Origin of the sequence: Rhodococcus oryzae, from assembly GCF_005049235.1 — a bacterium.
GTDB lineage: Bacteria > Actinomycetota > Actinomycetes > Mycobacteriales > Mycobacteriaceae > Rhodococcus_G > Rhodococcus_G oryzae.
Window position 1 is genome coordinate 1 of the sequence record NZ_SUMD01000004.1, and the last position, 114,208, is coordinate 114,208.

113 protein-coding genes and 1 pseudogene are annotated in these 114,208 nt (G+C 69.0%); 83 read left to right on the plus strand and 31 right to left on the minus strand.

The genetic code is table 11. From position 1 onward, the window contains the following. The coding region (locus FCG67_RS09020) for a beta/alpha barrel domain-containing protein (RefSeq protein ID WP_484335615.1) at positions 1 to 342 on the plus strand (342 nt) is incomplete at its 5' end. A gap of 99 nt (positions 343 to 441) precedes the next feature. Further along, a complete protein-coding gene (locus FCG67_RS09025) occupies positions 442 to 1,260 on the plus strand; it encodes an acyl-CoA thioesterase (RefSeq protein ID WP_136909117.1) in 819 nt (272 codons plus the stop codon). Here FCG67_RS09025 and FCG67_RS09030 read toward each other — a convergent pair. Together FCG67_RS09030 and FCG67_RS09035 are read right to left on the minus strand one after the other, a co-directional pair. Further along, complete coding sequence (locus tag FCG67_RS09030) at positions 1,147 to 2,952, minus strand: APC family permease (protein ID WP_136909851.1); 1,806 nt, start codon at positions 2,950 to 2,952, stop codon at positions 1,147 to 1,149. The two genes, FCG67_RS09025 and FCG67_RS09030, sit on opposite strands and share 114 nt — an antisense overlap. A 210-nt stretch (positions 2,953 to 3,162) precedes the next feature. After that, positions 3,163 to 4,290 carry a sodium:proton exchanger gene (locus FCG67_RS09035; RefSeq protein WP_136909119.1) on the minus strand — a complete coding sequence of 376 codons (1,128 nt, stop codon included), beginning with the start codon at positions 4,288 to 4,290 and terminating at the stop codon, positions 3,163 to 3,165. 614 nt (positions 4,291 to 4,904) lie between these two features. On the opposite strand from FCG67_RS09035, the gene FCG67_RS09040 reads away from it, so the two are divergent. From FCG67_RS09040 to FCG67_RS09115, 16 genes are all read left to right on the plus strand, one after another. Beyond that, a complete protein-coding gene (locus tag FCG67_RS09040; RefSeq protein WP_136909121.1) occupies positions 4,905 to 5,312 on the plus strand; it encodes a YciI family protein in 408 nt (135 codons plus the stop codon). Positions 5,313 to 5,320: 8 nt separating this feature from the next. Next, positions 5,321 to 6,463 (plus strand): RNA polymerase sigma factor, encoded by a 1,143-nt coding sequence (locus FCG67_RS09045; protein WP_136909852.1) that lies wholly within the window; start codon positions 5,321 to 5,323, stop codon positions 6,461 to 6,463. A 101-nt stretch (positions 6,464 to 6,564) separates the two neighbouring features. After that, positions 6,565 to 7,818 (plus strand): hypothetical protein, encoded by a 1,254-nt coding sequence (locus FCG67_RS09050; protein ID WP_211243156.1) that lies wholly within the window; start codon positions 6,565 to 6,567, stop codon positions 7,816 to 7,818. A gap of 70 nt (positions 7,819 to 7,888) precedes the next feature. Next, a complete protein-coding gene (locus tag FCG67_RS09055) occupies positions 7,889 to 9,721 on the plus strand; it encodes an HNH endonuclease signature motif containing protein (protein ID WP_136909123.1) in 1,833 nt (610 codons plus the stop codon). A gap of 19 nt (positions 9,722 to 9,740) precedes the next feature. Next, entirely contained in the window at positions 9,741 to 10,193 is a 453-nt protein-coding gene (locus tag FCG67_RS09060; RefSeq protein WP_169310481.1) for a YbaY family lipoprotein, read from the plus strand. 8 nt (positions 10,194 to 10,201) lie between these two features. Further along, the gene (gene pdxT, locus FCG67_RS09065; RefSeq protein WP_425467812.1) at positions 10,202 to 10,840 is read left to right on the plus strand and encodes a pyridoxal 5'-phosphate synthase glutaminase subunit PdxT; all 639 of its coding nucleotides are present in this window, start codon (positions 10,202 to 10,204) and stop codon (positions 10,838 to 10,840) included. An 80-nt stretch (positions 10,841 to 10,920) separates the two neighbouring features. Continuing rightward, a complete protein-coding gene (locus tag FCG67_RS09070) occupies positions 10,921 to 11,673 on the plus strand; it encodes a YebC/PmpR family DNA-binding transcriptional regulator (RefSeq protein ID WP_077041462.1) in 753 nt (250 codons plus the stop codon). Between the two features lie 135 nt (positions 11,674 to 11,808). Next, a complete protein-coding gene (ruvC, locus tag FCG67_RS09075; protein WP_077043647.1) occupies positions 11,809 to 12,393 on the plus strand; it encodes a crossover junction endodeoxyribonuclease RuvC in 585 nt (194 codons plus the stop codon). Then, complete coding sequence (gene ruvA / locus FCG67_RS09080) at positions 12,390 to 12,989, plus strand: Holliday junction branch migration protein RuvA (protein ID WP_136909127.1); 600 nt, start codon at positions 12,390 to 12,392, stop codon at positions 12,987 to 12,989. Before ruvC ends, ruvA begins: the two co-directional genes overlap by 4 nt. Positions 12,990 to 12,997: 8 nt before the next feature. Then, positions 12,998 to 14,071, plus strand: coding sequence for a Holliday junction branch migration DNA helicase RuvB (ruvB, locus tag FCG67_RS09085; RefSeq protein WP_136909856.1), 1,074 nt, complete (start codon positions 12,998 to 13,000; stop codon positions 14,069 to 14,071). A gap of 73 nt (positions 14,072 to 14,144) precedes the next feature. Next, a complete protein-coding gene (gene yajC, locus FCG67_RS09090; RefSeq protein ID WP_136909129.1) occupies positions 14,145 to 14,531 on the plus strand; it encodes a preprotein translocase subunit YajC in 387 nt (128 codons plus the stop codon). Positions 14,532 to 14,635: 104 nt separating this feature from the next. After that, on the plus strand, positions 14,636 to 16,300 hold the full coding sequence (gene secD / locus FCG67_RS09095; RefSeq protein WP_136909131.1) for a protein translocase subunit SecD: 1,665 nt from the start codon (positions 14,636 to 14,638) through the stop codon (positions 16,298 to 16,300). A 2-nt stretch (positions 16,301 to 16,302) separates the two neighbouring features. Further along, entirely contained in the window at positions 16,303 to 17,478 is a 1,176-nt protein-coding gene (secF, locus tag FCG67_RS09100) for a protein translocase subunit SecF (protein ID WP_246044960.1), read from the plus strand. Between the two features lies 1 nt (position 17,479). Further along, positions 17,480 to 19,198 carry an ABC transporter substrate-binding protein gene (locus FCG67_RS09105; protein ID WP_211243157.1) on the plus strand — a complete coding sequence of 573 codons (1,719 nt, stop codon included), beginning with the start codon at positions 17,480 to 17,482 and terminating at the stop codon, positions 19,196 to 19,198. Beyond that, positions 19,165 to 19,728 (plus strand): adenine phosphoribosyltransferase, encoded by a 564-nt coding sequence (locus FCG67_RS09110; protein WP_136909133.1) that lies wholly within the window; start codon positions 19,165 to 19,167, stop codon positions 19,726 to 19,728. Before FCG67_RS09105 ends, FCG67_RS09110 begins: the two co-directional genes overlap by 34 nt. 47 nt (positions 19,729 to 19,775) lie before the next feature. Then, on the plus strand, positions 19,776 to 22,106 hold the full coding sequence (locus FCG67_RS09115) for a RelA/SpoT family protein (RefSeq protein ID WP_136909135.1): 2,331 nt from the start codon (positions 19,776 to 19,778) through the stop codon (positions 22,104 to 22,106). A 68-nt stretch (positions 22,107 to 22,174) separates the two neighbouring features. Here FCG67_RS09115 and FCG67_RS09120 read toward each other — a convergent pair whose 3' ends face one another. Beyond that, positions 22,175 to 22,975 (minus strand): peptidylprolyl isomerase, encoded by an 801-nt coding sequence (locus FCG67_RS09120; protein WP_136909137.1) that lies wholly within the window; start codon positions 22,973 to 22,975, stop codon positions 22,175 to 22,177. After that, positions 22,972 to 23,844, minus strand: a complete 873-nt coding sequence (locus tag FCG67_RS09125; RefSeq protein ID WP_136909139.1) for a peptidylprolyl isomerase — start codon at positions 23,842 to 23,844, stop codon at positions 22,972 to 22,974. The genes FCG67_RS09120 and FCG67_RS09125 overlap by 4 nt, the downstream gene beginning before the upstream one ends. Before the next feature lie 182 nt (positions 23,845 to 24,026). Between FCG67_RS09125 and FCG67_RS09130 the strand changes: the two genes are divergently transcribed. The 4 genes from FCG67_RS09130 to FCG67_RS09145 are packed head-to-tail and all read left to right on the plus strand — an operon-like array spanning position 24,027 to position 27,278. Continuing rightward, complete coding sequence (locus FCG67_RS09130; RefSeq protein WP_136909141.1) at positions 24,027 to 24,734, plus strand: MBL fold metallo-hydrolase; 708 nt, start codon at positions 24,027 to 24,029, stop codon at positions 24,732 to 24,734. 34 nt (positions 24,735 to 24,768) lie between these two features. Continuing rightward, positions 24,769 to 26,049, plus strand: a complete 1,281-nt coding sequence (hisS, locus tag FCG67_RS09135; protein ID WP_136909143.1) for a histidine--tRNA ligase — start codon at positions 24,769 to 24,771, stop codon at positions 26,047 to 26,049. After that, positions 26,036 to 26,671 (plus strand): hypothetical protein, encoded by a 636-nt coding sequence (locus FCG67_RS09140; protein WP_136909145.1) that lies wholly within the window; start codon positions 26,036 to 26,038, stop codon positions 26,669 to 26,671. The genes hisS and FCG67_RS09140 overlap by 14 nt, the downstream gene beginning before the upstream one ends. Before the next feature lie 7 nt (positions 26,672 to 26,678). Then, a complete protein-coding gene (locus FCG67_RS09145) occupies positions 26,679 to 27,278 on the plus strand; it encodes a CHAP domain-containing protein (protein WP_136909147.1) in 600 nt (199 codons plus the stop codon). 147 nt (positions 27,279 to 27,425) lie between these two features. Here the strand turns inward: FCG67_RS09145 and FCG67_RS09150 are convergent, their stop codons facing one another. Both FCG67_RS09150 and FCG67_RS09155 read right to left on the minus strand, forming a co-directional pair. Beyond that, positions 27,426 to 27,848 carry an HIT family protein gene (locus tag FCG67_RS09150; RefSeq protein WP_136909149.1) on the minus strand — a complete coding sequence of 141 codons (423 nt, stop codon included), beginning with the start codon at positions 27,846 to 27,848 and terminating at the stop codon, positions 27,426 to 27,428. Next, a complete protein-coding gene (locus FCG67_RS09155) occupies positions 27,845 to 28,519 on the minus strand; it encodes a TetR/AcrR family transcriptional regulator (RefSeq protein WP_136909151.1) in 675 nt (224 codons plus the stop codon). Before FCG67_RS09155 ends, FCG67_RS09150 begins: the two co-directional genes overlap by 4 nt. Before the next feature lie 294 nt (positions 28,520 to 28,813). Between FCG67_RS09155 and FCG67_RS09160 the strand changes: the two genes are divergently transcribed. From FCG67_RS09160 to FCG67_RS09170, 3 genes are read left to right on the plus strand one after another with little or no spacing between them, the layout of a single operon-like run. Next, positions 28,814 to 29,116, plus strand: a complete 303-nt coding sequence (locus FCG67_RS09160; RefSeq protein WP_136909153.1) for a carboxymuconolactone decarboxylase family protein — start codon at positions 28,814 to 28,816, stop codon at positions 29,114 to 29,116. 11 nt (positions 29,117 to 29,127) lie between these two features. Then, on the plus strand, positions 29,128 to 29,703 hold the full coding sequence (locus FCG67_RS09165; RefSeq protein ID WP_136909155.1) for a carboxymuconolactone decarboxylase family protein: 576 nt from the start codon (positions 29,128 to 29,130) through the stop codon (positions 29,701 to 29,703). A gap of 39 nt (positions 29,704 to 29,742) precedes the next feature. Next, positions 29,743 to 30,282, plus strand: coding sequence for a GNAT family N-acetyltransferase (locus FCG67_RS09170; protein ID WP_136909157.1), 540 nt, complete (start codon positions 29,743 to 29,745; stop codon positions 30,280 to 30,282). Positions 30,283 to 30,387: 105 nt separating this feature from the next. Here FCG67_RS09170 and FCG67_RS09175 read toward each other — a convergent pair whose 3' ends face one another. The 4 genes from FCG67_RS09175 to FCG67_RS09190 form a co-directional block, all read right to left on the minus strand. Further along, on the minus strand, positions 30,388 to 30,912 hold the full coding sequence (locus FCG67_RS09175) for a hypothetical protein (RefSeq protein ID WP_136909159.1): 525 nt from the start codon (positions 30,910 to 30,912) through the stop codon (positions 30,388 to 30,390). A 144-nt stretch (positions 30,913 to 31,056) separates the two neighbouring features. Further along, positions 31,057 to 31,692, minus strand: coding sequence for a hypothetical protein (locus tag FCG67_RS09180; protein ID WP_246044961.1), 636 nt, complete (start codon positions 31,690 to 31,692; stop codon positions 31,057 to 31,059). Then, positions 31,676 to 32,578 (minus strand): Fic/DOC family protein, encoded by a 903-nt coding sequence (locus FCG67_RS09185; protein ID WP_246044962.1) that lies wholly within the window; start codon positions 32,576 to 32,578, stop codon positions 31,676 to 31,678. The genes FCG67_RS09180 and FCG67_RS09185 overlap by 17 nt, the downstream gene beginning before the upstream one ends. Then, positions 32,575 to 34,032 carry a putative nucleotidyltransferase substrate binding domain-containing protein gene (locus FCG67_RS09190; RefSeq protein ID WP_246044963.1) on the minus strand — a complete coding sequence of 486 codons (1,458 nt, stop codon included), beginning with the start codon at positions 34,030 to 34,032 and terminating at the stop codon, positions 32,575 to 32,577. The genes FCG67_RS09185 and FCG67_RS09190 overlap by 4 nt, the downstream gene beginning before the upstream one ends. Before the next feature lie 198 nt (positions 34,033 to 34,230). Between FCG67_RS09190 and FCG67_RS09195 the strand changes: the two genes are divergently transcribed. From FCG67_RS09195 to FCG67_RS09225, 7 genes are all read left to right on the plus strand, one after another. After that, complete coding sequence (locus FCG67_RS09195) at positions 34,231 to 35,748, plus strand: amino acid permease (RefSeq protein WP_136909161.1); 1,518 nt, start codon at positions 34,231 to 34,233, stop codon at positions 35,746 to 35,748. Beyond that, positions 35,745 to 36,590 carry an urea amidolyase associated protein UAAP1 gene (locus FCG67_RS09200; protein WP_246045004.1) on the plus strand — a complete coding sequence of 282 codons (846 nt, stop codon included), beginning with the start codon at positions 35,745 to 35,747 and terminating at the stop codon, positions 36,588 to 36,590. The genes FCG67_RS09195 and FCG67_RS09200 overlap by 4 nt, the downstream gene beginning before the upstream one ends. Continuing rightward, a complete protein-coding gene (locus FCG67_RS09205) occupies positions 36,587 to 37,243 on the plus strand; it encodes an urea amidolyase associated protein UAAP2 (protein WP_136909163.1) in 657 nt (218 codons plus the stop codon). Before FCG67_RS09200 ends, FCG67_RS09205 begins: the two co-directional genes overlap by 4 nt. 26 nt (positions 37,244 to 37,269) lie before the next feature. Beyond that, entirely contained in the window at positions 37,270 to 39,246 is a 1,977-nt protein-coding gene (locus FCG67_RS09210; protein WP_425467818.1) for a 5-oxoprolinase/urea amidolyase family protein, read from the plus strand. Next, a complete protein-coding gene (gene atzF / locus FCG67_RS09215; protein WP_136909167.1) occupies positions 39,243 to 40,919 on the plus strand; it encodes an allophanate hydrolase in 1,677 nt (558 codons plus the stop codon). Before FCG67_RS09210 ends, atzF begins: the two co-directional genes overlap by 4 nt. An 80-nt stretch (positions 40,920 to 40,999) precedes the next feature. Further along, a complete protein-coding gene (locus FCG67_RS09220) occupies positions 41,000 to 41,266 on the plus strand; it encodes a DUF1876 domain-containing protein (protein ID WP_136909867.1) in 267 nt (88 codons plus the stop codon). 2 nt (positions 41,267 to 41,268) lie between these two features. Beyond that, positions 41,269 to 41,616, plus strand: coding sequence for a YidH family protein (locus FCG67_RS09225; RefSeq protein WP_136909169.1), 348 nt, complete (start codon positions 41,269 to 41,271; stop codon positions 41,614 to 41,616). Here FCG67_RS09225 and FCG67_RS09230 read toward each other — a convergent pair. The 6 genes from FCG67_RS09230 to FCG67_RS09255 form a co-directional block, all read right to left on the minus strand. Further along, positions 41,611 to 42,486 carry a formylglycine-generating enzyme family protein gene (locus FCG67_RS09230; RefSeq protein WP_246045005.1) on the minus strand — a complete coding sequence of 292 codons (876 nt, stop codon included), beginning with the start codon at positions 42,484 to 42,486 and terminating at the stop codon, positions 41,611 to 41,613. The two genes, FCG67_RS09225 and FCG67_RS09230, sit on opposite strands and share 6 nt — an antisense overlap. Positions 42,487 to 42,567: 81 nt before the next feature. After that, complete coding sequence (locus tag FCG67_RS09235) at positions 42,568 to 43,509, minus strand: HAD family hydrolase (RefSeq protein ID WP_136909174.1); 942 nt, start codon at positions 43,507 to 43,509, stop codon at positions 42,568 to 42,570. Positions 43,510 to 43,514: 5 nt separating this feature from the next. Then, positions 43,515 to 45,053 carry an arylsulfatase gene (locus FCG67_RS09240; RefSeq protein WP_136909175.1) on the minus strand — a complete coding sequence of 513 codons (1,539 nt, stop codon included), beginning with the start codon at positions 45,051 to 45,053 and terminating at the stop codon, positions 43,515 to 43,517. A gap of 52 nt (positions 45,054 to 45,105) precedes the next feature. Continuing rightward, a complete protein-coding gene (locus FCG67_RS09245) occupies positions 45,106 to 45,789 on the minus strand; it encodes a hypothetical protein (protein ID WP_136909177.1) in 684 nt (227 codons plus the stop codon). 53 nt (positions 45,790 to 45,842) lie between these two features. Then, entirely contained in the window at positions 45,843 to 47,483 is a 1,641-nt protein-coding gene (locus FCG67_RS09250; protein ID WP_136909179.1) for an FAD-dependent monooxygenase, read from the minus strand. Positions 47,484 to 47,495: 12 nt separating this feature from the next. After that, positions 47,496 to 48,410 (minus strand): DUF5995 family protein, encoded by a 915-nt coding sequence (locus tag FCG67_RS09255; RefSeq protein ID WP_136909181.1) that lies wholly within the window; start codon positions 48,408 to 48,410, stop codon positions 47,496 to 47,498. Between the two features lie 87 nt (positions 48,411 to 48,497). Here FCG67_RS09255 and FCG67_RS09260 point away from each other — a divergent pair, with 87 nt between their 5' ends. The 3 genes from FCG67_RS09260 to FCG67_RS09270 all read left to right on the plus strand — a co-directional run bounded on the left by FCG67_RS09260 (position 48,498) and on the right by FCG67_RS09270 (position 51,740). Continuing rightward, positions 48,498 to 49,526: an Rv2578c family radical SAM protein gene (locus tag FCG67_RS09260; RefSeq protein ID WP_136909183.1), complete on the plus strand. Its 1,029-nt coding sequence runs from the start codon at positions 48,498 to 48,500 to the stop codon at positions 49,524 to 49,526. 58 nt (positions 49,527 to 49,584) lie between these two features. After that, entirely contained in the window at positions 49,585 to 50,523 is a 939-nt protein-coding gene (locus FCG67_RS09265) for a serine hydrolase (RefSeq protein ID WP_136909185.1), read from the plus strand. Positions 50,524 to 50,606: 83 nt separating this feature from the next. Beyond that, positions 50,607 to 51,740 (plus strand): AI-2E family transporter, encoded by a 1,134-nt coding sequence (locus FCG67_RS09270; RefSeq protein WP_136909187.1) that lies wholly within the window; start codon positions 50,607 to 50,609, stop codon positions 51,738 to 51,740. A 29-nt stretch (positions 51,741 to 51,769) separates the two neighbouring features. On the opposite strand, the gene ypfJ is transcribed toward FCG67_RS09270, so the two are convergent. Beyond that, a complete protein-coding gene (gene ypfJ / locus FCG67_RS09275; RefSeq protein WP_136909869.1) occupies positions 51,770 to 52,717 on the minus strand; it encodes a KPN_02809 family neutral zinc metallopeptidase in 948 nt (315 codons plus the stop codon). Between the two features lie 152 nt (positions 52,718 to 52,869). Between ypfJ and aspS the strand changes: the two genes are divergently transcribed. The 3 genes from aspS (at position 52,870) to FCG67_RS09290 (ending at position 57,520) form a co-directional block, all read left to right on the plus strand. Beyond that, the gene (gene aspS, locus FCG67_RS09280; protein ID WP_136909189.1) at positions 52,870 to 54,666 is read left to right on the plus strand and encodes an aspartate--tRNA ligase; all 1,797 of its coding nucleotides are present in this window, start codon (positions 52,870 to 52,872) and stop codon (positions 54,664 to 54,666) included. A 208-nt stretch (positions 54,667 to 54,874) separates the two neighbouring features. Then, positions 54,875 to 56,062: a phosphotransferase family protein gene (locus tag FCG67_RS09285; protein WP_136909191.1), complete on the plus strand. Its 1,188-nt coding sequence runs from the start codon at positions 54,875 to 54,877 to the stop codon at positions 56,060 to 56,062. A 24-nt stretch (positions 56,063 to 56,086) separates the two neighbouring features. Continuing rightward, positions 56,087 to 57,520, plus strand: coding sequence for a phytoene desaturase family protein (locus tag FCG67_RS09290; protein WP_136909193.1), 1,434 nt, complete (start codon positions 56,087 to 56,089; stop codon positions 57,518 to 57,520). 24 nt (positions 57,521 to 57,544) lie between these two features. Here FCG67_RS09290 and FCG67_RS09295 read toward each other — a convergent pair whose 3' ends face one another. Then, positions 57,545 to 59,233, minus strand: a complete 1,689-nt coding sequence (locus tag FCG67_RS09295) for an alkaline phosphatase D family protein (RefSeq protein WP_136909871.1) — start codon at positions 59,231 to 59,233, stop codon at positions 57,545 to 57,547. Positions 59,234 to 59,376: 143 nt separating this feature from the next. Continuing rightward, positions 59,377 to 61,053, minus strand: a complete 1,677-nt coding sequence (locus FCG67_RS09300) for an alkaline phosphatase D family protein (RefSeq protein WP_425467819.1) — start codon at positions 61,051 to 61,053, stop codon at positions 59,377 to 59,379. A 180-nt stretch (positions 61,054 to 61,233) separates the two neighbouring features. On the opposite strand from FCG67_RS09300, the gene FCG67_RS09305 reads away from it, so the two are divergent. From FCG67_RS09305 to aroQ, 10 genes and pseudogenes are all read left to right on the plus strand, one after another. Beyond that, positions 61,234 to 62,634, plus strand: a complete 1,401-nt coding sequence (locus tag FCG67_RS09305) for a replication-associated recombination protein A (RefSeq protein WP_136909197.1) — start codon at positions 61,234 to 61,236, stop codon at positions 62,632 to 62,634. A gap of 100 nt (positions 62,635 to 62,734) precedes the next feature. Then, positions 62,735 to 65,404, plus strand: a complete 2,670-nt coding sequence (gene alaS, locus FCG67_RS09310) for an alanine--tRNA ligase (RefSeq protein ID WP_136909199.1) — start codon at positions 62,735 to 62,737, stop codon at positions 65,402 to 65,404. Then, positions 65,401 to 65,910 carry a Holliday junction resolvase RuvX gene (gene ruvX / locus FCG67_RS09315; protein WP_077041491.1) on the plus strand — a complete coding sequence of 170 codons (510 nt, stop codon included), beginning with the start codon at positions 65,401 to 65,403 and terminating at the stop codon, positions 65,908 to 65,910. The genes alaS and ruvX overlap by 4 nt, the downstream gene beginning before the upstream one ends. Positions 65,911 to 65,933: 23 nt before the next feature. Beyond that, positions 65,934 to 67,142: pseudogene (locus FCG67_RS09320) on the plus strand (endolytic transglycosylase MltG); the annotation flags it as partial. Further along, on the plus strand, positions 67,132 to 67,956 hold the full coding sequence (locus FCG67_RS09325; protein ID WP_136909203.1) for a shikimate dehydrogenase: 825 nt from the start codon (positions 67,132 to 67,134) through the stop codon (positions 67,954 to 67,956). The pseudogene FCG67_RS09320 and the gene FCG67_RS09325, both read left to right, overlap by 11 nt. 97 nt (positions 67,957 to 68,053) lie before the next feature. After that, positions 68,054 to 68,635: a prepilin peptidase gene (locus FCG67_RS09330; protein WP_246044966.1), complete on the plus strand. Its 582-nt coding sequence runs from the start codon at positions 68,054 to 68,056 to the stop codon at positions 68,633 to 68,635. Between the two features lie 46 nt (positions 68,636 to 68,681). Further along, the gene (aroC, locus tag FCG67_RS09335; RefSeq protein WP_246044967.1) at positions 68,682 to 69,881 is read left to right on the plus strand and encodes a chorismate synthase; all 1,200 of its coding nucleotides are present in this window, start codon (positions 68,682 to 68,684) and stop codon (positions 69,879 to 69,881) included. Next, complete coding sequence (locus tag FCG67_RS09340; RefSeq protein WP_136909207.1) at positions 69,878 to 70,381, plus strand: shikimate kinase; 504 nt, start codon at positions 69,878 to 69,880, stop codon at positions 70,379 to 70,381. The genes aroC and FCG67_RS09340 overlap by 4 nt, the downstream gene beginning before the upstream one ends. A 62-nt stretch (positions 70,382 to 70,443) precedes the next feature. Next, on the plus strand, positions 70,444 to 71,556 hold the full coding sequence (gene aroB, locus FCG67_RS09345; protein ID WP_136909209.1) for a 3-dehydroquinate synthase: 1,113 nt from the start codon (positions 70,444 to 70,446) through the stop codon (positions 71,554 to 71,556). Next, positions 71,553 to 71,978 (plus strand): type II 3-dehydroquinate dehydratase, encoded by a 426-nt coding sequence (gene aroQ, locus FCG67_RS09350; protein ID WP_136909211.1) that lies wholly within the window; start codon positions 71,553 to 71,555, stop codon positions 71,976 to 71,978. The genes aroB and aroQ overlap by 4 nt, the downstream gene beginning before the upstream one ends. Positions 71,979 to 72,034: 56 nt before the next feature. Here the strand turns inward: aroQ and FCG67_RS09355 are convergent, their stop codons facing one another. Continuing rightward, a complete protein-coding gene (locus tag FCG67_RS09355; RefSeq protein ID WP_136909213.1) occupies positions 72,035 to 72,748 on the minus strand; it encodes a B-4DMT family transporter in 714 nt (237 codons plus the stop codon). Positions 72,749 to 72,848: 100 nt separating this feature from the next. On the opposite strand from FCG67_RS09355, the gene FCG67_RS09360 reads away from it, so the two are divergent. The 21 genes from FCG67_RS09360 (at position 72,849) to FCG67_RS09460 (ending at position 93,994) form a co-directional block, all read left to right on the plus strand. Then, positions 72,849 to 73,961 (plus strand): M24 family metallopeptidase, encoded by a 1,113-nt coding sequence (locus tag FCG67_RS09360; protein WP_136909215.1) that lies wholly within the window; start codon positions 72,849 to 72,851, stop codon positions 73,959 to 73,961. A gap of 16 nt (positions 73,962 to 73,977) precedes the next feature. Beyond that, positions 73,978 to 74,541, plus strand: coding sequence for an elongation factor P (gene efp, locus FCG67_RS09365; protein WP_136909217.1), 564 nt, complete (start codon positions 73,978 to 73,980; stop codon positions 74,539 to 74,541). A gap of 1 nt (position 74,542) precedes the next feature. Continuing rightward, positions 74,543 to 75,046, plus strand: a complete 504-nt coding sequence (nusB, locus tag FCG67_RS09370) for a transcription antitermination factor NusB (protein ID WP_136909219.1) — start codon at positions 74,543 to 74,545, stop codon at positions 75,044 to 75,046. 208 nt (positions 75,047 to 75,254) lie between these two features. Beyond that, on the plus strand, positions 75,255 to 75,905 hold the full coding sequence (gene pyrR, locus FCG67_RS09375; protein ID WP_136909221.1) for a bifunctional pyr operon transcriptional regulator/uracil phosphoribosyltransferase PyrR: 651 nt from the start codon (positions 75,255 to 75,257) through the stop codon (positions 75,903 to 75,905). Then, the gene (locus FCG67_RS09380) at positions 75,902 to 76,846 is read left to right on the plus strand and encodes an aspartate carbamoyltransferase catalytic subunit (protein WP_136909223.1); all 945 of its coding nucleotides are present in this window, start codon (positions 75,902 to 75,904) and stop codon (positions 76,844 to 76,846) included. The genes pyrR and FCG67_RS09380 overlap by 4 nt, the downstream gene beginning before the upstream one ends. After that, entirely contained in the window at positions 76,843 to 78,168 is a 1,326-nt protein-coding gene (locus FCG67_RS09385) for a dihydroorotase (RefSeq protein ID WP_246044968.1), read from the plus strand. Before FCG67_RS09380 ends, FCG67_RS09385 begins: the two co-directional genes overlap by 4 nt. Beyond that, positions 78,165 to 78,656 carry a PH-like domain-containing protein gene (locus tag FCG67_RS09390; RefSeq protein WP_136909224.1) on the plus strand — a complete coding sequence of 164 codons (492 nt, stop codon included), beginning with the start codon at positions 78,165 to 78,167 and terminating at the stop codon, positions 78,654 to 78,656. Before FCG67_RS09385 ends, FCG67_RS09390 begins: the two co-directional genes overlap by 4 nt. Continuing rightward, positions 78,653 to 79,834 (plus strand): glutamine-hydrolyzing carbamoyl-phosphate synthase small subunit, encoded by a 1,182-nt coding sequence (carA, locus tag FCG67_RS09395; RefSeq protein WP_246044969.1) that lies wholly within the window; start codon positions 78,653 to 78,655, stop codon positions 79,832 to 79,834. The genes FCG67_RS09390 and carA overlap by 4 nt, the downstream gene beginning before the upstream one ends. Continuing rightward, positions 79,834 to 83,187: a carbamoyl-phosphate synthase large subunit gene (carB, locus tag FCG67_RS09400; RefSeq protein ID WP_136909226.1), complete on the plus strand. Its 3,354-nt coding sequence runs from the start codon at positions 79,834 to 79,836 to the stop codon at positions 83,185 to 83,187. Before carA ends, carB begins: the two co-directional genes overlap by 1 nt. Further along, positions 83,184 to 84,041 carry an orotidine-5'-phosphate decarboxylase gene (gene pyrF, locus FCG67_RS09405; RefSeq protein WP_136909228.1) on the plus strand — a complete coding sequence of 286 codons (858 nt, stop codon included), beginning with the start codon at positions 83,184 to 83,186 and terminating at the stop codon, positions 84,039 to 84,041. The genes carB and pyrF overlap by 4 nt, the downstream gene beginning before the upstream one ends. Positions 84,042 to 84,167: 126 nt before the next feature. After that, on the plus strand, positions 84,168 to 84,491 hold the full coding sequence (gene mihF / locus FCG67_RS09410; RefSeq protein ID WP_027499670.1) for an integration host factor, actinobacterial type: 324 nt from the start codon (positions 84,168 to 84,170) through the stop codon (positions 84,489 to 84,491). 91 nt (positions 84,492 to 84,582) lie between these two features. Next, entirely contained in the window at positions 84,583 to 85,134 is a 552-nt protein-coding gene (gmk, locus tag FCG67_RS09415; RefSeq protein ID WP_136909879.1) for a guanylate kinase, read from the plus strand. A gap of 129 nt (positions 85,135 to 85,263) precedes the next feature. Further along, a complete protein-coding gene (gene rpoZ / locus FCG67_RS09420; RefSeq protein WP_027499672.1) occupies positions 85,264 to 85,566 on the plus strand; it encodes a DNA-directed RNA polymerase subunit omega in 303 nt (100 codons plus the stop codon). Between the two features lie 10 nt (positions 85,567 to 85,576). After that, positions 85,577 to 86,872, plus strand: coding sequence for a bifunctional phosphopantothenoylcysteine decarboxylase/phosphopantothenate--cysteine ligase CoaBC (gene coaBC, locus FCG67_RS09425; protein ID WP_136909230.1), 1,296 nt, complete (start codon positions 85,577 to 85,579; stop codon positions 86,870 to 86,872). 152 nt (positions 86,873 to 87,024) lie between these two features. Then, entirely contained in the window at positions 87,025 to 88,239 is a 1,215-nt protein-coding gene (metK, locus tag FCG67_RS09430; RefSeq protein ID WP_136909232.1) for a methionine adenosyltransferase, read from the plus strand. 125 nt (positions 88,240 to 88,364) lie between these two features. Beyond that, entirely contained in the window at positions 88,365 to 90,380 is a 2,016-nt protein-coding gene (locus FCG67_RS09435) for a primosomal protein N' (RefSeq protein ID WP_211243170.1), read from the plus strand. 118 nt (positions 90,381 to 90,498) lie between these two features. Then, on the plus strand, positions 90,499 to 90,897 hold the full coding sequence (locus FCG67_RS09440; protein ID WP_136909234.1) for a VOC family protein: 399 nt from the start codon (positions 90,499 to 90,501) through the stop codon (positions 90,895 to 90,897). A gap of 121 nt (positions 90,898 to 91,018) precedes the next feature. Continuing rightward, entirely contained in the window at positions 91,019 to 91,249 is a 231-nt protein-coding gene (locus FCG67_RS24915; protein ID WP_169310482.1) for a DUF2188 domain-containing protein, read from the plus strand. Positions 91,250 to 91,291: 42 nt separating this feature from the next. Next, complete coding sequence (locus tag FCG67_RS09450; RefSeq protein ID WP_136909238.1) at positions 91,292 to 92,086, plus strand: class I SAM-dependent methyltransferase; 795 nt, start codon at positions 91,292 to 91,294, stop codon at positions 92,084 to 92,086. A 101-nt stretch (positions 92,087 to 92,187) separates the two neighbouring features. Continuing rightward, positions 92,188 to 92,862, plus strand: a complete 675-nt coding sequence (locus tag FCG67_RS09455) for a PadR family transcriptional regulator (RefSeq protein ID WP_136909241.1) — start codon at positions 92,188 to 92,190, stop codon at positions 92,860 to 92,862. 88 nt (positions 92,863 to 92,950) lie between these two features. Next, positions 92,951 to 93,994 carry an esterase/lipase family protein gene (locus tag FCG67_RS09460; RefSeq protein WP_246044971.1) on the plus strand — a complete coding sequence of 348 codons (1,044 nt, stop codon included), beginning with the start codon at positions 92,951 to 92,953 and terminating at the stop codon, positions 93,992 to 93,994. A gap of 24 nt (positions 93,995 to 94,018) precedes the next feature. Here the strand turns inward: FCG67_RS09460 and FCG67_RS09465 are convergent, their stop codons facing one another. Together FCG67_RS09465 and FCG67_RS09470 are read right to left on the minus strand one after the other, a co-directional pair. Then, entirely contained in the window at positions 94,019 to 95,209 is a 1,191-nt protein-coding gene (locus FCG67_RS09465) for a dipeptidase (RefSeq protein ID WP_136909245.1), read from the minus strand. A 99-nt stretch (positions 95,210 to 95,308) separates the two neighbouring features. After that, the gene (locus tag FCG67_RS09470; RefSeq protein ID WP_077043658.1) at positions 95,309 to 95,515 is read right to left on the minus strand and encodes a hypothetical protein; all 207 of its coding nucleotides are present in this window, start codon (positions 95,513 to 95,515) and stop codon (positions 95,309 to 95,311) included. Positions 95,516 to 95,738: 223 nt separating this feature from the next. Here FCG67_RS09470 and def point away from each other — a divergent pair, with 223 nt between their 5' ends. The 3 genes from def to FCG67_RS09485 are packed head-to-tail and all read left to right on the plus strand — an operon-like array spanning position 95,739 to position 98,666. Beyond that, positions 95,739 to 96,278, plus strand: coding sequence for a peptide deformylase (def, locus tag FCG67_RS09475; protein WP_136909247.1), 540 nt, complete (start codon positions 95,739 to 95,741; stop codon positions 96,276 to 96,278). 1 nt (position 96,279) lies between these two features. Continuing rightward, positions 96,280 to 97,203: a methionyl-tRNA formyltransferase gene (fmt, locus tag FCG67_RS09480; protein WP_136909248.1), complete on the plus strand. Its 924-nt coding sequence runs from the start codon at positions 96,280 to 96,282 to the stop codon at positions 97,201 to 97,203. After that, complete coding sequence (locus FCG67_RS09485; RefSeq protein WP_136909250.1) at positions 97,200 to 98,666, plus strand: RsmB/NOP family class I SAM-dependent RNA methyltransferase; 1,467 nt, start codon at positions 97,200 to 97,202, stop codon at positions 98,664 to 98,666. Before fmt ends, FCG67_RS09485 begins: the two co-directional genes overlap by 4 nt. A gap of 9 nt (positions 98,667 to 98,675) precedes the next feature. On the opposite strand, the gene FCG67_RS09490 is transcribed toward FCG67_RS09485, so the two are convergent. Then, the gene (locus FCG67_RS09490) at positions 98,676 to 99,032 is read right to left on the minus strand and encodes an Rv2640c family ArsR-like transcriptional regulator (protein WP_136909252.1); all 357 of its coding nucleotides are present in this window, start codon (positions 99,030 to 99,032) and stop codon (positions 98,676 to 98,678) included. A 90-nt stretch (positions 99,033 to 99,122) separates the two neighbouring features. Here FCG67_RS09490 and FCG67_RS09495 point away from each other — a divergent pair, with 90 nt between their 5' ends. Together FCG67_RS09495 and FCG67_RS09500 are read left to right on the plus strand one after the other, a co-directional pair. Further along, entirely contained in the window at positions 99,123 to 99,611 is a 489-nt protein-coding gene (locus FCG67_RS09495) for an ArsI/CadI family heavy metal resistance metalloenzyme (RefSeq protein WP_136909254.1), read from the plus strand. 74 nt (positions 99,612 to 99,685) lie between these two features. Beyond that, entirely contained in the window at positions 99,686 to 100,690 is a 1,005-nt protein-coding gene (locus FCG67_RS09500) for an NAD(P)-dependent alcohol dehydrogenase (RefSeq protein WP_136909256.1), read from the plus strand. 23 nt (positions 100,691 to 100,713) lie between these two features. Here the strand turns inward: FCG67_RS09500 and FCG67_RS09505 are convergent, their stop codons facing one another. After that, positions 100,714 to 101,364 (minus strand): YrhK family protein, encoded by a 651-nt coding sequence (locus FCG67_RS09505; RefSeq protein WP_246044972.1) that lies wholly within the window; start codon positions 101,362 to 101,364, stop codon positions 100,714 to 100,716. 414 nt (positions 101,365 to 101,778) lie between these two features. Then, the gene (locus tag FCG67_RS09515) at positions 101,779 to 102,312 is read right to left on the minus strand and encodes a phosphodiesterase (protein WP_246044973.1); all 534 of its coding nucleotides are present in this window, start codon (positions 102,310 to 102,312) and stop codon (positions 101,779 to 101,781) included. A 297-nt stretch (positions 102,313 to 102,609) separates the two neighbouring features. Between FCG67_RS09515 and FCG67_RS09520 the strand changes: the two genes are divergently transcribed. Continuing rightward, positions 102,610 to 103,503 (plus strand): manganese catalase family protein, encoded by an 894-nt coding sequence (locus FCG67_RS09520; RefSeq protein ID WP_211243158.1) that lies wholly within the window; start codon positions 102,610 to 102,612, stop codon positions 103,501 to 103,503. Between the two features lie 180 nt (positions 103,504 to 103,683). Beyond that, positions 103,684 to 104,352: a HemK2/MTQ2 family protein methyltransferase gene (locus FCG67_RS09525; protein ID WP_246044974.1), complete on the plus strand. Its 669-nt coding sequence runs from the start codon at positions 103,684 to 103,686 to the stop codon at positions 104,350 to 104,352. A gap of 37 nt (positions 104,353 to 104,389) precedes the next feature. On the opposite strand, the gene FCG67_RS09530 is transcribed toward FCG67_RS09525, so the two are convergent. After that, on the minus strand, positions 104,390 to 105,394 hold the full coding sequence (locus FCG67_RS09530; RefSeq protein WP_136909264.1) for an iron-containing redox enzyme family protein: 1,005 nt from the start codon (positions 105,392 to 105,394) through the stop codon (positions 104,390 to 104,392). 84 nt (positions 105,395 to 105,478) lie between these two features. On the opposite strand from FCG67_RS09530, the gene FCG67_RS09535 reads away from it, so the two are divergent. Beyond that, a complete protein-coding gene (locus tag FCG67_RS09535) occupies positions 105,479 to 105,721 on the plus strand; it encodes a CDGSH iron-sulfur domain-containing protein (RefSeq protein WP_136909266.1) in 243 nt (80 codons plus the stop codon). 576 nt (positions 105,722 to 106,297) lie between these two features. Then, on the plus strand, positions 106,298 to 106,660 hold the full coding sequence (locus FCG67_RS24920; RefSeq protein WP_281282328.1) for an STAS domain-containing protein: 363 nt from the start codon (positions 106,298 to 106,300) through the stop codon (positions 106,658 to 106,660). A 106-nt stretch (positions 106,661 to 106,766) separates the two neighbouring features. Here the strand turns inward: FCG67_RS24920 and FCG67_RS09545 are convergent, their stop codons facing one another. The 4 genes from FCG67_RS09545 to FCG67_RS09560 all read right to left on the minus strand — a co-directional run bounded on the left by FCG67_RS09545 (position 106,767) and on the right by FCG67_RS09560 (position 109,243). After that, the gene (locus tag FCG67_RS09545) at positions 106,767 to 107,576 is read right to left on the minus strand and encodes a DUF1206 domain-containing protein (RefSeq protein ID WP_136909270.1); all 810 of its coding nucleotides are present in this window, start codon (positions 107,574 to 107,576) and stop codon (positions 106,767 to 106,769) included. 353 nt (positions 107,577 to 107,929) lie between these two features. Then, a complete protein-coding gene (locus tag FCG67_RS09550) occupies positions 107,930 to 108,103 on the minus strand; it encodes a CsbD family protein (RefSeq protein ID WP_097212640.1) in 174 nt (57 codons plus the stop codon). 122 nt (positions 108,104 to 108,225) lie between these two features. Then, positions 108,226 to 108,558 (minus strand): hypothetical protein, encoded by a 333-nt coding sequence (locus FCG67_RS09555; RefSeq protein ID WP_136909272.1) that lies wholly within the window; start codon positions 108,556 to 108,558, stop codon positions 108,226 to 108,228. A gap of 250 nt (positions 108,559 to 108,808) precedes the next feature. Beyond that, complete coding sequence (locus FCG67_RS09560) at positions 108,809 to 109,243, minus strand: ATP-binding protein (protein ID WP_246044975.1); 435 nt, start codon at positions 109,241 to 109,243, stop codon at positions 108,809 to 108,811. Positions 109,244 to 109,608: 365 nt separating this feature from the next. Here FCG67_RS09560 and FCG67_RS09565 point away from each other — a divergent pair, with 365 nt between their 5' ends. Continuing rightward, positions 109,609 to 110,079: a DUF4383 domain-containing protein gene (locus tag FCG67_RS09565; RefSeq protein WP_136909887.1), complete on the plus strand. Its 471-nt coding sequence runs from the start codon at positions 109,609 to 109,611 to the stop codon at positions 110,077 to 110,079. A gap of 128 nt (positions 110,080 to 110,207) precedes the next feature. Here the strand turns inward: FCG67_RS09565 and FCG67_RS09570 are convergent, their stop codons facing one another. After that, on the minus strand, positions 110,208 to 110,561 hold the full coding sequence (locus tag FCG67_RS09570; RefSeq protein WP_136909273.1) for a YtxH domain-containing protein: 354 nt from the start codon (positions 110,559 to 110,561) through the stop codon (positions 110,208 to 110,210). A gap of 640 nt (positions 110,562 to 111,201) precedes the next feature. Here FCG67_RS09570 and FCG67_RS09575 point away from each other — a divergent pair. The 4 genes from FCG67_RS09575 to FCG67_RS09590 all read left to right on the plus strand — a co-directional run bounded on the left by FCG67_RS09575 (position 111,202) and on the right by FCG67_RS09590 (position 114,112). Continuing rightward, the gene (locus FCG67_RS09575; protein ID WP_136909275.1) at positions 111,202 to 111,396 is read left to right on the plus strand and encodes a CsbD family protein; all 195 of its coding nucleotides are present in this window, start codon (positions 111,202 to 111,204) and stop codon (positions 111,394 to 111,396) included. 60 nt (positions 111,397 to 111,456) lie between these two features. Further along, on the plus strand, positions 111,457 to 111,612 hold the full coding sequence (locus FCG67_RS24925) for a DUF6131 family protein (protein ID WP_169310484.1): 156 nt from the start codon (positions 111,457 to 111,459) through the stop codon (positions 111,610 to 111,612). Positions 111,613 to 111,699: 87 nt separating this feature from the next. Continuing rightward, positions 111,700 to 112,920 (plus strand): fatty acid desaturase family protein, encoded by a 1,221-nt coding sequence (locus FCG67_RS09580; RefSeq protein WP_136909277.1) that lies wholly within the window; start codon positions 111,700 to 111,702, stop codon positions 112,918 to 112,920. A gap of 871 nt (positions 112,921 to 113,791) precedes the next feature. Beyond that, positions 113,792 to 114,112 (plus strand): hypothetical protein, encoded by a 321-nt coding sequence (locus FCG67_RS09590; RefSeq protein WP_246044976.1) that lies wholly within the window; start codon positions 113,792 to 113,794, stop codon positions 114,110 to 114,112. The last annotated feature ends 96 nt before the right edge of the window (positions 114,113 to 114,208 follow it).

Genomic DNA, 114,208 nt, shown 5'->3' on the forward strand with positions numbered 1-114,208 from the left:
CTGTACGTGGCGGCGAAGGAGCTGCAGGCGCCGTACGACCTGGTGGTCGAGGTGGCCAAGGAGGGCAAGCTGCCCGTCACGATGTTCACCGCTGGCGGCATCGCCACTCCGGCCGATGCGGCGATGATGATGCAGCTGGGCGCGGAGGGTGTGTTCGTCGGTTCGGGCATCTTCAAGTCCGGCAACCCGGCCGAGCGTGCGGCCGCGATCGTCAAGGCCACCACCTTCTTCGACGACCCGGATGTGCTGGCGAAGGTCTCCCGCGGTCTGGGTGAGGCGATGGTCGGCATCAACGTCGACGATCTGCCGGTCGCGCACCGCCTCGCCGAGCGCGGCTGGTGATCGGCGGCGCTTGATCGCCTGAATTCTCGACGCGGCCCCGCATCCCTGATGCGGGGCCGCGTCGTTGCTAGCGTGAGCACCGGTCGAAAGGGGTACGCCATGTCGTCCATCGAAGAGATCCTGGAACTCGAACGGCTGGAGAAGGACATCTTCCGCGGCATCGTCGCGGATACGATGCTGACCCGGACGTTCGGCGGTCAGGTGGCGGGCCAGGCCCTGGTCTCCGCGGTCCGCACGGTCGACGAGCGGTACCGCGTGCACTCGCTGCACGGTTACTTCCTGCGGCCGGGAAACCCGACGATCCCCACCGTCTTCCTCGTCGACCGGATCCGGGACGGCCGATCGTTCTGCACCCGCCGGGTCACCGGGGTCCAGGACGGTCAGGCGATCTTCACCATGTCCGCCTCATTCCACGTGGGCGACATCGGAATCGAGCACGAGGACGAGATGCCCCCGGTCCCGAACCCGGAGGACCTGCCCGACACCTCGGAGATGATGAGCGAGGAGCTGTCGTGGGAGTTCCGGGAGTGGGCCGACTGGGATCTGCGATTCGTGCCCGAGGACAAGGTGACTCGGCGCAGGGGCGTCCCCGCGCAGCAACAGGTTTGGTTCCGGTACCGCCGCACGCTCCCCGAGGACCCCGTGTTCCACGTCTGCACCCTCGCGTACATGAGCGACATGACGTTGCTCGGTTCGGCGAAGGTGCCGCACCCCGACGAGGACATCCAGCAGGCCTCGCTCGACCATGCGCTGTGGTTCATGCGGCCCTTCCGCGCCGATGAGTGGCTGCTCTACGACCAGTCCTCACCGTCCGCGGGGTTCGGCCGGGCGCTGACCCAGGGCCGGATCTTCGATCGCAGCGGGAACCTGGTCGCGGCGGTGGTCCAGGAGGGGCTGACCCGGTTGCTGCGGGACTGATCGGCCCACCCGGAGCCGCAACCGGCAGACCACGGCGTCGGTCTCGCGGCGCAGTGACCGGTCCAGCTCGTCGCCGCGGTGGTTCGGCAGGATCCGCTGCCACCCGGAGCCCGGCTCCACCTCGCCGATCACCACGACGACCCGTCGGTCGGCGAGTTTGTTGTTGATGTACCGGACCATGGTCGGGGCCAGACCCTCCTCAGCGCCGTCGAGCAGCACGAGGCGGACCCCCGGGTGCCAGGCCTCCCACGCCTTGGTGAAGGCGCGCGGCGATTCCCCGGTCGGGCACACCCGGACGGCGACGACGTCGCTGCCGATGGACAGTCCGGCGGAGATCGCCTCACGGCTCAGTTCGGAGACCTCGGCCACCGGAACGAGGACGACGGTGCCCTGTGCGGCGGGCGCGGCGGGCACCTCGCCGAGGTGCAATCGGTCGCCGATGGCGGCGTAGGCCGCCCGCACCCGCTCCATCAGGAACACGATCAGGGGCAGGGCAACCACGATGAGCCACGCGCCCTCGGTGAGCTTCATCGCGGTCGTCACGAGCGCGGCGACGGCCGTCAGGGTCGCGCCGAGTCCGTTGAGGCAGGCGCGCCACCGCCAGCCGGCGGCCCGGGTCAGCAGCCAGTGCCGGACCAAACCGGCCTGGGCGATGGTGAAGCCGACGAAAACCCCGATCGCGAACAGCGGAACCAGGGCGTTCATGCTGCCCCGTGAACCGATCAACAGCACGGCGGCGAACAGACCGAGGGCGAGCACGCCGTATCGGTAGACCTCGCGGGCGGTCCGCAGCGCGAAACGGTGCGGCAGGCAGTTGTCGTCGGCGAGCAGGCGCATCAGCGTCGGCAGGCCGCCGTAGGAGGTGTTCGCGGCGAGGGCGAGCAGAAGGACGGTCGCGAATTGCACCACGTAGTAACCGAACCCGTGTCCGAGAGAGGCCTCGGTGAGCTGGGAGAGCACCGTGGTGCCCTCGGCCGGGTGCAGCGCGAACTTTCCGATGAGGACGGCGAGTCCGATCAGCATGGTGCCGAGCAGGATTCCGAGCGCGACCTCGGCGCGTTGCGCGCTCTTCACCCGCGGCTCGCGGAAGCTTGGCACCGCGTTCGCGATGGCCTCCACGCCGGTGAGGGCGGCGCAGCCGCTGGAGAATGCCTTGAGCAGCAACAGGACCCCGACGGTCTGGACATTGGCCGCGACGGCGGTGCCCTCGGTGGTGCTGAGCGGTTCCGAACGCAGCAGCCCGGCGATGATCACGGTGAAGATGCTGAGCACGAAGACCGCGGTCGGGACCATGAACGCCCTGGCGCTGTCCGCGATCCCGCGAAGGTTCAGCGCTGTGATCCCGACGAGGACGGCCAGGCAGATCCAGACGGTGTGGGGGAGCAGGGCGGGAAACGCGGAGGTGAGTGCGGCGACGCCCGCGGCGATGGAGACCGCGACGTTGAGGATGTAGTCGATCACCAGGGCGGCGGCGGCGACGAGCCCGGTGCGGTGGCCCAGCCGGGCACGGGCGACGGCATACGCGCCGCCACCGTTCGGGAAGGCCGCGATGAGTTGACGGTAGGACGCGACGAGCACCGCGAGCAGCGCCGCGATGGCGAGGGTGACGGGCAGTGTGTAGCCCAGCCCGGCGCCACCCGCGACCGCGAGGACGAGAACGATCGCCTCCGGTCCGTAGGACACCGACGCCATGGCGTCCAGGGAGAGTCCGGCGAGGCCGGTGGAGACCGAGAGCTTGTGTCGATCGGCCTTGCGCTTGGGGCGTCCGGTGCGGGGTGCCCGTATGAGCAGTGCGGTGGTCACCGAGCGAGTGTCGTCCCGGATCGCGTGTGTACCAGCGGTCTTGACGTTTCCCTGATGAGATCGGTCGCGCTCTTGATGCGGCGTGGACGCCGCTGGGAGTCAATCGTGCACAGGGCCCGTGCGGGTGAACGGCGCGGCGAGGGTGGGGCCGAGATGCCTACGGTTGATCGCCAACGCGACCAGCGCCACGACTGCGTAGGCCCCGCACAGGATCATCCGCCCCTGGGTCGAGGTGATCGAGAACTGGACGAGGAAAAGGGCCAGCAGAGCCCAGGCGAACCAGCGGTTGAACCACAGGGCGAGGATCAGGGCGACCCCCATCATCGTCTGGGTGGCGGTCAGCAGCATCTCCTCGACCTGGCGTGCGTCGAGCATGAGGGCGGGGCCGCCGCCACCGGCGAGATGGGCCAGCGGCAGTGATCCCACCAGCAGGGTCCATTGATTGACCTTCGACGAGATCAGCATCGTGATCGCGGCCGTGCCCTTGCCGCGCGCGGCGAAGATGATCGCGATGATGAACTCGGGTGCCTCGGAGGCGAGTGGGGCGAGCCACTGCACGAGCAGGAACTGATCCACGCCGAGTTCGGTGCCCGCGTTGACGAGGCTGTTCGCGAAGGGTGCCGCGCAGGCGACGATGACCGCGGCCGCGACGACGAACATCGCGATCACCGTAGTCCGGCGCGCCCTGTCCGGCAATGCGCCGATCGCGGCGGCGGCACCGATCAGATCGGGTTCCTCGACCTCGCCGCCGGACAGTCGGTAGAGGTAGAAGCCGAACCAGGCGAGCAGGGCGATACCGAACACGAGGTGGATCTGACCCGTCGCCGGGATGACGAACGCCGCGACGCCTGCGACGAGGAGGAACCCGAGCTCCACGCGATTGCCGGACTCGAGGGCCAACGCCGAGACCGGTTTGCCGGTGAGCTTCTTCGCGACCGCGATCGAGACCAGCACCACCAGGGGCCACCCGATGCCCATCAGCAGCCTGTTCGAGCCGGTCATGTTGGCCGCCGCGTACTGCGCGTAGGTGGGGTCGTGTCCGGCGGTGAAGGCGTAGTAGAGATCGACCGCGTACTCGGGGAGTACCGCGATCAGGGCGAGGACGGCGATCGCCAGGCCGCCGGAGACATCGATCTGTGCGGCCTCGGCTGCCCAGGCGAGCAGGAAGCTCGCCGCCACCACCGCGGCCCCGTAGATCAGCAGCGCCGCTGTCGAATTCGGGTGCATGCCCGAGAGCCGGAGTGCGAGGGCGGGAAGAATGAACGCCGAAGTAATTCCCAGTGATCGCGGCAATGTGCCGCGGTATGTCGGAATATCGGGTGTATCTATTTTTCTCGAATTCGGTGAAATGGGTCTCAGGCCTTCGGTCAACGGCCGCAGACTCGTCTGATCCGGACGGGGAGAGTCTTCGGCCAACGGTGGTGTTGGTCCGAAGGTCTCGCTCGCCGAACAGCTTTCGTGCGCACCGTCCGGTGGATGACCGGGCGCATTCTGGCGCCAGCATGTCGACCATCCGCCTCTGCCCGACCGCGTCAGGATATCCAGAGTGAACTACTCCCCTTCGTTTTCGAATGCTAGCGGGGTTCCTTTGGGAAGCAAATTCGTGGTATTGGCTGAATTCGGAATTCGGTCGCGCACTCCGATTAGTTCGGTTGCCCGCAATGGCGTGGGTGCGCCCACCGGGTTCACATGTCGTTTCGGCCGGACGGTTCGTCGACCGACGCGGTGACGACGAAATCCGGGAAAGAAACCCGGACGGGGATGTCGAGAACCCGTGACTTGCTTCGTCCCTGTGGTGAGTGCGACCACAATGGGTCGCACCAGCACCGAGGAGAAACACGATGGCCAAGTACCTGCTGCTCAAGCACTACCGCGGCGCCCCGGCTGCGGTCAACGACGTACCCATGGACAAGTGGACGCCGGAGGAGATCTCGGCCCACGTGCAGTACATGCAGGACTTCGCGGACCGGCTCGAGGGGACCGGAGAGTTCGTCGACGGTCAGGCGCTCGCTCCTGAGGGGACCTTCGTCCGATACGACGGCGAGGGGCGCCCGCCGGTCACCGACGGCCCGTTCGCCGAGACCAAGGACCTCATCGCCGGTTGGATGGTGATCGACGTCGACAATTACGAGCGCGCCGTCGAACTGGCCGGGGAACTGTCGGCCGCGCCTGGGGCTGGTGGGAAGCCGATCCACGAGTGGCTCGAGGTGCGCCCGTTCCTGACCGCGCCGCCCACCATCACGGAGTGACCCCTCCGGTGGACGAGGTCCTGATCCGGGGTCTCACACCACACGTCCTCGGAATCCTCGTCCGCCGCGGAGCAGATTTCGCGGCGGCCGAGGATGCCGTGCAGGACGCGCTGGTCGAGGCGGTTCGCGTCTGGCCTGCCGACGCGCCACGGGACCCGAAGGGCTGGCTGGTCGCGGTGGCCTGGCGCAAGTTCCTCGACGCCACGAAGGCGAACGTGGCCCGCCGCAGGCGTGAGGATGTCGTCGATGACCAGCCGGCGCCCGGTCCCGCGCCCGCGGTGGACGACACGCTGCAGCTCTACTTCCTGTGCGCGCACCCCTCGCTGACGCCGTCGTCTGCGGTCGCGCTCACGCTGCGTGCCGTCGGCGGGCTGACCACCCGCCAGATCGCCCAGGCCTACCTGGTGCCCGAGGCGACCATGGCGCAGCGCATCAGCCGAGCCAAGCGCACCGTTTCGGGCGTGCGGCTCGACCAGCCCGGCGACGTCGCCACGGTGCTGCGCGTTCTCTATCTGGTCTTCAACGAGGGCTACTCCGGCGACGTGGACCTCGCCGCCGAGGCCATCCGGCTCACCCGGCAGCTCGCGGCCGCCATCGACCATCCCGAGGTGGCGGGGCTGCTCGCCCTGATGCTGCTCCACCATGCCCGGCGCGCGGCCCGGACCGCGGCCGACGGCAGCCTGGTACCGCTCGCCGAGCAGGACCGCGGCCGGTGGGACACCGAGTCGATCGCCGAGGGCGTCGAGATCCTGCAGGCGGCCCTCGCCCGCGACCGGCTCGGTGAGTTCCAGGCCCAGGCCGCCATCGCGGCACTCCACGCCGACGCGCCGACCGCCGAGGAGACCGATTGGGTGCAGATCGTCGAGTGGTACGACGAGCTCGAGCGCCTGACAGACAGCCCGGTCGTCCGGCTCAACCGCGCGGTGGCCGTCGGCGAGGCCGACGGACCGCGCGCCGGCCTGGCGGCGCTTGCGGCGCTGGACGACTCGCTGCCCCGCCACGCGGCGGTGGCGGCGTACCTCCACGAGCGTGACGGCGACCTGGCTACGGCGGCACGGCTGTACGCCGAGGCGGCACTGAAGGCGCCCAACCTCGCAGAGCGCGATCACCTGACACGCCAGGCCGCCCGGCTCAATGCGCTCCGTGGGTAACGTCGGCGGGGATTGCGACGAAAGGGACATCGCGAGACGTGCTCGCGGTCGGGGGGGGGGGATCTGTGGGCAGACGTGGCGGGGGAGTCGGCGTCGATGTCGTGGTGATCGGGGCGGTGGTTGCCGTGGGGGTGGTGGTGGCCGGGCTGGTGAATGACATTGGCGGTGGGGAGTATTCGGCGCAGATTCCTGGGTGTGATGTCGTGGAACCAGCGGTCGAGCCGCAGCGTGTGAACTTTGGGTGGGTCGGTCACCGGAGCTACGACAACCCGCAATACCCGTGGTTCTCCGGGCCCAAGGCGACCGCAATGACAGCGGCCCTCGCTGAGGCACTACCCGAGGACAGCGAGCTCGTGTTCGCACCTCCATCTCAATCGCTGTCTTTCGAGCCGATCCTCGGCGTGTACGAGGAGTCGAACCTTCCCGAGGGTGTGGCCGCCGAGGACGTCGGTGGATCGACATCTGCGCAGGGAACACTCACGCGCGGCGAGTCCTCTGGTTTGCTAACGGTCGACGTGCGTCGCGCGCTGTCGACGGAGCTCCCGCCCTGCGTGGCAGGTGAACTCGACCGTCGCTCGACACTCCCGGATGGGGCTGTCCTCGACATCGAGGAAACGGCTCACGGGCGCGCCCGCTCCGTCATGGCGTACCTGCCGGATGGAACGGGCATGTGGGTTCGTGCGGAGGGCGAGGAGTCGGGACCGGCGTCACTGACGATCGAAGAGCTCACCGCCATCGTGACCGCGCCCGGCCTTCGGGTGACCGCTCCGGTGCCGGCCGGGACTCTGTCGCCCCCGGAGCCCTGCTCCGCGAAAGAGGACGAGCCCGCCACCTATGAGTTCGACAGGGCGACGGTGGATCGGCTCAACGGGGCGCTGGATGACCACTGGCGCTTGCCGTCGGCGGGTCCGGCGACCCTCGACCGTCCGCTCGGCTCTCTGCGGCTTTCCGATCTGGACGCCGGCCGCAGTGGTGTCTGCGAGGAGTTGACGGTGACGACACCGGAGGCGAAAAGCCGCTTGCGCGTGTCGATTGTCGCCGAAGCGCCCCCTCGGGTGGAGGAGCCTGAGCGTCCACATGGACCGCGACGGTCCATCTCGACGCTTCCGGATGGGACGGTGGTCGAACGGGTCGAGGCCGCGCCATCGGTTGCTGAGGGCCCTGACAGCGCGAAGGCGACGGAGACGATCCGATCGGTCACGGCCACCAAGCCGTCGGGTATCCAGATCCGGGTGAGTTCGTCGGCGCAGGCTCCGGCCGATCCGCTGGGCATCGACGAACTCGAAGCCATCGCGGCCGCCCCTGGGCTGGAGTTGCAGTTCTCCCGTACGTGTCGGCGGCCGGGCGTAGACTAGTACACATGTTCGATACCGGGGGTTTCGAGGTTGCGCCGCAGGTGAGAGTGCCTGCGGTGACGAGCCCGGCGTGGATTTCGAGGATGGTGCGGCCGCGTTGGCGGCGTTGCGGGAGTACGGGCGGGCGGAGAACGTCGCGGCCGCGCACAAGGTGTTGACGGCGGCGTCGTTTGCGCGGCGGCAGTTCGCGTATGAGGTGGATTTGTTCGGGGAGGAGTTCGCCTATCGGGCGGGGCGGTCGGCGGAGATGGAGACCTCTCTGGTGTTGGGGGTGAGTGCGTTCACCGCGGAACGGTATGTGGCGGTGGGCAATGCGTTGGATCTGCGGTTGCCGTTGATTCGTGCGGTGTTCGTGTCGGGGCGGGTGGACTTTCCGCGGGTGTTCGCGATCGTCGACGCCACTGCGGAGATCGCCGACGCGACCCTCGGACGGATGGAGGGGCATCTAGCGGACGCGGCCCTCTACCTGACGCCGAAGAAACTCGTCGCGGAGGTGATGCGCGAACTGATCCGCATCAACCCCGCCGAGGCCGAGGAACTCCGCAAGCGGCGGGAACGGTATTCACGGCGGGTGTCGGTGACCGCGGACCTGCACGGCATGGCCCAGGTGTATGCCACCCTCACGGCCGCCGAAGGCCGGACCCTCGACTCGCTTATTCAGGAGATGGCAGGCACCGTCTGCTGCGAAGATCCCCGCACGGTCGACAACCTCCGCACGGATGCGTTCATGGCGTTGGTGCACGGCGAGACCTATCTGCACTGCCGGTGCGGGCGCGACGACTGCCCGACCGTGCATTTGCCGCGACCGGAGCGGCCGAAACCCGAGGTGCACATCCATATCGATCTGGAGAGTCTGCTGCGGTTGGCGGATCATCCCGGGCATCTGGAGGGTCACGGGCCGATTGATCCGGAGTTGGCGAGGTTGCTCGCCGGGGATGCGACGTGGCAGGCGGTGATCTCCGATGCCCGGCGCATCCAGGCGGAGCACAACGCTGCCGCCAACGATGAGGGCGAGAACGGCAGCGATGGCGACACTGACAACGATGATTCGCCACGAGAACCAAAGGGCAGCATTGGTTTAGGGGACAGCTCTGTCTCCACCTCAATGCCCGGCGTCCCGACCCGGTACCGCCTCCGGCGCAGGACCGCAGGGCAACTCCCGACACGACAGGACTCGTCGACACCGCCGACGCCACCAGCCGGCGACAGCCCACGAGAGCCTCGGATCACCGACATTCTCGACGCGATCGCGGCGAACCCGGCCCTGCTCGACGGCCAGTACCCAGACGGGCACGGCGGATACGACCACCCACCCCGCGGAGCCCTGACCTACCGGCCCAGCAACGCCCTCCGCGCCGCCGTCTTCGACAAATACGACACCTGCACGTTCCCCGGCTGCACCGTCAGGGCCCGGGACTGCCAGTTCGACCACATCGTCGAGTTCGACCCCGACAACCCGCACGCGGGCGGCTGGACGGTCGAGAGCAACGGCGAACCCGCCTGCATCTGGCACCACCAAGCCAAGACCGACCGACTCTTCCGCGTCGTCCGCCTCGACGGCGACGTCATCGCCTGGATCGGCCAACACGGCGCAATCGGCGTCACCGCGCCGCTGCCCGTCGAACAACGCCCAAGCGCCCGCACGAAGAAACCCGCAACTCGGCCGACCTCGAGGCCGCCACTTGCACCCCCGCCGCCGCCCCAACCGCCCGACCTCGGAATCTACGAACCAACCTGGTGGGAAACCCACATGCACCCCACCGACCTACCCCCGACGCTCCCAGAGCTCACCACCATCGCCGACCCCGGCCACCTCGCCCGCTGCGCACAACTCCGCGCCCACCACGCTGAACACCTCGCGATCCTGGGCGAACGCCACCGCCACCAGCCCCCGCAGTTCTGACCATCCGTATCCTCGACCTGTGCAGACGAGACGAATTCTGGAACTGACCCTCGGTGCGGCGGCACTGATCGCGGTCGTCGCGGCCGTGGTGGTGTCGATCGGGTCGACACCCGAGACCGCGCAGGCCGACAGCGTGGACGACACGCTCACCGTCACCGGGAACGTCTCGTACCGTGAGCGGATCGCCTTCCCCGAGAACGCCGTCGTGACCGTGCGCCTCGAGGACATCTCGCTGGCAGACGCGCCGGCGACCCTGCTCGCCGAGCAGCGCATCGAGGACGCCACCGGCGTGCCGGTGCCGTTCGAGCTCGCCGCCTACCGCGATGCCATTGATCCAAGGGCGCGACTGGCCATCCGCGCGCAGATCGAGGTCGACGGCGCGCTGCGCTGGACCACCGACACCGTCCACCCGATCCCGGTCGAGGGTGACGTCCAGGCACAGGAGCTCATCCTCGTGGCGGTCCCGCAGTGAGCGTCGACATGATCGAACGGACATCGGCCACCATGACACCCACCATCGGCGTGCTGGCGCTGCAGGGAGATGTGCGCGAACACCTTGCGGCGCTGGAGGCGTCGGGTGCCCGCGGCATCGGCGTGCGCCGGGTCTCGGAGCTCGAATCGGTGGACGGCCTCGTCATCCCGGGCGGGGAGTCCACCACCATGAGCCGTCTGCTCACGGTGTTCGAACTGCTCGAACCGCTGCGCGCCCGGTTGCGCGACGGCATGCCGGCGTACGGCTCCTGCGCGGGCATGATCCTGTTGGCGGGCGAGGTGCTCGACACCCGCCCGGATGCGCAGTGCCTGGGCGGAATCGACATCACCGTGCGGCGCAACGCCTTCGGTCGTCAGGTCGACTCCTTCGAGGAGGACCTCGACTTCGCCGGGATCGAGGGCGCCCCGATGCGGGCGGTCTTCATCCGCGCGCCCTGGGTGGAGCGGGTCGGCCCGGGAGTCGAGGTGCTGGCCACGGTGCCCGAGGGGCCGGCCGAGGGACGGGTCGTCGCGGTCCGTGAGGGCAACGTTCTCGCGACCTCATTTCACCCCGAGGTGACCGGCGACAGGCGCGTCCATCAGCTGTTTGTCGACATGGTGCGGGAAGTCGCGGTGGCCCGCGCGTAAACTGGCGCTACTGTGTGCTCCCCGCTGCAGCGTGCTCCGCTGTCGCGTGCGCATCTACGAACGGGAAGAGGGAACTACGCATGAGCGGCCACTCCAAATGGGCCACCACCAAGCACAAGAAGGCTGCGATCGACGCCAAGCGCGGCAAGTCCTTCGCGAAGCTGATCAAGAACATCGAGGTGGCGGCGCGGACCGGTGGTGGTGACCCAGCGGGTAACCCGACCCTGTACGACGCCATCCAGAAGGCGAAGAAGACGTCCGTCCCCAACGACAACATCGAGCGCGCCCGCAAGCGCGGCGCGGGCGAAGAGGCGGGCGGCGCCGACTGGCAGACCATCATGTACGAGGGCTACGGCCCCAACGGTGTGGCGCTGCTCGTCGAGTGTCTGACCGACAACCGGAACCGCGCGGCCGGCGAGGTTCGGACCGCGATGACGCGCAACGGTGGCAACCTCGCCGATCCGGGTTCGGTGGCGTACCTGTTCACCCGCAAGGGCGTCGTGGTGCTGGAGAAGAACGGCCGCTCCGAGGACGAGATCCTCGAGGTGGTGCTCGAGGCAGGAGCCGAGGAGATCAACGACCTCGGCGACACCTTCGAGATCGTGTCCGAGGCGGGCGACCTGATCGGTGTGCGGACGGCACTGGTGGACGCCGGCATCGACTACGAGTCGGCCGACCCCGACTTCCGCGCCTCCGTCGAGGTGCCGGTCGACGTGGACGGCGCTCGCAAGGTGTTCAAGCTCGTCGACGCGCTCGAGGAGTCCGACGACGTGCAGAACGTGTACACGAACGTCGACCTGTCCGACGAGGTGCTCGCTCAGCTCGAGGACTGACCTCCGCTCGAACATCGGGCCGGACCACTGCGGTCCGGCCCGATGTTTGCTTTCGACCGCGTGTTGGTCGGCCATCGTGTCGGCGGATCCACCTATACTCTCGAACAGCTGTTCGTAGTGGTGAGAGGTGATCGCGTGCGGGTGTTCGGGGTGGATCCAGGCCTGACCCGATGCGGATTCGGGGTGGTCGACTCGGGTCGCGGCCGTACGGTGGCCCCGGTGGCCGTCGACGTCATCCGTACGCCGCCGGAAATGGACCTGTCGCAGCGGTTGCTGCGGATCTCGAACGCGGCCGAGGAATGGCTGGACCTCTACCAGCCGACCGTCGTCGCCGTCGAGCGGGTCTTCTCGCAGAACAACGTGCGCACCGCGATGGGCACGGCCCAGGCGGGCGGCGTCGTCGCGCTCGCCGCGGCCCGGCGCGGGATCGACGTCTGCTTCCACACCCCGAGTCAGGTGAAATCGGCGGTCGCGGGCAACGGTGCCGCGGACAAGAAGCAGGTCACCGCGATGGTGACGAAGATCCTCGGGCTGGCGGTCGCACCGAAGCCCGCCGACGCCGCCGACGCGCTCGCGCTGGCGATCTGTCATTGCTGGCGGGCCCCGATGCTGTCGCGGATGGCGCAGGCCGAGCAGGCGGCCGCCGAGCAGAAGCGGCGCTACGAGGCCAGACTCGCGGAACTGAACAAGACCCGGCTCAAGAAGGCAGGTACCCCATGATCGCGTCCATTCGCGGCGAGGTGCTCGAGATCGCGCTCGATCACGTGGTGCTCGAGGCGGCGGGGGTCGGCTACCGGCTCAACGCCACCCCGGTCACGCTCGGCACCCTCCAGCGCGGAACCGAGGTCCGGCTCGTCACCGCGATGATCGTTCGCGAGGACTCGATGACCCTGTACGGGTTCCATGACATCGAATCGCGGGATCTGTTCGGCCTGCTGCAGACGGTGTCCGGGGTCGGCCCGCGGCTGGCGATGGCGACGCTGGCCGTCCTCGAGCCGGAGGCGCTGCGCAAGGCGCTCGCCGAGGGCAACGTCACCGCGCTGACCCGGGTGCCCGGCATCGGCAAGCGTGGCGCCGAGCGGATGGTCGTCGAGCTCCGGGACAAGGTGGAGGCCGTCGCCGTCACGTCCGACCCCGGCGCCCCCTCGGTGGTGCCGGGTCTGGTCCGCGAACAGATCGTCGAGGCCCTGGTCGGCCTCGGCTTCCCGGCGAAGTCAGCCGAACAGGCAACCGACACCGTACTGGCCGCGGACCCGGACGCGAGCACGTCCACCGCCCTGCGCTCGGCGCTGTCCCTGCTGGGTAAGACCAGGTGACCGAGGACATGGGGGACCCGGACGGGATGGAATCGTCGGTCACCGCGAACTTCGTCGCCGCCGACAGCGAGATCGAGGCCAGTCTCCGGCCGACCAACCTGACCGACTTCATCGGCCAGCCTCGGGTGCGTGAGCAGCTCCAGCTCGTGCTGACCGGTGCCAAGCTGCGCGGCGGCACCCCCGACCACATCCTGATGTCGGGGCCTCCCGGTCTCGGCAAGACCAGCATGGCGATGATCATCGCCTCGGAACTGGGCACCTCGCTTCGGCTCACCTCCGGTCCGGCGCTCGAGCGGGCGGGCGACCTCGCCGCCATGCTGAGCAACCTCGTCGAGGGCGATGTGCTGTTCATCGACGAGATCCACCGGATCGCGCGGCCGGCGGAGGAGATGCTCTACCTGGCGATGGAGGACTTCCGGGTGGACGTCGTCGTCGGCAAGGGACCGGGTGCGACCTCGATCCCGTTGGAGGTCGCGCCGTTCACCCTGGTCGGCGCCACCACCCGCTCCGGCGCATTGACCGGGCCGCTGCGCGACCGGTTCGGCTTCACCGCCCACATGGACTTCTACGATCCGCCGGAGTTGCAGCGGATCCTGCTGCGGTCCGCGGGCATCCTCGGCGTCGAGCTGGGGGAGGAGGCCAGCGCCGAGATCGCGGGTCGCTCCCGTGGCACGCCGCGCATCGCGAACCGGCTGCTGCGCCGGGTGCGCGACTATGCCGACGTGCGGGCCGACGGCGTGATCACCCGCGACATCGCGAGGGCGGCGCTGGCGGTGTACGACGTCGACCAGCTCGGCCTCGACCGTCTGGACCGGTCGGTGCTCAGTGCGCTGGTGCGTAGCTTCGGCGGTGGACCCGTCGGCGTGTCGACCCTCGCGGTCGCGGTCGGGGAGGAGCCAGGCACCGTTGAGGAGGTCTGCGAGCCGTTTCTCGTGCGTGCGGGGATGATCGCCCGGACACCGCGGGGCCGGGTGGCGACCGCCGCGGCGTGGGAACAGCTCGGTCTGACGCCGCCGCCGGAGGCCGCGGCGGGCGGCATCGACGTGCGTGTCAACGAACCGCCGCAAGGTCTGTTTGACTAGTGGCACACTGGAGTACTGCGCCGGTCTGTTCCGGATTGTGCGCGTCGACGACCCTCGAGGACTGAACTCAACGATGGAACTGCTGTTTCCGCTCCTGATTCTCGCCCTGCTCGTGCCCATGTTCCTGGGCATCCGCCGCCAGAAGAAGGAGATGGCGAAGACTGCGGAGCTGCAGGACTCGCTCAACGTCGGTGACCGCGTGCTCACCACCTCCGGGCTGCATGCGACCGTGGTCGAGCTCGGTGAGGGCACCGTCGACCTCGAGGTCGCGCCCGGAATCGTCACCACCTGGTCGCGGATGGTGATCCGTGAACTCCTCGTCGAGGACGACGAGGAGTTCGAGGAGGAGGACATCGACGAGATCGTCGATGAGGCCGCCGCCGACGAGACCCCCGCCGTCGAGAAGGCCCCCGTCGAGGAGACTCCCGAGGAGACCAAGCGTCGCCTGGACACCGAATGAGTTGAGTTCCGGACCGCTGCCGAGTGATCCTGCTCGGCAGCGGTCGCGTGTAGGGCCTCGAACCCGACCATCGCACGACACACGTACTAGGAGAACTACGGATCGTGGCACCTTCGACTGGAGCCGTACGACCAGCACGCTCGCTCGTGATCTTCGGGCTGATCGTCGCTGCGCTGTACGCGCTCGTCTTCTTCACCGGGGACAAGTCCCCGACGCCGAAGCTCGGCATCGACCTGCAGGGCGGCACCCGTGTCACCCTGACCGCGCGCACCCCGGACGGCAGTAAGCCCAGCCAGGACAGCCTTCGTCGCGCACAGGAGATCATCGAGACCCGAGTCAACGGGCTCGGTGTCTCCGGCTCCGAGGTGGTCATCGACGGTGACAACCTGGTGATCACGGTTCCCGGCGACGACAGCTCGCAGGCCCGCACGCTCGGCCAGACGGCGCGGCTGTACATCCGCCCGGTGCAGAGTTCGGCGGTGTCCTCGAACGCGCAGGCGCAGGCACCGAAGGCCGAGACCCCGGCCCCGGCACCCGCGCCGCAGAACCGGCCCTTCCCGGCGCAGGAACCGGGAACCCCGGCTCCGCCGACCGAGACTCCCGCGCCCCCCGCGGATCAGGGCGCCGCGACGTCCGACGATCAGGCGGCCGCGGAGATCGCCGAGGCGAAGAAGACCAGGCAGAGCACGGATCCGGCGGTGCAGCAGCAGGCGATGGCGACGCTCGACTGCAACGCCAGCGACCCGCTCCAGGGCAACGACGATCCGGCACTGCCGCTGGTGGCCTGCTCGACCGACGGCACCACGGTTTATCTCCTCGGACCGAGCATCATCGACGGCCAGGAGATCGCGGACGCGAGCTCCGCCTTCAACTCGCAGCAGTCCCGCAACGAGGTATCGCTGACCTTCAAGTCGAGCGGCAGCACCACCTGGGCGCAGTTCACCGCCGCCAACATCGGCAAGCAGGCCGCGTTCACGCTCGACTCCAAGGTCGTCAGCGCGCCGGTCGTCCAGGGCGCCACCCCTGCGGGCAGCGCCACCTCCATCACCGGTGACTTCACGTCGGCGTCGGCGAAGGAACTCGCGAACACCCTGAAGTACGGCTCGCTGCCGCTCTCCTTCCAGGCCTCCGAGGCCGAGACCGTCTCCGCAACCCTGGGTCTCGCCTCCCTGCAGGCAGGCCTCATCGCGGGCGCCATCGGCCTCGCGCTGGTGCTGCTCTACTGCCTCATCTACTACCGGATGCTGGGCGTGCTGACCGCACTCTCGCTGGTGCTGTCCGGAGTGATGGTCTACGCGATCATGGTGCTGCTCGGCCGGTACATCGGCTTCACCCTCGACCTCGCAGGCATCGCCGGTCTGATCATCGGCATCGGCATGACGGCCGACTCGTTCGTCGTGTACTTCGAACGCATCAAGGACGAGATCAGGGAGGGCCGCAGCTTCCGCTCGGCGGTGCCGCGCGGTTGGGCACGGGCTCGCCGGACCATCCTGTCCGGAAACGCGGTGAGCTTCATCGCGGCCGCCGTGCTGTACGTCCTCGCGGTCGGCCAGGTGCGCGGCTTCGCGTTCACCCTCGGCCTGACCACCATCCTCGACGTCGTCGTCGTGTTCCTGGTGACCCATCCGCTGGTCCACCTGGCATCGAAGTCGGACTTCTGGTCGAAGCCGAGCATCAACGGTCTCGGAGCGGTGCAGCAGGTCGCCCGTGAACGCAAGACCGCCGCGTCCGCGCGCACCAGCGTCGGCGCGCAGGCGAAGGAGGCCTGACTGTGACCACATCTGAAGATCTGTCGTTGTCCGATTCCTCGGCCGACCAGGCGAAACTGCCCAGGCACAGCCTGCTCTCGCGGCTCTACACCGGCACCGGCGCCTTCGAGGTCGTCGGCAGGCGCAAGTTCTACTACGGCCTGGTCGGCGTCATCCTGCTGATCTCGATCGCCAGCATCCTGATTCGCGGGTTCACCCTCGGCATCGACTTCGAGGGCGGCACCCGGATCCAGTTCCCGGCAGGCGACAACGTCACGACCGAACAGGTCGAGCAGGTCTACACCGAGAGCATGGGCGAGGCTCCGGTCTCCGTTCAGACCGTCGGTTCCGGCGCCAGCGCCACCATCCAGATCCGTTCGGAGGCGCTCGACGCTCGTGAGGTGGTCGTCCTGCAGGACGCGTTGTACGACGCCTTCCAGCCGGAGGGCAAGGACGGCAACCCCAGCAAGAACGCGATCAGCGTCGCCGACGTGAGCGAGACCTGGGGCAGCCAGATCACCCAGAAGGCGCTCATCGCGCTCGTGGTGTTCCTGGTCATCGTCAGCATCTACATCGGCATCCGATTCGAACGCGACATGGCGATCGCCGCCATCGTGGCGCTCTTCTTCGACATGATCGTCACGGCGGGCGTCTACGCGCTCGTCGGTCTCGAGGTCACGCCTGCCACGGTGATCGGTTTGCTCACCATTCTGGGCTTCTCGCTCTACGACACCGTTGTGGTGTTCGACAAGGTGGAGGAGAACACGCGCGGGGTGTTGCACCTGACCAGGCGGACCTATGGCGAACAGGCCAACCTGGCCGTCAACCAGACGCTGATGCGCTCGATCAACACCACCGTGATCAGCATTTTGCCGGTGGTCGGGCTGCTCGTCGTGGCGGTCGGACTGCTGGGCGTCGGCACGCTCAAGGACCTCGCCGTTGTCCAGTTGGTGGGCATCATCGTCGGCGCGTTCTCCTCGATCTTCTTCGCGACGCCGCTGCTGGTCTCGATCAAGGAGCGTTGGGGACCCGTGGCGGCCCACACCAAGAAGGTGCTCGCCCGCCGCGAGACCCGGTCCGAGACCGCGGCCGCACCTGCCGCGGCCGCGGAGGCCTCCGCCGTCGCGTCCCGTGTCACCGCGGCGAGCCCGCGGCCCGGTGCCCGACCGACGGGGAAGCGCGACAAGAAGAGGCGTTGACATGGGTACCGGCGCACGACGGGCCGGCGCGGCCCGCGGTTTGAGGGTCGGCGCCGCCGGCGTGATCGCAATGATCACGACGGCGGCGGCCGTCGGCTGCTCGGCCGCCGAGGACCAGGTCCAGTCAATCGGGTACGCGGTCGACAACGTGTTGACCACGTACAACGCGAACACGGTCGACGGCGCGGCATCGGGTGCGCGGCAAGCGTTCTCGCGGGTGCTCACCGGCCTGAGCTATATCGGGCCGGAGGGCAGCGCGCTGTCCGACGGCGACGTCGGCACCGCGGCAACCGTTCCGGGCGATGCACTCACCGTCGCGGTCAAGCTGAACCCGCAGGCTGTGTACTCGGACGGCGTGCCGACGGCCTGCGACGATCTGGTGCTGGCCTGGGCGGCCGGCAGCGGTCGCTTCCCGATGTTCCGGGCGGCGGACACCGCCGGCTACGCGGACATCGACCGGGTCGACTGCCAGTCCGGGTCCAAGGACGCGACCGTCGTGTTCCGGCCTGGCCGGGCGTTCGCCGACTGGCGGGCGCTGTTCGGCGCCACCGCGTTGATGCCTGCGCACGTGGCGGCCAGGGCCGCGGGGGTCCCGGACCTCGTGGGCGCCGTCGCCTCGAACGACGTGCCCGCGCTCGAGCGGGTCGCCGAGTTCTGGAACAACGGTTGGAAGCTGGTACCGGACCAGCTCGATCTCACCCTGTTCCCGTCGTCGGGGCCGTACCGGGTCGAGTCCTTCACGACGGACGGCGGACTGGTGCTGGTCGCCAACGAGCGGTGGTGGGGCAACAAGCCGGCCACCCCGCAGATCGTGGTGTGGCCGAAGGGCACCGATCTCGAGTCCAAGACCGCGTCCGGTGAGGTCGACGTGATCGACGCGGGTGCGGGGTCGATGCCGGGGCTGTCCCCGGGCAACGGGTTCTCCTCGGTGACCGCGCCCTCCCGCAGCAGCGAGCAGCTGGTGCTTGCGACGTCGGGGGTGTTCGAGTCCGCCGATGCGCGCCGGGCGCTCGCCCTGTGCGTGCCGCGCCAGCAGCTCTTCGATCGGCTCGGGCATCCGGACTTCGACAAGCAGTCGGGCCTCGGATCCGGCGTGCTGAGTTCGCGGATCGTGCAGCCGGACATGTTGATCTACCCCTCGGTCGCCGCGACCGAGGGCGGCCGGTATCTGCACCCCGACGTGCCCGCCGCGGTCGCCGCGAGGACCGCCTCGGGGCAGGGCCCGATCACGGTCAGGATCGGCTATCTGGCCCCGGACACCCGGCGCGCCGACACCGTCAAGGCGATCGCCGAGGCGTGCGCCCCCGCCGACATCACCGTCGAGGACGCCGGCTCGCCGGAGTTCACCCCGACGGCGCTCGGTGCGGGCGGACTGGACGCCATCCTCGGTGGCACCGCATCCGCGCAGGGCGCCGCGGGCACCGACTCCGAGGTACCGCCGGTGTATTCGCTGGTCGGGGGCAACGGCACCAACTTCGGTGGCTACCGCAACGGCCGCATCACCGCGATCGCGGAGCAACTCGCCGTGGACACGGCGGAGGGCAGCAGGCTCAACCTGTCGACGGAGGCCGAGAACATACTGTGGAACGACCTGCCGTCGATCCCGCTGTTCAACGAGCCGAGGACCACGGTGTTCGCGGACGGCCTGCACGCCGCGGTGCCGAACCCGACGGTCTCCGGTGTGGGATGGAACATGGACAGGTGGATACTTCTCCGGTGACTGCATTGACGACGGCGTCCGAGGACGTGGCCCGACTGACCCGCTGGGCCGATGACTTCCCGGAGCCGGGCGTGACCTTCGCCGACCTGACCCCGGTGTTCGCCGACGCCAAGGCCTTTCGTGATGTCATCGACGCGCTGGTCCAGGTCGGCGACGGCGCCGACCTGGTCGCGGGCATCGATGCCAGGGGATTCCTCCTCGGTGCCGGTGTGGCCCTCGCGCTCGATGCTGGCGTGCTCGCGGTCCGCAAGGCGGGGAAGCTGCCGCCGCCGGTGCTCACCCGCGAGTACCAGCTCGAGTACGGCACCGCGTCCCTGGAGATCCCGGCCGACGGGATCGAGCTCGCCGGCCGCCGGGTGCTGGTGATCGACGACGTGCTGGCCACCGGTGGCACCCTGGCAGCGTCGGCGGAGTTGCTGACCGCGGCGGGCGCCGAGGTGATCGGGATCGCGGTGGTGCTCGAGATCGAGGCGCTCGGCGGGCGCTCGCGGCTCGCGGGCCACCCGGTCACGTCGCTGCTTCGGGTCTGAGGACTAAAGTTTCCGTTGAGGCGACCGACAGCACGGGAGGTGACGCAATGACCCAGAACCTCGACCGGTCGCAGTCCGAGACCGGGACCCCGGCTGCCCCGCAGGAGGGGGCGGCGCCGGCGGTGCCCACCTCGGCGTCGCGGCGGGTACGGGCCCGGCTGGCGCGCCGGATGACCGGGCAGCGTAACGCCACGATCAAGCCGGTGCTCGAGCCGCTGGTCAGCGTGCACAAGGAGCTGTACCCCAAGGCGAACCTGGCGCCGCTGCAGCGCGCCTATGACGTCGCGGAGGAACGCCACTCCAGCCAGAAGCGCAAGTCCGGCGATCCCTACATCACGCATCCGCTGGCGGTGGCGAACATCCTCGCCGAGCTCGGCATGGACACCACTACCCTGGTCGCGGCCCTGCTGCACGACACGGTGGAGGACACCGGCTACTCGCTCGAGCAGCTCACCGAGGAGTTCGGTGAGGAGGTCGCGCATCTCGTCGACGGCGTCACCAAGCTCGACAAGGTCGTGCTCGGCAGCGCCGCGGAGGGCGAGACCATCCGCAAGATGATCATCGCGATGGCCCGCGACCCGCGGGTGCTGGTGATCAAGGTCGCCGACCGGCTGCACAACATGCGCACCATGCGCTTCCTGCCTCCCGAGAAGCAGGCGCGCAAGGCCAAGGAGACCCTGGAAGTCATTGCGCCGCTTGCGCATCGGCTGGGTATGGCCACGGTCAAGTGGGAACTCGAGGACCTCTCGTTCGCGATCCTGCACCCGAAGAAGTACGAGGAGATCGTGCGCCTCGTCGCGGACCGGGCGCCGTCGCGCGACACCTACCTGGCGAAGGTGCGGGCGGAGATCAACGCCACCCTCGCCGCGTCCCGGATCAACGCCGTCGTCGAGGGCAGGCCCAAGCACTACTGGTCGATCTACCAGAAGATGATCGTCAAGGGTCGCGACTTCGACGACATCCACGACCTGGTCGGCGTGCGGATCCTGTGCGACGAGATCCGGGACTGCTATGCCGCGGTCGGTGTCGTGCACTCGCTGTGGCAGCCGATGGCGGGCCGGTTCAAGGACTACATCGCGCAGCCCCGCTACGGGGTGTACCAGTCGTTGCACACGACGGTGGTGGGCCCGGAGGGCAAGCCGCTGGAGGTGCAGATCCGCACCAGGGACATGCACCGCACCGCGGAGTTCGGCATCGCCGCGCACTGGCGCTACAAGGAGACCAAGGGCAGGCACTCCGGTGACGCCGCCGAGGTCGACGACATGGCGTGGATGCGGCAGCTGCTCGACTGGCAGCGCGAGGCCGCGGATCCGGGGGAGTTCCTCGAATCGCTGCGCTACGACCTGGCGGTCAAGGAGATCTTCGTCTTCACCCCGAAGGGTGACGTCGTGACGCTGCCCGCCGGTTCGACACCGGTGGACTTCGCGTACGCGGTGCACACCGAGGTCGGACACCGGTGCATCGGTGCCCGGGTGAACGGCAGGCTCGTCGCGCTCGAGCGCACGCTCGAGAACGGTGAGGTCGTGGAGGTGTTCACCTCCAAGGCCGCGAACGCCGGTCCGAGCCGGGACTGGCAGGGCTTCGTCGTCTCGCCCCGGGCGAAGACGAAGATCCGCCAGTGGTTCGCCAAGGAGCGCCGCGAGGAGGCCCTCGAGGCGGGTAAGGACGCGATCGCCAAGGAGGTCCGCCGCGGCGGGCTGCCCCTGCAGCGCTTGCTCAGCTCCGAGTCGATGTCGGCCATCGCGCACGAGCTGCGCTACGTCGACGTGTCCGCGCTGTACACGGCCGTCGGCGAGCACAATGTGTCGGCTCAGCACGTGGTCCAGCGGTTGGTCGCGAATCTCGGCGGCGTCGAATCCGCCGAGGAGGAGCTGGCCGAGCGGTCGACGCCGTCGACCATCCCGATGCGCCAGCGCCGTACCACCGACGCCGGTGTGCTGGTGCCGGGCGCCACCGGCACGGTGGCCAAGCTCGCGAAGTGCTGCACCCCGGTGCCGGGCGACGAGATCATGGGCTTCGTGACCCGCGGCGGCGCGGTGAGCGTGCACCGCACCGACTGCACCAACGCCGGGTCGCTGCGCGAGCAGTCCGAGCGGATCATCGAGGTGCAGTGGGCGCCGTCGTCGTCCTCGGTGTTCCTGGTCGCGATCCAGATCGAGGCGCTGGACCGGCATCGGCTGCTCTCCGATGTGACCAAGGCGCTGGCTGACGAGAAGGTGAACATCCTGTCCGCGTCCGTGACCACCTCGGGTGACCGCGTCGCGATCAGCCGCTTCACCTTCGAGATGGGCGACCCGAAGCACCTCGGGCACGTGCTCAACGTGGTCCGCAACGTCGAGGGCGTCTACGACGTCTACCGGGTGACCTCGGCGGCATAGGCGGCTGCGCCGCCCGTGCGCGGTTGACGAGTCTCAGGACTCGTCAACCACGCACAGGTGCGAAGCGCCTAGCTGACCTTGACGGTCTCGATCTGCACCGGGGTGTTCGGCTTGCCGCCGCCCGCGGACATGGAGCCGTCGTCGCCATCCGCGGCGATCTTCTCGATGGTGGCCAGGCCCTCGTCGGTGATGGTGCCGAAGACGGTGTACTGCGGAGGCAGCACCGAGTCCTCGTAGACCAGGAAGAACTGGCTGCCGTTGGTGCCGCCGGGACCCGAGTTGGCCATCGCGATCGTGCCGCGCGGGTAGAGCATGCCCTCCTGGGCGGCCGGATCGCCCTCGGCGAAGGCCGTGGTCGGGTACTCGTTGGCGAAGCGGTAGCCGGGGCCGCCGTTTCCGGCGCCCGAGGGATCGCCGCACTGCAGCACCTGCAGGCCCGGGCTGGTCACCAGCCGATGGCAGGGCGTGTCGTCGAAGTAGCCCTGCTCGGTCAGGCTGACGAAGCTGTTGACCGTGCACGGCGCCTCGGCGCGGTCCAGGGTGAGGCCGATCGGGCCCTGCGTGGTCGCCATCGCGACGCCGACGGTGCCCGCGGTGGAGACGCCATCGGTGCTCGGCGGTTGGACCTGCTTGGACGCCTGGCCTGCGGGCGCGTAGGTGCAGGACACGGTGGCCGACGCCGGCGCGGCCGGGGCGGGCAGCGCCGGGTACGCGGACAGGTCCGGCGCCTCGCTCTGCTGGCTGGCCAGCGTGCGCGTCGTCGGTGGGGTCGAGGAGCTGTCGTCGCTCGAGCAGGCGCTCGACGCCAGCAGCAGGCCGATGCCTGCCACGGCCAGCACGCCCCGCCGGACGTTCACCGGGGCCCTCATGCCGCCACGCTCGCGGTCGTGATCTTGATCGGGAGGTTCGGCTTGCCGCCACCCGCGGACATCGAACCGTCGTCGCCCGCCGCCGCGACCTTCTCGATCGTCGCCAGGCCCTCGTCGGAGATGGTGCCGAACACCGTGTACATCGGGGGCAGCGGTGAGTCGTCGTAGACCAGGAAGAACTGGCTGCCGTTGCTGCCGGGCTGGCCGGTGTTCGCCATCGCGATGGTGCCCCGCGGGTAGGTGACGGGCTCGCCGAGGTTCGGGTCGTCGGGGTTGTACTGATCGGTCGGGAACTCGTTCTCGTATCCGTAGCCCGGGCCGCCGGTACCCATTCCGGTCGGGTCGCCGCACTGCAGGATCTTCAGCCCGGTGGTGCTCAGGCGGTGGCACGGGGTGTCGTTGAGGTAGCCCTGCTGCACGAGGCTGACCATGCTGTTGACGGTGCAGGGCGACTTCGCGCGGTCGAGCGTGAGCCCGATCGGGCCCTGGTCGCTGTCGAGGTTCACCGCGACGGTGCCCTCCGCGGACACCCCGGTTGCTGCGGGGAGGTTCGCGGGCTTGGCCGGCGGCGTGCCGTCCGGCGTGTAGCCGCAGTCGACCGTCGCGGGCAGCGCCTGGGAGCGGCCGGCAGGCATGACACCCGGAGTCGGCGAGTCCGCCGCGGACGTCGAGGTGTCCGAGGCCTCGGAGGCATCCTCGTCACTGGTCAGGGAGTAGATGAAGGCGCCTGCGGCGACCACGAGTACGACCCCGAGGGCGGAGGCCCCGATGGTCATCTGCTTGCGCTTGCGGGCCCGCTCGGCTCGGTGCTCGAGTTGCCGTTCCAGCTTTCGCTTGGCGGCCTGGCGTCGCTGCTCATTGGTCGGCACTGCTGCATACCTCTTCTCCTCGGGCGAAGCCTCGGGCATTGTCTCGGGCGAAGTCTGGGGCTCGCGATACTGGCTTCGTCTGGTCGCTGAGTGAGTCTGCCATCTGATCCTGAGAAGAGGCCGCATAGGCTGTATCCGGTCCTCACCCCGGACCGACACCCACGTCATTAGGAGCGATCGCCGTGCTCGTCACCGGATTCCCGGCCGGAGCGTTTCAGACGAACTGCTACATCCTCGCGCAGGACGGCGCGAGCGAGTGCATCGTCGTCGATCCAGGTCAGAACGCGGCCGAGCCGCTCTTCGAGTTCCTCGCGCAGTCGTCGCTGACGCCGACGGCGGTGCTGCTCACCCACGGGCACCTCGACCACACCTGGTCGGTCGAACCGGTCTGCGAGAAGTTCGGCATCCCGGCCTATATCCACCCCGAGGACCGCTACATGCTCAGCGACCCGCTGCGGGGGACCGGGCCCGCGCTGGCCTCGATGCTGGGGGACGCGGAGTTCCACGAGCCGCGGGAGGTGATCGAACTGGCCGACGGCGACGTCCTCGAGCTGGCCGGGATGTCGCTGACCGTGGATCACACCCCGGGCCACACGCAGGGGTCGGTGGTGCTCCGGACGGTGGCGACGACACATGACCCGAGGCTCCGCCCGAGAGGCGACGACGGACCGGTGCAGATCGCGCTGACCGGCGACACCCTGTTCGCCGGGTCCGTCGGCCGTAGCGACCTGCCGGGTGGCGATCACGAGCAGTTGCTCCGGTCGATCGCAGCGAAGCTGTTGGTGCTCGCCGACGAGACGGCGGTGCTGCCGGGTCACGGCGGGTCGACCTCGATCGGGCAGGAACGGGCGTCCAACCCGTTCCTGGTCGGACTGGCCGGATCCAGGTAGGGGCTCGTGTTTTCGGATAGGAGAGACTAGACCCGTGAGCAAGCCCAGTAACACCGCATTCTCCGCCCCCAAGGGCGTTCCCGACTACGTGCCGCCCGCGTCCGCGGAGTTCGTCGCCGTCCGCGACGGACTGACCCGCGCCGCGCGGCTCGCGGGCTACGGCCACATCGAGCTGCCGATCTTCGAGGACACCGGGCTGTTCGCTCGCGGCGTCGGCGAGTCGACCGATGTGGTCAGCAAGGAGATGTACACCTTCGCCGACCGTGGCGACCGGTCGGTGACGCTGCGACCGGAGGGCACCGCGGGGGTGATGCGCGCGGTCATCGAGCACGCTCTCGACCGCGGCCAGCTCCCGGTCAAGCTCAGCTACTCCGGTCCGTTCTTCCGCTACGAGCGACCGCAGGCGGGCCGGTACCGGCAGCTGCAGCAGGTGGGCGTCGAGGCCATCGGTGTCGACGACCCGGCGCTGGACGCCGAGGTGATCGCCATTGCCGACGCCGGCTTCCGCAGCCTCGGCCTCGAGGGCTTCCGGCTGGAGATCACCTCCCTCGGTGACGACAGCTGCCGCCCCCAGTATCGGGAGCTGTTGCAGGAGTTCCTGTTCGGCCTCGATCTGGACGAGGACACCCGGCGGCGCGCGGAGATCAACCCGCTCCGGGTGCTCGACGACAAGCGTCCGCACATCAAGGAGATGACCGCGGGCGCCCCACTGATGCTCGACCACCTCTCGGAGGAGGCCAAGGCGCACTTCGACGAGGTGCTCGCGCACCTGGACGCGCTCGGGGTGCCGTACGTGGTGAACCCGCGGATGGTGCGCGGCCTGGACTACTACACGAAGACCACCTTCGAGTTCGTGCACGACGGCCTCGGCGCCCAGTCCGGTATCGGCGGTGGCGGCCGCTACGACGGCCTGATGGAGCAGCTCGGCGGGCAGCCGCTGTCGGGCATCGGTTTCGGGCTCGGCGTCGACCGCACCGTGCTTGCGCTGGCGGCCGAGGGTAAGACCGTCGGCAGCCCGGCGCGCTGCGAGGTGTTCGGGGTTCCCCTCGGCGACGAGGCGAAGGCCCAGATGGTCGTGATCGCGGCGCGGCTGCGTGCGGCCGGTATCCGGGTCGACATGGCCTACGGCGGCCGCGGCGTCAAGGGCGCGATGAAGGCCGCGGATCGCTCGGGGGCCAAGCTCGCTCTCGTCCTCGGCGAGCGGGACATCGCGGACGGCGTGATCGGGGTCAAGGACCTCGCGACGGGCGACCAGCGCCAGGTCCAGCTCGGCGAGGCGGTCACCGAGGTCGGGGCGATCCTTGCCGACGGGTGACCCCGCCGGGTCGGTTTCCCTCGACCTCATTCCGTCGTCGCTGATCGCGCCCCGGCTGCGCAAGGTTGCGTTGTTCGCGATCGTGCTCGGCGTGGTCGTCGCGGTGGGCGTCGGCTTCTTCGCCTCGGTCGGGCTGGCGGTGCTCGTCGGCGCGATCATCGCGGTGCCGACCGCGCTGTCGGCGCTGCTGACCATGCGTCGGCGGATCTGGTTGACGGGCACCACGATCCACGCCCGCAACGGCCTGCGAACCAGGTCGGTGGACGCGAGCCGGGCGGTGAGCGCGGAGGTGGTGGTGCGCGTCGCACGGGTCAGTCAGGTCGGCGTCCGGATCGGCGACGGCAACGCGCTGGTCTCGATCCCGCTGGCGCTGTACACCGACGACGGCGGTCGCGAACTCGACCTGCTCGGGCTGCGCTCGCTTGCCGATGCGCTGACCGCGGGCGAGCTGGCTCCGGCGGTGGCCGTCGCCTCTGTCCTGATCGGTCAGCTGCGCGCCGAGGCGCGCGGCGCCGGGCTGGAGGAGCGGCCGCTCTACCGGGCGGTGCGGACCGCGCGCGAGGCGGGCCGCGTTCCGCAGACCGTTCTCACCGACCACGAGGTCGCCGGGCTGGCAGACTGATCGGGTGATGTCCGCTCCCGAGTCGACCCGCCGCAGGCGCCGCCCGATGGTCTGGATCGTTGCCGCCCTGGCCGCGCTCGCCGTCGTCGTGGTCGGGGTGCTCTGGGCGGCACCGACCCGCTATCTGCCATGGGACACCACCGATTTCCCGGCGGTCGACCTGGCGGCGCTGTCGCCGGAGCAGGCGCGGGTCGTCACGCTCCTCGAGGAGGAGCACCGGAGCCAGCGGCCGGGGACCTTCTACGCCGAGGGGGTCGAGGAACCCTGGTGCGCGGATTTCGTGAGCTGGATCATGCGGGAGGCCCAGCAGCCGCTGTCGAACCCGAACTCCGGTCACTGGCGGATTCCCGGGGTCTACACACTGCAGGCGTACTACGAATCGCAGGGGCGGTTCGAGCCGGTCGGCGGCGGCTACCGTCCGACGGTCGGTGACGTGGTGCTCTACAACAACCGCAGCTGGGTCGGCCAGCACACCAACATCGTGGTCGCGGTCGACGGCGACACCGCAACGACGGTGGGTGGCAACGAGTTCGGCCGGATCCGGGTGCACACGCTCGATTGGTCGAGCGACTCCGCGGTGGTCGGCTTCGGCCGGCTCGCTTCCTGACCGGTCACGTCACCGCGGGATGCCTTGAGTGTGGCGCCGCCGGGGTCGGGGGTCACGGCGGCGCCACACGTCATTCGTACAGCAGCGCCGCGCCAATCGGAAGTGTTGATCCTCGAAATGGGGGAACAACTAGGGGGTTGGTCGCGATTAGGGGAATCGCAACGCGGCGCGGATGCGGGCGGCATGGTCGGCGGCCTCTGTGTCGTCGGTGTAGCGGGTGCGGGGCCAGAAGAAGCCGCGCAGCCCGTCGCCCTTGGTGCGCGGCACGATGTGCACGTGCAGGTGCGGAACGCTCTGCGAGACCACGTTGTTCATCGCGACGAACGAGCCCTGCGCGCCGAGCCCGGTGACCATGGCCTCCGAAAGGCGTTGCGCGACCGTGAACAGCGGGGAGACCAGCTCGGTCGGGAGCTCGGGCAGGGTGGCGACGTGGAGCCGCGGCACCAGCAGCACGTGGCCCTTGAACACCGGGCGGTGGTCGAGGAACGCGACGGTGTCGGCGTCCTCGAACACGACATGGGACCCGGACGGGTCGGCGACCACGTCGCAGAAGCCGCAGTCGGTACTCATGCGGACCGGGTCGAGGCCAGCAGTCGCTCGGCCTGCGCCCGAAGGGATTCGGCGTCGTGCCAGCCCAGCACCCGCAGGCCGGCCTCGGCCAGCAGTGCCGGCGACTGCTCGCCGGTGCCGGTGCCGCCGCCCTCGGCGTCGCTGCGCTCGTTGATCACCGTTTCCACGATCCGGAAGGGCAGGCCCGCGCGGGACTCGTCGTCGGTTCCGAGCTCCTCGAGGACCCCGGCCGCGAACTCGCGGTACCGTCGGCGCAGCTGCTGGCGTTCCTCCCGGAACCGGGAGAACCGCTCGGTGCGCAGCTCGGGCAGCAGGTATAGGGCGCCGAGGTTCCACCGGCCCGCCATCAACTGGCCGCTGTCGAACAGGAGCAATGCGTACAACCGCACCGCCGCGGGCTCCGACGTCGCCGCGAGCCGGTTGGCCAGGTCCAGCGGGGCAGTGACGGTCTGCTCGAGCAGGGCCGCCAGGATGTCGTCCTTGGTCGCGAAGTGGTGGTACAGCGACGCCTGCCGCACACCGACCATCTCGGCGATCTGCCGGGTGGAGGTGGACGCGAAGCCCTTGGTGGTGAACAGTTCCGCCGCGGCGTCGAGGATCTCGGCCTGTGCGGTGGGGCCGGGCCTGCGCTGCTTCGTGAGGCGGGGTCGTCCGGGGCCGGCGTTGGTCACGCTTCCATCCTGTCAGTACGCGGGGCGATAGCGCGATGGAAGATCGCGCCACGTGTCGTTTCGAGCGTGCCGCCGATCGTCTTCATTAGAGGAACGATCTACACCTGACGTTCCTCGACGTCTACGTTGGAACGTGGACGGTTATCACCTCTACCACGCCACCCGCGCCGACCTGCAGCGCGAACTGGGCCACCAGCCCAGGCCCGGGCCAGCGACCGCCGCGCCCTCGAGCTGACAGCCAATCCCGCCGAACAAGCCGCACTCCACCAGAGGATGCACGGAGAGGAGACCACCATGTCTGACATCACTCAGCTGCATCACGCGCTCGTTGCCCGTGTCATGGACGGCGACGGGACGGCGCCGCCGGAGCTGCGCCGAGCCGCCTTCGACAATGCCGGCCTCGGTGAACCGATGCGCGCCTTGATCGAGAAGGTGGCCGATCACGCCTACAAGGTGACTGACGAGGACGTCGCCGCCGCCCGGGGTGCGGGCCTGAGCGAGGACCAGATCTTCGAGATCGTGGTGTGCGCCGCTATCGGCCAGGAGAGCCGGCAGTACGACAGCGCGCTCGCGGCGCTGGCCGGCGCCACGGGATAAGGGGGCGAGCGATGCGGCTCGACATCCTCGATCGGGGCCACCGTCCGCGCGCCAAGGCCTTGATGGCGCTCATTCGGCTGGTGTCTCGCCAGCCGGTGGTCGACGCGGTCAAGCTGGCGCTCTACCGCCCTGACTTCTATGGCGGGGGTCCTCTCACTCACGAGGCGATGCGCGGACCATCGGAGTGGTCGATCGGCGATCGCGAGCTGATGGCGGCGTTCGTCTCACAGGTCAACGAGTGCCCGTTCTGCGTCGCCGCGCACTCGGCCACCTCGACCCAGTGGTACGGCGACCACGCGAGGGTTGCCGCCACGCTCGCCGATGTGGAGACGGCACCGATCGAGGAGCCGCTCCGGGCAACGCTTCGCCTGCTCGGCGCGCTCACGCGGGAGCAGAGCATCGATGAGGACGATGTACGCGCCGCGTTGGCCGCGTCCGTTTCCCCTCGGCAGATCGAGGACGCCCTGGCCGTGTGCCTGGCCTTCAACATCACCGACCGCCTCGCCAACGCCTTCGACTTCAGCGTCGCGAGCCCAGAAGCCATGAATGCCGGTGCCCGGCATCTCTTGTCGCGCGGTTACCGCTAGGCGCTCCCGGTAGGTTCCAGCGCAGAGTGAGGGGGCGGAATGAACGTGGGGCGTCAGACGATCCTGAGTACCGAGCGAGTGAGGCTGACCACCTGGCTCCCATCAGACCTTCAGGATCTGGCCGAGCTGCACGCAGACCCGGTCACGATGCGGTTCATCGGCCACGGGCGTCCCGAAACTGTGGACGAGGCTTGCTCGAGGATCGTCGAGTACCGCAACGAGCAAGGCCACAGAGGTTGGACCAAATGGCGCGTGGAAGACAACGACGGAGACATGATCGGCCGGGCCGGCTTCGGCGAGAGCGATGCCGGCCGCGAGTTGGCATATGCCTTGCGTCCAGACCATTGGAACCGTGGCCTCGCCACTGAAATCGCCGAGGCCTTGGTTCGCTGGCACCTCGAACATCCGCCCGTCGGTCCAGCTTCAAGCAGCCTCTGTGCGTACGTCGAGGTCGGAAACCAAGCGAGCGTGCGTGTGCTCGAGAAGGTCGGCTTCACCTTCGTGGACAGACGCTTCTACAAGGGTGTTACCTGCGACTTCTTTCAGTTTCCCGCTGCGAGCCGATCGCGAACCGTTTGACATTCGGATTCAGGGCACGGGTCGGAAGTGCTTCGTCCCACGGTGGACTTCCGCGACGGTCGCGACGGCTCTAGCGGGCCCGTTCCCCCACATGGTCGTCGACGACTACTGATCGCTCTGCCTCGGTCCGCGGTTGGGTGACCGTAACCGCAGACGCACCAGGGCAGCCACGACCAGGACAGCGACGCCGGCGAGAGCAAACCCCCACCACGCCTGCGCGCCAATGTCATCGACACCGACTGGGTTCGTTTGTGGATCTGGCGCTTGCGGTGACCCGTAGACGGTCACTGCGGCTTCTCGGGTCCGGTCATTGTTCGAATTGGTTGTGGCTGAGCAACTGTTGACCGACCAGGGTGCGCCATTGGTCTCGTATGTGGACGTGAAGACGAGGTATTCGGTGCCGATCTCGAAGCCGCGCCCGCATGCCGCGCTCTGCACGCTCGACGACACCACCGTCGAAGCGCCGACGTCGCCCTCGAACACCTCACGGACCTTGAACTCGTAGAACTCTGTTTGGTCTTCGGCACGCTTTGACGTCGCAGTCCCGGTGAAGACTGACGCGGCATGCGAGACCTGCTCGACGATCTGAGGACCGTCGGGCGCGTAGGCGCACGAGCAGGCAGAAGCCACTCCAGGAGTGGACAACGGCAGCGCTCCCGTCAGGCCAACCACCGCGAGTATCGACAGCAACCACCGCACAACGCCCCCCCCGTTTAGATCCGCACGCCGCGCCGACCCGACCGATGCTAGACCTGCGGTATCAGAAAGCGTCAGCTATTGCGATGTTGCTACTTCCAGGTCCACCAGGATGCCGGCCTCTCGGATCCACGGGCCGTCCGGCGGTGGCACCATCGGGCTTCCCCATTCCCGCGCGTCTGGCGGCATGGGGACCATCGGCACCAAGCCGTCCAGGAAGCCGGTTTGGCCGTCGCGCAAGGGCCCGAGCGAGTCGGTCCATCCTTCGGTGTGTCTGCCTTCCGCATCCGGTGAGCTGGTGCGAGTGATCAGCTGGCAGCGGGTTACCGTTCCGGCGACCCGGGCATCGGACGGAATCACCCCGGGCCAGTCGGCTTCGAACGACCCGACGAGGTGCACTGTGCCCTCGTAGAGATGGCGCGACAGGAAGTAGGCAGTCCAATCATCTCCATGCAGTAGCAACGAGTACGTCCCGGGGTGGACCCGACCGTATGGGTCGGTCCATTCCACCGACAATCTGCCTTCGTTGAGCGGTTCGACCAGCGCCACAACGTCATTAGAGGTCTCTGGGTGGATCCATGGTTCGGCTCGGTAGAACTGGAGCGCGTAGTCGACGTGGTCGCCTACCTGCGGGATATCGATTGTCCCGTCCATGATCAGATCCTCGGGCACGATGATCCTCAACGTCGTCACCACATCATTCTGCCTGGTCATGGGGATGGTGGATCGGGACATCTGCGTCCGCCGGGGCGCTCGGTGCAAGGGGATCCGAGACCAGCGCGCGGTGGAAGATCGGGATCAGCGGACGGGGGGAGGGCTCGCCGGAGCGACGGAACGGCGCCGAGTCCCGCGAGCCATCTGTCCAATCGCGGACGCTCACCGAGGACAGATCGAGCCGAAACGGGGTCCGCGCCGCCAACTGGTGCAGGAACAGCGTCGCGGTCCGGCCGTTGCCCTCGCGGAAGGGGTGCGCGTGATTGAGGGTGGCGTAGATCCGCGCGAGCGCGAAGGCGAGCGCGCCCCGGTCGGGTGTCGACCAGTCGGCGTCGGCGACGTACCCCTCGACGAGGCCGAGGTAGTCGTCGATGGCGGGGACCGGGGCGAACTCGTTGCCGCCCTTCGTGATGTCGACGATCCGGGTCTGCCCGGCCCAGGCGAACACGTCGCCGAACACGTGCTGGTGCAGCTCGCGCAGGTGGGTGCCGTCGAAGCCGGAGCCGACATCGGGACGTCGGTCGTGCACCTGGAGGATCCGAACGGCGGTCGCGGTGAACTCGATCGAACGCAGCGCGGCGCCGTCCCGGTAGTCGAAGTTGTTCCGCAGCACCCGGGTTCCGGGCACCAGGTAAGGGTGACGCCGCAGGAACAGCCGTCGACGCGGCGGCACGGCGACGCGGAAGGTGTCGGCCTCGGCGCGGCAGTTCACCAGGTAGCTGCCGATGGTGAGCTCGCGGCGCAACACGGCGACGAGATCCGCGATCTGATCGGCGCGCGGCTCCCAGCCCTCGAGGCACTCGGCGGCGACCGTCTGGTCCACCGCGCGCGTCTGCCGTTCGTCGAGCCGGGCGAACAGCGTCGGCCAGCGCTCCGAGGCGTTCACGCGCCCGGGCCCGCGTAGGCGAGTTTGCGTTGCACACCGGCGATCTCGCGGACGGCGTTCGCGAGCAGACTGCGGTAGAGCGGGGTGAGCGAGGCGATGGTGAGCTCGTCGGTGACCGGTAGCCCCTGTTCGAGCTGCTCGCACTGGTGGCGCAGCCGGATCTGCTGCAGGACGTCGAAGGATTCCGCCAGGATCCGGGCGTCGTCGTCCGGTAGGAGCCCGGTGTCCGCCGCGGCCTGCAGGCGCGCAGGGGTCGATCCGGCGCCCAGACCGGCGGCCAGGCCCGCCCAGCGTGCGATGTTGACGATCGGCATCACACCCTGCGACTTCAGGTTCACCGAATCGGTCCGTCGGGTGAGGACCTGGCGCAGCGAGTGGATGCGGACCTTGTCCTCGACCGCCTCGCGGAGCAGGAGCTTCATCGCCGAGGGGGTGGCCCTGGTCCTGGCCGAGACCTGTGCGGACAGGCCCAGCGCGTCGTCACCCCACGTGACCCGGCTGTCGGCGAGCAGGGAGATCATCAGGACGCCCTTGTCCTCGTACGGGTCCGCGATCCACTGGTCCGCGGCGCGCATCCAGGCCCCGGCGGGCCGCGCGAAACGCGGTCGCGCGGCGGTGGCCCCCTTCTCGTCGGACGGGAAGCCGCACCGGTCGAGCAGGCGGTGCACCCGCGCGGCGGTGGCCATCAGTTCCGTCTCGGTGTCCGGCCGCTGGTCGTCGTCTGCCCACACCAGGGCACTGTCGACATCGGAGCCGGGCATCGCCTCGCGGCGGGCGACGCTGCCGAGCGAGAGCCAGGTGAGCGGTGTCCGGCCGGACCGCGCGGACCCGGTCTCCAGGTGCAGGGCCCGAGCGGCGGCTGCGTCCACGATCACCGAGAGGATCGCGGAGACGTCCAGCGGAGCGACCCTCGCCCGCCAGAGACCGAGCACCAGCTCGGGTACCTGGGCGGTCGCCGCGATCAGCGCATCCGGGGTGGCGGCCCTGGCCACGGCGGCGCGGAGCAGGAACCCGCTGCGGGTCGCGGTGGCCAGCAGGTCGCCGTCCTCGAGGACGCCGAGCAGTGCGCCCGTCTCGGACAGCACCGGCATGTGCCGCACCCCCCGCTCGAGCATGTCCATCAGGACATCCGCGCCGAGACGGTCCGCGGGAACGGTGCGTGCGGGTGCGGTCATCACGGCCGAGACCGGGGTGTGGGTGCCGAGCCCGGCGGCCACCACCCGCCGACGCAGGTCGCCGTCGGTGAAGATTCCGTGAGAACCCCCGGCCAGCGGGATGAGGACGTAGCGCCTGCCCTCCCGGGTCATCAGCTCGGCCGCCTCGCGCGCGGTGCTCTCGGGCGCACAGGTCAGCGCGGGGCCGCGCAGCAGCTCGCCGGCCCGGCGCATCGCCGGGTCACGAACGACCAGCGGGGCGGGTCCGCCGCCACCGTCCTTGTTCTGCACGGCTCTCATGGGCACATCCTTCCAGGACTCGGTGTTCCGACGCCGCAGGCGGCGGCGGTGAGCAGTTCGCAATGTCTGCGTAACGAATGACATTGAGACGCAACGGAAAGCCCGAACCTCGAAACGTGCGGGACACCCATGCGAGCTGGTCGAACGGAAAACTATCAACTGACAGATACTCCGCCGCCCCGCCTCGCAGGAGAGCCCATGACGACCGTCGCATCTCAGTCCCAGGACCACGACGACCTGGCGGAATTCGGGTACGAACAACAGCTGCACCGGTCGCTGGGCAAATTCGCCTCCTTCGCGGCCGGCTTTTCCTTCGTCTCGATCCTGACCACGATCTTTCAGCTGTTCGGTCTCGGCTTCAGCTTCGCCGGACCCGCCTTCTTCTGGACCTGGCCGTGCGTGTTCATCGGCCAGTTCATGGTGGCCCTCTGCTTCGCCGAACTCGCCGCCCGCTACCCGATCTCCGGCGCGATCTACCAGTGGTCGCGGCGAATGGGCGGCGAGCTCGTCGGGTGGTTCGCCGGCTGGTTCATGATCCTGGCCCAGATCGTCACGGCGTCCGCCGCGGCCATCGCGCTCCAGGTCGTGTTGCCGACGGTCTGGAGCGGCTTCCAGATCGTCGGTGAGGACAGCGCCCTGACCTCGCCGAGCGGCGCCGCGAACGCGGTCCTACTGGGTTCGGTGCTGCTGGTGCTGACCACCACGATCAACTGCATCGGCGTCAACTGGATGTCGCGGATCAACAACATCGGCGTCACCTGCGAGATCATCGGCGTGATCGCCGTGGTCGGGATGTTCTTCACCCACGCCCAGCGCGGGCCCGACGTCGTGTTCGACACGGGCGAGGCGGGCACCCAGCCGGGGTACATCTGGGCCTGGATCGTCTCCGGGCTGATGGCCGCCTACGTGATGGTCGGGTTCGGCTCCGCGGGCGAACTCGCGGAAGAGACCCGCAACCCTCGCCGGGTCGCGCCCCGCACCATCCGGCTCGCGCTCTCGGTCTCCGCCATCGGCGGCGGACTGATGATCGTCGGCGCACTGATGGCGGCGCCGAGCCTCACCGACGGCCGCCTCGCCACCGAGGGCCTGCCGTACGTGCTGACCTCGATCCTCTCCTCGCCCTGGGGGACGCTGCTGCTGATCGACGTCGCCATCGCGGTGTTCGTGTGCACCCTCGCCATCCAGACCGCGGCCTCGCGGCTGATGTTCTCGATGGCCCGCGACGGCCGACTGCCCGCCTCGTCGGTGCTGGCCCGGGTCAACCCCCGCACCGGGACCCCGATCGCGCCCTCCGTCCTGATCGGCCTGCTGTGCGTGGCGGTGCTGGCCGTCAACGTCGGCAACTCCGCGATCTTCACCACCCTCTCGAGCGTGTGCATCGTGCTGATCTACCTGGCCTACCTCATGGTGACCGTGCCGTTGCTGGTGCGCAGGCTCAGCGGCTGGCCGACCGGCGGGCCGCAGGTGGACGCGGAGGGCCGCCCGCTGTTCTCGCTCGGGAAGTTCGGGATCCCCGTCAACATCGCGGCCGTCCTCTACGGCGCGCTGATGGTGGTCAACCTCTCTTGGCCGCGCGCCGAGATCTTCAACCCGACAGGCGAATTCCCCCTCCTGCAGTGGGCCGCGCCGCTCACCGTCGCGGCGGTGGTGCTCATCGGAGCCTTCTGCTACCCGCGCGGCAAGACCGTACCGAACCCCGTCACGATCGGAGCCTGACAGTGACCGCAACCAACACCACGACCGCTGCCCGTGCGCACGCCCGCGCACAGGCGGGCGAGATCACCGATTCGATGCCGGTGCTGCCGCCATCCCGGTGGCCCAGCCCGCCGGATGGTGTCGCCGCCGAACGCCTGACCTGGGCGGAGACCGTGCCGGGTGGCCGCTACACCTCGAAGGTGCTGGCCCGCGGCACCAGGCTGCGGCTGCGCGACCTCGCCGGCGCGGCCTGCGCAAACGTGCTGCTGTACCGCGCCGACGCGCCATGGGAACGGCTCAACGCGGCCGACACGGTGAAGGTGCCCTGGCAGGCCTACCTCGGTACCGGGCATCCGCTGCTCTCCGATCAGGGGCGGGTCCTGGCCACGATCGTCGCCGACACCGCGGGGCGGCACGACGCCTTCTGCGGCACCAGCAGCCTGGCCGACAACCTCGCACGGTACGGAGAGGGCGCCGCGCACTCGGGCGCACCGGCGGGCCGGGAGCTGCTGACCCTCGCCGCCGCCAAGCACGGCCTTACCCCTCGCGACCTGCCGCCCGCGCTGAGCTTCTTCCACGGCGTCCGGGTCGAGGCGGACGGTGCCTTGACCAGCACCGGGAACGCGGGGGCCGGAGCGGAACTCGAGCTGCTGATCCACCTGCCGGCGATCGTGCTCATCGCGAACACCGCGCACCCGCTCGACCCGGCGCCGACGTACCAGACCACCTCCCTCGAGGTGCTCGCGTGGGAGGCGGTGGCCGATCTCGGCGCCCTGACCAACGAGGACCCCGAGTACCGGCGGGCTGTCCTCAACAGCGAGGACGCCTGGGCAGCCGCACAGTTCGGAAAGGACGCAAAATGACCTCCACCCTCGACAACCTCGCCCTCGTCCCTGGCGCCGTCGTCCTCGACGAGACCGTCGGCGCCCGCGGACCGTGGTCGGCGGTCGTTCGCGCGGGCGAGGTGCTGACCATCGTCGACCTGCACGGAAACCAGGCCGTGGACAGCCTCTTCTACGCCGCCGACGACCACGCCGTGCGGTACTCGGCCGCGGCGACCGTTGCCGCGCAACGCAACCTCTTCCTCACCACGGGTAGCGTGCTGCGCGCCGACGATTCGAGCGCGCTGATGACGATTGTCGCGGACGAGGTCGGCAACCACGACACCGTCGGCGGCGCCTGCTCGCAGGAATCGAACACGCTGCGCTACGGCCACCACACCAAGCACCAGCACGCCTGCGTGGAGAACTTCCTGGCCGAGGGCGCGAAATGGGGCCTGGGAAAACGCGATCTGGTCTCCAACATCAACTTCTTCATGAACGTGCCGGTCGACGCCGACGGCACCCTCGGGATCGTCGACGGGTTGTCTGCGCCCGGCAAGCGGCTGGCGCTGCGGGCCGAGGTGGACACCCTGGTGCTGGTCTCGAACTGCCCGCAGATCAACAACCCGTGCAACGGCTTCGACCCGACCGAGGTCCGGATGATCGTCACCCGGCCGACCGGGGACAACCGGTGAACGCCGTCACCGTCCAGCGGCCGGGAATGCTGACGGCGGTGCAGGACTGGCCCGGTCGGGTGGGGTACTGGCAGATCGGGGTGCCGCCGTCGGGGCCGATGGACGACCTGTCCTTCCGGCTCGGGAACGTCGCGCTCGGCAACGACGAGGGCGCACCCGGCCTCGAATGCACCATGGCAGGCCCCGCCCTGCGGTTCACGGAGGCGACGACGGTCTGCGTGACAGGCGCGCCGACGGTCGTCACGGTCGACGGGCGGCCCGTCGCGTCCTGGCAGTCGGTCGCCGTGCCCGCTGGCGGCGTCCTCGACGTGGGCGCGGTCAGCGGTCCCGGCCTGCGGATCTACGTCCTGGTACGGGGTGGACTGACCGTGCCGGACTACCTCGGCAGCGCCGCGACCTTCACCCTGGGGCGGTTCGGCGGCCACGAGGGCCGGACCCTACGCGAGGGGGACGTGCTCGTCGCTGGTGGCGGTGCGTCGAACCCGGCTGTCGCCCAACCCGTTCCGATGGAGCACCGGCCGGTCATCGGGGGCCACTGGGAGATCGCGGTCACCGAGGGGCCGCACGGGGCGCCGGAGTTCTTCACCAGGGAGGACATCGACACCCTGCTGGCCACCGACTACGAGGTGCATTTCAACTCCGATCGCACCGGCGTCCGGCTGATCGGCCCGAAGCCGGACTGGGCGCGCACCGACGGCGGCGAGGCGGGACTGCATCCGTCCAACATCCACGACAACGCCTACTCGGTCGGGGCGCTCGATTTCACCGGCGACACACCGATCCTTCTCGGGCCCGACGGCCCCAGCCTCGGCGGTTTCGTCTGCCCGGTCACCGTCGTGGCCGCGGAACGGTGGAAGCTCGGCCAGCTCAGCCCGGGGGACACCATCCGGTTCGTCCCCATCCGCGCGGCCCACGCCGCGTCGAGAAGCGAACTGGGACTGGGCCGCAGGGCCAGCCTGTCGACGGTCTTCGGGCGGGGCGGCGACGGGGACGACGGGGTGATCGCCAGGCGGGACGGGGCCACCCAGGTCACCTACCGGCGCTCCGGCAACGACAACGTGCTCGTCGAGTACGGCGACATGAGCCTGGATCTGGCCCTGCGCGCGCGGGCACACGCCCTGCACCAGAGGCTCGAGGCGGAGAAGCCGGCGGGCCTGCTCGACCTGACCCCCGGCATCCGGTCGCTCCAGGTCCGCGTCGACCCCGACGTGCTGCCGGTCCCGAAACTGATGGGCCTGCTCGCCGAGGCCGAGGACCAGCTCCCCGACGCCTCGGAACTGGTGGTGCCCAGCCGCGAGGTCCGGATGCCCCTGTCCTGGGACGACCCCTCCACCCGCGAGGCGATCAAGCGGTACATGCACGGCGTCCGGGCCGACGCGCCCTGGTGCCCATGGAACATCGAGTTCATCCGGCGGATGAACGGTCTGGAGTCGGTGAACGACGTCTTCGAGACCGTCTTCGGTGCGCAGTACCTGGTCCTCGGGCTGGGCGATGTCTACCTCGGCGCGCCGGTGGCCACCCCGCTCGACCCGAGGCACCGGCTGGTCACCACCAAGTACAACCCGGCCAGGACCTGGACGCCGGAGAACGCTGTCGGGATCGGCGGCGCGTACCTGTGCATCTACGGGATGGAGGGCCCGGGCGGCTACCAGTTCGTCGGTCGCACCACCCAGGTATGGAATCACCGGCACCCCCAGCGGTCGGGGCCGTTCGAGGAAGGCACCCCCTGGCTGCTGCGTTTCTTCGACCGGATCAGTTGGTACCCAGTCGAACCCGACGAGCTGCTGGAGCTGCGCGCCGAGACGGCCGCAGGCGGAGCGGGCGGGGTCCAGATCGTCGACGGCAGTTTCTCGCTCGCCGAGCACGACCGGTTCCTCGCGGACAACTCCGAGTCGATCGACTCGTTCCGGGCCACCCAGGCCCGGGCGTTCGGGGCCGAACGCGAGGCCTGGTCCGCGGCGGGGGAGTTCGCCAAGACCGAGACAAAGGAGGTGGCAGCATGACGGCGGTGGAGCGGGTCCGGGCGGCGTATCGCGCGATCGAGGCGGCCGACCGGCCGGAGATCTGGATTCACCTGCGCCCCGAGTCGGAGGTGTTGGCGGAGGCGGAGGCGGTGGACCGGCGCGCCGACGCACCGCCGTTGCGCGGCACGGTGCTGGCGGTCAAGGACAACGTCGACGTGGCGGGGATGCCGACCACGGCCGCCTGCCCGGAGTTCGCCTTCCTGCCGGAGTCGGACGCCGAGTCGGTTGCCGCCCTGCGGGAGGCGGGCGCGGTGGTGATCGGGAAGACGAACCTCGACCAGTTCGCGACCGGTCTCGTCGGTACCAGGAGCCCGTACGGAGCGGTGCGCGATTCCCTTCGCCCCGAGTACATCTCGGGCGGCTCCAGCTCGGGCTCCGCGGTGGCGGTCGCGCTCGGCCTGGTGGACCTCGCGGTCGGCACCGACACCGCCGGATCGGGGCGGGTGCCCGCCGCCCTGCAGGGGATCGTCGGGATCAAACCGACCTACGGGGTCGTCTCCGCCGAGGGCGTCGTGCCCGCGTGCGCGTCCTACGACTGCGTGACGATCTTCGCGCCCGACCTGCACGGTGCGTCGCGGGCGATGGCCGTGCTCGCCGCGGGCGCGCCTGGCCGCGCCTGGCCCGCGCACGTTCGGCTGGCCGCGCCGCCGCGGCCGCGGGTGGCCGTGCCGCGCGAGCTGCCGGGCCTCGACGCCGACTGGGCGGCGGCGTTCGGCGCGGCGGTCCGCGCGCTGGCCGAATCCGGCGCCGAGATCGTGGAGATCGATCTCGACCCGTTCCTGGCCGCTGCCAGGTTCCTCTACGACGGGGCGCTGGTGGCGGAGAGGTACGCGGCAGTCGGGGAGTTCGTGGATTCGCGGCCCGGCGCCGTCGATCCCACCGTCCGGGCGATCGTCTCGCCTGCGGGCGGGATCGAGGCGCATCGGCTGATCGCCGACCGGAGCCGCCTGCAGCAGCTGCGCGCGACTGCGATGGCGCGGTTGGAGGGCATCGACGCCCTGATGATCCCCACCGCGCCCGAGCATCCGACCATCGCCGAGGTCGCGGCCGACCCGATCGGGGTGAACTCGCGGATGGGGACCTACACCAACTTCTGCAACCTCTTCGATCTGTGCGCGGTGGCGGTGCCCGCCGGGACGGCGGGACCCGCACACTTCGGGGTGACCGTGCTCGCGCGTGCCTTCGAGGACGCGGTCGCGGCGGACATCGCGGGGATGGTGAGCGGATCGGTGGTCGAGGGGTGGACCGCAGCGGCGGCTCCGTCGGTCGAACTGGCGGTGTTCGGCGCCCACCTGCTCGGCCAACCGCTCGAGCACCAGCTCACCGGGCTGGGCGCGCGCTGGCTCGGGCCCGTGTGGACCGCGCCGAACTACCGCCTCACGGCCCTGGACACCGTGCCCCGCAAGCCCGGACTGATCCGGGTGGCCGACGGCGGGGTGTCGATCGCGGGGGAGAAGTGGTTGCTCTCCCCGGCCGCGCTCGGGCGTTTCCTCGCCGAGCTGCCGACACCGATGCAGCTCGGCGCCGTCGAGTTCGACGACGGGACCTGGGGGACCGGCTTCGGCTGCGATCACGCCGCGGCGGCGCGCGGCCGCGACATCAGTGGGTACGGCGGCTGGAAGGCGGCGCTGGCAGCGGGCGCGCTCGGCTGAGGGGCCGATGTTCTCGGGCTCTCGACGGGTGGCCGCGCGCCTGCAATGGTTGAGGTGTGACTCGAGGAGGTGTGAGCATGATGGACGTGAAGCAGTGGTCGGTGGGCGTCGTCATCGACGAGCACGACGGCCGAACGCGGGCCAAGGCACGGCTGAGCGCGAGCGAGAAGCCTGAGATGGTCGGTGTCGGGTTGGCGAGGCTCAACCCGGAGGACGCCGATGTCCCCGCGATCGGCGACGAACTGGCGACAGCGCGTGCACTGGCGGACCTGTCCCACCAATTGATCGAGGCCACCGCGGCCGATATCGAGGAGGTCACCAAGCAGCCGTCGAATCTCTACAGCTAGGCATGAGCCGCAACCTGTTCGGCCCCACCCAGCCGAACACCGGCAGCACCGCACGCGACCATCTCGCGAACGAGCGGACCTATCTCGCGTGGCATCGCACCGGTATCAGCGTCGCCGCGCTCGGTGTCGCGGTCGCGAAGTTCGCCCCGAACCGCGGCGGCCACGCCGTCGCCGCCGGGTTCATCCTGATCGGCGCCGGACTGCTGGTGTCCGCCTACGGCACCCTTCGCTACCGGGCCATCAGCCGGCAGATCGAGTCGGGGGAGTTCGCGCCGGCGACCTTTGCCGCAATCGCGACATCGACTGTCGTGACGGTGCTCGCGGTGCTCGCCGTGGCGGTCCTGCTATGAGTCGGCCGCGACGCAGCGGAACCCGATGTGACTCATCCCGGTGTCGATCATCTGCGGCCTCCTGGCCGCGGGCCGATACCGTCGGCAGTAGCTGTCCGCGCACAGGAACGAGCCGCCCTTGATCACCTTGCGGGGAACCCCGAACTGGGGCTGGCGGGGGTCGAAGCTCTCCGACCGGCCGGGCCCTCGCGGGTTGCGGGGGGCGCAGCACGACTCCGTCGTGTCGGGGTGCCGGTCCGAATACCAGTCCGCGGTCCATTCCCAGACATTGCCCGCCATGTCACAGAGGCCGTACTCGTTGGGCGGGTAGCTGCCGACGGCGGTGGTGGCGCCGTATCCCGCCTCGGCGCGCCACGGGAAGTCGCCGTGCCAGTAGTTCGCCAGCGGACGGGATTCGGCTTCGGGCTCGTCGCCCCAGGTGAAGTCGGTGCCGTCGAGGCCGCCCCGCGCCGCGGCCTCCCATTGCGCCTCGGTGGGCAGCGACCGGCCCGCCCACCGTGCGTACGCTTCCGCGTCCTCGTGCGCGACATGGATGACGGGATGCTGTTCCAGGCCGGCCGTGGACGACCCGGGGCCCATCGGGTGCTGCCACGACGCACCGACCGTCCAGGTCCACCACTGGCTCAGGTGGCGGAGGTCGACGGGACCCGGCGTCGGCGTGAACACCATCGAGCCCGGTTGCAGGTTCTCGGCGGGAGCCCCGGGGAACTCCGCGGGATCGAGCGGGCGTTCGGCGACCGTGACGTAGCCGGTGTCCCGCGTGAAGCGCGCGAACTGCGCGTTGGTGACCTGGTGGGTCTCGATGGCGAAGGCGTCGACCGCGACGCGATGCGCCGGGCCTTCCTCCTGGTAGTGCCGATCCGAGCCCATGGTGAAGGTCTGGGCGGGGATGCGCCGGACCTCGGAGACGATCTGGGTTTCCAACGAAGCCTTGCCTTTCCTACTGCCTGATCAGGTGACGGCCGACGAGAAGACGTTCGTCCAGTCGTTCTTCATGCTCACTACGGTCCAGTTCTTCTCTCGTGCGTGATCGAGGGCCTGCTCGGCTCCGGCGACATAGTCGAATTCGCGGTCGGCGTCGTCGTGCAGGATCAATGCCCGCAGAGACGGGCGGTCCGGCTGACCGGAGAAGGCGAGCATCGGCAGGTCGCCGTTGGAGTTGCCGACCGACAGGATCGGCCGTCGTCCGATCCGGCTCCAGATCCGGATCGGCTTCTCCGGTCCGTCGTCGAAGAAGTCCATCGCGGCCTTGTAGAGCAGGTCCGTCGCCTCCGCCCCCTCCCGGTACGAGAGGCCGAGGGCGCTGCCGATGATGCGTTCCGGCGGCACCCCGTACAGCTCGCCTGCGACCGGGCGCATGAAATCCCGATCACCGCCGGACGCGATGTAGTTCGCGAAACCGTTTGCCTCCAGGTAGCGCAGGAGTTCGACCATCGGCGCGTACCCGCAGCCCCGGTAGGGGCGGCCGAGCGTGGGGTGGTCGGCGCCGGCGAAGAAGGCCCGGACCCGAGCGTCGTAGTTCTCGACCGTGACGGAATCGAATGCCTCGGTGACGGCGCCCATCAGCAGTTTCAGGTCGCCGTCGTCGCCGTTGTAGTGCTTGACCATCGCCGCACCGAGCCACTGGAGGTCGTGCTCGTGGGCCGCCTTCCAGGGTTGCCTCTCCTGGAGGGCGGGATCGCCTGCCGCGATCTCGGCGAAGCGCCGGACGGTGAAGTCGAGCTGGATGGGCATCGGCTTCTCGCACCAGAGCGTGCCGTCGTTGTCGAAGACGGCCACCCGGTCCGCGGGTTCGACGAAGTCGGGTCCGTCCGCGGTGGTGACCCGCTCGACGAAATCGACGATCGCGGACCGGGTCGCCCCGTCCGCCCAGGACGCCAGGTGTGTACCCATGGACGTCAGTCCTTCGCCAGGAAGGCGTGCAGCTTGGCCACCGCGTGATCGATGGTGAAGCTGGCCGGCTCCTGCCGCGGCGGGAACTCCTTGAAGGTCTCGAGGAATTGACTGGTGATGAACGTGCCGTAGATGGCTATGTAATCGTGGTCGAGGAACCAGTCCCAGTAGGTGTTCGAGGTGATGTCGGCGCGCTCGAACGGGTCGGTGCGCAGATTGAACACCTTCGGTACCCGCAGGGCTGTGAACGGCTCCGCCCACAGCCCGAGGGTGCCCTGTGCCCGTTGTTCCATGAACACGATCTTCCAGTTGTCGAACCGGATGCCCAGTACGTCGCAGTCGTCGGAGAAGTAGATCAGCCCACGGCGCGGGGACGTCTCGACCTCGCCGGTGAGGTACGGGAGCAGGTTGTAGCCGTCGATGTGCACCTTGAACGTTTTGTCGCCGACGGCATGCCCCACCTTCAGCTGGTCGACGATCTCGGGTGCGCCCGCGGCGGCGAGGAAGGTCGGCAGCCAGTCGTGGTGCTGCACGATCTCGTTGGACACCACGCCTGCGGGGATCTTGCCCGGCCAGCGGATCACCTCGGGGATGCGGAAGGCGCCCTCCCAGTTGGTGTCCTTCTCGCTGCGGAACGGCGTGGTCGCGCCGTCCGGCCAGGTGTTCGCATGGGGACCGTTGTCGGTGCTGTAGATGACGATGGTGTCCTCGGCGAGGCCCAGTTCGTCGACCGCGTCCAGCAGCCTGCCGACGTGCTTGTCGTGATCGACCATGGTGTCGTGGTAGGGCGACTGCCAGTGCCCGGCCTGCCCCAGACTCTCCGGTTTCGTGTGGGTCCGCAGGTGCATGTGTGTGGTGTTCATCCACACGAAGAACGGTGTCTCCGACTCCTTCTGCCTCGTGATGAAGTCGATTGCCGCGGAGACCGTCTCGTCGTCGATGGTCTCCATCCGCTTCTTGCTCAGCGGCCCGGTGTCCTCGATGCGCTGCTTCCCGACCGGCCCGTAGCGCTGATCGACCTCGCCCGCGTCCTCTTCGGTGGCCCAGCAGTGCAGGACACCGCGCGGCATCATCACCTCGTGGAGTTTGGGGTAGTCCTGTGCGCTGGGGTAATCGGCGAGCTCGGGCTCCTCTTCGGCATTGAGGTGGTAGAGATTGCCGAAGAACTCGTCGAACCCGTGCACGGTCGGCAGGTACTTGTTGAGGTCACCGAGGTGGTTCTTCCCGAACTGCCCGGTTGCGTATCCGAGCGGCTTGAGCAGCTCGGCGATGGTGGGGTCCTCGCCCGACAACCCGATGTCGACTCCCGGGATGCCCACCTTGCTCATGCCGGTGCGGTACACGCTCTGACCGGTGATGAACGAGGCGCGGCCGGCCGTGCAACTCTGCTCGCCGTAGGAGTCGGTGAACTTCATGCCCTCGTCGGCGAGGCGGTCGATGTTCGGTGTCCGGTACCCCATCAGCCCTTCGCTGTAGCAGCTGAGATTGGTGATGCCAATGTCGTCGCCCCAGATCACCAGGATGTTGGGTTTGGTGTCCGCCATCGTTCGCTCCTCGCGTGTGCGGTCGGGTGCAAAAATCGCAGTTCCGACGCTGCTAGGGTCGCCTGCGGTGCACATCACCCGCATCGGGTGAGAGTCGCCGTCGAGTTCGGTCCGTGGTGAGGATGTACGCACTGATCAGTACGACCCAGGCCGGGAACATCAGCGTCACCCACAGGCTGAAACTGACGACGACCAGCAGGCTGAGCGCCAGTACGTAGGTGACGATCGCCAGCGCTCGCGGCATCAGACCGGTGCGCAGCCAGATGGTTCCCAGCGAGATCATGAACACCGCGGCAAGCCGGACCTCGTAGACGTTGTTGATGTGCAGCATCACCTCGCGACCGAAGAACATCAGCTCGGCTTCCGGAGCCTTCGATTGCCGGGAGACGGCGAGCAGGCCACCGGCCAGCGCCATCGATACGCACATCATCGCGAGGAGCAGCAGCCCGCTGCCCAGGAAGACCGTCGCGAAGAAGCGGTCCTCGAGCACGCCGAACCGGTCGCGGATGACGCCGATGAACCACAGGAAGGCGATGCCCGCGAAGGGGGCCAGCACCAGGGCGATGGTGATCTGGGTTTGGCCGCGTAGCCAGGGCGACCCGGCGGCGGCAGGCAGCGAGGTGCGCAAGAGCACGATGCTGGTCGCGAACAGGACGCCGAATACGATCCCGGCGACCGCCGCGGCGCGCGGCGTGCGCAGCTTCCGGAACTCGGCCTCTCCCAGCGTGCCGGCCATGGGATCAATCTTCGCCGAAGTCCGGCCGCAGGACCAGCAGTCCGCGCGAACGATCAGCGCAGGGTGCGCGCCAGGTTGTCGGCGAGACCGGCGAAGGTGATCTCGTCCGAGCGGTAACAGACGTAGCCGTCCGGGCGGACGAGGAACCCGGTTCGGTCACCTGCGCTGTATCCGGCGGCGAACCTGCCGTCGGCGTCGCGCAGGACGATCCCCGAGACGGTGGGCAGGTCGACATCCCGGGCGACGATGACATGGCTGCGCACCGCGAGGCCGAAGCCGTCGGTCACCTCGGCGGCGAGCGCGTGCTGCATCTCGGCGTCCCTGGCATCGGAGGCCCACAGCAGCAAAGTGTGGCCGGTATGACGGAACAATTCGTGCAAGCGGATCGGGAACACGACGCTGTCCTGGCGCAGGTCCGCGGCATCGGGTGCGCGCTCGCCTGGCCGGGGGACCGCGTCGACCGCTCCGGCCCCGGCGCCGACCAGCGGGCTCGAGGGGTAACCGACGAGCAGCTGTGCCTCCCGCATGATCGCCTCATCGGGGTCGGCCATGTCCGCGCCGATGCCCTCCCTTGCGCTCTTGACGGTGCGCCCCACCACCTCCTCGCCGACCGGGTGTCGCTCCTCGTGATAGCTGTCGAGCAGCAGTGGTGCCGCCGAACCGGTGACGGCCAGCGCCAGCTTCCAGCCGAGGTTGTACGCGTCCTGGACGCCGGTGTTCATGCCCTGCGCGCCGGTGGGCGGGTGGATGTGCGCGGCGTCGCCCGCCAGGAACACCCGGCCGATGCCGTACCGGCCCGCCAGCCGGTGGCTGATCCGGAAGACGGAGGACCACCGCAGACTGCTCGCGGTCGTCGGCTGGGGCGAGAGCCGGTCCAGCACGGCCTGCACGTGTCGCAGCTCGGGCCGACGCCCGCCCTCGAGGCCATGTGCGACCTCGCCGGAACCCGGAGGCGCAGTGGCGAGTTCGTCGGGAACGAGCATCGAGATCCGGTAGCGCTTGTGCCCGGGCAGGGGGATGCAGACCAGCAGGTCGTCGGTGACGCCGTCGGTCTGATGCGTGGCCCGGACGCCGTACCCGGCTGGCATCGTCCAGTCCACCTCGACGTCCGCGAGCATGTACTCCTCGGCGAAGGCGCCTCCCTCGAAGGAGATTCCCAACCCCTTGCGGACCAGGCTGTGTGCACCGTCGCAGCCGACCAGGTATTGCGACTCGACCGTGAACTCCCCGAACCCGTCGCGGACGGTCGCGTGGACTCCGGCCGGATCCTGTTCGAACCCGGTGAGTTCGGTGCCCCTGGTGACCTGGCCGCCCAGACCATCCAGCGCCTCGGCGAGGACCCGCTCGGTCTCGCACTGGGGGAGCGCGAGGAACCCGTACGGGATCTCCGCGGGCAGGGTGAGGTCGAGCTGGGCGACCTTCGCGCCGTTGACGTAGACGAGCTGACCGCGCATCGTGGTCGCCGCGTCGAGCGCGGGCCGGGCCACTCCCATCGCATCCCATACCTCGACGGTGCGCGGCTGGATGCCGACGGCCTTCGCATAGGGCGCTCGCTCGGTGAGACGGTCTACGACGATGACGTCGACACCGCGCCTGCGCAGCTCCACCGCCAGGGTCAACCCGACCGGGCCCGCCCCCACGATCAGCACATCGGTCGTCACCGGTGCCACCTGCGGTTCGACTGCCGAGGTCATCCCTGGATTCTGTCAGAGCCCGCCGAGCCGGGTGAGCAATTCGATCGCGCCGTCCGCGGTGGCCAAGAGCGCCTCCATTTCTGCGCTCGCGGCGGGTGCGGTCTGCGGATTCTGCAGGGCGAAACCGTTGGCGAGGGTGAGGGTGTTGTAGCCGCTGTCGGCGGCGCGCAGCAACAGTTCGGAGGCCACGCCCTCGCCCGCGATCCGGTCGAGACCCTCGCCGAGGAAGTAGAACCGCCACAGGGGTCCCAGATCGGCGCCGTACACGGACTTCGTCCTGGTGACGATGGCGTCGCCGTCGGTCGCGATGGAGTCGACGATCTTGTAGTAGTCGGCCACGTTCCGCTCGGTGGTGCCGGTTGCGGCGACGGCCCGCGCGAGGTCGACCGTCAGGTGCGCGTTGTAACCGATCATGGCGACCCGAGCGGGGGACAGGATGCAGTCCCTGCTCAGTGCGAAGTAGCGCTGCCACGCGGGTTCGATTGGGGCGCCGGTGAACTCGGCGTGGACGTTGTCCAGGTAGCGGCGCAGCAGATCGGTGCTGATCGCGTGGGCCCACTCGGGGGTGACGAAGGCGGCCGGGTCGCGCTGCAGCGGCATCACGGCCCGTCGCACGACGGCGTCGAGTCCGATGCCGAACAGTCCGCGCCGGTCGCCGTGCGAGACCAGGATGTCGGAGATCCGTTGCTGGCGGACCACCTCCTCCTCGAGCCGCTCCATCGACGAGGTCGCCGTGATCGTGGTGGTGTCGGACAGCGCGGCGACGGTGCCGGCCTCGGCGGAGGACAGCGGCGAACCGCAGGCCGAGGCGGTCGCGGGATCGGCGGCCGCGGGCTGGGTGAGGGTGAGCGAGGCGAGGAGCGCGATGGACGAGAGGGTGGCGAGGCGGGAGACGGACGTGCAGGAGGTGGTCCGGCGCGGGCTCATCGCCGGAGTGTAACGACCGCGGTGCGGTGATGTCGGTTGCCTGCGAGCGCACTTGACAGCACCTAGAACACGTGTTCGACTCTGTATATGCGATGGCAGGGGCAGGCTCTCGACGCCGACGACGGCGCCCTTCCCGGACTCGCCCGTGCCGGGCTCGTCCGCACTGTACAGACGCCCGAGTTCGAGGGCATCACCTTCCACGAGGTGCTCTGCAAGTCCGCGCTGAACAAGATGCCCGACGAGTCCACACTGCCATTTCGCTTCACCGTCAATGCGTTTCGCGGCTGCTCCCACGCGTGCCGATACTGCTTCGCCAGGCCGACCCACGAGTACCTCGACCTGGACGCGGGCCGGGATTTCGACAGCCAGGTCGTGGTGAAGACCAACGTGGCCGCCGTGCTGAGGCGCGAGTTGGCCCGTCGGTCGTGGAAGCGCGAGCACGTCGCGCTCGGCACCAACACGGATCCCTACCAGCGGGCGGAGGGGCGCTATCGGCTGATGCCGGGGATCATCGGGGCGCTCGCGGAGTCGGGCACTCCCTTCTCGATCCTCACCAAGGGCACCCTCCTGCGCCGGGACCTGCCCCTGCTCACGCTTGCGGCGCGGCAGGTCCCGGTGGGGATCGGGGTCTCGCTCGCGATCGGGGACCCGGACCTGCAGAAGGCCATCGAACCGGGCACGCCGTCGCCGAAGGCCCGGCTGGAGCTCATCAGGGCGATCACCGACGCCGGATTCGACTGCAACGTGATGGTCGCGCCGGTGATCCCGTACCTGACCGACTCGACGCGGCACCTGGACGAGTTGCTGGGGGCGATCGCAGACGCGGGCGCGACCGGGGTCACGGTGTTTCCGATGCACCTGCGGGGGAGTACCAGGGGGTGGTTCCTGAACTGGCTGGCCGAGGAGCATCCCGCGCTGATCCGTCGGTACCGGCAGCTCTACGGTCGCGGCGCCTATGTGACCCCGGAATACAAGCTGTGGCTGCGTGGCCGGGTCGCGCCGCTGGTCGAGAAGTACGGACTCGGTGGTGATTCGGGCCATCGGCAGGAGGCCGCGCCGGCACCCGTGCGCGAGCTGGTCGGGGCGGGCGCTGCGCCTGCACTGACGCTGTTCTGAGGCAACGCCGAAACCTATAGTTGAAGCAGGGAAATACTCCTGCTTCAAAGGTCGGCATATGTCCGGGTGCGCTCGCTCGGGATGGGTTCGCGGGGCGATGGGCGGCGCGCTCGCGGTAGCGATCTGCGCGGGCCTGTCCTCCGGTGAGACAGCAGCGCCCGGGTGGTCGGCCGCGCCGGCTTTCCAGTCGTCGCGATCCGAGGGCGACGGCCTGTGCGACCCGCTCCCCGATGCGCTCGCGACCGCGGTCGAGGAGGCGGCGGCGGACGGTGACGTCGTCGGTATCGCCTACCTGGACCGAGAGACCGACGCCTACCTCGGCGCGGGCGACACGGCCGTGAGATTCCCGGCGGCGTCCCTGGCGAAGCTGTTCATCGCCGACGACTACCTCCATCGCAGCGCGGCAACTCCGGCGGCGATCGACGGCGAGATGCTGGCGGGGGTCGTATCCATGCTGGCCACCTCCGATGACGGCGCGGCCGAGCTGCTGTGGACGCTCGGCGGCGGCTCGGCCGTCGTCGAACGCGTAGCCGATCGGTACGCGCTCTCCGCGACCTCGGCGGACGGTGCCTGGTGGGACACCAGCGTCACGGCCGCCGATATCGCCCGGTACTACGACGGCCTGCTCTCCGGGCGCGGCGGCCTCACCGAGTCCGCGCGGCAGATCATGATCGCCGGGCTCCAGGCGGCCGCGCCCGTGGCCGCCGACGGATTCGACCAGGACTTCGGGGTCCGGGCGACGCTGGAGCGGTGGGGTGGACCCGGGATCAAACAGGGCTGGATGACGACGGGGGACAGGACGATCCGGCATTCGACGGGGTTCGGGGGACGCGACCACCGGTATGTCCTTGTCGAGCTCGCGGCCCTCGACTCCGGGTCGCCGTCCGTCGCCGACGACATCGTCAACGCCGACGCGAGTGCCAGGGCCACCGCGATCGTCGAGGCCGCGATGGCCGAGGACATCACCGAGGCCACCGCCTGCGTCAGCACGCCATGACGGCCGGTTTGGTGCCCGCGCCGGAGCGGTCGGCGAGTACATTTCCGCTGTAGCGGCACGACCATCCGACCACGGAGTGTGCGATGACCGACGACAGCGAACCGAACGCACGGCAGGCGCCCGAACCCGTGGCCGATGCGGGCACAGCCAGCTATCGCCGATGGCTGCGGACCGCGATCCTCTACGTCCTCCTCGCCGTCGCGGGCTACCAGGTATTCGGCTGGCTGCTGCACAATCTGCGCGGTTTCCTCGGCATGCTGTTCCTGGCATGGCTCTTCAGCGTCACCATCGAACCGGTTGTCGACTGGTTCGAACGTCGTGGATGGCGTCGCGGGGCGGGCACGGGACTGGTACTCGTCTCCCTGCTGCTGTTCGCGATCGGGTTCCTCGCGGTATTCGGTGCGCTGCTCGCCGAGCAACTGGCCCAGCTGCTCACCGCGCTGCCGGGGGCCCTCTCGCGGCTGACCGAGTGGTCGAACCGGACCTTCGACACCAACTTCTCGACCGGCGACGACCTGCTCAAACTCACCCCGGACACCATTCGCGAACTGGCGCAACGCTTCACGCCTGGGGTGCTCGGAGTCGTGTCGTCCCTGCTCGGGGTCGTGTTCCAGGCCATGACACTGCTGTTGTTCGTCTTCTACATGTCGGCGCAGGGCCCGGCGCTGCGCCGGACGATCTCGAGCTGGTTCCCGGCGCGGCAGCAGCAGGTCATCTCCACCGTGTGGGAGATCTCGGTCGACAAGGCCGGCGGCTACGTGGTGTCCCGATTGATCCTGGCGGCTGTGAGCACCGTCGCCACCGGCATCTTCCTGATGGCGATCGGGGTGCCGTACTGGCTGCCGCTGGCGATATGGACCGGAGTGGTCTCGCAGTTCATCCCCACCCTCGGCACCTACCTGGCGATCGCGCTGCCCGCGATCATCGCCGCCGCGGCGCAGCCGATGGACGGGGTGTGGGTGGTGGTCTTCGGGACGGCATACCAGCAGGTCGAGAACTACCTGCTACACCCGCGCATCACGTCCAAGACCGTGTCGATCCACCCGGCCGTTGCCTTCGGCTCGGTGATCGTCGGGGCATCGCTGTTCGGGGCGATCGGGGCTCTGGTGTCCGTACCGGTCGTCGCGGTGATCCAGTCGCTGGTCGATACCTATGGTCGCCGTTATGAACTGGTCCACGATCTACGGACCGAGCCCGAGGTGCCCGTCGCGGAGTAGCGGGGTGGGCACCTCGGACCTGTCAGGGGTCAGCGCTGGGCGTTCAGCCCGGCGGGGCTGTCCAGGTCGCGGGCCGCGTAGGTGTTGCAGGCGCTGACCTGGCCGGTCTTGTAGCCGGTGGCGAACCACTTCTGCCGTTGCGACGAGGAGCCGTGCGTCCAGCCCTCCGGGTTCACCCGGCCGCTGGATGCCTGCTGGATCCGGTCGTCGCCCACCGAGGAGGCGGCGGACAGGGCGTCCCGGATGTCGTTCTCGCTCAGCGTCTTGAGGAACGGTGCACCGCCACCGGGGGCCGGCTTGGTGTCCGCGTAGTGCGCCCAGACGCCCGCGTAGCAGTCGGCCTGCAGCTCCGTCCGCACGGCTCCGGACTCGGCGCCCTTCGGGTCCGCCTGCGCCCGGCCGATGTCGCCGAGCTGATTCTGGATGTGGTGACCGATCTCGTGCGCGACCACATACTCCTGCGCGAGCGGGCCTGCGCTCGAACCGAACTGGTCCACCAGGAGCTGGAAGAAGCTGGTGTCGAAGTATGCCGTGGAGTCGGCCGGGCAGTAGAACGGGCCCACGTCGCTGGTGGCATTGCCGCAGCCGGTGTTCACCGCGCCGGAGAAGAGCATGACGCCGGGCTGGACGTAGCGGACACCGGTCTGCTTCTGCAGTTCCTCACCCCACACCGAGTCGAGGCTCGCGGTGGTGAATGCGACCCGGCAGTTCACGTCGCGGTTGGCGTCCGCTCCGGTCTGACAGTTCTCCAGCTCCGTGATCGAGCCGGTACCCAGCTGCGCGGAGTCGGAGGCGCCGGTCAGTCCGCCGAGCAGCGAGCCCGGGTTGCCGCCGAGCAACAGGGCCAAGACGAGCACCACCAGTCCGCCGAGGCCGCCACCGAGCGCGGCCTTGCCGCCCCGACCGCCTCCGCCGCGGTGGCTGCCGCCGACCGTCACGCGGCCCGAGTCCATCCGCGCACCCTCGTTGAAGGTCATCGTCATCGCTTTCGTTCGAAGTCGAGGAACTGCGGATACAGCTTTACACGCGATCGCGTGCAAAGTTCCGACTGCGCGGTTATGTCTTCTGAGTGTCTCTCCGTAGGATCGCACCAACTGAGAAGTCGCTGGATAACTGTGGAAGGAACCCCGTGCTGCGCACCCACCTCGCCGGCTCGCTGCGAGCCGAGCACGCCGCTCAAACCGTCACCCTCACCGGATGGGTTGCCAGGCGTCGCGATCACGGCGGAGTGATCTTCATCGATCTGCGCGACGCCTCCGGGGTCTCCCAGGTGGTCTTCCGTGAGGGCGAGGTCGCCGAGCAGGCCCATCGCCTGCGCGCCGAGTACTGCGTCAAGATCACCGGCAGCGTCGAGGTCCGGCCGGAGGGCAACCAGAACTTCGAGATCCCGACCGGCGCGATCGAGGTCAACGCATCCGTCCTCGAGGTGCTCAACGAGAGTGCCCCGCTGCCGTTCCAGCTCGACGACCAGGTCGGCGAGGAGGCGCGTCTCAAGCACCGCTATCTCGACCTGCGTCGCGAGGGTCCGGGCCAGGCGATCCGGCTGCGCTCCAAGGTGAACGCGGCGGCCCGCGAGGTGCTGGCGCACCACGAGTTCGTCGAGGTCGAGACCCCCACCCTGACCCGGTCCACCCCCGAGGGTGCCCGCGACTTCCTGGTGCCCGCGCGCCTGCAGCCCGGCAGCTTCTACGCGCTGCCGCAGAGCCCGCAGCTGTTCAAGCAGCTGCTGATGGTCGGCGGCATCGAGCGCTACTACCAGATCGCGCGCTGCTACCGGGACGAGGATTTCCGTGCCGACCGGCAGCCGGAGTTCACCCAGCTCGACATCGAGATGAGCTTCGTCGAGCAGGACGACGTCATCCACCTCGCCGAAGAAATCCTCACCAACGTGTGGAAGCTGATCGGCCACCAGATCACCACCCCGATCCAGCGGATGACCTACGCGGAGGCGATGCGCCGATTCGGCTCCGACAAGCCGGACCTGCGTTTCGGGCTCGAGCTCGTCGAGTGCATGGAGTTCTTCAAGGACACCACCTTCCGGGTCTTCCAGGCCGAGTACGTGGGCGCCGTCGTGATGCCGGGAGGCGCCAGTCAGCCGAGGCGTCAGCTCGACGGCTGGCAGGAGTGGGCGAAGCAGCGCGGCGCCAAGGGACTGGCGTACGTACTCATCGGTGAGGACGGGGAACTGACCGGTCCGGTCGCCAAGAACCTGACCGACGCCGAGCGCGAGGGCCTCGCCGCGCATGTCGGTGCCAAGCCGGGTGACTGCATCTTCTTCGCGGCGGGCCCGACGAAGCAGATGCGCGCCCTGCTGGGCGCCGCTCGCGGTGAGATCGCGCGCAAGCAGGACCTCATCGATCCGAACGCGTGGGCCTTCCTGTGGGTCGTCGACGCGCCGATGTTCGAGCCGACCGCCGACGCCACCGCGAGCGGTGACGTCGCACTCGGCTACAGCGCGTGGACCGCCGTGCACCACGCCTTCACCTCGCCCAAGCCCGAGTCGATGGACACCTTCGACACCGATCCCGGTAAGGCGCTGGCCTACGCGTACGACATCGTCTGCAACGGCAACGAGATCGGTGGCGGCAGTATTCGTATCCACCGCAAGGACATTCAGGAACGCGTCTTCAAGGTGATGGGGATCGACCACGAGGAGGCGGAGGACAAGTTCGGCTTCCTCATCGACGCCTTCTCCTACGGTGCGCCCCCGCACGGCGGCATCGCGTTCGGCTGGGATCGCATCACCGCGCTGCTCGCCGGGATGGACTCGATCCGCGAGGTCATCGCCTTCCCGAAGTCGGGCGGCGGAGTCGACCCCCTCACCGACGCGCCCGCGCCGATCACCCCGCTGCAGCGCAAGGAGTCGGGCATCGACGCCAAGCCGGAGCCCAAGGGCGCGTCGGAGACGGAAACGCCGGCCTCCTGACCGGACACGGCAAGGACTCCAGCGGTTCGGGGGCGATCGCCCTCGGACCGCTGGAGCCGTCATGGCGGATGTCGGCTCGCTGCCTCTATCAATTTTTCGTACGGATCGGTCTGTTTCTGCAGGTCCGCATGGCGGGTCCATCGGGAACCGACCGGACGGGCGACAGAGGGGGCCCGCGTCGGGGCCCGGGCGGGTAGGTTGGACGGCGATGACCGCACTATTGGCCGACCCCGTTTCAGAGGTAGTCGCAGCAGCCGAGCAGCTGCTGGAGCGACGTACCGGAGCTCCGGTCACCCTTGTTGACCCCATCGATCTGGGCGGCAGCGGCCGCACGGTCGTGTTGCGCGTCCGCTGCGCCGAGAATCCCTTCTCGCTGCCACGCACATTGGTGATCAAGCAGGTCCGTGAGCTGTCCCCAGAGGCCGAGGCCAGGCGCATCGCCGCCTACGCCGCGCTGCCCGCCGACGAGCCGCGGGTGATGGACACCGCCTTCCTCCGCGAGGCCGTCTCGTACCAGTTCGCGACCGCGCTGGCGACCGACAGCAGGCCGGGCCCGGAACTGATCGCCTACGACCTCGACGCTCGACTGCTGGTGCTCACCGATCTCGGTGACGCCACCCCGATCGCCGAACTTCTCCAGCAGGCCGACGAGGCGGCGGTCACCAACTCGCTGATGGCACTGGCTCAGGCGATCGGCCGGATGCACGCCGCGACCGTAGGGCGCGAGGAGGACTTCACCGCGCTGCTGCGCCGCGCCGACGTGCCGCACTTCGGCAACAGCATCTCCGAGCAGGTGGTCGCGTCCGCCCCGAAGGTGCCCGCGTTGCTGCGCCGCGAGCTCGGCATCGAGGTCGGCCAGGACATCGTCGATCGCGTCACGAAGGCCGCGCGTCTCTTCGACGGCGGCCGCTACCGCGCTTTCAGCCCGTCGGACCTCTGCCCGGACAACATCATCGTCAACGATGCCGGGGTGCGCTTCCTGGACTACGAGTGGGGCGGGTTCCGCGACGCGACGCTCGACATCGCCTACGCCCTCGTGTCGTTTCCCGGCTGCCTGTGCGGGGTCGAGCTGTCGCCGGAGCGCTCGGCGGCGATGGCCGAGGCCTGGCGCGCCGAGGTGGTCGGCATGTGGCCGCAGCTGTCCGACGACGAGGTGCTCTGTGCCAGGATGCTCGAGGCCCAGCTGATCTGGGTCTGGCTCTCGACCTACTGGTTCCTGCCCGATGACCACGAGCGGATCGCTGCCGCCCGCGAGCATCACCTGTCGTTGCCGCGATCGAAGGCGCTGATCGCGCGGTGGAACACACTCGCGTCCTGCGCCGACCACGCCGGGGCCCCCGACGTGGCCGCGCATGCCCGCGAGGTCGCGGAGCGGCTCGCGACGTACTGGACGTAGGGACGTCAGTCGCGAGGAGGGCCGATGAGCTCGGCGCTGGTCGTCGGCAGCGGACCCAACGGGCTCGCCGCCGCCGTGCACCTCGCGCGGAACGGCGTCGAGGTGCGGGTGCTCGAGGCGGCCGACACGATCGGCGGTGGTACCCGCTCCGGTGAGTTGACAGTTCCCGGTCTGATCCATGATCACTGTTCGGCGTTCCACCCGATGGGCATCGGCTCTCCGTACCTGGCCACGCTCGGCCTCGAGAAGTACGGCCTGACCTGGCGATGGGCCGAGATCGACTGCGCCCATCCCCTCGACAGTGGCGATGCGGGCGCCCTGCACCGTTCGATCGAGGACACCGCAGCGGGGCTCGGTGTCGACGGGCAACGCTGGCGCCGGATGTTCGGTGACCTGGCGGACGGGTTCGACGCCCTCGCCGAGGACCTGATGCGCCCGGTGCTCGCCTTCCCGCGCCACCCGGTCCGCCTCGCGGCCTTCGGGCCGCGAGCGTTGCTCCCCGCCACCGTCACCGCACGGTGGTGGCGAACGGAGAAGGCGCGCGCGCTGTTCGGTGGCCTCGCTGCGCACGCGTACTGCCGGCTCGACCGGCCGGCCACCTCCGCGGTGGGACTGATGATCACCGCCGCCGGACACCGCTATGGCTGGCCGGTGGCCGAGGGTGGATCGCGGTCGATCACCGATGCGCTCGCGGCGATGCTCGTCGAGCACGGCGGCACCATCGAGACCGGCGTGCGCGTGCGCACCTCGGCCGACATCCCGCCCGCGGACGTGGTGCTGCTCGACGTCGCGCCCGCAGGCGCCGTCCGGATTCTGAGGGACCGGCTCCCTGCGCGGGTGGCGCGCGCCTACGCGCGGTACCGCCCGGCGCCGGGTGCGTACAAGGTCGACTTCGCGATCGACGGCCACGTGCCGTGGACGAACCCCGACTGCCGCAGAGCCGGAACTGTCCACCTCGGTGGCGACTTCGCCGAGATCGCGGCCAGTGAGCGTCTGGTCGGTGCGGGAGTGATGCCGCGGCGCCCGTTCGTCCTCATCGGGCAGCAGTACCTCGCGGACCCGACGCGATCACGGGGCGATGTGCATCCCCTGTACGCGTATGCCCATGTCCCGCACGGATACCCGGGTGATGCGACGGAGGCGGTGATCGCGCAGATCGAGCGTTTCGCACCCGGATTCCGCGACCGGATCATCGCGACCGATGTCGCCGGGCCCGCCCGGCTGGCCGAGGACAATCCGAACCAGGCGGGGGGCGACATCATCGGCGGCGCGAACAGCGGACCCCAGGTGGTCTTTCGGCCGCGGACGGCGCGTGACCCGTACGACACCGGCGTCGAGGGGACCTTCCTCTGTTCCGCCTCAACCCCGCCCGGCGCGGGCGCACACGGGATGTCCGGGTACAACGCGGCCCGGTCCGCCCTGCGTCATCTGCGCAGGGCGGACCGGGAGAGGCGGTGACGCGGACTCAGCGCCGCCTGGCGCTCACGCGCCGGGTCGGTATGCGGCGGGGTCGAGCGGTGCGCCGACCGGGAACGTGCGCTGGGCGCCGTCCGCCACCCGGTAGCTCGCGGCGTGGTGGACCGCCGCGTTGGGGTCGGCCGGGTCGCTGATGTAGAACCAGTCCATCTGCGAACCGGCGGTGGCGATCTCGAACACGCCGTATCCGTGGGAGTCGAGTTCGACGTACCGCACGTGCCGGTTGACCGCCTTGAACCCCTCCTCCGCCGCGACAGAGACGGACCGCGGTGGCGCCCCCAGCTTCTCGTCGATGTTCGGGGAGGTCACCGACGGCACCACGAACTCGGTGCCGACCGTGGGGCCGGCCGGGTAGTTCGCGGCGTCGATCGGCAGGTCGCAGGCCCAGGACGTGTGGATGTCGCCCGTCAGGAAGACCGTGTTGTCGACACCCGCCGCGGTGATCGCATCGAACAACCGGCGGCGGTCGGCGGAGTAGCCGTCCCACTGGTCGGTGTTGTACGGAATCCCGGCATCGGGGACTCCGATCATGTCGGTGAGGGCCGCGGTGGTCTTGGTGTCCAGGGGCGGGAACACGCAGGGCGCGATCATCACCGGGTTGCCGACGATCTTCCATCGGGCAGGCGAGGACACGATGCCTTTGGTCAGCCAGTCCATCTGGGCGCCGCCAGCGATGGTCCGGTCGGGCGAGTCCACCTGGCGCCAGCCGGCCCCCGACGCGGCAGGCTCGTCGCGGTAGGTGCGCAGATCGAGCATGGAGATCTCAGCGAGGTTGCCGAACTGGAAGCGCCGGTACAGCGTGATCTCGGTGGAGGATCCGGTGACCCGCACAGGCATCCACTCGAAGTAGGCGCGGGTGGAACTGGCCTTGCGGGTGGCCCAGTCGCCCTCGGTGGCGGGGTTGTGGTTCTCCGCGCCGCCGTCGAAGGAGTTGTCCGCGGACTCGTGGTCGTCCCAGGTCGCGATGAACGGCAGTCGCGCGTGCAGGTCCATCAGATCCGGGTCGGTCTTGTACTGGGCGTGCCGGATCCGGTAATCGGCGAGCGAGACGATCTCATGGGCCGGGTCGTGCGGCCGGACGGCTCCGTTGCGCCCCCCGTACTCACCGCGGCCGTACTCGTAGATGTAATCGCCGAGATGCAGGATCGCGTCAAGATCCTCGCGCTGCGCGAGGTGGCGGTACACGGAGAAGTAGCCGGCCTCCCAGTTCGAGCAGGACACCACGCCGAAGCGCAGCCGTGCCAGATCCGCGTCGTTTGCCGGTGCGGTCCTGGTGCGCCCGACGGGGGAGACCTGCCCGGCGACCGCGCCGCCGCGGGCGGTGAAGCGGTAGTGGTAGGAGGTGGCGGGCTTCAGGCCGGTGACGTCGACCTTGGCGGTGTGGTCGGTGTCGGCGTTCGCCGTCACGGTGCCGCTGCGCACGATGGTGGCGAAGCCGGGGTCGGTCGCGACCTGCCATTCCAGCGAGATCGATGCTCCCACACCGGATCCGGGCTGCGCGTCGGGGGACGGGGTGACGCGGGTCCAGATTATGACCCGGTCGGGGAGCGGGTCGCCGGAGGCGATGCCGTGCGCGAAGCCGACTGCGGGCGCGCCCGGCGCGGCGGCGGCGGTGCCCGCGGCCACAACGGTGATGCCCACACCCGCGAGGGCGGCCGAGCTCTTCAGCAGGGTGCGCCTGCTCACGCTCGGCATGGTGGTGTGGTCGGGAAGGCAGTTGTCAGACACCCGAGCATCACAGCCGAACATGGACGCGTGTTCAAACTGCAACGGGGTCGATCGCCCAATGTTCATCTGACGTTCGTCCTCGTGTCGTTCGGATGCGGGCGGTCTGGAGCTCATGCGCCCGGATGGTGGGCCGCGGGGTCGAGCGGTGTGCCGACCGGGACCGTGCGCTGGGTGCCGTCCGCGACCCGGAAGCTCGCCCCATGGCGCACTGTCGCGTTGGGGTCGATCGGGTCACTGATGTAGTACCAGTCCATTTGCGAACCGGCGGGGGCGATCTCGAACACGCCGTAACCGTGCGAGTCGAAGTCGAGATACCGGATGTGCCGGTTGACCGCCTTGTACGCCTCCTCCACCGCGAGGCTGGCAGTGCGGGGCGGCACGCCGAGCGAGTCGTCCATGTTCGGGGAGGTCACCGACGGCACCACGAGTTCGGTGCCGATCGTGGGGCCCGCCGGGTAGTTCGCGGCGTCGAGGGGAAGGTCGCAGGCCCAGGAGGTGTGGACGTCGCCGGTCAGGAAGACCGTGTTGTCGACACCCGCGTCGGCGATCGCGTTGTACAGGCGGCGGCGGTCGGCGGCGTAGCCGTCCCACGAGTCGGTGCCGTAGGGAATGCCCGCCTGGGGCACTCCGATGAGATCGGTGAGTGCCTTGGTGGTCTTGGGGTCCAGCGGCGGGATCAGGGTGGGCGCGATCATCACCGGGTTGCCGACCACCTTCCACTGGGTCGGCGAGGACACGATGCCCGTGGTGAGCCAGTCCATCTGGGCGCGGCCGGTGATGGTCCGGTCGGGGGAGTCCACCTCGTGCCCGGCGGTGGCGGCAGGCTGCACGTCGCGGTAGGTGCGCAGGTCGAGCATGGAGATCTCGGCGAGGTTGCCGAACCGGAAGCGCCGGTAGGTCGTCACCTCGGCGCCGGCCCCGGTGGGCCGCACGGGCATCCACTCGAAGTAGGCGCGCACGGAACTGGCCTTGCGGGAGGCCCAGTCTCCCTCGGTGGCGGGGTTGTGGTTCTCGGCGCCGCCGTCGTAGGCGTTGTCGGCGGACTCGTGGTCGTCCCAGGTCGCGATGAACGGCACCCGGGCGTGCAGCGCCATCAGGTCCGGGTCGGTCTTGTGCTGGGCGTGCCGAATCCGGTAGTCGGCGAGGGAGACGATCTCGTGCGGCGGGTCGGTGGGCCGGACCGCACCGTTGCGTCCTCCGTACTCGCCGCGGCCGTACTCGTAGATGTAGTCGCCGAGATGCAGGACCGCGTCGAGGTCCTCGCGCTGCGCGAGGTGGCGGTAGGCGGAGAAGAATCCGGCCTCCCAGTTGGAGCAGGACACCACGCCGAAGCGCAGCCGCGCCAGGTCGGCATCGTTGGCGGGCGCGGTGAGGGTGCGACCAACGGGGGAGACCTGGCCGCCGACCGCACCGCCGCGGGCGGTGAAGCGGTAGTGGTAGACGGTCGCTGGCTTCAGGCCGGTGACGTCGACCTTCGCGGTGTGGTCGGAGGCGGCGTCCGCGGTCACGGTCCCGCTGCGCACGACCGAGTCGAAGACGGGGTCGGTCGCGACCTGCCAGTCCAGTGCGACCGCCGCTCCCGCGCCGGATCCGGGCAGCGCGTCGGCGGACGGGGTGACGCGGGTCCAGATGATGACCCGATCGGGGAGCGGATCGCCGGACGCGACGCCGTGCGCGAAGCCGACGACGCCCGCGCCGGGCGCCGCGCCTGCGGTACCCGCGGCCGCAACGCCCAGCCCCACGCCCGCGAGCGCGGCCGAGCTCTTCAGAAGGGTCCGCCTGCTCAGGCTCGGCAGGGTGGTGCGGTCGGGAAGCCAGTTGTCAGACACCCGAAGATCAGAACCGAACTTGGACGTGTGTTCAACACGTGGCGGGCCCTGGGGCCGGATATTCATCTGGCGTTTACTACCTTGTCGTCCGGCGCGGTCGGGGGCACCCGCGTCGGTGCCCTTTAGTAGCGTCGACACGTGAGCGATTGGCTGGGATCAACCGACGGTGGCGCGGACGCGGGGCTGTTCGCCGCCCCGGGGGAACCCGCGGATCATGCGGGGCCGGTGACCGCGGGCCTGCCGCCGGTGCGCCCGGACGCGCCGCTCGCGGTCCGAATGCGGCCGGTGAGCCTCGACGAGGTGGTGGGGCAGGGGCATCTGCTGGGACCCGGCGCCCCGCTGCGCAGGCTCGTGGACGGCTCGGGCGCGGCGTCGGTGATGCTCTACGGTCCGCCCGGCACCGGCAAAACCACCCTCGCCTCCCTGATCTCGCGGGCGACAGGCCGCCGGTTCGAGGCCTTGTCCGCGCTGTCCGCGGGCGTCAAGGACGTCCGCGCGGTGATCGACCTGGCCCGCAGACGGCTCACCGCGGGGGAGCAGACCGTGCTCTTCATCGACGAGGTGCACCGTTTCTCGAAGACCCAGCAGGACGCGCTGCTGGCCGCGGTGGAGAACCGGATCGTGCTGTTGGTCGCGGCCACCACCGAGAACCCCTCGTTCTCGGTCGTGTCGCCGCTGCTGTCCCGGTCGCTGGTCCTGCAGTTGCACTCGCTCACCGAGGCCGACATCGGCGCTTTGCTCGACCGGGCCGTCGCGGATCCGCGGGGGCTGGGCGGTTCGGTCAGCATGACGGCCGAGGCGCGCGACCATCTCGTGCGGCTGGCGTCGGGCGATGCCCGGCGTGCCCTGACCGCGCTGGAGGCGGCCGCGGGTGCGGCGCTCGATTCGCCTGCCGAGGACGGATCCGGCGTGGTCGACCTCGAGACCGTCGAGGCGAGTGTCGACAAGGCGGCCGTGCGCTACGACCGGGACGGCGACCAGCACTACGACGTGATCAGCGCGTTCATCAAGTCGATCCGCGGCTCGGACGTGGACGCCGCGCTGCACTACCTGGCCCGGATGATCACCGCGGGCGAGGATCCACGCTTCATCGCACGCCGGCTGGTGGTGCACGCGAGCGAGGACATCGGCATGGCCGATCCGACCGCCCTCCAGACCGCGACCGCGGCCGCGCAGGCCGTCCAGCTCATCGGCATGCCGGAGGCCCGGCTCGCATTGGCGCAGGCCACGATCCACCTGGCGACCGCGCCGAAGTCGGGAGCGGTGATCGCCGCGCTCGGCGCGGCCATGGCAGATGTGTCCGCGGGGAAGTCGGGACTGGTGCCGCCGCACCTGCGGGACGGGCACTACGCCGGCGCCGAGAAGCTGGGCAACGCGGTCGGGTACCGCTACCCACACAACGCTCCCGACGGCGTGTTGCCGCAGCAGTACCCGCCGGACGAGTTGGTCGGTGTCGACTACTACGAGCCGACCGGGCACGGCGCCGAGCGTGAGATCGCCGCACGGGTGGGCAAGTTGCGGCGGATCGTGCGGGGTTGACGCGGCCCCGAGCGCTGCGCACCCCGTCATCCTCGGCACGTTAAGCTGGATATTCATCTGAGATGCCCATGACGTATGCCCATGAAGTAAGGACCGGTTAGTGCAGACCCACGAGATCCGCAGGCGATTCCTCGACCACTTCGTCAAGGCGGGTCACACCGAGGTGGCCAGTGCGTCGTTGATCTTCGACGACCCGAACCTGTTGTTCGTCAACGCCGGCATGGTGCAGTTCAAGCCGTTCTTCCTCGGCCAGCAAGCCCCGCCGTACCAGCGCGCGACGAGCGTGCAGAAGTGTGTGCGCACCGGCGACATCGAGGAGGTCGGTGTCACCACCCGGCACAACACCTTCTTCCAGATGGCGGGCAACTTCTCGTTCGGCGACTACTTCAAGGAGGGTGCCATCACCCTCGCCTGGGAGCTGATCACCAAGCCGCTGGACCAGGGCGGATACGGAATCGACCCCGAGCGCATCTGGGTGACCGCCTACGAGAAGGATCCCGAGGCCGCGGAGATCTGGCGTCGCGTCGCCGGAATCCCCGAGGAGCGCATCCAGTTCCGCGACGGCAAGGACAACTACTGGGACATGGGCGTGCCCGGCCCTGGCGGACCGTGCTCGGAGATCTATTACGACCGCGGCCCCGAGTTCGGCAAGGAGGGCGGCCCGATCGTGGACGAGGACCGCTACCTCGAGATCTGGAACCTCGTGTTCATGCAGGACGTTCGCGGTGAGCTGAGCCCGAAGCTCGGTCACCAGCCGGTGGGCGTGCTGCCGAAGAAGAACATCGACACCGGTATGGGCGTCGAGCGGGTTGCGCTGGTCCTGCAGGGCGTCGACAACGTCTACGAGACCGACCTCGTGCGACCGGTCATCGCCAAGGCTGAGGAACTCACCGGGCGCCCCTATGGAGCGGGCAGCCACGAGGACGACGTCCGCTTCCGGGTCATCGCCGACCATGCGCGCACCGCCGCCATGCTGATCGGCGACGGCGTCAACCCCGGCAACGACGGCCGCGGCTACGTGCTGCGCCGCCTGCTGCGCCGTATCGTCCGCTCCGCCAAGCTGCTCGGCGCCGAGGAGCCGAGCATGCGCGAGTTCATCACCGTCGTGCGCGACACCATGGCGCCGTCGTACCCGGTACTCGACACCGACTTCGAACGGATCCTCAATGTCGCGGTCGGCGAGGAGGCGGCGTTCCGTCGCACCCTGGTCTCTGGCGAGAAGCTGTTCGAGACGGCAGCCGACGAGGTCAAGTCGGCGGGCAACAAGGTGATCGCGGGCAGCGAGGCCTTCGCCCTGCACGACACCTACGGGTTCCCGATCGACCTGACCCTGGAGATGGCGTCCGAGGCCGGCCTGACCGTCGACGAGGACGGCTTCCGGTCGCTCATGGCCGAGCAGCGTCAGCGCGCCAAGGACGACGCGCAGGCCCGCAAGCAGTCGCACGCCGACCTCACCGTCTACAAGGAGTTCGTCGACCGCGGCGAGACCGAGTTCACCGGCTTCGCCGAGCTGACCTCGGAGGCCACAGTGCTGGCGCTGATCTCCGACGGCGTCCGGATCCCCACAGCGACCGTCGGCCAGGACGTCGAGGTCATCCTCGACCGCAGCCCGCTGTACGCGGAGGCAGGCGGCCAGATCGCCGACATCGGCGTGATCACCGGGCCCGGGCTGCGGGTGCGGGTGCGCGACGTGCAGAAGATCGCGAAGAAGCTGTGGGTGCACAAGGTCACCGTCGAGGAGGGCCAGATCACCGAGGGTGACGCCATCCTCGCGCAGGTCGACGCGAACTGGCGGGCTGGCGCGACCCAGGGGCACTCCGGTACCCACATGGTGCACGCCGCGCTGCGACAGGTGCTGGGCCCCAACGCCGTTCAGGCCGGATCGCTGAACAAGCCCGGCTACCTGCGGTTCGACTTCTCCTGGCAGGGCCAGCTGTCCGAGGCCCAGCGCAACGACATCGAGGCCGTCGCCAACGAGGCCGTCACCGCCAACCATCCGGTCAACACGTTCGTCACCGACCTGGCCAAGGCAAAGTCGATGGGCGCGATGGCGCTGTTCGGCGAGAACTACGGCGACGAGGTCCGGGTGGTCGAGATCGGCGGACCGTTCTCGATGGAGCTGTGCGGCGGCACCCACGTCGCGCACTCCTCGCAGATCGGGCCGGTCACGCTGCTCGGTGAGTCCTCCGTCGGCTCCGGCATCCGGCGCGTGGAGGCCTTCGTCGGCCTCGACTCGTACCGTTACCTGGCCAAGGAGCGCGCGCTGCTCGCCGGTGTCGCGACCGCGCTGAAGGTGCCCTCCGAGGAGGTGCCCGGGCGCGTGGAGCAGCTGGTGGAGCGGCTCAAGGTGGCCGAGAAGGAACTCGAGCAGACCAAGGCGGCCGCGGTGCTGGCAGGCGCAGGCGCGTTCGTCGAGCGGGCCGAGCGGATCGGCGGGCTGTTGCTGGTCGCCGAGGCGGCGCCGGAGGGCGTCGCGGGCAATGACCTGCGCACCCTCGCCACCGATGTCCGCGGCCGGTTCGGGACCGAGCCCGCCGTGGTGGTCCTGATCGGTTCCGCCGACGGCAAGGTGCCGTTCGTGGTGAGCGCCAACAAGGCCGCGCAGGACCTCGGCGTCAAGGCCGGCGACCTGGTGGCCGCGTTCGGTCCGAGCATCGGTGGCCGCGGCGGCGGCAAGCCGGAGATGGCCCAGGGTTCGGGCAGCGACGCGTCGGGCATCCCCGCCGCGCTCTCGGCAGTGCGCGCCCGCGTCGCCGAGATCGCCGGGTGAGCGAGGCCGACCAGCCCGGCGACCAGGGGCGGGGTCGCCGGATCGGGGTCGATGTGGGCAGCGTCCGGATCGGTGTCGCCGCCAGCGATCCGGACGGGATCCTGGCCACGCCGGTGGAGACAGTGGCGAGGGCCAAGTCCCGCGCCGACAGGTCGGACATCGAGCGACTCGCCGCGATTGTCGCGGAATACGAGGCCGTCGAGGTTATCGTCGGATTGCCGCGAACCCTGAGAGGGGAGAGCGGAACCGCGGCCGGACTCGCCTCGAAGTTCGCCGCGCAGCTCCGGGATCGGTTGGCGCCCATCCCGGTTCGCATGACCGATGAACGCTTCACGACGGTGACCGCGTCCAGGGCCCTGCGTGAGAGCGGGGTCAAGGCGAAGGGACAGCGGTCGGTGATCGACCAGGCCGCGGCCGTGGCGATCTTGCAAGGATGGTTGGACCAGCGCAGCAGGGAACTGCACTCGGAGCAGTCCCTGCCCTCACAGATGGAGGACGGCGAGTGACCGATACCCGGTCGAGAGGGCCCGAGTTGCAGCCGACTCGCGCGGAAGTGCGTCGCGCACGGGAGGCCGCCGCGGGACGCAAGGGCAGGGGCAAGATGGTGGTCGCGATCGCCGGACTCGGCGCCCTCGCGCTGATCGTGGGTGTCGGCTACGTCGGCGGCAAGAAGCTCCTCGGCGGCGTCGACGTGCCCGAGGACTACGAGGCAGGGCAGTCGGGGCCCGATGTCGTCGTGCAGGTGCACCCCGGTGACACCGCCGACCAGATCGCCACTGAGATGGTCGAGAAGGACGTCGTGGCGAGCGCGTCCGCGTTCTTCAACGCGGCCGTCCAGAACGATTCCATGACGTCGGTGCAGCCCGGTTTCTACAACCTCAAGTCCCAGGTCCCGGCCGCGCAGGCCGTCTCAGGCCTGGTCGATCCGAACTCCCGCGTCGGTGCGCTGGTGATCTCCGAGGGTCGTCAGCTACACGACACCAGGGACGTGAACACCGGCGCCACCAAGCGTGGCATCTACACCCTCATCTCCGAGGCGAGCTGCCTGCCGACCCCCTCGGGTCAGCAGAAGTGTGTGAGCGTCGACGAGCTCAAGGAGGCGGGCGCCAACCCGAACCTCGCCGCGCTCGGTGTGCCCGACTGGGCCGCCAGCAGGGTCAAGTCGGTTCCGGACCGTACCCGGCAGCTCGAGGGCCTGATCGCCGCGGGCAAATGGGACTTCGACCCGAGGGAATCGGCGGCGGAGATCCTGACCACCCTCGTCAGCGGGAGCGCGGCCAAGTACGAGGCCACCGGCATCGACCGCGCGGGGAACGCTGTCGGCCTGAGTCCCTACGACCTGCTCGTCGCGGCGTCGCTGGTGGAACGGGAGTCGCTGCCGGACGACTTCGGCAAGGTCGCGCGCGTGATCGTCAACCGGCTCGCCGCGCCGCAGCGCCTCGAGCTCGACTCGACGGTCAACTACGCGCTCGACACCACCGAGCTCGCGACCACCGATGGCGACCGCGCGAAGGTCACCCCGTGGAACACCTACGCGATGGACGGACTGCCCGCGACCCCGATCTCGTCGCCGAGCATCGGCGCCGTGGAGGCCGTGGAGAAGGCGCCCGCGGGCGACTGGCTGTACTTCGTCACGATCGACAACAAGGGAACCACGCTGTTCACCAAGAGCTACACCGAACACCTGGAGAACAGCAAGAAGGCGCTGGCGAGCGGGATCCTCGACAGTGGGCGCTGACCTGCCACGCAAGGCGGCGGTCCTTGGCAAGCCGATCGGACACTCGAAGTCGCCGCTCTTGCACCTGGCGGCGTACCGCGCACTCGGCCTGACCGGCTGGACCTACGACCGGATCGAGTGCACCGGCGAGCAGCTGCCCGGGCTGGTCGACGGGCTGGGCCCGGAATGGGTCGGGCTCTCGGTCACCATGCCCGGCAAGGTCGCCGCGCTCGAGTACGCGACCGAACGCACCGAGCGCGCGGTACAGGTCGGTTCGGCCAACACCCTGGTCCGGGTACCGGGCGGCTGGCGGGCGGACTGCACCGACGTGGACGGCGTGACCGGCGCCCTCGCCGAGGTCGGGGTCACCGATCTGGGCGGCGCGAACGCTGTCGTGATCGGCGCGGGCGGGACCTCGCGGCCGGCGCTGCGGGCGCTGGCGGACCTCGGTGTCGACGCGGTGACCGTCGTCGCCCGCTCGGCCGACCGGGCGGCGGCCTCGCTGGCCTGCGCGTCGGAGATGGGCCTGCGGGCCCGCCACCTCGGCTTCGATACCGACGCGCTGGCCGCGGCGTGTGCGGACGCGGCGACGGTGGTCAGTACCGTGCCCGCGGACGCGATCGCGCCGTTCGCGGGCGCGGTCGCGCGGGCGCCGGTGGTGTTCGACGCCATCTACGATCCGTGGCCAACCCCGCTTGCCGCCGCGGTTCAGGCCGCGGGCGGGACCGTGGTCGACGGCCTGCGGATGCTGCTCAACCAGGCGTTCGGGCAGGTCGAGCAGTTCACCGGCCGTCCGGCCCCGCGTGCGGAGATGGCGGCCGTGGTCGCGCGCTGACGCGACATTTCTCCACAGCTCCGGACCCATCCCCAGCACGACCGGAATCGGCACTCTTGGGGCTCGTCCCGGTGCGTGCCGATGGCAGCGTCGGGGCATGGGGATCGGATTGCTCGGCCTGGCGGGACTGCTCACCGGCATCGCGACGCGGCGGTTCCTGCGCCGCTTCACCCGGGCGATGCCGCGCTGGTGGATCACGGTCCTCATCGCCGGCTTCGTCGCGGCCGGACTCGCCTGCCCGCCGTTGACGGCCGCAGCGGCCTGCGCGCTGCTCTGGTGGTGTGTCTGCCTGTCCGTGGTCGACCTGGGGGAGCGCAGGCTGCCGAACGAGCTCACCTTGCCGGGCGCCTGCGCGGTGTTCCTGGCCTCGGTGCTGGTGGGCCGGGGGATGGCGGCCCTGGTGGGGGCGGCGATGCTGGCCGGTCTCTACCTCGCCGTGCACCTCGCATCCCCGGCCGCGATGGGCGGCGGTGACGTGAAGCTGGCCCTCGGGCTCGGCGCCGTGGCGGGTGCGGCGGGCGCCCAGGCGTGGCTGGCGGCGGCGGTCGGTGCGGTGGCGCTGACGGCCCTGGTCGGCGGGTGTGCCCTTGCCCTCGGGCGGGGCGGCCGCACCCTCGCGCACGGGCCGTCGATGTGCCTGTCGACGCTGCTGGCGTTGAGCCTGGCAGGGGGCGGCTAGCCGGGGACCGGGCCGGTGTGCGTTGACGCCTACGTTTCGTGAAAAGATGGGCGGCGTGCTGCGCTGGATAACTGCCGGAGAATCCCATGGTCCCGCCCTCGTCGCCCTCCTGGATGGGATGGTCGCCGGGGTCGAGGTGACCTCCGAGGACATTGCTTCCCAACTCGCCCGCCGTCGCCTCGGCTACGGCCGCGGTGCCCGCATGAGCTTCGAGAAGGACGTCGTGACGATGGTCGGCGGCGTCCGGCACGGTCGCACGATGGGCGGCCCCGTCGCCATCGAGGTCGCGAACAGCGAGTGGCCCAAGTGGGAGACGGTCATGTCCTCCGACCCGGTGGACGAGGCGCTGCTCAAGGACCTCGCGCGTAACGCGCCGCTGACCCGCCCGCGCCCGGGCCACGCCGACTACTCCGGCATGCTCAAGTACGGATTCGACGACGCCCGTCCCGTCCTGGAGCGGGCCAGTGCCCGCGAGACCGCGGCCCGCGTCGCGGCCGGAACCGTGGCCCGCGCCTTCCTGCGCCAGGTCTTCGGCGTCGAGGTGATCTCCCATGTGATCTCCATCGGCACCGCCTCGGGCCCCGCCGACTCCCCGGTCCCCGGTCCCGACGACCTCGCGGACATCGACGCCAGCCCGGTGCGCGCCTTCGGCGCCCAGGCGGAGGCCGCGATGATCGCGGAGATCGACGCGGCCAAGCGGGACGGCGACACCCTCGGCGGTGTCGTCGAGGTGATCGTGCACGGCCTGCCCGTCGGGCTGGGGTCGTTCGTCAGCGGTGAGAACCGGCTGGATTCGCGACTCGCCGCCGCACTGATGGGCATTCAGGCCATCAAGGGCGTCGAGGTCGGCGACGGCTTCGAGACCTCCCGCCGCCGGGGCAGCGCAGCGCACGACGAGATGCGGCCCGGCCCGGACGGCGTGCTGCGGTCGACCAACCGCGCGGGCGGCCTCGAGGGCGGCATGACCAACGGCGAGGCGCTGCGGGTCCGGGCGGCGATGAAGCCGATCTCCACCGTGCCGCGGGCGCTCGCGACCGTCGACATGTCCACCGGCGAGGAGGCCGTCGCCATCCATCAGCGCAGCGATGTGTGTGCGGTCCCCGCCGCGGGCGTCGTCGCGGAGTCGATGGTGGCCCTCGTGGTCGCGCAGGCCGCGCTCGAGAAGTTCGGCGGCGACTCGGTCGACGAGACGATGCGCAACATCGGCGGATACCTCGCCTCGGTCCGGGAACGCCTGTCGAGGTGACTCCACGGGCAGTCCTGATCGGACCGCCGGGCGCCGGTAAGTCCACCATCGGGAAACGACTGGCGCGGGCGTTGGACGTCGAGATCTTCGACACCGATGCCGCCATCGAGCGCGAAGCGGGCAAGACCATCCCGGAGATCTTCGCGCAGGACGGGGAACCGGCGTTTCGCGCGCTGGAGGAGGACATGGTCCGGCGCGCGCTGGCCGAGCAGACGGGCATCGTCTCGCTCGGCGGCGGCGCGATCCTGTCCGATACCACCCGCGCCCGGCTGGTCGGCCACACTGTCGTCTACCTGGAGATCAGCGTGGCCGAGGGCCTCAAGCGGACCGGGACGAACACCTCCCGGCCCCTCCTCAACGGAGGCGACCCGCGCCAGAAGTACCGGGACCTGATGCGGCGGCGGCGACCGCTGTACCGGAAGGTGGCCACCATCCGGGTCCGCACCGACGGGCGCAGTCCGGCCCGAGTGGTGCAGCAGCTCGTCTCCAAACTGGGGTAGAGCGGTGGCAGCACCAAGGCAGAAGCGATAAGCAGCAGCGCACAGAAGCGGAGAAGCAGACAGTGACCGAACCCGTACGCGTCGAGGTCAAGACCGCCAGTCCCTACCCGGTGATCATCGGCCGCGGACTGCTCGGTGAACTGGTGGACGAACTGATCGGCACGAGGACCGTCGCGATCTTCCACCAGCCGCCGCTCGCGCAGACCGCGGAGGCGGTGCGCGCCGCGTTGGCGGCGAAGGGCATCGACGCCCATCGCGTCGAGATCCCTGACGCGGAGGATGGCAAGGACCTCGCCGTAGCGGGCTTCTGCTGGGAGGTGCTCGGCCGCATCGGGCTGACCCGCAGCGACGCCGTGGTGAGCCTCGGCGGCGGCGCGGCCACCGACCTGGCCGGGTTCGTCGCGGCCACCTGGATGCGCGGTGTGCGGATCGTGCACGTGCCCACCACCCTGCTCGCGATGGTGGACGCCGCAGTCGGCGGCAAGACCGGCATCAACACCGACGCGGGCAAGAACCTGGTCGGTTCGTTCCACGAGCCGTCCGCGGTGCTGATCGACCTGGCGACCCTGGAGACGGTGCCGCGCAACGAGATCGTCGCCGGCATGGCCGAGGTGATCAAGACCGGGTTCATCGCGGACCCGACGATCCTCGACCTCATCGAGCGGGACCCCGAGGCGGCCCTCGACCCGACCGGCGAGGTGCTGCCCGAGCTGATCCGCCGGTCCGTGGAGGTGAAGGCGAAGGTCGTCGCCGCCGACCTCAAGGAATCGGACCTGCGCGAGATCCTCAACTACGGACACACCCTCGGTCACGCGATCGAGCGCCGCGAGAAGTACCGCTGGCGCCACGGCGCGGCGGTGTCGGTCGGCCTGGTGTTCGCCGCCGAGCTGGGCCGGCTGGCGGGCCGGCTCGACGACGCCACCGCAGAACGGCACAGGACCATCCTCGAGAGCGTCGGCCTGCCCACCACCTACGACGCGTCCGCCTTCGCGGACCTGGTCAAGGGCATGCAGACGGACAAGAAGAACCGGGCGGGCATGCTGCGGTTCGTCGTCCTGGACGGGCTTGCGAAGCCGGGCCGGCTCGAGGGCCCGGACCCGACGCTGCTCGCCGCCGCCTACTCCGCGGTGGCCCGCGAGGACCAGCCGGGCTCCGGCGGCACGGTGCTGCTGTGAGGGTGCAGGTCCTCAACGGACCGAACCTCGGACGGCTCGGCAAGCGGCAGCCAGAGGTATACGGCGCGACCACTCACGCCGATCTCGTCGATCTCTGCGAGGCGACCGCGGCCCAGCTGGGCATCGAGGTGACGGTCCGCCAGTCCGACAGCGAGGCCGAGCTGCTCGGCTGGATCCACGACGCCGCCGATGCGGGCGAACCGGTGGTGCTCAACGCAGGCGCGCTCACCCACACCTCGGTCGCGTTGCGGGACGCCTGCGCCGAGTTGGAGGCGGGACTGGTCGAGGTGCACATCTCGAACGTGCACGCCCGCGAGGACTTCCGGCATCACTCGTACCTGAGCGCGATCGCGACCGGCGTCATCGTCGGGTGCGGGGTCGCGGGGTACTCGCTCGCGCTGAGGTTCCTCGCCGAGAGATAGCGCTGCGCGCCCGTGCGCGATCGGGATATCGATCGCGCACGGGCAGCGGAGCTGCGTTACTTGCCGTTCTCGGGCTTGATGGCCTCGAAGACCTCGGTGGGGGCGTCGTCGACGTAGTGGCGACCGCCGCCCGAGGTCTGGTCGTCGGCCTGCTGCCGGCCGGCCTGGTCGTTCTCGTAGTAGCCCTGATCGGTCTCGTAGTAACCCTGGCCGGTGCCGTGCTCGGAGGCCCACTCGGAGGCCTCGTAGTTCTCCTCCGCGGCCTCGACCACGTCGTAGTCCTGTTCGCTCGCGTACGCGCCCGTGGCGCCTGCCGCGACGGGGGCTGCGGTCGCTCCGGACTTGCGGGCCTCGCGCCGTACCAGAAAACGTCCGATCGTCACCGCGAGCATCGCGGGCAGGAAGACGAGCAGGATGGTGAAGGCGGCTCCTGAGGTGAGCTCGAAGAACAGCGTGTTGTCGCCGAGTGCGATGCCGGTGATGGTGCCGATCAGCCAGGACACCGCGCCCGCCAACACACCCGCGACGGCGGCGGCCTTGAGCCACATCATGGTCAGGTCCGCGCCCGACTCCTCGTCCACCGCGGTGCGCGCGTCCCTGATGCCGTCGAGACCGCCCCAGAGCAGTGCGACCAGCACCACGAACGCCAGCGAGATCCACCGTAGTGAGGATCCGTGCAGGGGCCACTGCGTGACCGCGAGTCCGAGCACCACCCTCGTCACGACATGCACCGACGCCATACCCAGACCACGAAGAAGCCACGAGTTCATGCCGACAGCGTAACGACCGCTCAATGGGACCTGTGGCCTAACCCACACCTCGCGCGGCGAGGGCCCTCGCGAGGGCCGGACGCTGCCGTAGGTTGGGCTCATGTCGACCGTCGATCACGGGTCCCGCCGGGCCGCGCTGCGCACCCTGCTCACCGACTGGGGCGTCGAGGCGCTCCTGGTGACCGATCTGCTCAACATCAGGTACCTCACGGGGTTCACCGGGTCGAATGCGGCGCTGCTCGTCGACGCACGCGACGAACCGGGTGCCGAGTCGCGGACCCTCATCTGCACCGACGGCAGGTACCTGATCCAGGTCGGCGAGCAGGTTCCGGACCTGGAGGCAGTGATCGACCGGTCCAGCGCAGGCCACCTGATCGGCCGCTGCGCCGACACCGAAGCCGGCCCGGTACGGCTCGGGTTCGAGAGCCACGTGGTGACCGTCGACGAGCTCGCCGCCTGGCAGGAGCAGGTTCCGTCCCTCGAGATGATCCGGGCGCCGCGGCTGGTGGAGCGGCTCCGCATGGTCAAGGACGAGCACGAGGTGGGGCTGCTGCGGAGAGCGTGCGCGGCGGCCGACCTCGCCCTCGCCGTCCTGATCGAGCGCGGGGGACTGCGACCCGGCCGGACCGAGCGGGAAGTCGGGCGGGAACTGGAGTTCCTGATGCTCGAGCACGGTGCGGACGGCATCTCGTTCGAGACGATCGTGGCGGCGGGCGCGAATTCGGCGATCCCGCACCACCGTCCGACCGACGCCATGCTGGCCGCAGGGGACTTCGTCAAGCTCGACTTCGGCGCGACGGTCGAGGGGTACCACTCGGACATGACCAGGACGTTCGTGCTCGGTGCGGCGGCGGACTGGCAGCGCGAGGTGTACCAGCTCGTGGCGACCGCGCAGGCCGCGGGCCGGGCCGCCCTCGCACCGGGCACGGAGGTCGCCGCGGTGGACGCCGCGGCCAGGTCGGTGATCGAGGACGCGGGCTACGGGGAGCTGTTCCTGCACGGTCTCGGGCACGGCGTCGGGCTGGAGATCCACGAAGCACCGGGAATCGGCAAGCTCGGCACCGGTACACTGCTAGCCGGTGCTGCGGTGACGGTCGAGCCCGGTGTGTACTTCTCCGGTCGCGGAGGCGTCAGGATCGAGGACACGCTCGTTGTTCGCGAGCAGGAGCCCGAGCTCCTCACCCTCACCACCAAAGATCTCGTAATCGTCTGAAGGAGACGCGAAGTAAGTGGCTGACACCAGTGATTTCAAGAACGGGCTCGTGCTGAAGATCGAGGGCCAGCTCTGGCAGATCATCGAGTTCCAGCACGTGAAGCCGGGCAAGGGCCCCGCGTTCGTGCGGACCAAGCTCAAGAACGTGCTCTCCGGCAAGAACGTGGACAAGACCTTCAACGCGGGCGTCAAGGTGGAGACCGCGACGGTCGACCGTCGCGACATGACGTACCTCTACCACGACGGTAGCGACTACGTCTTCATGGACGGCGACACCTACGACCAGATCTCGATCAGCGAGGCCACCGTCGGCGACGGCGCGCGCTTCCTGCTGGAGAACATGCAGGTCCAGGTCGCGACCCACGAGGATGCGCCGCTGTTCGTCGAGCTGCCCGTCACGGTCGAGCTCGTCGTCAAGCACACCGATCCGGGCCTGCAGGGCGACCGTTCGACCGGTGGCACCAAGCCCGCGATCCTGGAGACGGACGCCGAGGTGCAGGTCCCGCTGTTCGTCAACACCGGCGACAAGCTCAAGATCGACTCTCGGGACGGCAACTACCTGGGCCGCGTGAACTCGTAGCGTGTCCGGTAGTCAGAAGAAGCTCGGGGCCAGGCACAAGGCCCGTAAGCGCGCAGTCGACTTCCTCTTCGAGGCGGAGGCGCGCGACCTCGACCCGGTCGATCTCGCCACCGAGCGGGCCGAGCTCGCCGGCACCGACGACGCGGTCGCCCCGGTGAACCCCTACACCGTCACCCTGGTGACCGGGGTAGCGGAGAATCTCGACCGGCTGGACCGGGTCATCGCCGACCACCTGCAGGACTGGACGCTCGAGCGTCTGCCCGCGGTGGACCGCGCGGTCCTGCGGATCGCCGTGTGGGAGCTCTTCCACGCCACCGACGTGCCGCCAGTGGTGGCGGTCGACGAGGCCGTGGAGCTGGCCAAGGAGCTGTCCACCGACGACTCGCCGGGATTCATCAACGGGGTACTCGGCCAGGTGGTGCTCGTCGCGCCGCAGGTGCGGGCCGCCGCGGCCGCCACCTCGCAGCGCACGGAGGCCGCGCCCGAGCCGGGCACCGACGCCTGACCCGGCGCCGAACGACACGCGAACGCCGCGGACCGATCACGGTCCGCGGCGTTCGTCGTTCCGGTCGGGGAAACGGTCGAATCGGGTGTCCGACTGTGGCTCAGCACACCCCGAATCGCGTCGGGTTCCTGGTCGCCGCGCTGATAGGCTGGCGGGCGTCAGACATCCTTTAACGATCCGTCCAGAGAGGCGGAGAAGGAGGTCCAGCTTGCTCACGCCCGAGCCATCCTCCGCCGATTCATCGGCCCAGGATCACCCTGTCACCAGGGAGCTGCTCTCTTCTGCCGACGTTGGTCGGACGATTGCGCGGATCGCGCACCAGATCATCGAGAAGACCGCGCTCGACGCCGAGACCGACCCGCCCCGAGTGGTGTTGATCGGTATCCCGACACGCGGCACCACCCTCGCCAACCGGTTGGCGAACAAGATCGAGGAGTTCTCGGGTGTCCGCCCCCCGACCGGCTCGCTCGACATCACCCTCTACCGCGACGATCTGCGGACCAAGCCGCACCGGCCGCTCGAGCGCACCTCGGTGCCCGAGGGCGGGGTGGACCAGGCGCTGGTGGTCCTCGTCGACGACGTGCTGTTCTCCGGACGGACCGTGCGCTCGGCGCTCGACGCGCTCCGCGACCTGGGCAGGCCGAAGGCCGTGCAGCTCGCGGTCCTGGTCGATCGGGGCCACCGGGAGCTGCCGCTGCGGGCCGACTTCGTCGGCAAGAACGTGCCGACCGCGCGCACCGAGGACGTCAAGGTGCAGTTGGTCGAGCATGACGGGGTCGACAGCGTCACGCTGAGCGGTGGAGCGAACATGCCACCGCGTGGGGACGCGAACAAGGCGAGCGGGGAGCCGAATCTGTGAAGCATCTGTTGTCGGTTTCGGATCTGACCCTCGAGAGCGCGACAGGTCTGCTCGACGAGGCCGAACGGTTCGAGCAGGCCCTGCTCGGGCGCGAGGTCCGCAAGCTCCCGACGCTGCGGGGGCGCACCGTGATGACGGTGTTCTTCGAGAACTCGACCAGGACCAGGGTGTCCTTCGAGGTCGCGGGCAAGTGGATGAGCGCCGACGTGATCAACGTCAGCGCCAGCAGTTCCTCGGTGTCGAAGGGCGAGTCGCTGCGGGACACCGCGATGACCCTGCGGGCCGCGGGGGCCGACGCGTTGATCGTGCGGCACCCGGCCTCCGGTGCCGCGCACCGGATCGCGGAGTGGACCGCGGACGGCGATGACGGCCCGGCCGTGATCAACGCCGGTGACGGCACCCACGAGCACCCCACCCAGGCGCTGCTGGACGCGCTGACCCTGCGGCAGCGGCTCGGCTCCATCGCGGGCAAGCGGGTCGCGATCGTCGGCGACATCCTGCACAGCCGGGTGGCCAGGTCGAATGCCTTCCTGCTCGCCACGCTCGGCGCGGAGGTGGTGCTGGTCGCGCCGCCAACCCTGCTGCCGGTGGGGGTGTCGAGCTGGCCGGTGACCGTGTCGCATTCGCTGGACGCGGAGCTGCCCGGCGTCGACGCGGTGCTGATGCTGCGGGTGCAGGCCGAGCGCATGAACGGCGGGTTCTTCCCGTCGCCGCGCGAGTACTCGATCACCTACGGGCTGTCCGAGAAGCGGCTGGGCATGCTCGCCGAGCATGCCGTGGTACTGCACCCGGGTCCCATGCTGCGCGGCATGGAGATCGCGTCAGCTGTCGCGGATTCACCGAAAGCTGCAGTCTTGCAGCAGGTTACGAACGGAGTTCACATTCGCATGGCTGTCCTGTTCGGGTTGTTGGTCGGTACCGAGGAAGGTGTGGCGCTGTGAGCCAGGACATTTCCCGAGGCTTCGCCCGCGGTGACATCCTGATCCGCGGGGCGCGCATCTACGGCGAGGGCGAGCCGCAGGACGTGCTGATCTCCGACGGCGAGATCCGGGCGATCGGTGCCGGGCTGGGCGCACCCGAGGGCGCCGAGGTCATCGAGGCGGCCGGCCAGGTGCTGTTGCCCGGCTTCGTCGACCTGCACACGCACCTGCGCGAACCCGGTCGTGAGGACACCGAGACCATCGAGTCCGGGTCGTCCGCCGCGGCGCTCGGCGGCTACACCGCGGTGTTCGCGATGGCCAACACCAGCCCGGTCGCCGACTCCGTCGTGATCACCGACCACGTGTGGCGCAGGGGACAGGAGGTCGGCCTGGTCGACGTCCATCCGGTCGGCGCGGTCACCGTCGGTCTCGAGGGCAAGCAGCTCGCCGAGATGGCGACCATGGCGTCGGGCATCGGCAAGGTCAAGATGTTCTCCGACGACGGCCACTGCGTGTACGACCCGCTCATCATGCGCCGGGCGCTCGAGTACTCGAGCGCGCTCGGAGTCCTGATCGCCCAGCACGCCGAGGAGCCGCGGCTGACCGTCGGCGCCGTCGCGCACGAGGGCCCGACCGCCGCCCGGCTCGGCCTGGCCGGCTGGCCCCGCGCCGCGGAGGAGTCCATCGTCGCCCGCGACGCGCTGCTGGCCCGCGACGCAGGCGCCCGCGTGCACATCTGCCACGCCTCCACCGCAGGCACCGTCGAGCTGATGAAGTGGGCACGCGGGCAGGGCATCTCGATCACCGCCGAGGTCACCCCGCATCACCTGCTGCTCGACGACTCGCGGCTGGAGACCTACGACGCGGTGAACCGGGTGAACCCGCCGCTGCGCGAACCCAGCGACATCGCCGCGCTGCGACAGGGCCTGGCCGACGGCGTCATCGACTGCGTCGCCACCGACCACGCCCCGCACGCCGAGCAGGACAAGTGCTGCGAGTTCTCGGCCGCCAGGCCCGGCATGCTCGGGTTGGAGACGGCGCTGGCGATCGTCGCGCAGACGATGGTCGCGACCGGCCTGCTGGACTGGCGCGGCGTGGCCCGGGTGATGAGCGAGCGGCCCGCAGAGATCGTCGGACTGAGCGATCAGGGCCGGCCGATCGCGGTCGGCGAGCCGGCCAACCTCACGCTGGTGGACCCGGACCGCGAATGGACGGTTCGGGCACCCGAGCTGGCGTCGATCGCGCAGAACAGCCCGTTCGACGCGATGACGTTCGGCGCCAGGGTCACCACCACCCTGCTGCGCGGCCGGGTCACCGTCCGGGACGGGAAGGTGCGCGCATGAGCACGGACCGGATCCTGCTGACCGTCGGCTTCCTCCTGTTCTGGGCGCTGATGGTGGCGCTGATGTACCGGGGCTGGAAGAAGCGGGCCGGCCGTCAGGCGGACGCGATCGGGGAGCTGCCCGCGGTGCCTGCCGACCTGGGTGCGCAGCTGATCCCGCCGAGCAGCGGCCTGTACGTGGGCAGCACCCTCGCGCCCAGCTGGCAGGACCGGATCGCGGTCGGGGACATCGGCTTCCGTGCGACCGGCGACATCAGCAGGCACGAGAAGGGTGTGCTGCTCGAACGAGACGGCGCTTCGGCGATCTGGATCCCGCAGGCCTCGATCCGGGCGATCCGGACCGAACGCGGGCTCGCAGGCAAGGTCATGAGCAAGGACGGGGTCCTGGTGATCCGGTGGGAGCTGCCCACCGGAACGGAGATCGACACCGGATTCCGTGGAGACGACAAGAGTGTGTACCCGGCATGGGTGAACGGAGAGAACGCGTGAGCGACAGCTTTGAATCAGCGAGCGGCACAGGACCGGCGGCCCTGGTCCTCGAGGACGGGCGGATCTTCCGCGGCACCAGCTTCGGTGCGGTAGGCCAGACCCTCGGCGAGGCGGTCTTCAGCACCGGCATGACCGGCTACCAGGAGACGCTCACCGATCCGAGTTACCACCGCCAGATCGTGGTCTCCACCGCGCCGCAGATCGGCAACACCGGCTGGAACGGCGAGGACGGCGAGGCGCTGAGCGCGGGCCGTCAGGCCTCCGGCGACTCCAACAAGATCTGGGTGGCCGGCTATGTGGTCCGCGATCCCGCGCGCCGCACCTCGAGCTGGCGCGCCACCGGGTCGCTACAGGACGAGCTCGTCAGCCAGGGCATCGTCGGCATCGCGGGCATCGACACCAGGGCACTGGTCCGGCACCTGCGCACCCGCGGTTCCATGCGGGCCGGGGTCTTCTCCGGCGCTGCGCTGACCGACGACGCCGCCATGCTGCAGGCGGTCAAGGACCAGCCGTCGATGCTCGGCGCCGATCTCGCGGGCGAGGTCAGCACCGACAACGGCTACATCATCGAGCCGGTCGGCGGCGAGGCACGGTTCACGGTCGCGGCCATCGACCTGGGCATCAAGACCAACACCCCGCGGATGTTCGCTCAGCGCGGCATCCGGGTGCACGTGCTGCCCTCGAACGCGAGCCTCGAGCAGATCCTCGATCTCGGCGCGGACGGCGTGTTCCTGTCCAACGGCCCGGGTGACCCGGCCACCGCCGACGGCGCGGTGCACCTGACCAAGGAGGTGCTCGGCCAGGGCCTGCCGCTGTTCGGCATCTGCTTCGGCAACCAGATCCTCGGCCGCGCGCTCGGCCTGAGCACCTACAAGATGAAGTTCGGCCACCGCGGCATCAACATCCCGGTGATCGAGCACGGCACCGGCCGGATCGCCATCACCGCGCAGAACCACGGGTTCGCGCTCGAGGGCGAGGCGGGCCAGGAGTTCGACACCCCGTTCGGCCGCGCCGTGATCAGTCACACCTGCGCCAACGACGGCGCCGTCGAGGGCGTCCGCCTGCTCGACGACTCGGCCTTCTCGGTGCAGTACCACCCCGAGGCCGCGGCGGGACCGCACGACGCCGCCTACCTGTTCGACCGCTTCACCAGCCTGCTCGAGGGAGTCAAGAAGTAATGCCACGTCGCACAGATCTCAAGCACATCCTGGTGATCGGTTCCGGACCGATCGTCATCGGACAGGCCTGCGAGTTCGACTACTCGGGCACCCAGGCGTGTCGCGTGCTGCGTGAGGAGGGCCTGCGCGTGTCGCTGGTCAACTCCAACCCGGCCACGATCATGACCGACCCCGAGTTCGCCGACGCCACCTACGTCGAGCCGATCACCGCGGAGTTCGTCGAGAAGGTCATCGCCCGCGAGGCCGAGCAGGGCCACAAGATCGATGCGGTGCTCGCCACCCTCGGCGGCCAGACCGCGCTGAACACCGCGGTCGCGCTGCACGAGCAGGGCATCCTCGAGAAGTACGACGTGGAGCTGATCGGCGCCGACTTCGACGCCATCCAGCGTGGCGAGGACCGGCAGAAGTTCAAGGACATCGTCGCCAAGGTCGGCGGCGAGTCCGCGCGCTCGCGGGTCTGCTTCACGATGGACGAGGTCCACGACACCGTCGCCGAGCTCGGCTACCCGGTCGTCGTGCGGCCCTCGTTCACCATGGGCGGCCTCGGCTCCGGCATGGCGTACAACGAGGAAGACCTCACCCGCATCGCGGGCGGCGGTCTTGCCGCCTCGCCCACCGCGAACGTGCTCATCGAGGAGTCCATCCTCGGCTGGAAGGAGTACGAGCTCGAGCTGATGCGCGACGGCCGCGACAACGTGGTCATCATCTGCTCCATCGAGAACGTCGACCCGGTCGGCGTGCACACCGGCGACTCGGTGACCGTGGCCCCGGCCATGACGCTCACCGACCGCGAGTACCAGAAGATGCGCGACCTCTCCATCGACATCCTGCGCGAGGTCGGCGTCGACACCGGTGGCTGCAACATCCAGTTCGCGATGGACCCGACCGACGGCCGCCTCGTCGTCATCGAGATGAACCCCCGCGTGTCGCGCTCGTCGGCGCTGGCGTCGAAGGCGACCGGCTACCCGATCGCGAAGATGGCAGCGAAGCTGGCCATCGGCTACACCCTCGACGAGATCATCAACGACATCACCGGCGAGACCCCGGCCTGCTTCGAGCCGACCCTCGACTACGTCGTGGTGAAGGCGCCCCGCTTCGCGTTCGAGAAGTTCCCCGGCGCCGACGGCACCCTGACCACCACCATGAAGTCGGTCGGCGAGGCGATGTCGATCGGCCGCAACTTCACCGAGGCCTTCGGCAAGGTGATGCGGTCGCTCGAGACCAAGCGCGCCGGCTACTGGACCGGTGCCGAGCTCGAGGGCGACGACCTGGACGCCCTGCTCGCGGACCTCAGCGTGCCGCAGGACGGCCGGATGTACGGCATCGAGAAGGCGTTCGCGCTCGGCGCGACCGTCGAGCAGCTCTTCGAGGCCACCAAGATCGATCCGTGGTTCCTCGATCAGTTCCAGCAGATCCACGAGCTGGGGGAGCGGGTCCGCGCGGCCGAGGTCCTCGACGAGGCGCTGCTGCGTCAGGCCAAGTACCACGGCCTGTCCGACCGCCAGATCGCCTCGCTGCGTCCGGGTCTCGGTGGGGACAGCCAGGAGGGTGAGGACGCGGTCCGCACCCTGCGCGACGCGTTCAAGGTCCGCCCGGTCTACAAGACCGTCGACACCTGCGCGGCCGAGTTCGAGGCCAAGACGCCGTACCACTACTCCACCTATGAGCTCGATCCCGAGGCGGAGTCCGAGGTCGCGCCGCAGACCGAGCGGCCCAAGGTGTTGATCCTGGGCTCGGGCCCGAACCGGATCGGTCAGGGCATCGAGTTCGACTACTCCTGCGTGCACGCCGCGCTCACGCTCTCCGAGGCCGGCTACGAGACCGTCATGGTCAACTGCAACCCGGAGACGGTCTCCACGGACTACGACACCGCGGACCGGCTGTACTTCGAGCCGCTGACCTTCGAGGACGTCCTCGAGGTCTACCGCGCCGAGTCGGCGTCGGGCACGGTGGCGGGCGTCATCGTCCAGCTCGGCGGCCAGACCCCGCTCGGCCTGGCGAAGCGTCTCAAGGCCGCGGGCGTGCCGATCGTCGGCACCAGCCCCGAGGCCATCGACCTGGCCGAGGACCGTGGCGAGTTCGGCCGGGTGCTCACCGAGGCGGGCCTGCCCGCGCCGAAGTTCGGCACCGCCACCACCTTCGACGGTGCCCGCGAGATCGCGGGCGGCATCGGCTATCCGGTGCTGGTGCGCCCGTCCTACGTGCTCGGTGGCCGCGGCATGGAGATCGTGTACGACGAGAAGTCGCTGCAGGACTACATCTCTCGGGCGACCGAGATCTCCGACGACCGGCCGGTGCTTGTCGACCGGTTCCTGGAAGACGCGGTCGAGATCGACGTCGACGCGCTGTGCGACGGCACCGAGGTGTACCTCGGCGGCGTGATGGAGCACATCGAGGAGGCCGGCATCCACTCCGGCGACTCGGCCTGCGCGCTGCCGCCGATCACGCTCGGCAAGGCGGACCTCGAGAACGTCCGGCGTTCGACCGAGGCGCTGGCCAAGGGCATCGGGGTCAAGGGCCTGCTGAACGTGCAGTACGCGCTCAAGGACGACATCCTCTACGTCCTCGAGGCGAACCCGCGCGCCAGCCGCACGGTGCCGTTCGTGTCCAAGGCCACCGCGGTGCAGCTGGCGAAGGCCTGTGCCCGGGTGATGCTCGGCGAGTCCATCGCGGACCTGCGCGCGAGCGGGGTCCTGCCCGCCACCGGGGACGGCGGCAACACCCCGGCAGGCGCGCCGATCGCGGTCAAGGAGGCGGTGCTCCCGTTCAACCGCTTCCGCAAGGCGGACGGCACCGGCGTCGACACCCTGCTGAGCCCGGAGATGAAGTCCACCGGCGAGGTGATGGGCATCGACGCGGACTTCGGTACCGCGTTCGCCAAGAGCCAGACCGCCGCCTACGGCTCGCTGCCCACCAGCGGCGTGGTGTTCGTCTCGGTCGCGAACAAGGACAAGCGGTCGCTGATCTTCCCGGTCAAGCGGCTCGCCGACCTCGGCTTCACGATCCTGGCCACCGAGGGCACCGCGGACGTGCTGCGGCGTAACGGCATCACCTGCGAGGAGGTGCACAAGCAGTCCGGAGAGGATCTTCCGGAGGGCGCGCGCACCATCGTCGACCAGATCAAGGCGGGGGAGGTGGACATGGTGATCAACACCCCGTACGGCAACTCGGGCCCCCGCGTGGACGGCTACGAGATCCGCAGCGCGGCGGTGTCGGTGAACATCCCGTGCATCACCACCGTCCAGGGCGCCTCGGCGGCGGTCCAGGGCATCGAGGCCGGTATCAGGGGCGATATCGGCGTGCGCTCGCTGCAGGACCTGCACGCCGCGCTGCGCGAGCCGGGACAGAAGTGAGCCAGCTCAGCTGGGGCAGCCGGCTCCGGTCCGCCATCGCGGACCGGGGCCGGCTGTGCGTGGGCATCGACCCGCACCCGTCGCTGCTGCGGGCGTGGGGGCTCCCAGAGACCGCTGGGGGCGTCGAGACCTTCGCGGAGATATGCGTGGAGGCCTTCGTGGGCGACGTGGCGCTGGTGAAGCCACAGGTGGCCTTCTTCGAGGCCTACGGGTCGGCCGGGTACGCGGTGCTCGAGCGGACCATCTCGGTGGTGCGCGCGGCGGGCACGCTGGTCATCGCCGATGCCAAGCGGGGCGACATCGGTTCCACCATGGCGGCGTACTCGCAGGCCTGGCTGGGCGAGGACGTGCCGCTGGCGTCGGACGCGGTGACGGTCTCGCCCTATCTCGGGTTCGGCGCGCTCGAGCCCGCCGTCGAGTTGGCGACCGAGCACGGGCGGGGGCTCTTCGTGCTCGCCCGCACCTCCAATCCGGAGGGTGGGCAGTTGCAGGCCGCTCAGCTCGACGCTGCCGAACTTTCGGGCGTTTCTGCTGGTAAGGGTGTGTCGGTGGCGCAATCGATCGTCGACGCGGCCGTCGCGCAGAACCGGGACGGCCGGGACACGGTCGGCCTGGTGGTCGGCGCGACACGCGGACACGGATTGGATTTATCGGAATTTTCCGGGCCGATTCTCGCGCCCGGACTCGGCGCGCAGGGCGCCACCGTGGCCGATCTGGCAGAGATTTTCCGGGATTCGCGAGAGTTGTTGTTGCCCAACACTTCTCGTGATGTTTTGCGGCACGGGCCGTCTGTTTCCGCGCTTCGCGAGGCCGCGGAGCGGGTCAGGGACGACGTCGAGAACGGACTCGCATAACCCACCGGAATTGCGCGCTGACCTGGGGGGTGGGTTCGCAATCGGCGCTCGGCGTGAGTACGGTCGCTATCGCTGCTGGTTAACCGGTGGCAGAAGACTATTTGCACACGACGAGACGGAGGAACCGTGGCCCTTCCCCAGTTGACTGATGAGCAGCGCGCCGCTGCTTTGGAGAAGGCGGCTGCAGCCCGTAAGGCCAGGGCTGAGCTCAAGGAGCGCCTCAAGCGCGGCGGCACCGACCTGAAGCAGGTCCTCAAGGATGCCGAAGAGAACGAGATCCTCGGCAAGATGAAGGTGTCGGCACTGCTCGAGGCCCTGCCCAAGGTGGGCAAGGTCAAGGCGCAGGAAATCATGACCGAGCTGGAGATCGCTCCGACCCGTCGCCTTCGTGGCCTCGGCGATCGGCAGCGCAAGGCTTTGCTCACCAGGTTCGATTTCGACGCTGAGTAGGAATCTGGTGGCTGACACAGACAACGTGTCAGACAACAGCAAGACCACCCCGGCTTCGAACAGCGGGGAAAGCACAGCGCAGAGGGGCCGGCTGGTAGTACTGGCCGGCCCCTCAGCCGTGGGTAAGTCGAGTGTGGTCCGCAAACTGCACGAGCGGCTTCCCGACCTGGTCTTCAGCGTGTCTGCCACGACGAGAGACCCGCGGCCCGGCGAGGTCGACGGCAAGGACTACACGTTCGTCACCTCCGACGACTTCGAGCGGATGATCGCAGCGGGCGAGATGCTCGAATGGGCGGAGATCCACGGCGGGCTGCAGCGGTCGGGCACCCCCGCCGCGCCGGTGATCGCGGCCCTCGAGGCCGGACATCCCGTGCTGGTGGAGGTCGACCTGGCCGGTGCCCGTGCCGTCCGGGCGGCGATGCCGGAGGCGATTCTGGCCTTCCTGGCGCCGCCGAGCTGGGAGGAACTGGTGTCCCGGCTGACCGGTCGCGGCACCGAGTCCGAGGACGTCGTCGCGCGCCGCCTGGAGACCGCGAAGGTCGAATTGGCGGCCAAGGACGAGTTCGACACGGTCATCGTGAACGAGGATGTCGACCGTGCGTGCGACGAGTTGGTATCCTTGTTGGTTGGAGCGCCGCGATAGTCGGCGTCCGTTCAGGATTCTGTAAAGAACACAGTATCGATCTCGACTAGCAGCACCTTTGCTCGAACCTGCAGTTCTCAGAAGTAGTTGCAGTTGAAACAAGCGCCGACCACCACAGGAGATTCGCCAGTGAGCGCAACTCAAGCAGCCTTGTCCGACGCCGAGCGCCACGGCGTCCCGGCGTACGACACCCCGTTGGGCATCACCAACCCGCCGATCGACGAGCTGCTCGCCCGCACCTCCTCGAAGTACGCGCTGGTGATCTACTCGGCCAAGCGTGCCCGTCAGATCAACGACTACTACAACCAGCTCGGTGACGGCATCCTCGAGTACGTCGGCCCGCTGGTCGAGCCGGGCCTCCAGGAGAAGCCGCTCTCCATCGCGCTGCGCGAGATCCACTCCGACCTGCTCGAGCACACCGAAGGCGAGTGATACAGAGCCCGTGAGCGAGCTCCTATCGGATTCCGCCGACCGACCCCGCCGCATCGTCGTCGGGGTCGGCGGCGGAATTGCCGCATATAAGGCATGTTCGATCATCCGCAGCTTCACCGAGAGCGGACACCACGTGCGGGTGATCCCCACGGAGTCGGCACTGGAGTTCGTCGGGCGCGCGACGTTCGAGGCGCTCTCCGGCAACCCGGTGCAGACCGGGGTGTTCGCCGATGTCCCGCAGGTGCCGCACGTGCGGCTCGGCCAGGAGGCCGACCTGGTGGTGATCGCGCCCGCGACGGCCGATCTGATGGCAAGGGCCGCGCACGGTCGCGCCGACGATCTGCTCACGGCGACCCTGCTCACGGCGCGGTGCCCGGTGGTGTTCGCGCCCGCGATGCACACCGAGATGTGGGAGCACCCCGCGACGGTCGCGAACGTGGCGACCCTGCGCGAACGCGGAATCTGCGTGATCGAGCCCGCCTCCGGTCGGCTCACCGGCAAGGACACCGGCGCGGGCCGGCTGCCCGAGCCGGACGAGATCGTCGGACTGGCGACCCTGCTGCTCGAGCGTCCGGACGCGCTGCGCCGCGACCTCGTCGGCCGCAAGATCCTGGTGTCCGCGGGCGGCACCCGTGAACCCCTCGACCCGGTCCGGTTCCTCGGCAACCGCAGCTCCGGCAAGCAGGGCTACGCCATCGCGCGGCTCGCCGCCCAGCGCGGCGCCGAGGTCACCCTGATCGCCGGATACACCGCGGATCTGGCCGATCCGGCCGCGCTCGAGGTGATCCGGATCCGCACGGCTGGTGAGCTGAAGGAGGCCGTGGACAAGGCGGCGGTCGCCGCGGAGGCGGTGGTGATGGCCGCGGCCGTCGCGGACTTCCGGCCGTCCACCATCGCCGACAGCAAGATCAAGAAGGGCGCCGACGAGCCCGACACGATCCCGCTGACCCGCAACGAGGACATCCTGGCCGGTCTCGTCCAGTCGCGACGCGACGGCGACCTGCCGAACACCTCCGTGATCGTCGGATTCGCGGCGGAGACCGGGGACGCGCACGGCGACGTGCTCACGCACGCGCGCTCGAAGCTCGCCCGCAAGGGCTGCGACCTGCTGGTGGTCAACGCGGTCGGGGAGGGCAAGGCGTTCGAGGTCGACCACAACGACGGCTGGCTGCTCGGCGCCGACGGCTCCGAGGTCGCGCTGGAGTACGGCTCCAAGGCATTGATGGCCAGTCGGGTGCTCGACGCCCTGGTGTCGCTTCTGGAGAGTGGCGGGGGCGCGCACGCACAGAACGGTTCGGCCTCGTAGTCTGAAAGTCAGACCCTTTGTCGCCGACCCCGGCGCGGAGGGAATACATTTCCGCTGATTTCATTTTTCTGCTGATTTCAATGGTTCATATCCGTCGTACCCCGCACTAGGGTCTGTGGGGCAATACCAACGCTGTGGCGAGAGGGAGATCTGTGAGCAAGTCCGGCAGTCGGCTATTCACCAGTGAGTCTGTGACCGAGGGACACCCGGACAAGATCTGTGATGCGATCAGCGACTCCATTCTCGACGCACTGCTCGAACAGGACCCGCGCAGCCGGGTGGCCGTCGAGACGCTGGTGACCACCGGTCAGGTGCACGTGGCGGGCGAGGTCACCACCACCGCATACGCCGACATCCCCAAGATCGTCCGCGACAAGGTCCTCGAGATCGGTTACGACTCCTCGGCCAAGGGCTTCGACGGCAACTCCTGCGGCGTGAACATCGCGATCGGCGCGCAGTCCCCGGAGATCGCGCAGGGCGTCGACCACTCGCACGAGGCCAGGGTCGACGGCATCACCGACGACGAGATCGACCGGCAGGGCGCGGGCGACCAGGGCCTGATGTTCGGCTACGCCTGCACCGACACCCCCGAGCTGATGCCGCTGCCGATTGCGCTCGCGCACCGGCTCTCGCGCCGGCTGACCGAGGTCCGCAAGACCGGCGTGCTGCCGTACCTGCGTCCGGACGGCAAGACCCAGGTCACCATCGAGTACGACGGTGACAAGGCCGTGCGGCTCGACACCGTCGTCATCTCCACCCAGCACGCCGCCGACATCGACCTCGACAACCTGCTCACGCCGGACATCCGCGAGAAGGTGCTCGGCTCGGTGCTCGCCGAGCTGGGCGTGCCCACCCTCGACACCGCCGACGTCCGGCTGCTGGTCAACCCGACCGGAAAGTTCGTGCTCGGTGGGCCGATGGGCGACGCAGGCCTGACCGGTCGCAAGATCATCGTCGACACCTACGGCGGCATGGCCCGCCATGGTGGTGGCGCCTTCTCCGGCAAGGACCCGTCGAAGGTCGACAGGTCCGCCGCGTACGCGATGCGGTGGGTGGCCAAGAACGCCATCGCCGCAGGCCTGGCGGAGCGCATCGAGGTCCAGGTCGCATACGCGATCGGCAAGGCGGCCCCCGTCGGCCTGTTCGTGGAGACCTTCGGCGCCGAGCGGACCGATCCGGCGCTGATCCAGAAGGCGATCACCGAGGTCTTCGACCTGCGCCCCGGCGCGATCATCCGCGATCTCGACCTGCTGCGCCCGATCTACGCGCCGACCGCGGCGTACGGGCACTTCGGCCGCACCGACATCGACCTCCCCTGGGAGCGCACGGACCGGGCCGAGAAGCTGCGCGCGGCCGCCGGGCTCTAGATGGCGACAGCGGCGAGCCGCTCAACGCAGACAGCGGCGAGCCGCTCATCACACGCGGTCACGAGCCGCTCACCGAAATCGGTGGGCGGCTCGTGCCGTCGGTACGGGGTGGTCGTTTCGTGGCGGTGAGCGCGGAACGGGAACCGGCTGCGGAGCTGCCCGTCGCCAGGGTGATCCCGATGCTGCCGCTCGCGCACCTGGACCGCGAGTTCGACTACCGGGTACCGCGCGAGCTCGACGAGCAGGCCCAGCCGGGGGTGCGGGTGCGCATCCGCTTCGCGGGCAGGCTGGTGGACGGGTTTCTCGTCGAGCGCGTCGCGACCAGCGAGCACCCCGGCAAGCTTGGCTGGCTGGACCGCGTCGTCGGCGCCGAGCGGGTGCTGACACCGGAGATCGCCGCGCTGGTGGACGCCGTCGCCCAGCGGTATGCGGGCACCAGGGCGGACGTGCTGCGGCTGGCGATACCGCCCCGGCACGCGCGCGTCGAGGCTGAGCCCGCGGGCGAGCCTGGTCCATTGCCCTCGGCACCCGGCTGCGCGGCCTGGTCGAGCTACGTGCACGGCGAGGCCTTCGTGTCCGCGGTGCGGGCGGGCCGCGGTCCGCGGGCGGTCTGGCAGGCACTACCGGGAGACGACTGGCCCGCCCGGCTGGCCGAGCTGGCGGCCGTGGTCGTGGCGCGCGGTCAGACCGCGGTGCTGGTGGTGCCCGACCAGAAGGACCTGGACCGGGTCGCGGCCGCGTCCGTTGACCTGGTCGGCGACGATCTGGTGGTCCCGCTGGCGGCGGGGCTCGGTCCCGCGATGCGGTACCGCCGCTGGCTCGCGGCGCTTCGGGGCACCGCACGGATCGTCGTCGGAACCCGGAGCTCGGTGTTCGCGCCGGTGCCGGACCTCGGCCTGATCGCAGTGTGGGACGACGGCGACGACAGCCATTCCGAGCCGCGCTCGCCGTACCCGCACGCCCGCGAGGTGGCCCTGCTGCGGGCGCACGCGAGCGGCTGCGCCCTGGTGGTCGGCGGTCATGCCAGGACTGCCGAGGCGCAGGCGCTGGTGAACTCGGGCTGGGCGCACGATCTGGTGGCCGACCGCGCCGAGGTGCGGGCCAGGGCACCGCAGGTCACCGCCCTCGCCGACAGTGATCATGCGCTGGCGCGTGACCCGGGGGCCAGGGCGGCCAGACTGCCCGCGATCGCCTTCGCCGCGGCCAGGGAGGCACTCAAGGCGGGGGCGGGCGTCCTCGTGCAGGTGCCGCGCCGCGGATACGTTCCGTCCCTGGCCTGTGGCAAGTGCCGGGCGCCCGCCCGGTGCCGACGGTGCAACGGTCCGATGTCGCTGGCGTCGGCGGTGGGACCGGACGGTGCGGGCACCCCGACGTGCCGGTGGTGCGGCGTCGCCGACGCCACCCATCGGTGCAACGCGTGCGGCTCGCGATCGCTGCGGGCCGTGGTCGTCGGGGCGGGCCGGACCGCGGAGGAACTCGGCCGGGCGTTCCCCGGCGTCGCGGTGACGCATTCCGGCGGGACCGAGGTGACGGCGGCGGTCAAGCCGGGCCCGCGGCTGGTGGTGGCGACCGTCGGGGCAGAGCCGGTGATGCCGGGCGGCTACGGGGCGGCGCTGCTGCTGGACGGCTGGGCACTGCTCGGGCGGGCTGACCTGCGGGCGGAGGAGGAGACGCTGCGACGCTGGATGACCGCGGGCTCGCTGGTGCGTCCCGCCGGCGAGGGCGGTCGGGTCGTGGTGGTCGCCGACTCGGGCCTGCCCACGGTCCAGTCGCTGGTGCGCTGGGATCCGGTTGGCGCGGCCCAGGCTCAGCTCGACGAGCGGGCGGAGGTCCGGTTCCCGCCGACCGTGCACATCGCCGCGGTGGACGGCTCACGCGAGGCGATCGAGGCGTTGCTGGCGAACGCGACGCTGCCCGACGTGGTCGAGCGGCTCGGTCCGGTGCCGCTGCCGCCGGGCGAACGGTTGCCGTTCTCTGGTGACGGTCCGGAGCCTGCCGAGGTCGAGCGGATGCTGCTGCGGGTGCCGCGGGGGAGCGGCGGCGCCCTGGCGAGGGCGTTGTCCGAGGCGCAGGCCGTGCGCGGCGCCCGGCGCGAAGCGGGATCGGTCCGGGTGCAGATCGATCCCGTCCGGATCGGCTGAGAAACGAGCACGGTGTCGCAGCTCCCGATGCACCCCGTCGAAGGACATTGCTCGATAGGTTGAGAACCCGTGCCGGATCAACCATGGAACGAGTTCTTCGAGGAAGCGAGCGGTACAAATGTCCAGTTTCCCGGGCCTTGCCCACATCGCCATCACGGTATCCGACCTATCCGCCAGCACCGCGTGGTACAGCGCATTGTTCGGGGCGGCGCCTGCGCTCGACGAGGACGAGGAGTCGGGAACCTTCCACCACACGGTTTTCGCACTCGACGACGGAACGCTCTTCGGACTGCATATCCACACGGGTGGTGGTGCCCGCACCACATTCGATGAACGGCAGGTCGGTCTCGACCATATTGCGTTCCGCTGTTCCCCCGACGAGCTGCCCCGATGGCGGGATCGGCTCGACGCACTGGGGATCGAGCATGGCGGGATCAAGTCGGCACACTACGGATCCGGTCTGTCCTTCCGCGATCCGGACAACATTGCTCTCGAGTTCTTCGCGCCGCAGGCGTAGACATTCGCGACTCGCTCCGCCACCACCGGCGGCCACGGACCGGCGGTTGTGCCAGGAACGGGCAGGGCGTTCACTGGAAGTGGATTCGTGGTTCAACCGTCTGAGTCCGAGGAGGCTCGGCATGAAGCGGGCAACGCCATCGACAACGCGCAGGACCTACGACGTCTTGCCCCATGAGGGCGACGCGGCGCACTGCTGGGAGGTGCACCAGTACGGTTCGCGCGAGCACAACTACTACGGCACCGAGCGGGAGGCGATCGCCGCCGCCCGTGAACTGGCGCACGCGCATCACCCGGCGAAGGTGGTACTGCACGGGCGAGATGGATTCGCGTACCGCGAATTCAACTGTTAGCGCGGGCGTTTCACCCTCTCGAGTTCGGTCGCGAGGAGTGCCATGGGAGCTCGGCCGGAGCAGTGGGCGAGCGGCGAGGACTATCAGCGCTACATGGGCCGGTGGAGCCGCCTGGCCGCCGTCGAGTTCCTTCGCGGTCTGCCGCCGCTGCCCGGGGCCGTGTGGTGTGACGTCGGGTGCGGGACGGGTTCGCTGACGCAGACGATCCTGGCCACGGAGCGGCCAACGCGGGTCCTCGGGGTCGACCCCTCGGCTCAATTCCTGGCCGCCGCCGCGCTTCGTTCGGATGGGCGTGCGGAGTTCCGGCTCGGCTCCGCTGCCGCGATCCCTGCCGCCGACGGCGAGTTCGATCGGGTCGTCTCCGCGCTGGTGCTCAACTTCGTACCCGATCCGCGGGCGGCCCTTGCCGAGATGATCCGGGTCACCCGGCCTGCCGGGTTGGTCGCCTCCTACGTGTGGGACTACGCGGACGGTATGGACATGATCCGGCTGTTCTGGGACGCCGCCATCGAGTTGGACCCGGCCGCCGCCGCGGTCGACGAAGGAGCCCGGTTTCCCCTGTGCCGCCCCGAGCCACTGCGCGAGCTGTTCGGTTCGGCGGGATTGACCCGGGTCCGGGCGGGGCAGGTCGAGGTGGACACCGTGTTCGCTGGCTTCGAGGACTTCTGGCGTCCCTTCCTCGGCGGTCAGGGGCCCGCCCCCGGGTACTGCACGAGCCTGCCCGAGGACCATCGGGCTGCGCTGCGGGAGAGGCTTCGCGCCACGACCCCGCGGAACGCCTCCGGGGCCGTCCCCCTGCGAGCGCGGGCGTGGACGGTCCAGGGTTGCATGCCGTGAGCCACGGCCGATCCGAGTGTGACGGTCGGCACCTTGCTATCGACAGTATGTCGATATATCGTCGAACACGTAATTGATACGAACAGTCGTAGGAGGCTGACATGGAACACATTCAACGAGAGCATGAGCATGGGCGCGGCAGGCGCAGGCCCGGACGCGAGGGGCGCGATCGTCGTCGCGACGGGTTCGGCCCAGGATTCGGTCCGGGCATGGCCTTCGGACCCGGCCACGGTCCCGGCGGCCAGCGGCTCGGCCGTGGGCGTGGGCGCGGTGGACGCGGGCGGCGCGGCGACGTGCGCGCTGCGGTGCTGCTGCTCCTCGCCGAGGGGCCGATGCACGGCTACGAACTGATCCAGCGGATCGTCGAGCGGAGCAACGGCGTCTGGCGGCCCAGCCCCGGCTCGATCTACCCGGCGCTCGCACAGCTTGAGGACGAGGGCCTGGTGTTGATCGAAAAGGTGGCCGGCCGCAAGACCGCGCGCCTGACCGAATCGGGCGTCGCGTATGTGGAGGAGAACAAAGCAGACCTGGGGAACCCGTGGGACGAGGTCAGCGCCGGGGTCGGCCAGGAGGCGCAGGACCTGCGCGGACTGATCGGACAGCTGATGGGTGCGGCAGGCCAGGTCGCCGCGGTCGGGACCCCGGAACAGATCCGCAAGGCGGGCGAGGTGCTCACCGAGTCCCGCCGGGCGCTGTATCGGATTCTCGCCGACGATCCGAACCCGACGTCCAACCCACCGGGTTCGGACGAGACCGAGTCCGAGTCCGACGAGTGATCGGTGACCGAACCCCAACCGGACCGTACTGAAATCGTGACCGCCTGGTGGTCCCGGGACCTCGGCCACCGCGCGCATGATGTGGATCGTGAACCGGATCGATACGAGGGCGTCTGGGGTGGGAGTGGGTCGCAGGGTCGTCGCGATCGTCTCGCTGACGTGCGCCGCCGCCGTCCTCCCGCTCTCGTCCGCTGACGCCCAATCCAGCACGACCCAGGGCGCCGGGTCGATCTCCGAGGTCCCCGAGAATCCCGGGCCGGTGCAGGCGACCCATGTCGATGCGGCAGCCTTCGCCCGAGAACATCCCGGCACGACCCCGCCCGGATCGAACGACTTCTCCTGCAAGCCCTCCGCCGCGCATCCCCGTCCGGTGATCCTCGCGCATGGCACCGACGCCAACGCCTACTCCGACTGGTCCGCGATCTCGCCCGCGCTCAAGGCGGCGGGTTACTGCGTCTTCGCCCTCAATTACGGGGGCAGGCCCGGCGGGGACTCGTTCGGGACCGAGGACATGCGGATCAGCGGGCAACAGACCGCCGACTTCGTGCAGCGGGTGCGCGCGGCGACCGGCGCCGAGAAGGTCGACCTGGTCGGCTTCTCCCAGGGCGCGACGGTGACGAGATACTTCGTCAACCGGCTCGGCGGGGCCGCGGTGGTCGAGCGGTGGGTCGGGGTGGCGTCGCCGTCGTACGGCGGGATCTTCTACGGGCTGGCGCCGGTCGTCGACGGAGTCCCCGGCGGGGCCGAGGCCATCGAGGCCGTGCTCGGACAGGCCGTCGGCCAACAGATCCAGGGCTCACCATTCCTGGACGCGCTCAACGAGCCCGCCGACACCGTCCCCGGCGTGAGTTACACCACCATCGGAACCCAGTACGACGAGATGATCCAGCCCGCGTCGAATGTCGCCCTGCGCGGCCAGGGCGCGACGAACGTCAGCGTCCAGGCGCTGTGCCCGGAAGACCGGACCGGACACATGAACATGGTCTACGACCCGTTCACCATCGGCCTCGTGCTCCGTGCGCTCGATCCCGGTGCCCAGGAACCGGTCTGCGCACCGGTCGCGCTGGGGACCGGGATCCCCGAGATGATGTACGAGAGCAACTTCGGGGGCGGCAGCAGCGACGGCAGCTGACCCGGTCACTCGGGACGCGGCGCCTCAGCCGGCTGGCAGCACCTCGCCCATCACACGCAGCGTGTTGCCGCCCATGATCGCCCGGATCTCGTCGTCGCTGCGGCCGCGGTCGCGCAGCTCCTGGGTGATCACCGCGATCTCGCTGGTGTCCCAGGCGACCGTGGTCGCTCCGTCGTAGTCACTGCCCAGCGCCGCCGTCGCGAGGCCGCCGACCTCGATCACGTGCTCGATCGCGTCGACCACCGCGGCCGGAGTCAGCTCGCACACGGCCGCGTCCCAGTAGCCGATACCGACCACGCCTCCGGTGGCCGCCACCCCGCGGATCTCGTCATCGGTGAGGTTGCGGTTGACGTCGCAGGTGGCCTGCACGCCGCCGTGGCTCGCGACGACGGGCCGCGTCGCACGCTCGAGCATCTCCTTGATGGCCGGGTGGCTGGCGTGGGCGATGTCGACGATGATGCCCCGCCGCTCCATCTCCGCGAACACCGTCCGTCCGAGATCGGTCAGGCCGCCCTTGGCCTCACCGTGCATCGAGCCGGACGCCTCGTTGTCGAAGAAGTGGGTGAACCCCGCCATCCGCATGCCTGCGTCGTAGAGCGCGCCGAGGTTCTCGGCCTTGCCCTCGAGGTTCTGCAGACCCTCGACCGAGAACAGGGCGCCGGTCACGTTCTGTCCCGCCGCGCGGTCCGTGAGCAGCGTCGCGAGATCCTCTCGCGTCTTCACGAACCGGAGCTGACCGTCCGAGTCCGCTGCCGCGTTCTCGAGCTTCTCCGCGTGATAGAGCGACCGCTGGAGAAGCGAGCCCCAGGTCCGCGGCGGCTGCAGCTGGGCGATCGTGAGGAGCTCGATGTTGTCGGTCTCGTCCGAGTTGGCGTCGTAGTTCTGGCCCTTCGGCGACTTCGAGACGGACGAGAACACCTGCAACGCCACGTTGCCGTCCTGGAGGCGAGGTAGGTCCATGTGGCCGCGCCCGGAACGCTTGAGGAGGTTGCGATCCCACATCAGGGTGTCCGAGTGCATGTCCGCGATCTGCAGACTGTCGTGGAGGCTCTGCGTCTGCGCGGTCACCTCCGGCAGATCGGCCGGCACGACCTTGTTCATGCTTCGCTCGATGGCGCCTGGCGCGATGGTGAAGAAACCGACGAGTGCCACGACGATCAGGACCAGGGAACCGAGCAGGACGCGACGGGGCCACTTGCGCTTCGGGGACGACATGCCGCGAATCCTAAGGTGCGCGAACCAGTTTTGATCGAGTGTTGTGGGAACCCGAACGGATGCCGCCGCCCCGACCGAGGGGCGGCGGCATCCTCGGTGCTATTCGGCCAGCTTGGCGACCGCCTGCGCCCACAGGAAGAACTTGTTGGTGCCGAGGTCGGCAACAGTGGTGATGTTGAAAGCCGCCTTGAGATGCTCGGCGTCGGATTCGCTGACCCCCTGAAGGGCGGCGACCGGAGCCTTGGCCAAATCCTCGATGGACTTGGATTCCCATTCCTTGTCGAACTTGTTCGCGATTCCCGCCACTGTGACCTCCATCTGAGTTGGAACTTCACGGTCGGCGCACCGAAGTTCGGCACTCGGATTGCGCCAGGGCCCAGTCAATACCCCTTCCGACGCGGTGTACATCACCGCGGCCGGAGTGTTTCTCGTGGTGGTGGAGCGCGCGGGTGTCATGGAGGACCCGAAGGCTTCCCTAGACTGTTCGTGACGTCGAACCCGACATGACGAGAACCGTGGGAGCAGATTCGTGAGTATTCAGCCCGTTCGCCTGTTCGGCGATCCCGTTCTGCGAACCCGCGCTGACGAGGTGGTCGACTTCGATCGGGAACTGCACAAGCTCGTCGCGGACCTCGAGGACACCATGTACGACGAGGGCGGGGCCGGTATCGCCGCACCGCAGATCGGCGTGAGCCTGCGGGTGTTCGCCTACAACTGCGGGGGCGCCGCGGGACACCTGATCAACCCGACCATTCGCGTGATCGGCGACGAGATCCAGACCGGGGTCGAGGGATGCCTGTCGATTCCGGGCGTGCGCGCCGAGTGCACCAGGGCGATGAACGCCGTCGCCACGGGGTTCTCGAAGTACGGCGAGCCGATCACGATCGACGGCACCGGGATCCTGGCCAGGTGTTTCCAGCACGAAACCGATCATCTCGACGGGGTCCTGTTCCTGGACCGGCTGGAGCCGGAGGCCAGGAAGGACGCCATGCGCACGATCCGTCAGTCGCAGTGGTTCGGTACCCCGGAGCCGGCGCAGGCCGGTCCGTTCGGCAGGACGGTGCACTGACATGCGGATCGTCTTCGCCGGTACCCCCGAGCCCGCCGTGCCGTCACTGGCGCGGCTGCTGAAGTCCTCCCGGCACGAGGTGGTCGCGGTCGTGACCAGGCCGGACGCGGTCGCCGGTCGGGGCAGGAAGGTCACCAGGTCGCCGATCGGGCAGCTCGCCGACGAGCACGGCATCGAGGTGCTCACCCCGGCGCGAGCGTCCGACCCGGAGTTCCTGGATCGGCTGCGCGCCCTCGAGCCGGACTGCTGCCCGGTGGTCGCCTACGGTGCGCTGCTGCCGCGACCTGTACTCGACGTGCCGCGGTACGGCTGGGTGAACCTGCACTTCTCCCTGCTGCCCGCGTGGCGTGGCGCTGCGCCCGTGCAGGCGGCGATCGCCGCGGGCGACGACATGACCGGCGCGAGCGCCTTCCTGTTGGAAGAGGGACTCGACACCGGACCGGTGTTCGGGGTGATGACCGAGCGCATCCGCGACACCGACACCGCGGGCGAGCTGCTCGGCCGGCTCGCGGAGGGCGGCGCGGTGCTGCTCGAGTCCGTGCTCGACGGTATCGAGGACGGCGCGACGACGCCGGTGCCCCAGCCGACAGAGGGCGTGTCGCATGCGCCGAAGGTGACCGTCGAATCGGCCCGGATCCGTTGGGATCAGCCGGCGCAGGCGGTCGATCGGCTGGTCCGGTCGGTCACCCCCGCGCCCGGTGCGTGGACGCAGGTGGGGGAGCTGCGGCTCAAGGTCGGCCCGGTGCAGGTCACCGACGAGACCCTGGAACCGGGACAATTCCTGGTCCGTAAGGACGGCTGCTATGTCGGAACCGCGACGACCGCGGTCCGGCTGAGTCAGGTTCAGCCACAAGGTAAGAAGGCCATGGCGGCCGCCGATTGGGCGCGGGGAGCGCGCCTCGAACCCGAGGTGCGTGCACTGTGACCGAATCCCGTAGGCCCGCACGAGGAAAGCGTGATCAGTCGCGCGGCGGCGACAAGCAGGGCGCGAAGGGCGGCCCGAACACCCGGCCGCGCCAGGCAGGCAGGCCCGACACGTCCGCGAGCGGGGTCGATCGGCCCCGGGTCGCGGCCCGCGACGTGCTGCGCGCGGTGCGCGAGCGCGACGCCTACGCAAACCTGGTGCTGCCCGGTCTGCTTCGCGACCGGAAGATGGACGGCCGGGACGCGGCCCTGGCGACCGAGCTCGCCTACGGGGCCTGCCGCGCGCAGGGCCTGTTGGACGCCGTCATCGCCAGCGGCGCGGGACGGCCGATCGACGAGATCGACGGTCCGCTGCTCGACGTGCTGCGCCTCGGCACCTACCAGCTGCTGCGCACCCGGGTCGCCCCGCACGCGGCGGTGGCCACCTCGGTGGATCTGGTCCGCAGCGAATTCGGCGGCGGCAAGGCCGGTTTCGTGAACGCGGTGCTTCGTCGGGTGGCCGAGAAGAGCGAGGAGCAGTGGGTGTCCGAGCTGGCGCCCGATGCGGGCTCGGACCCCGTGGGACACCTGGCTTTCGAGTACGCGCATCCGGTCTGGATCGCGCAGGCGTTCGCCGATGCGCTCGGCCCGGACGCGGGCGAGATCGAGCGGGTGCTGGCGGCGGACGACGCCCGGCCGTCGGTGCACCTGGTGGCGCGACCGGGGGAGATCTCGGCGGAGGAGCTCGCCCTGGTGACCGGTGGCGAGATCGGCCCCTACTCGCCTTACGCGGTGCACCTCGACGGCGGCGACCCCGGTCAGCTCGACGCGGTCCGCGAGGGCCTCGCGGGTGTGCAGGACGAGGGCAGTCAGCTCGTGGCCAGGGCGCTGGCGCTGGCGCCGCTGCTCGGTGCCGATGGTGGACGCTGGCTCGACCTGTGCGCTGGACCGGGCGGCAAGGCGGCGCTTCTCGGCGCCCTCGCCGACATCGAGGGCGCGCGTCTGGACGCCGTCGAGCCGGCGGAGCACCGGGCGGACCTGGTCCGCAAGACGACCAAGGGCCTGCCGGTGGACGTACACGTCGCGGACGGTCGGGAACCCGGCCTGGCTCCCGGATTCGACCGGGTGCTGGTGGACGCGCCGTGCACCGGCCTCGGCGCGCTGCGGCGTCGCCCCGAGGCGCGCTGGCGTCGCCAGCCCACCGATGTTGCTGCGCTGGTCAAGCTGCAGCGCGAGCTCCTGGCGTCGGCGATCTCGCTGGTCCGGCCGGGCGGGGTCGTCCTGTACTCGACGTGTTCCCCGCACCTGTCGGAGACCGTCGGCGTGGTCGCCGACGCGGTCCGTAGGCACGGCGTCGTCGCGCTGGACACCAGGGAACTGGTGCCGGGGGTGCCCGAGCTGGGTGACGGTCCTGGCGTGCAGCTGTGGCCGCACCGGCACGGTACCGACGCGATGTTCATGGCGGCGCTGCGTAAGCCGGAGTAGCCGGGTAGGTCAGCAGCAGTTCGGGTCGAGCACGAGGCGCAGCGCCTCGAGCGAGTCGGCGCGGGCGCGGTAGTAGACGTTCATGCCGCGCCTCGTCGACTCGACCATGCCCGCCTTCTTCAGCTGGGCGAGGTGGTGGCTGGCGGTGGACTCGGTCAGCTCGATGGCCGCGGCGAGGTCGCAGGTGCAGGCCTCGCCGTCGGGGTTGGTGAGCAGGATCGACATCAGCTTGATCCGGGTCGGGTCGGCTAGCGCCTTGAGACGCAGCGCCACGTGCAGCGCGGCCTCGTCCGACATCGGGCCCGCGGCCACCGGGGCGCAGCAGATCGGTGCGGACACATCCAGCAATGGCAGGGCCTTGGGCATGTCCTCCATCATGCCAGCCTGTTGACATATGTCAAAAAGGTGCCATAGTTGTCGGTACCCAATTCGATATATATCTCACTGGAGGTTCTCATGTCCCGCGTACAGCTCGCCCTCAACGTCGACGACCTGACCGAATCGGTCGCGTTCTACTCGAAGCTGTTCAACACCGAACCGGCCAAGCTGCGCGAGGGCTACGCGAACTTCGCCATCGCCGAGCCGCCGCTGAAGCTGGTGCTGCTGCAGAACCCAGGCAAGGGCGGCAGCATCAATCACCTTGGTGTGGAGGTGGAATCGAGCGAGGTCGTGCACGAGGAGATCGCCCGGCTCACCGGCGAGGGCCTGTTCACCGACGAGGAGATCGGCACCACCTGTTGCTTCGCGACCCAGGACAAGGTGTGGGTCACCGGCCCCGCGGGCGAGAAGTGGGAGGTGTACACGGTGCTCGCCGACAGCGAGACCTTCGGCACCGGACCGGCCGCGCTCGAGATCACCGAGGCCTCCGCGCCCGCGGGCGGAGTGTGCTGCGCCTCGACGTCGGCGGACGAAGCCGCGCCCGCGGCCAAGAGCGCCTGCTGCTGACGTTCTCGTCGCTCGCAACCCGCATGATGGTTATCGAGGCGTGAATACCTCGGTCGTCGCCAAGGGAGGCCGCGATGAAGGCGATCATCCACACCCGGTTCGGCGGACCTGAAGTACTCGGGCTGGAGCAGGTCAGGATACCGACGCCCAAGGACAACGAAGTCCTGGTGAAAGTCCACGCGACGACGGTCACAACAGCCGAATGCAAGATGCGCAGGGGCGAGCCGCTCTGGGGTCGGGTCATCCTCGGGCTGCGAAGGCCGAGAAAGAAGATGCGGACCCTGGGCCTGGAGCTTGCCGGAGAGATCGAGACGGTCGGAAAGGACGTGCACCGGTTCAAGCCGGGTGACCAAGTGTTCGGGTTCACCGGCTTCGATATCGGCGCCTACGCCGAGTACAAGTGCCTGCCGGACACCGCCTCGCTCGCACTCAAACCGGTCACCACGACCTATGAAGAGGCCGCCGCCGCAGTCGACGGTGCCACAACCGCACTGTTCTTCCTCCGGGACAAAGCGAAGGTGCGAGCCGGGCAGAAGGTCCTCGTCAACGGCGCCTCTGGCAGCGTCGGCACCTACGCGGTGCAACTGGGCAAGTCCCTTGGCGCTGAGGTCACCGGTGTGTGCGGTCCGAAGAACGTGGAATTGGTGAAGTCGCTTGGCGCCGACAAGGTGATCGACTACACCAAGGAGGATTTCACCGAAAACACTGCGGCATACGACGTCGTATTCGACGCGATAGGTAGGAACTCGTTCGCGCGGTGCAAGGGCTCGCTCACCGAGAATGGGTGCTACCTGCCCACATCGGGGCTGAAAAACCACCTGCTGTCGCTCTGGACCTCGCTCTGGGGCGGCAGGAAGGTCATCACCGGAATGTCGATCCGCAAGAACGACGCGCTGGAGTACGTCAAGAAGCTCATCGAGGCGGATCAGTTGCGGATCGTCATCGACCGAAGTTATCCCCTCGAGCAGATCGGCGAGGCGCACCGGTATGTCGACACCGGGCACAAGAGGGGCAACGTCGTGATCACCGTGGCGCACACGGCGGCCGGTTCCGCCCGGCGACCTCGCCGCGATCTCTGACGGGCACGCACGATTCGGCCGGGTCAGGACACCGTGGCCGGCGCTCCGTCCGCGTGGATGGAGCGCCGGCTCAGCAGCGCCGCGGCGAGGAAGCACAGCGCGCCGAGGAAGGTGCCCAGGTTCGCCCAGAACAGGCTGAGGAGGTCGCCGGTCGTGGGAAGCACGTACGCGCCGACCGCCGACAGCCCGAAGAAGATCGAGCCCACCATGTTGAGCCAGGTGCCGTGCCACGTGCGGGCGCGCCTGTCCCACAGGGTGTGGCGGTCCCGTGTTGCCGCGACGGCGAGTCCGCTGGAAACCAGGAAGCAGACCGAGCCGTAAGCGTCGGGGCGCCAGCCGTCCGACAGGTGTGCGTCGGCGTCCATGACCGTGAGCAGGGCCTCCGTCGTGCTCACGTTGAAGCAGAGCGTGCCTGCGAACTGGATGGCGGCGGCCCACCAGTCAGCCCGGTCCGCGGGGTTCGTGCCGCGCCGAGGCGGCTGCCTGCCGCTGAGGGCGAGCTGGACCAGGGCGGCGAGGGTGAAGAAGATGGCGCCGACGAAGAACGTGAGGTTGGTGGCCACCGCGCCGACCGCCTCGGCGTACTGCGGCACCGCCCCGACGGCGAAGAAGATCGATCCGATGGCGAATCCCCACGCCTCGCGACGGAGGCGGATGATGCTGTCGCGCGTCACGGTACGAGCGTAACTTCCCATACGTCCAAGCCCGGGGATTCCGGCGGGCGCATTCTGAACTCATGCACACCTGGGAAGACGTCGTCGATGTCATCGTTGACAACGACGTAGAGCTGAGATGTCGCGTCGCTGCGGCAGGCCAGAGTGGCGTTCACCCCGTGTGGGCACTAGCCAAGCGGCACGATGGCTATCCGGATGCTGTTGTTGGTAAGGCCGCGGAATCACCCACGGCACTTGAATCGCCCACCGAAACCGCAACGTAGTTGCTGCTGAAGCGCCTCACCGGATGCCGAGCGTCGCGGCCAACACCGCGGAGCGAGGCTGAGGCCAGGTTGTGTTGCCACTCGAGTCTGACGCGAGGCGTGTGGGTAGCGATCGCCAATCATCCGCGTGCACGCCACCTAAGGGGCCCGCTCAAACGTGTGGCTCGGATTCGGGGTTGGGAAGCGCTGCGCTGCGCCCGCCCCGGCTCGCCTGGTACGCCACCCGCCGTGGGGCGGCAAGCCATTCCGGCCACATCCGCAGTTCGGCCGGGAGGTTGATTACCGGGTCGAACGCGGGCTGCTTGCCCTCGGCGACCGCGGTCGGGGAATCCAGCGAGATCCGGCCCGCCGCCTTCGCCTGGCCGCGGGCGGTCGCCAGGGACAGGGTGAAGTGCAGCGGGTCGCCGTCGACTAGCGCCGCGGTCGAGCCCGTCCGTGGCTGCCCGGTGTCGGGCACGGCGAACACCCAGGTGGGCGGCCCGTCTTCGGTGCAATAGGCGGTGACGCTGCTATACCGTGCGCTGGCCCAGCCGCGGGCCGGCCAGAGCACCACCCGCGTGGACAGTTGAGCCGACGCCAGCAGCAAGTCCCATGGGCCGCTGGTCCGGTGCAATCGGATCGCCAGCCCCAATACGTCCGGCAGGCCATCGGGGATGCCGACCCCTCGGGAGAGTCGGGCGGTCACTGGTATCCGGCCTTGAAACGGCCACCAGTGCCCTCCCAGCTCGGCGTGCCCCTGCGCGAGCACTCCATCCGGGTGGAAGACTCGCGCTCGTCGTACCGCCGAGGCGAGTGCGAACGGGGCACCTAGCAATGTATCGAGTTCTCTCATGCCGGGTCGTGTACCCAATCGGCGCGGGATTCAAGCGGGCATGGACCAGAGGATGTGATCCGCTGCCTCAGGCAGGCTCGCTCCAGATTGCGGCCGCCACGGATATCAGCGCGGCGCTCGTTGCGGTCACCTTTGGGCCAGATTCGGTGAGTGGGTCATCAGACAATCCGATGTTCGGGTGGTTACTTCGGCGGGGGCTGGGTAATCCCACGGAGACATTGCTCGATCGGCACACCGACAACGGGAGAAGTCCCCATGTTCTTGCACAACAAGCGGATGATGTACGACGTCCGAGTCGATCAACCCAACCCGGCGTTCGCGAAAATGCTCCTCGAGCAATTCGGCGGCCCGAACGGGGAACTCGCTGCCGCGATGCGGTACTTCACGCAGGGATGGAACGAACCGGACGACCAGCGACGCAGCATGCTGCTCGACATCGCGACCGAGGAACTCTCGCACCTCGAGATGGTGGCGCAGTCCTTGGTCATGCTCCTGAAAGGTTCACCGTCGGAGCTTGTCGACCAGGTCGAGGGCAACTATCTCGGGGACCTGTTGGATGGAAAGATGCCTGACTACGTCAATCTCTCCCTCGGTAGCGGGCTGAACCTTCTGGGCGGTGGTGGACCTCGACTGACCGACTCGATGGGCGCACCTTGGACGGCCGCATATGTCGACACCCTCGGACAACCTGCGGCCGACTTGCGGTCCAACGTTGCCGCCGAGGCGCGGGCGAAGGTCACCTACGAGCGATTGATCAAATGCTCCGACGATGCCGGGGTCAAGGACACCCTCAACTTCCTGATGACACGAGAAATTGCGCACCAGAAGATCTTCGAAGCTGCGCTCGATTCGATCGAAGGCAACTTTCCGCCCGGGAGTCTGGACGGAGACGAGAAACTCGGACACGCCTACATTGCCGGCGACACCGGCAATGGTGAGGGTCCGAGCACAGAGGGATTCGAACTCGCCCAACAGAACAGTTCCTGGGGCTTCGAATTCGACTCCGAGCCCGTCAAGCACGCCTCGAATCAGGACATTCTCTAGCTGGGCTGTGTCGGCAACGACGCCGGCGATCGATGATCCTCGAGGGTCAGCAACGAGTGCCTTCTCAGCTAGAGCTGTTCGAGTTGCATGTCGGCAGCACTCTTGCCGTTCTGGACCCAGGTTGTGTGAAGGAGAGGCTACGTTCGCATCTGCACATGTTGGAGCCGTGAAGGGGTCTCGATGGGCGACGGATCGATGAGAGCGTTTCGTTTGCCTGGCGTGTATCCGCCGCAACGAGACACGTGGCTGCTGGCAGAGGTGCTCTCTCAAGAAGTCCTGACCCCGACGACGCGGGTACTCGATATCTGCGCCGGCACCGGTGCCGTGGGCCTGACCGCATGCCGGGCGGGCGCCGTCCAGGTAACCGCGGTCGACGTGTCACGACGCGCGCTCATCAATGCCTGGATCAACGCCCGGATACACCGATGGCCCCTGCGGTTGCGCCGCGGCGATTTGATCGAGCCCGTCAGGAATGAACTGTTCGACGTGATCGTGGCGAATCCGCCGTATGTGCCGGCGGGCAGCGATCGGCTACCGACCGGCGGGGCCGCACGAGGCTGGGATGCCGGCCGAGACGGGCGGGCGGTATTGGACCGCCTTTGCGTCCAGGGACCCGAGGTACTTGCCGACGGCGGCCGCCTGTTCATCGTCCAGTCCGCCCTGAGCGGGGTGGAGAAGACCATCGCAATGCTCGAGGAGCAGGGGTTGCGTGCTGAGGTGGTCCGCCGCACCGAACTTCCATTCGGCCCTGTTCTCTCGGGCCGTCGGGCGATGCTGGTGGCGCGGGGCGTCATCCGCCCAGATCAATGCATCGAGGAACTCGCTGTCATCAAGGCGTCGAGAATGTAGCCAATCTTGAGGCTGTGACTGATGATCATTCGACGAGTTAGCTCGGGTCACGCAGTGAGCTGACTCCGGCGGCCCAGCAGCTCATCATGTGGTCGGCGACCAGGGCATCTAATGCCAGGCACGCCGCGGCGCCGAACAGCACGCCCTCCGCCCTCTCCGGATGCTGGCGAATCAGACCACCAGCGAGATCGCGGACCGCGATCTGCTCGTGCACCGAATCGGCTTCCACATGCTCGTCGAAGAACAATGTCGCCGCTCGCCCGAACCCGAGCCTCCGGAGCCCAATGCTGTAGAGCTTGCTCGGCACCGAGGACGTCGTCTCGACCGCACACAGGTGTCCCACCAGCTCACCGAGACATCTGCGATGCAGCCCGAAGAGCGACAATGCGTTCAAGGACGCGAGCGTGACCGCCGGAACCACCATCAGATACTGCGCGTAGCTGTCGTCCATCCCCACAGCACGCAATGTTTGCGCGAACAGCGCAGAGTGCATGCGTTCCGGGCGGCCGCCGCCGTACTCGTCGTCCTGTATCTCGACCAGCGCCGCCTTGGGCGCCCCCGACAGGCGGGGAATGCCGAAGGTGTGGACGTCAGCCTCACGGAGCTGATAAAGCGATCGATGGGCGAGTAGTTCCCGGAACTGTTCGAGAGTGGCTTTGTGTGCCATGTATCGAGAGAGCCCCGGGCCGGTGTCGGCAGCTGCCATCTTCCACAGCGTGGCCTCGATCTTGTTGCGATCGAAGGTCGGCGGCTTCACCATGTCACGCAGTCCGCGCTCGAAGGGGTGCTCGAGTGCAGTCCGGGCCGCGAGGAGGTCGAGGTCCCACTCCCAGCTGTCGTTCACCCCCGACAGTCCCTGCAGGTGAAGCTCGTAGAGCAACGTCAGAGTCAGTTGGATGTCCTCGCTGCACAGCACCGCGGCTGGCTCGGTGTGGACCGCCGCACGTTGAGCTGACTCCCGGAAATCTGCCACAGCCGAATGGCCCGAGAGCACCTCGAGCATCTGCGCGCTCAACGGTCCCCGGGACGGCGGCAACGGCATAGACCGGGACTGAGGTAACTCTGCGGCAGATGTACGTGAGCTGCTCGCATGCACAGAACTAGGCATGGGGTGTAGAGAGGACACATGGACTCCGTTCCTGAACCCGACGCGGCCCCGCTAGGCGAGCCCGCTGTCACCATCACTGTCTGCCCCGGTGGCCCTTTGCTTGTTCGTGGACCAGTGCAACTCCTCGATGCCGACGGTAATCCTGTTCCCCGTCATCGCAAGGCCATCGCGTTGTGTCGATGCGGTCGCAGCGGTCTGGCACCGTTCTGCGACGGATCGCATAAGCACCGGATACCGGTGCGATCCCGCACAAAAGACTAGGTCGGTGGGGCGGAATGGCGGCTGAGCCTGAGCCGAGGCCGATGTGGAAGTCCGGCTCGGCCAGGTAAGTGACTTGTCGATTCTGCCTTGGTGCGTGGATCCGTGGTGCTGAGTGGGTCAGGCATCCTGGCCCGCATCGAGTTGCTGGAAGTCCCCGAACGTGATTCGCGTGGGAATCGGTCCGTCCCTGACCGGCCGTGGGTTGCAGGACGAAGCCGACGTGATCGCCGAAAGGGAGGCGGTCGAGGATGCGGCCGATGAACCACGAGGGTGCGTGAGACAACGTTCGTTCGCGTTGAACCGCGGCTATGTACACCATTCATCGGCGGTGGTAGAACGAAAGTGGTTGAGTCCACAGCCTCGGAGCACCCTCTTACACGAGAGCCCGCCACGCACCAGCTTCGGTATGTGAGCACCGACTTCTGCCACCCTCGGGTCGCTCGTGCAGGGAGGTTCGTCGACTCCCCGGAGGTCAACATCATGCCCAGGTCACCCACCCAGTCCGGTCGCCCGGGACCCCGCCATCCAGCAGATCGGAAAGCGCACCCCCAGGACCACAGCATCGATGCGAGCGTCATGAGGATCGCGGGCCCATTGGACGCAGCATCGCTGCCTGAGTTCGTCGCCCAGCTCGACGCCGGAATCCGTGGGTCGAGACCCAGCCTTGTGGTGGACCTGTCCAAGGTGACGTTCCTGTCTGTTTCCGGGATCGAGGCGCTTGCAGCGGCGCGCTGGCGGGCCGGCTGCGACGGCGTGGACCTGCTCCTGGTCGGAGGTCCTCACTGTGTTGAGCGCGCTTTGGACGTCACCGGTGCTCGGCAACGGTTCCTCATGTTCACTTCCCTCCAGCTAGCGGTTGAGGAATCCCGCAGCATGCCGTCGCCGCTCGGGTCGGTGTCAGCTTCGGATCGAAGTTTGCCGACCACCGCCGAGGGGTAGTCGCCGTTTTCTCGTCTCGAACCTGATCGCGCGGCCATCCCGATCATGAACGGCCGTCACTCCACGGTCGGCGAAGTTTCGCCCGGCCCCGCGGGCACCTTGGTGGTCACATTTTGGTGTACCGGGCCATGGCGAAGTTATACAGGCCGTAGGTGATGAGCCCGAGACCCGCAACGACGACGAGCACGGGCCCGAAGGGTTGGCTCAGAAGCGATTTCAGCGCGCCGTCGAGTCCGGTCGCTCGGTTCGGATCCGACACGATCGCGGCCACGACGACTAGCACCCCCACCTCGGCGAGAACGAGTCCCTTCGCGACGTAACCGGCGATACCCAGTGTTCTCACGACATTGCTGGGCGCGCCGTGGAGGTCCTCGAGGAAGTTCTGGCTCGCGCCCTTGTAGACGTGATATCCGCCGACCGCCACGATCACCAGCCCGGCCGCCACGAGGGCGACGGTGCCTGCCGTGGATTGCATCATGTGCGCACTGATTCCCGCGTCCTGCTGCCCGGTGGACTTTCCGCGCCCGCGCGCGAATCCCAAGGTGGAGTAGGCGAATGCGAGGTAGACGACCGCCAGGGCGAAGGCCTTGCCGCGGTCAAAGACCTCGGACATGGGGCCTTGGTCTTTCGGATCGGTCGAACGTCCGAATATCGTTTCGGCAAGACGCCAGAGCGCCATCGCCGCGAACGCGACGGTGGCTACCCACAGCGCGAGCACACCGCCCGGCTTGCTCGCCAACTCGGCCAGCGCACCGGACTGGTCGGCCGCGCCGCCCCCGCCGAGGGCGAGCCTGATGGCGATGTAGCCGATGATGAGGTGGACGAGGCCGCTGGTGACGTATCCCGCGCGGGCGAACCGCTCGAAGACACTATTCTGCGCTACCCGTTCCGCGGAGTCAGTGACGCTATCGCTCACGGCGGCGATCCTCCCGGTGTCGACCGGACGTCGGATCCGGATCGGTCCTCGGCCCGTGACACGCCGGATTGACGGGCCGGACCGACACCCGTTCGGTGTCCTCGGTCGAGTCTGGATGTTGGCGTTCTTCGTCGTCGGACGTCGCCCCGGAGCTCCTGGGCGTGGCGGACGAGCCTGTGGGATCGGTCGTGGTCCTCGATCGCGCCAGATCGTCGCCCGGCGCCTTCCGACGCGCCTGGCGAGGGCATGCCACGCGAGCCTGGTTCGCCTCGCTCGGACTGTCGTTCACTGAACTCTCGCCCCCGCCCGCTCGTGCTCGTCGGCCCACGAGCGGGCGTCAACATTGGGTCAGGTCAGTCCTTGAAGGCGTCCTTGACCTTCTCGCCGGCCTGCTTAAGGTTGCCTTTGGCTTGGTCCTTGCGGCCCTCGGCCTCAGTGTCCTTGTCGCCGGTGGCCTCTCCGACCTTCTCTTTGGCCTTTCCTGCCACTTCTTCGGCCTTGTTCTTCGCCTTGTCGACGGCGCCCATTGTGTCTCCTTTGCAATCGTTGATCTTGCCGCGGGTTCGCGGACAGTGAGCCGCGTGGAACGCGGCCAGGGTCTGGATACCCAATCCCGCCGATGTCTAACGGTTCTCGGCGGGATTCGTTGTCATTGCTCGTCGGCGGCATCGTGGTGATGCAAGTGGCTCGAAGCCGTCCCGGCGGCGTGTTTCGCAGAGTCCGCCAGGTTCTGCGCCGCGTGCCGCGTTGCGTCAGCGGCCTGCGACTCGGCGGCCCGGTCGAGAATCTCGTGTGCCTTGCCGGGCAGGTCAATCTTCTGCAGCCGTTCTCTGGCCTCGGGGACGTGCTCCTTGACAGCCTGGGTGACGGTGTGGCCGGCCTCGACTGCAACGAGTCCCGCCCGCCTGCTTCCGTCGACGATCGCACCGATGGCGGCTCCCGTGGCGGCGCCGATGATCATTCCTATCCACAGATTGCGCATGACGTAGGTATGCCCGTTCAGGTGCGAGCGCAAACGCCGGCGACGGTGACCGCCCGTTGCTCCATCCGCGGCGCGGCTGGGTTTGCCCCTCCGGATTCGGTGGTCGGTTGGGGCGCAGGACGCCTACGCCCGGTCGGCTGAAACATCTCGTTGCGGACCTCGGCGACCTCGGTCACGTCCATCCCGAGTTCGGACGAGATTTCACCCGCCAACGGTGCCATGCCCAGCCGCTGAGGAAGCGTCGCGACCGTCATCTTTTATCTCGAGACGGTGGTTCTTCATCCGCCGCGGCGCCCCTCTTATCGAACTCGACCGTTGTGAGGAACTCGTTTGCTTGCGCGCCGAGCGGTGCGTGCGTGACGGAAATCGAATCGGTCAGGACCCGCAGTACGTGCCAACCGAAGCCGTCCTCACGAGGGCGTCGCCCCGTGCGCGTGATCGTGGACACTCGCATGTGCAGCACCCCACCGCTCAATTCGTAGCGGCAGATCAGTTTCGCGTCGACCACTGCATCCTTGATAAGTTCCGAGCACACCTCGTCCACCGCCAGCTTGACGTCGGAAACCTCATCGAGGTTGAACTCGCCCGACACGGCGATGGTTTCGGGCACCGCGCGCAGCACCGGCAGCTGCGCGAAGTCGGCGGACACGCGCAGTTCGACCGGCGCGCCCAGCGTTGCGCTCACCTCCGGCAGTCGTTCGTTGTCATGAGCACTCCGTTGCGTCGTCGCTTTGATCTCGTCGTCACTCCGAAATCCCGGCCCCGCCCGATGAGCCGAAGGCTACCCACAGCGGTGACATTCCAACCCTCCGACGTCTCACTCTCGGGCCTTGCTCCGAGTGCCGTAGCTGCACAACTGGTGGGTGAGTGCCCCTCCGCGAAGAGCATGTATCCGATCAGTGCGGGCCCCAGGCCCTGGTCGAACAGGGTCTGCAGAAGTACCTGCGTATGGGGTCCGCAATCGCGGTTCGGAGGCCGGTGGCTTGGGTATCCGCGAGGGCGGCCGAAAGGTCTCCGTCGTCCCGGAGGGGCAAACGAGGAGGTTCGGTGATGTCACGGTCTCGGCTCGCGAGTGCCCTTCCTGTCCAGAAGGCTGCTCTCGTGTTCGCGTTGGTGTTCGTGACTGTCGGGTTGCTCGGTTTTGTGCCGGGCGTGACGACCGACTACGCCATGCTCGCCCTGGCCCATGATTCGCACGCTGAACTGTTCGGCGTGTTCGAGGTCTCGGTCCTGAACAACGTCGTGCATCTGGTGTTCGGCGTGGTCGGTGTCGCTTCGTGCCGATGGGTCGGCGCATCCGCGCTCTTCCTGGTGCTCGGGGGAATCATCAATCTGTTGTTCTGGGTCTACGGCCTGATTGTCGACGAAGAGTCAGGGGCGGACTTCTTGCCCACCAACCCGGCCGACTACTGGCTCCATTTCGGGCTGGGTCTGGCGATGATCGCCGTCTTCTTCGCGACGCCGCGCCTCGGCACCACGGCCGCAACCGATCCGCATCTTCCGCATTCTCCGGTCGAGTGACCGGGGCCCGTTATTTGCGCCAAACCCAGCGCGAGCATCGCCGACGTCACCGCAGCTGGGTACACACAACTGCGGATCGCGCGGTCGGCGTGGAGAGACCTCCACGCCATGCCACGCCGTCTGGCTCCTCAGGGGGTGCGCTTGCCGCCCATCGGTGGTGAAACGGGCGGTTCCGCCGCCGGAGTTGGGGTCGCAGCTTCTTCCAGCGGCGCTCCGGCGGCGGAGGCGGTGATCGCGCTCGTGTCAGCGCCGTCAGCGCCGTGGTGGGTAGCCTTCTTCGCCAGGGCACCGACCTTCTGCTGCAGCTTCGGGGCCTTATCCTTCACGGTCTCCGTTGCGCCGCTCACCTTCTCCTTCACGGCGGGGTTGTGCCAAAGTTCGACGGACTGATCCCTCATCTTCTCGTAGGTTTGCCTGCCAGCCCGGGTTCCCAGAACGAAGCCCACGGCCGCCCCCGCTGCGAAGAACAACGTTTTCACCATGACATCTCCCGATTGTTGTGTGAGACGGGCGGTCAGCCGGATCGTCGTCAGAACGCCCTGCTACGGCTATGCCCGCAGGCAGCCGAGTGCAAACCGCCGAAACGGGCGGTTGAGAAAGCAGCAGTTCAGAGTGCCGAGGGGACGTGTTCAGGGGAGATGCATCACCTTCCCTGCAAGGGCGAAGAGGAGCGGGCAAGCCTCACGGTGGGGATGCCCAGCGGAAGGAGGATGACCGTCACCGGGAGGCTTGTCTGGCACGTGGTGACGTCCGCACAAATTGCGGGAGTATCAGCGACCTCAGCAGGTCACAATCAGCCGACCGCAAACCACCGATGTGTTTCACGAGGAATCAGCGAAGAGCAGGCTGCGGATTTCGCCCATCCACACGGGCCCGGGCCTCGGAAGACCGGGCCGTTGGCGTGTTGAAACCGCACCGTCAATGTGAGGGGTTTGGTCCAGGCGTCAGGGGGAACCCGAAGGTTGAGGCCCTCCGGTGGGGGGCAATCGACCTGCGGCCCCTCGGGATGAACCACCCGATGGGGGCAGTCACGACATCGCACACTGGCGCCGCACAGATGCGAACAACCCTCGGCCCCCGCGCCCGCGCGGGCCGATCACCCAACAGAGAAGAAGTACCGCCATGAGCATCGGGAAGAAGCTTCGGCACAAGGCTGAAACCGCAGAGGGTGCAGCCAAGAAGACGGTCGGTAAGGCTCTCGGAAACGAACGCATGGAAGCAGAGGGGCGCGCAGACCAGGCCAAGGGCAACACCAAGCAAACCGGAGACAAGCTCAAGCAAGCGGGACAGAAGATCAAGCACGCCTTCAAACACTGACCCGCGCTCACACCGTTCGATACCCCATCCCCGGTCCCTCTCCCGAATCAGGTCGTCATCATGTTCATTCTCGGAATCATCCTCGCCATCGTCGGCGCGGTTGCCAGCATTCCCGTCCTGTTGTACATCGGGGTCGCCCTTATCGTCATCGGCGTGGTGCTCGAGATCATGGGCATGACCGGCCACGCTGTGGCGGGCCGACGCCACTACTACTGACCCAGTAGTCCGAGTTGTAGTTCACCGGACCCGACCGCGCCGCGACGTTCGAGGTGGGGGTAAAGGACCGGAATCTGGAGCAGACGCATGGCGATCTCCGACATCAAGGAATACGCGCACCTCACCGCTGACGACGTCGAGGCGCTGCGCGCCGAACTGGACAGTATCCGGCAAGACGTCACTGAGTCGCTCGGCGAGAAGGACGCCAGATATATCCGCCGCACCATCGCCTTCCAACGGCTGCTCGATACGGCGGCCCGGTTGGTGATCCACGGTAGTAGGTCGCCGGCGGGGTGGATTCTCGGGGCGACGGCGCTCGGTGTGGCCAAGAGTGTGGAGAACATGGAGATCGGCCACAATGTCTGTCACGGGCAGTGGGACTGGATGAACGACCCGGAAATCCACTCCAGCACCTGGGAATGGGACATGGTCGGGCTGTCGTCGCACTGGCGTTACTCCCACAACTACCGCCACCATGTGTTCAGCAACGTTGTCGGGATGGACGATGACCTCGGCTACGGCGTCATCAGGATCACCCGCGACCAGCCATGGAAGCTGGACAATCTGTTGCAACCGGTGCGAAACCTGTTCTTGGCGGTGACATTCGAATGGGGCATCGCCCTGCACGACCTGTATTCCGAACAGGCCCGCGCCGACACAGACGCCGAGAAATCGGCGCATCGCAGAGCATTGATTGGGAAGATCGCCCGACAGACGGGAAAGGACTACCTGCTCATCCCCGCCCTCCGCGGACGCCGCTGGCGACGAACCCTCACGGCTAACCTGACCGCTAACCTGCTGCGGAATGTGTGGGCGTACGTGGTGATCTTCTGCGGGCACTTTCCCGACGGAGCCGAGAAATTCACCCTCACTGAACTCGAGGACGAGAGCCGGGCGGAATGGTATCTGCGTCAGATGCTCGGCGCGGCGAACTTCCACGCCGGCCCGGTGTTGGCGTTCCTGAGCGGCAACCTCTGCTACCAGATCGAACATCACCTGTTTCCCGACCTCCCCAGCAACCGCTACGCGGGGATCTCCACCAAGGTGCGCGCCTTGTGCGAAAAGTACGACCTGCCGTACACCACCGGGTCGCTGGCACGGCAATACCTTCTGACGCTGCGGACCATCCATAAACTCGCCCTGCCCGACCGATTCCTGCGTGCGACCTCCGATGATGCGCCGGAAACGGCCTCCGAACTGAAATTCCGCCCATCGTTCCCGGTGCCCGCTGACGTCAACACCGAGCGACGGGTGGGACTGCGCACCGCCCTACGCAACGCGCCCGCCGGGACGAGGCGCCATCGGTAGACAGGATCCGGGCATAGAACGTAATGGCGCGGTGGGCGGTGCCGCGGAACTCAGTGATGCCGATTGCCGCGCCTGCACCGCGGGCAACGGCCCAATGCCCGGAACGACCGCGGTGACCCCGTGCCCCTGATCCTGAGCGGTAGGCACCGGGCAACGTAGAGGGACTGCCAGTAGCCAGGTGGTCGATCAGCCACCGGTGACGCCGCGTTGGGGCGCCTCGTGTATGCCGGGTTCCTGCGCCGAATTGGGTTTCCGAGGATCGCCCTGCGGGTAACTGCTGTTTATGGGTGCACGAGTTGGAACAAGCGGCCGGACACCGGTCACGTCGCACCGAGACGGCACGGTCGGCAACGCCAAGACCGCCGATGGTGACAGCCTGAATGCGACCGCAAGAACCACGCCGACAGCCCGGCCATCCAAGACGGCGAAAAGGCCTGCGGCGTCCACCACAACAGGCACCGGGCGTCTGCCACGCAGGCGACCGACGGCCACGCGGGCGACCACAGCCACCTCACGACGCAGCCCACGGCGGGCTGAACCCACATCGCAACGTAAGCGAACACACGACGCCGGCGACTCGACGTCGGGCACGCCCCGGCGTCAGCGTCCCGACCGCACCACGCCCTCCGGGCGTGCGCCGGAGCGGACCACCACCGCGAAGCCGGCGGCCCGCAAGCGTCCTGGAGGCGAGGGGTCCCGCGCGTCCGCGCAGCGGCAGTCCACGTCACCGAGTCGCACACGACGACCGGACCCGTCAGCGAAGGAGACCGAACGCGGGGGGCCTGCCGACACCACACGGAGTTGGGTGCCGCGGCCGGTCGAGTCCGCCGTCGAGTGGCTGAATACCCAAATTCACCGGCTTCTGGAGAGCATGCGAGATCGCAGCGCCGGGGTGACGAAAAAGTTCCAGCAGAAGATCCGGGAGTGGGTGGAAACCCTCGTCGAGGAGGTCGCACACGGCGGGGCGGGCATGAAAGCCGGACTCGAAGCCCTCAGGGCCGCCCTGACGGGTAAGAATCCTGTGTGGGCCGCGATCAAAGGTCTGGTGTCCGGGTTGAGCGGCAAGGCCAAGATCGCCCTGATTCTGCTCCTGGTCCTCGGAGTCCTTCTCGGGCCGGTGCTCCTCGTGGTCCTGCTGCTGGCCCTTCTTGCCATGGTGATCGTGGCGGCGGTGCGATCCGCGGCAGGCTGACCTGACCTGACCTGACCTGATCGATCGGTGCGCGGGGCCGATTCGTGAGAAGGCGGCTCGCAGACTCCTCGGCATTGCGCAACCTGTGATCACGAG

Bases quoted from the DNA above. Each gene is read 5' to 3' on its own strand.
- FCG67_RS09025 (WP_136909117.1), top strand. From the start codon at position 442: ATGTCGTCCATCGAAGAGATCCTGGAACTCGAACGGCTGGAGAAGGAC.
- FCG67_RS09030 (WP_136909851.1), bottom strand. From the start codon at position 2,952: ATGGCGTCGGTGTCCTACGGACCGGAGGCGATCGTTCTCGTCCTCGCG.
- FCG67_RS09035 (WP_136909119.1), bottom strand. From the start codon at position 4,290: ATGCACCCGAATTCGACAGCGGCGCTGCTGATCTACGGGGCCGCGGTG.
- FCG67_RS09040 (WP_136909121.1), top strand. From the start codon at position 4,905: ATGGCCAAGTACCTGCTGCTCAAGCACTACCGCGGCGCCCCGGCTGCG.
- pdxT (WP_425467812.1), top strand. From the start codon at position 10,202: ATGATCGAACGGACATCGGCCACCATGACACCCACCATCGGCGTGCTG.
- FCG67_RS09070 (WP_077041462.1), top strand. From the start codon at position 10,921: ATGAGCGGCCACTCCAAATGGGCCACCACCAAGCACAAGAAGGCTGCG.
- ruvA (WP_136909127.1), top strand. From the start codon at position 12,390: ATGATCGCGTCCATTCGCGGCGAGGTGCTCGAGATCGCGCTCGATCAC.
- ruvB (WP_136909856.1), top strand. From the start codon at position 12,998: ATGGGGGACCCGGACGGGATGGAATCGTCGGTCACCGCGAACTTCGTC.
- yajC (WP_136909129.1), top strand. From the start codon at position 14,145: ATGGAACTGCTGTTTCCGCTCCTGATTCTCGCCCTGCTCGTGCCCATG.
- FCG67_RS09105 (WP_211243157.1), top strand. From the start codon at position 17,480: ATGGGTACCGGCGCACGACGGGCCGGCGCGGCCCGCGGTTTGAGGGTC.
- FCG67_RS09110 (WP_136909133.1), top strand. From the start codon at position 19,165: ATGGAACATGGACAGGTGGATACTTCTCCGGTGACTGCATTGACGACG.
- FCG67_RS09115 (WP_136909135.1), top strand. From the start codon at position 19,776: ATGACCCAGAACCTCGACCGGTCGCAGTCCGAGACCGGGACCCCGGCT.
- FCG67_RS09120 (WP_136909137.1), bottom strand. From the start codon at position 22,975: ATGAGGGCCCCGGTGAACGTCCGGCGGGGCGTGCTGGCCGTGGCAGGC.
- FCG67_RS09145 (WP_136909147.1), top strand. From the start codon at position 26,679: ATGTCCGCTCCCGAGTCGACCCGCCGCAGGCGCCGCCCGATGGTCTGG.
- FCG67_RS09150 (WP_136909149.1), bottom strand. From the start codon at position 27,848: ATGAGTACCGACTGCGGCTTCTGCGACGTGGTCGCCGACCCGTCCGGG.
- FCG67_RS09160 (WP_136909153.1), top strand. From the start codon at position 28,814: ATGTCTGACATCACTCAGCTGCATCACGCGCTCGTTGCCCGTGTCATG.
- FCG67_RS09165 (WP_136909155.1), top strand. From the start codon at position 29,128: ATGCGGCTCGACATCCTCGATCGGGGCCACCGTCCGCGCGCCAAGGCC.
- FCG67_RS09170 (WP_136909157.1), top strand. From the start codon at position 29,743: ATGAACGTGGGGCGTCAGACGATCCTGAGTACCGAGCGAGTGAGGCTG.
- FCG67_RS09180 (WP_246044961.1), bottom strand. From the start codon at position 31,692: ATGACCAGGCAGAATGATGTGGTGACGACGTTGAGGATCATCGTGCCC.
- FCG67_RS09190 (WP_246044963.1), bottom strand. From the start codon at position 34,032: ATGAGAGCCGTGCAGAACAAGGACGGTGGCGGCGGACCCGCCCCGCTG.
- FCG67_RS09195 (WP_136909161.1), top strand. From the start codon at position 34,231: ATGACGACCGTCGCATCTCAGTCCCAGGACCACGACGACCTGGCGGAA.
- FCG67_RS09205 (WP_136909163.1), top strand. From the start codon at position 36,587: ATGACCTCCACCCTCGACAACCTCGCCCTCGTCCCTGGCGCCGTCGTC.
- FCG67_RS09210 (WP_425467818.1), top strand. From the start codon at position 37,270: ATGCTGACGGCGGTGCAGGACTGGCCCGGTCGGGTGGGGTACTGGCAG.
- atzF (WP_136909167.1), top strand. From the start codon at position 39,243: ATGACGGCGGTGGAGCGGGTCCGGGCGGCGTATCGCGCGATCGAGGCG.
- FCG67_RS09220 (WP_136909867.1), top strand. From the start codon at position 41,000: ATGGACGTGAAGCAGTGGTCGGTGGGCGTCGTCATCGACGAGCACGAC.
- FCG67_RS09225 (WP_136909169.1), top strand. From the start codon at position 41,269: ATGAGCCGCAACCTGTTCGGCCCCACCCAGCCGAACACCGGCAGCACC.
- FCG67_RS09230 (WP_246045005.1), bottom strand. From the start codon at position 42,486: ATGGGCTCGGATCGGCACTACCAGGAGGAAGGCCCGGCGCATCGCGTC.
- FCG67_RS09235 (WP_136909174.1), bottom strand. From the start codon at position 43,509: ATGGGTACACACCTGGCGTCCTGGGCGGACGGGGCGACCCGGTCCGCG.
- FCG67_RS09240 (WP_136909175.1), bottom strand. From the start codon at position 45,053: ATGGCGGACACCAAACCCAACATCCTGGTGATCTGGGGCGACGACATT.
- FCG67_RS09245 (WP_136909177.1), bottom strand. From the start codon at position 45,789: ATGGCCGGCACGCTGGGAGAGGCCGAGTTCCGGAAGCTGCGCACGCCG.
- FCG67_RS09250 (WP_136909179.1), bottom strand. From the start codon at position 47,483: ATGACCTCGGCAGTCGAACCGCAGGTGGCACCGGTGACGACCGATGTG.
- FCG67_RS09255 (WP_136909181.1), bottom strand. From the start codon at position 48,410: ATGAGCCCGCGCCGGACCACCTCCTGCACGTCCGTCTCCCGCCTCGCC.
- FCG67_RS09260 (WP_136909183.1), top strand. From the start codon at position 48,498: ATGCGATGGCAGGGGCAGGCTCTCGACGCCGACGACGGCGCCCTTCCC.
- FCG67_RS09265 (WP_136909185.1), top strand. From the start codon at position 49,585: ATGTCCGGGTGCGCTCGCTCGGGATGGGTTCGCGGGGCGATGGGCGGC.
- FCG67_RS09270 (WP_136909187.1), top strand. From the start codon at position 50,607: ATGACCGACGACAGCGAACCGAACGCACGGCAGGCGCCCGAACCCGTG.
- ypfJ (WP_136909869.1), bottom strand. From the start codon at position 52,717: ATGACCTTCAACGAGGGTGCGCGGATGGACTCGGGCCGCGTGACGGTC.
- FCG67_RS09285 (WP_136909191.1), top strand. From the start codon at position 54,875: ATGACCGCACTATTGGCCGACCCCGTTTCAGAGGTAGTCGCAGCAGCC.
- FCG67_RS09290 (WP_136909193.1), top strand. From the start codon at position 56,087: ATGAGCTCGGCGCTGGTCGTCGGCAGCGGACCCAACGGGCTCGCCGCC.
- FCG67_RS09295 (WP_136909871.1), bottom strand. From the start codon at position 59,233: ATGCCGAGCGTGAGCAGGCGCACCCTGCTGAAGAGCTCGGCCGCCCTC.
- FCG67_RS09330 (WP_246044966.1), top strand. From the start codon at position 68,054: ATGGGGATCGGATTGCTCGGCCTGGCGGGACTGCTCACCGGCATCGCG.
- aroC (WP_246044967.1), top strand. From the start codon at position 68,682: ATGGGCGGCGTGCTGCGCTGGATAACTGCCGGAGAATCCCATGGTCCC.
- FCG67_RS09355 (WP_136909213.1), bottom strand. From the start codon at position 72,748: ATGAACTCGTGGCTTCTTCGTGGTCTGGGTATGGCGTCGGTGCATGTC.
- FCG67_RS09360 (WP_136909215.1), top strand. From the start codon at position 72,849: ATGTCGACCGTCGATCACGGGTCCCGCCGGGCCGCGCTGCGCACCCTG.
- FCG67_RS09390 (WP_136909224.1), top strand. From the start codon at position 78,165: ATGAGCACGGACCGGATCCTGCTGACCGTCGGCTTCCTCCTGTTCTGG.
- carB (WP_136909226.1), top strand. From the start codon at position 79,834: ATGCCACGTCGCACAGATCTCAAGCACATCCTGGTGATCGGTTCCGGA.
- FCG67_RS09440 (WP_136909234.1), top strand. From the start codon at position 90,499: ATGTCCAGTTTCCCGGGCCTTGCCCACATCGCCATCACGGTATCCGAC.
- FCG67_RS24915 (WP_169310482.1), top strand. From the start codon at position 91,019: ATGAAGCGGGCAACGCCATCGACAACGCGCAGGACCTACGACGTCTTG.
- FCG67_RS09450 (WP_136909238.1), top strand. From the start codon at position 91,292: ATGGGAGCTCGGCCGGAGCAGTGGGCGAGCGGCGAGGACTATCAGCGC.
- FCG67_RS09455 (WP_136909241.1), top strand. From the start codon at position 92,188: ATGGAACACATTCAACGAGAGCATGAGCATGGGCGCGGCAGGCGCAGG.
- FCG67_RS09465 (WP_136909245.1), bottom strand. From the start codon at position 95,209: ATGTCGTCCCCGAAGCGCAAGTGGCCCCGTCGCGTCCTGCTCGGTTCC.
- fmt (WP_136909248.1), top strand. From the start codon at position 96,280: ATGCGGATCGTCTTCGCCGGTACCCCCGAGCCCGCCGTGCCGTCACTG.
- FCG67_RS09490 (WP_136909252.1), bottom strand. From the start codon at position 99,032: ATGCCCAAGGCCCTGCCATTGCTGGATGTGTCCGCACCGATCTGCTGC.
- FCG67_RS09495 (WP_136909254.1), top strand. From the start codon at position 99,123: ATGTCCCGCGTACAGCTCGCCCTCAACGTCGACGACCTGACCGAATCG.
- FCG67_RS09500 (WP_136909256.1), top strand. From the start codon at position 99,686: ATGAAGGCGATCATCCACACCCGGTTCGGCGGACCTGAAGTACTCGGG.
- FCG67_RS09525 (WP_246044974.1), top strand. From the start codon at position 103,684: ATGGGCGACGGATCGATGAGAGCGTTTCGTTTGCCTGGCGTGTATCCG.
- FCG67_RS09530 (WP_136909264.1), bottom strand. From the start codon at position 105,394: ATGCCGTTGCCGCCGTCCCGGGGACCGTTGAGCGCGCAGATGCTCGAG.
- FCG67_RS09535 (WP_136909266.1), top strand. From the start codon at position 105,479: ATGGACTCCGTTCCTGAACCCGACGCGGCCCCGCTAGGCGAGCCCGCT.
- FCG67_RS24920 (WP_281282328.1), top strand. From the start codon at position 106,298: ATGAGGATCGCGGGCCCATTGGACGCAGCATCGCTGCCTGAGTTCGTC.
- FCG67_RS09550 (WP_097212640.1), bottom strand. From the start codon at position 108,103: ATGGGCGCCGTCGACAAGGCGAAGAACAAGGCCGAAGAAGTGGCAGGA.
- FCG67_RS09555 (WP_136909272.1), bottom strand. From the start codon at position 108,558: ATGCGCAATCTGTGGATAGGAATGATCATCGGCGCCGCCACGGGAGCC.
- FCG67_RS09565 (WP_136909887.1), top strand. From the start codon at position 109,609: ATGTCACGGTCTCGGCTCGCGAGTGCCCTTCCTGTCCAGAAGGCTGCT.
- FCG67_RS09570 (WP_136909273.1), bottom strand. From the start codon at position 110,561: ATGGTGAAAACGTTGTTCTTCGCAGCGGGGGCGGCCGTGGGCTTCGTT.
- FCG67_RS09575 (WP_136909275.1), top strand. From the start codon at position 111,202: ATGAGCATCGGGAAGAAGCTTCGGCACAAGGCTGAAACCGCAGAGGGT.
- FCG67_RS24925 (WP_169310484.1), top strand. From the start codon at position 111,457: ATGTTCATTCTCGGAATCATCCTCGCCATCGTCGGCGCGGTTGCCAGC.
- FCG67_RS09580 (WP_136909277.1), top strand. From the start codon at position 111,700: ATGGCGATCTCCGACATCAAGGAATACGCGCACCTCACCGCTGACGAC.
- FCG67_RS09590 (WP_246044976.1), top strand. From the start codon at position 113,792: ATGCGAGATCGCAGCGCCGGGGTGACGAAAAAGTTCCAGCAGAAGATC.